Genomic DNA, 80,992 nt, shown 5'->3' with positions numbered 1-80,992 from the left:
ATGGTCTTGGTGGTCAAACCCTCGATCCCTCCACCCGCATAGCGGGTGGTTTTTTGTTTCGCGCGTTTCACGCACTCAACTGGCTAAAGCCATAATAAAAAAAGCCGCTATAATAGCGGCTCTGCTTCGTTCACTTCATTTAGCTTACGTGAAGCTTGGCATAAGTTATAAGATATTTCGCTCCATTTGTTGCATGAATTGCCTCAATATCAGCCGATCTTCCGAAGAAATGGATTGAAGTAGTTTCTCTTGCTGCTCTCTCCATTTATACTCAACCGGTTTTTCTAATTCTTTGCCCTTATCGGTTAGAAAGATACGCATGATCCTTGCATCCTGTACATCACGTTTACGATATATAAATCCGTTCTGCTCCAGTGATTTGACCATGTTTGTGACCGTTGGTGGTTCGCATTTCATATGTTCACTTAGTTGCATCTGTGTTACCCCATCACCCAACCACAGCCGATACAACAAATTATCTTGTCCTACATAGAGATTAAGTTCCCGAAGAGATTCACTATAGTTTCGACGCATTTGGGAGGAAATTCGGTCTAAAGAATGTCGAATATCACAATCTACTGCATCTGTCATGAACGATCCCTACCTAACATCCGAATTATATTTAGCAGACTAAATGTATCATGGGGATATATAGGTGTCAATTCACCTTAGTGTCGTCTTTAAGGGCCTTTTCCTATCCAAGTTTCACCAGAAAGACTGGTTTAGTCCTTATTTTTTGGAAAAACCTTGCTTGTTCAAATAGGCCATCATTTGCGGTTGAATACTTCTCTCGAGGTGATCCTGGATATGGTCGCTCCATCCTTTTACTTTTTTTACGGTGAAAGGAGCTCTCGTCGGACGATTTTCATAATACTTCAGCATGGTCTCATCATAGATTGCTAATTTCTCTTGATCCATTGGTTGGTATTGATTATCAAGTAATACCATGGATTGAGGGAGCCGAGGTTTCAGTTCTGGCTTATCTCCAGCTGGATTACCGATACATAATCCCACCAGAGGGATAACATATTTAGGTAAATTCAATACGTCAGATAGTTCGCTAATATTGGCTCTGACCCCACCAATGAACACTCCGCCAAGTCCCAGCGATTCAGCCGCGGTTAACGCATTTTGTGCCATCAGGCCAGCATCGAATGAACCAATCAACAGAAATTCAATATATTCAATATCCACATCTGGAGCGATTTCATGATTTCGGTTGAAATCTGCACAGAAGATCCAGAATTCTGCCGCTTCTTCAATATAGGGTTGATCGACACACAGATGTCTGAGTTTTTTTCGAAGTACTGGATCTGTGATGCGAATAATGGATACCGCCTGCAGAAGACTGAACGATGAAGTTTGATTTGCTGCCTGAAATATTGCATCTATTTGTTCCTCAGTTAGGGGTTGAGATGTGTAAGAACGAAACGATGTATGGTTATGAAGCAATTCGAGTGTGTTATTCATTAAAAACCTCTCCTTTATCCGTTGATTCCATGTTCCTGCAATCCGTATTCGTAAGGAACGCTCATATTCTCGCGTAGTCTTTTTCCTTCATATTCCTTATGGAACAAACTACGTTCCTACAGCCATCCGTAGTGCCAGTTGCATTTCACTTCTTTTTTTCATAACGATTTTCTCCTTCGTTCTGGACAGGCACAGATATGTGTGCCCTTTCTATAGGCGAATATATTTAGCATGCTAAGTATATGGATGGATCAGATTTTGTTCCGTTTAGTGAGGGTTATAGATATTGACGTTCACCGGTCTGGGCTGATTTCTCGACGGCATCCAGTAACTGATGAAGTTTCACCGCATCCGCGAAAGTAGGTGCTAAGGTAGTACCTACTTGAATATCTTTGGCAAACTTACGATAGGCCTGAGCCATGTTCAGAACAATTCCGGAGTCGTTATATAGAGAATGTGGAGCCGAGTAATAGGCATCGGGAATGGGTAGTTCACGAAGCTCGTTGTCCGTAGATCCTGCACCGCGTAATTGATGTGATCCGAATTGAATGGATGCAGGGGCGCTCAAAACAATCGTGCCGTTGTCTCCGAAAATTTCAAGTGTGAGTCCTGTCTGATGTTTGACTCCACCTTGAATATGAACACTGGCTGCTGCCCCATTAGTCAATTTCCCTGTAATCATGATCTGATCATCTGTTGTTTTCTTGATGACTTTCTGAATATCTACCAATTCAACTTCTGAAAACTGTTGAGCTGTGGTGGCAGACAATTCTGTAAAGTCCCCAAGCATGTAAGTGAAGGCATCCAGATTATGGCCCCCTACAATGGTCAGCAAGTTCCCTCCAACTTTCCGGTCATACAAGTACGCAGTCGACTTGTCACCAACGCCACCCATGCCATCAATGGATATCTTCAAATTAGCAGATAATACTTTACCCACATAACCTTCTGCCAATAAATCTTTTACATATTGAACGGCCGGGGCTTGTCTAGCCTGTAATCCAATCGCATTTGGCAGTTGTGCGGACGCTATCCATTCCTGCATTTCCAAGGCTTCCTCTGTATTCGACCCCAGTGGCCATTCACAATAGATTGGTTTGCCCGCAGGCACGACGGCTTTAACGGCGTTATAATGTTCCTTGACGTTAATACTGACAACGACCATATCCACATCAGGATGCTGAGCCAACTCCTCCATATTGTCAAAGCCGTGATCTGCATAGAAAGCTTCTGCGCTTTTCTTTGCACTCACCATATTACTTGTCCCAACTGCTGTAAGCTCGAACTCATCCAAATGCTGAATAGCTGGAATATGTGTACCACTCGCCCACCCGTTATTAATGGATGCCCCTATGATACCTGTACGAATTTTTTTACTCATTGTTAAACATCTCCCTTGTTAAAATTTACAGTATGATCGAAGATCGGTTTGTCTCCAGCCCTTATCAGTCACTCATTTCTATGATATATTTATTTAGCTTGCTAACTATTCAATCGAGATAACATTAATTATTCTTTCATACTTTAGGTAAACTAAATTGTTTTGGTGTTGACACCATCATAGGTGTATTTGTTTTATTAGCAAAGAGGGCAATTTAAATGAACATAGTACATCTTTATGTACCTTTGGATCAGGAGTGATATGAATGAGAGTTTGCAATGAAGGATTTGAACAAGAGTTTATAGATGGAAAAAGTGACATGTACGCCATAGCTTTTACTCAGAATGTCCTTTCTGGACGTTGGAAATATTTTATCTTATGGTACCTAAAAGACGAAACACGTCGATATACGGATATCAAAAAATTCCTTGGAGATTTGTCTCAAGGCTCCCTCACAAAGCAGCTTAAAGAGTTGGAGAATGATGGTGTTATTCAACGCGATGTATATCCGGAAGTTCCTCCGCGAGTTGAGTATTCGTTAACAGACAAGGGAATGAAGTTACTACCGATCCTTGAAAAGATGGAGGACTTTGGCAAAGAATACGGCTAAACCACTTAATTGAAATGGATAGCTTAACCCAAAAAAGCCGCAAATTTAGCGGCTCTTTTACTCTGAAAAATTTCTATTCTACTTTATAATCAGTAACTACATCAAATTCTCCAATAATATTGTCTCCTTCTACACCATACAAATGAATCGTTCGAACAGTACCATTCACTTGTGTTTGTGCTAAGGCTTCTTCGATGGTAGTGATTTTAGGTGTAAGATCTTCAGCTTTTAGATAACCCTCGATTCCATTGGTGCCAATTGCAGCAATCAAATCGGGTTCAACCCCAATGATTGGTTCAGATAATGCTGAGCCATAGGTATCGCCCTGTGAATTGACATCATATTTAGTTTGAAGCAATAATTCGTGAATCGTTTCCGATGTTTCAGTGTTGTTTTCAAATAAAACATTTGATGAATTTACGTTCGATAACTTTAAGTGTGGCGACTTGTATCCAGTATACCGAGTGTATCCATTCCCATTATAGAATTCACCAACGTTCTGAGCATAATACGTAGTTTTAGTCGTTATTCTTGGAGAGTAGACAAAAAAACTAGAGATTTTCGACGTATTATATGTCATGGAACTTGAAGCTTTTAAGCTTCCGGCAGATGTGTACAATCTAGCCATAGCTCCCATATATCCATTTGGAACACTTGCTGAAGCCTTCACTGATGCAACGGCTTCAGCAGTCGTACCTGTAGTAAAATTTCGAGTCCATACTTCAGATGTGAAAGTGTACGTGTGTCCCTTAATTTTGGGTGTACTATACGGTGAAGATGCAGTATTAGCCAGGACTGTTGAAGATGCCAAAAATAACGATAGAATACAAATCATTACCGTACTAACTTTCTTCGTTTTTCTCTTATTCATAGTTTATCCTCCTCATAATAAAAAATATTTGGATTATAGTTTCAATCTTTAATACCCCTCTGTAAATATATTGAATTTATTGTAATAATTAGATTTATTTCCCTTTTATATCATAACACTGTTCCAGTTTTTTTGAAATAGATTCGCTAGTTTTCTTACCTTAACATCAAAGACATATTTATAAGATGTATTTCAGTCAACAATAGTGAAACCATCCACAAGGGAGTGATTAATTCTATGTTGTTGAATGTGATATTGGGTTTTGTGATCCCTATTTTTGTGGGTTGCTGGATATTAAGAAAGAGTCTGGATTTGCTTCTGATCTTTTTTCCGTCTGGTGTGGCAACATCCGCTGTTTTCAATAACATCGGTTTTAATTACTTTTGACACCTTGCTCCGGAATTCACGAATCGCTCCTTTTCAGCTCTGCCATTCGATGTGGGTCTCTTCCTTATGGCTGGATGTCTTATGATATACTATATTAACAGGCATCGAGCACATCCATGGTTAGTAGCAGTTGTATCAGCTCTCATATTGACTATTGTAGAGTGGATCGCCAAAGATTACGGAAAAGTGTGGTATTTTAATGTATGGAACATCATCTGGTCTTACGCTTCGTATTTTAATCCCTATGGTGATGGCGTATGTATACAGTTTGATCTTCTACAAAATGTTCAAACCACGTAACCCTTCATAAAGTATGTATTCTCAGCCAGCATAGGCAAATCAATATGATCAATAGGCTTCCATATTACTTATCTTTGTTAAAGGCGGGATGATATGTTTTTCTTCTTTTTCTTTCTGTTGCTTGGAATGATTGGTTTATTCTTTGGGGTTAGAGCACTGAGACGACCTAACTCCTGGCCTTTTAATCGTACGAAGGTTGAACTCCATGAATACGATATGATGGGCATCAAGTTTAGAGGCGTTTTTCTCCTTGCTTTTGGTACTGTTTTGACTATTGCCTCTTTCAGACTTCTCTTTATTTAAAATCCAAAAAAGCCGCTAATATAGCGGCTCTCAATCGGGCCATCCTCTGGTCCCTCTCAATATTGTGGTAGCAACATTAATCCTATGGTTTAATATTAGCTTGCTGACCATCAGGAGCCACCGACTTATCGTTCGTCTTCACACCCCTGCGCTTCTTGTAACCTTTGAATATAAAATAGTCCACTATGATTAAGATAATCGGCATTCCGCACAGTAATAGAGGTGAAAACGTATTTTTTCTTATGTTAATCGTATAGACAAATAAAGTTGCTATTGTAGCAACTTTATTAAAAGACATTTTTAGAATTATTAAGCATTTTCAGGTTCATAAATTCCGTAACCATTCTTGCCATTCTTTTTAATCTTGTACATGGCTCCATCCGCATGTCTCAGAAGTTCGGAAGGCTCCTGTCCATGCTTGGGAAATAGGCTGATACCAATACTCATCGAAAGGTTGATATAGTTTCCGGCAATTTTGAAATGGGTACTGAATGCAGCTTCCAATCTTTTGGCGATGACTTCAGCATCGTGATCATCTTTCAGATGGCTTAAAATGATGAATTCGTCCCCGCCAAGCCGAGCTACAGTGTCCGCACTTGGAATTGTTTCGCTTAATCGCTTTGCCATTTCCAGCAACACTTGATCGCCAACATGGTGTCCATATGTATCATTCACTTGTTTAAACCCATCAGCATCCACAAACATGACGGCTAGTTTGTTATGGTTTCTTTGGGCATTACTGATGGCCCAGGCAAGACGGTCATTATAAGCAAGACGATTAGGCAGACCGGTAAGTGGATCATGCAAAGACAAATGTTTGCTGATTTTCTCGGAGATTTTGATTTTGGCGTACTCCGTCTCCAGTTCTTTGATCAGATTTTTAAGTTTATATACCCTGGTATTGGTGTTTGTCATGTCAGTAATCTGAATAAGGGCATAACTCCGATCTTCATGATAGAGCGGTTCAACATGCATATTTTGTCTGAATAATTGTTCATCCTCTCCTTCATTAGGAAGAATGAATGCCTTATGTAAAGCGCTTGAGCAAAATCTGCTCTGTCCATGATACAGCGCATTTTGCAAAATATTTAAATACATGTTCGACTTAAACCGTGGGCAGACCTCAAGCAAATTTAAGCCTACTACCTCTTCTACATTCTTGCCAGTAAAGCGCTCCAACCAGGCATTCCACACAACAACTTTCAAATGCCTGTCCACGATCATTATTCCCATATGGGCTTTGTTCAAAGCTTGTGATATAAGATTATCCATTGTCCGCCTCCAACAAAGCGTCCATTTTGGCCAGCAGGCTCGATATGGAGTTCATACTTAATGCTATGACAATGATACCTGTCACATCCGTATCGGCAAGTAAAAACGAGGTATGTAAAACCAGGACATAGACTTCATTCTGAAGCAATATTTGTTGATCGGAATTGGTGACATAGATCAGTTCAATATCAGGCAGGACGTATTCCAGTTTGATCTCCAGAAAATTACCGAATTCTCCAATAATGGCGTTAAGCAGAACATTGCTAACTTCCTTCAAAACGTCCAAATCCGTGTCCATCAGGTTCGGATCGTTCGGTATAACGCTCTCACCCAGTTCTCCAAGACAGATGTTTGCCAATACTTTGGCCTGCTCAACAGGAAACATCAGAAATGCTTTTCCCTGAAATTCGTATCCAAACTGTAAAGATGACCTAAACAGGTGACCTTCACTAAAGAAAATGTTGTATCTTCGATCTCCAGGATCAACATCGGATATGGAGATTAGTTCCACTTCCGGAATATTCAAAACGATACGCTTGTCCACAATCTCTGACAACATGTTAGCCGCTTGTCCCACGTAAACGTTCACTAGTTCAGTAAGCAAATCCTTCTGTAAATCATTCAGCATGATAGGCCGCCTGAATCAGTTGAATCATGGTAGTTGCCTTCTCTGCGGTTAACGGTTTATTCAAAAAACCAGAAATGCCTAACATTTCAACTTCATCCCTAGTTGTCTTCTGAATATCTGCAGATAAGATAATAATTTTGACATTGCTATCCTTTTCTCGAATCATTCGAAGCATTTCTTGTCCGTTCAAACCAGGCATTAGCAGGTCGGTGGTTATAAAATCAGGTTGAAATTCCTTGAATAGGTTGTATCCTTGCTCTCCATTATTAGCAATCTGAATCTCGCATTCTGGAATATGATCAACAATCAGCTTTGTAAGCAATTTTTGTACGAAAATGGAGTCTTCCACGATTAATACTTTCATTTTCTCTTCAGTCTCCTTGATAAAATGGTAAGAGCTCGGGATGGTCAGGCGCTGTGGACAGTTCTTGATATAGGGCTTTCACGCGCAGTGGCACCCTGAAAAGAGACTGACTGGTGAATCAAGTAAATATAAATTATAGTAACTTTAATTTAATTGTCAACAACATTATTGAATAAGTTAGATTCGTGTGCAATTGATATACTAAGACCTGCCTTTTAAAAAACATGAAAAAAACGGTCACCTAGTGACCGTTTTTGATCGGTTATCTGGAACTGCATTAAGTTTACTCTTTTACCCCTCCAAGCTGCAAGCCATGAACGAAATACTTCTGCAAAAATGGATATACGACTAAGATAGGTAATGCCGCAACAATCGTAATCGCTGCCCGAATAGATACAGGTGTGACCATGTTACGCGCAGCACCAAGATCTGCACCATTGGCAACGGCTGCACTGCTGTTGGAATTCATAGAAGATGATAATAGTTTCATCAACTCATATTGCAGCGTGCTTAGGTTTTGTTTGGAAGATGCATACAGAAACGTATCAAACCAAGAATTCCATTGACCGACTGCAATGAACAGTGCAACAGTAGCAAGAACCGGTTGGCACAGCGGTAGAATAATGGAAATGAATGTTCTGAAATCTCCAGCACCATCGATTTTGGCTGATTCGATCAATCCCTCGGGTAGTGTCTGGATATAAGTTCGAATAACAATCATATTAAAGGCACTGATCAACCCAGGAATAATGTACACCAAGAAGTTGTTTAACAAATGCAAATCTTTCATTAGGAAGTAAGTTGGAATAAGACCTGCACTAAAATACATCGTCAGAACAACTGTAATGGTAATGGGCTTTCTTAATATATAATCTTTTCGGCTTAGTGTGTAAGCCAGCATGGAGGTTAAGAATAGACTTAAAACTGTCCCCAAAACCGTTCTCGCCACAGATATACCAAAGGCGCTGAAGATGGTCCCTCCTGCAAATACTGCTCTGTAGTTTTGATCTGTCCATACCCGAGGCCACAGATAAATCCCACCCCGGATGGTGTCATTACCGGCATTGAATGATACGGCGAGTGTATTCACAAACGGATATAGGGTAACAATCGCGATTGCGATCATCAGTATACCATTTAACGTATGGAAGACAATCGGTTCAAGCCGAGATTTATTGATTCCCATCTCTAGTCCCCCTTATATTAATCGGTCTTCCCCGAGCCGTTTGGAAATTGAATTCGCCGCAAAGATCAGAGTGATACTAACTACTGTTTTGAAGATACCTGCCGCAGTAGCCAAAGAATAATTCCCGATCTGTAGTCCGTACTTCAGGACAAATATATCTATCGTCTGTGACCAGTCGACAACCACACCATTACCTAACAGATACTGAACCTCGAATCCAGCTTCCAAAATCCAGCCCATATTCATGATCAGCAAAATGATAACAATGGATTTGATTCCGGGTAAGGTCACATACAGCATTTTCTTATATCGGTTCGCACCATCAATCTCTGCCGCTTCATAGAGGGAAGGATCGATAGACGTGATGGCCGCCAAATAAATAATGGCATTCCAGCCAACTTCTTTCCATACATGGGATGCGCCTACAATGCCCCAGAAGTATTCCGGAACGCTAAGCCACATGATAGGTTCTTGAATGATATGCAGCTTCATGAGTACCACATTCACAATCCCACCATCTACAGATAGTGAACTTGCTACGATTCCTGTCACAATAATCCATGAGAGAAAGTGAGGTAAATACGATATTGTTTGAATGGTTCGTTTATATAACTTATGTTTGATCTCATTAAGTAAAATGGCAAATATAATTGCTGTCGCAAATCCGAGCACCATATTGATGACGCTCATCGCAATAGTATTACGAAGCACGTTAAGAAATGCATCGTCTGTTAGCAAAAACTTAAAGTGTTTGAGCCCGACCCATTCCTGCTGGGAGAAATTCTTGGCAGGACTGTAATTCTGAAAGGCCATAACCCAGCCCCAAATGGGATAATACGAGAATACGAGAATGTACGCAACGATGGGCAATGACATGAACATGAGTTGTCTTTGTCCGCGCAATCGTTTTAACAGTGGTGCTTTGGGTACGACTGTACGGGTGGTTTGCTCTGGTATGGCTCCAGGCGTGTTCGCCATCTTTCACTCCTCCTATTGGCTTGCAGCGACTTTAAGGATGATGTCCCCGGAAGGCACTCGCCTGAGTAATCCTTTGGTTGATACCTTCCGAGAGAATCATTGCCGCATTTTTTTATTTAACAGACCAGTTCTCGATTCTCCATTTCAGTTGATCATTAATTCGATCTTCATAGGATTTAACATCGATCTTCTTGTAAGCGTCTACATATTCAGTCCAAATGTTATCGAACTCATTCGGTTTTGACATGATTGCTTTAGGCAAGAATTTCAATGAAGTGTCTGTCATTTGTTTGTTCGCTACCGCAGCATCAGAGCCTTCTTTCAGATCGACCTGCCATGCTGGATAGTACACTGGATTTTCTGGTGCAGGAGAGAAGAAGTCACTCCACGTTTTGAAGCCATATGCATCCAGAAGTTCTTTATCTTCCGGTTTGAGGTTGTCATAGAATTCCTCAGGTTGGTTGATCGCTCCAATTGCATTGCCATCTTCAAATGTTCCTTCGAGCTTCGGTGCAGCAGCGTAGAAACCTTCAGCTTTGTTAACCAATCTCCATGCTGGATCATCCTGCTCTGTCCGTTGCTCTGGTGTACGATAGAATCTTCCCTCTTCATTCACTTGATAGTCTACATCCTCTTCACCCCATGACAAGAGCTTCTGGTACTTCTCGTCCATAAGCTTATCGAGGAATTTGATGAGTGCGACAGGGTCTTCGGCATCTTTACTGATACCAAAACCATTGTTCAAGTTAATGACCGGACGATCCAGATAATGATCTGTGATACTTGTATCATAGACAAGCGGGAAGCCTACGTATGTCTGGCCAACTTTCCCCTGTGCTACGAGTGGGTCTTCGCCGGCTTGGAAATTCCAGTGCTGGTCGAACATACTAAGCACACGTCCCGAAGAAATTTTGGCCAGATATTGATCGTAGTTCTGAACAAAGGCTTCTTTATCCAGCAATCCCTCGTTGTACAGATTGTTTAGTTCCTTATAATACCGTTTGGAGATATCTTTGTCGGCAAAAACGGTTGCGACTCCACTATCATCTACGACTACGCCCCCGTCATTGGGGTGACCCGTAAGATGTTCAGGTGGGTTAAGCAAAGGGAACGTCCGCCAGTCTGAAGCCAAAGTAGTGAAACCAATCGTCGGTTGACCATCAATCGTTGGATTCTTGGCTGCATAATCACGGACCAACGTTGTGAAATCATCCAACGTTTTTGGAGTTGGGTACCCGGCATCCTTCAGTATGGACTTTTGGATCCAGAATGCAGGACCAGAATAATAGTTACTAATGAACTCTCCTGTATACACTCCATAGTTAGGCAACCAGTAAATATGTCCGTCACTGGAATCTTTCATCCGGTTCCAGTCTTTACCGAAATGTTTCTTCAGATTAGGTGCATGCTCTTCAATGAGATCTTCGAGCGGAATAACCGCACCCGCTGAGACCAACTTGGTGTCTGCTGTGATCAGATCCGGGAAATCGCCCCCGGCAATCATAACGCCCAACTTCTGTTGAAGATCACCTACTAGAAACTCCATCTCAAGATTAACGCCGAGTTCATCCTGAATCTTCTTGTAGATTCGGTTATCTTTAGCTGGCGCCTGATTTGGCGTTCCGATAAAGGCCGAAATGTTCAGTACCTCTTTCCCATCCTTTGTAGTCGCTTTCTCATTGTCACCGCTGCATCCTGCCAGTGCCAAACTCAAAGCCAGAACGAGTGATACGGAACCCCAAAGCTTCTTTTTCTTAAGTCCCCCCATGTACTTGCCCTCCTTGGAAGTGGTATGTCTTACTGTTTTTAGTATGAAGAAATGTATGCGGTTACAAAATATATACATTTAAGGTCTACCCCCCTGTAATTGTAGGTCTTATTCAGGAGGGGTTCTTCTTTTTCATGGATCAATTCGCATACTTTTGCCTGTATTCTACTGGTTTCATGGCTGTTCGTTTTTCGAAGTGTCTGAGAAAATGCTGGTAACTGCGGTACCCTACTTGCTCCGCAATCGCACTGGATGTTTGATTCGTCTGCTGGAGCAGACGCTTCGCTTCTTCCATTCTTAAATCATGTACTACCTCGATTACACCCTTACCATACTTTCGCAAAAAGGATTGCCCTAAATGGACAGGATTCACGTAGAATCGTTCTGCGAGCTCCTGGATCGTAAATGTCTCCCTGTAATGCATCTGCACATATTCAGCAACCGTCGCCTGGATGCCACCCATTTGCCTCTCCCGGAAAATTGCCAGTGCTGACTTGCATTGCAAACAGAAATGTTCCAGATTGTTAGCAACCTCTTCTATATTTCGATGGCCCTTCTCCAGAATTCCTCTCGCCAATTCGTTCATTAGAGCATTAGGTTCTCCTCCTAATTCTCTGCACAGGGACAGTCCGCGGAATATAATATGGGTAGAGAAAATATGTACAATCTCTGGCGCAGCCTTCATCTGTACAAACAGTTCAAAAGCACTCCGAATCGCAGACGAGAGTTCCTCCACAGAACCGTTTTCAAGCAAATCGCAAATATGGTCCACCTCTGACAGCGTTTCCGGATCAAACTGCCAATTCTCCAGCTGAATATCTTCGGCAAACAAAAGACGCTCTTGATTAAAAAACAAATAACGCCCAACTTCCTGAGCGGAGCGGAAGGATTCAGATAAATGCTCCAGTTTGTTGACCGTTAATCCAACCGCGATATGAATATCTCCGCAGCCGTTATGTTGCATATTATTCATCAAACGCTGGGTAAAAGCTTTAATTGCTTCAAATGTCTCATTTCTATCATTCGCTTCCTTCCCCCATACAAGTCCCAATGAGTCTCTTGTTCTGTCAATCACATAACAGCAAGTTGTTTCTTCAGCCGTTTGTTCGACTACTGAACAGACTTCCTGAATATCTCCCTGAAAGGCTATCCGCAGGTATGCCCAATGGGACTTGTTTAAACGAGGAAGGATCTCTGACATCTCCTGCTCCGATATATTTTGCTTATCCTTAATCAGTGCGGACAAAAACGCTTTGATCCTTTGCTCGTTTGCATGTTCCCTTATACGCTCCTGGTTTTCACGCTCCTGCAATTGCATACGGAGACGGACCAACATATCCTCTGCTTCTGTACTGTCAACCGGTTTGGTTAAATAGTTGGAGACACCTAATCGAATAGCTTGTCTGGCATAATTAAAGTCACTGTATCCACTCGTGATGACAAACAGCACAGACTCATGTTCCAATCGTCGTGCTTCTTCTACAAGTTCCAGCCCATTCATCACAGGCATACGAATGTCTGTCACCACGAGATCAGGTCGATCTTGTTCCATCATCCGAATGGCTTCCTCACCGTTGGCGCACACGCCTCTGATTTCGAAACCATACTTTTCCCAATTGATCAGAAGCTGTAACCCTTCAATGGCATAAGGTTCATCATCGACTAACAGTACTTTATACATGAGAGTTCACCTCCTATTTCCTCTGTTCCAGCTTGGAGATCGGTATACGGTACCCTGCAATAGTTTCCTTTCCAGGTACACTGCTTAGATCAAATATCGCATTTCCTTCATAAAAGAGTTCCAACCTGCGGTAGACATTGCGGAGTCCTACATGCTCGCCGTTCCTGGGTCTTTCAGAACGAATATCTCGCAGGAGCTCGGTTAGTCTCCCTGCATCCATACCGATTCCATTATCGATCACCTGAATAAGCAATTCAGAAGCGTTTCGTGTCGCCGTTATCTTGATCTGTCTTCCATTCTTTCGCGCCTGCAAGCCGTGTTTGCAGGCATTTTCGACGAGCGGTTGAATACTCATTCGGGGAATGAGCAACGAAGCTGTATCAGGATCAACCTCGAAGGTGTAATCAAACAGCTCTCCAAAGCGAAACTTCTCAATCTGGAGATAAAGATTCGTAAATTGCAGCTCTTCTTGCAAAGGAATCAAATTGTCAGAATGACTGAGCAACTGTCTCATCAGTTTGGACAGACTTTTAATAATCTCAATTACTTCTGTATATCCATTCTTCGTACTAACGACCAGTAAGGCATTCAATGTGTTAAATAAAAAATGAGGATTCATCTGACTCTGGAGCATGGACAATTCAGTCCTCACTTGATCCAACTCCAGATCTTTTTGATTGATTTCCAGTTTATATACGTCATTAATCAGCGTATGAATTTTACCAATCATGATGTTAAATGTACGAATAAGCCCGCCAATTTCGTCGCGGCCTTCGTGAATTTCAATCAGATCGAATCGTTCGTTACGAACCTTCTCCATATGTCTGGATAGCTTGCGAATCCGATAGTGGTAGGAACGCAAAATAATGTAGATCAATAAAGAGGGGACCACGATACTTAATGCGAGCAACCCCAGAATTGATTTGAAGGCTTCTTGCAAAAGGTGGTCAAGGTGACGCGTATCGGCAACTCCAATCAATTTCCAACCCTTTAGGTAGGCTAGATTTCCCAACGATTTTTCGAGCGTGTAAGCAGAATCTCCAGATTCCTTGAGCATCGATTCATTATCAAGGGGGGATAAGTCGGTTTCGCTGAATTCCCCACTTGAAACGACAGTTCGATTGTTGCTGTCCACCAGACGCAGCTGAAGACTGTCTGATTCACGATTTAAAATGCTATACACCCGGCTAAGTTCCAGATCAATCTTGGAATACTTGTTGTAATTGGCATAGGAAGTATAGGTATCCATTGTGCCAATCACACTGATTCTTCTTCCCGCGTTAAATCCGGATGGCTCAATATAATCAACGACAAGAATGCCTCCACTGGTGGATTTCAGCTGTTTCAATCCAGGGAGTACATTCTTGTCTTTCATCACGATATAGTGACTGCCCGTCTGAATGGTATCGTTATCCGTGTAGATACGCACCTCCAGAATATTCGCTGACATGTACCGTGTTAATTTATCTCGCAGGAATGCATGGTACACGTTGTAATAATCCACGGGGGAATGATATGTCCGATCCAGTGCCTCATAGAGCGAATCGTCTGCTGCAATAATTCGACTCAGAGCAACGCTCTCATCAATCATGCCTAGCAGTTCCCCCGCAGCCCTGTCGATGGATTTACGCAGATTTTCCTGTTCTCTAATCTTGATATCCGCAGAGGTTCGTTGATAGAAGAAGATATTAATCGTTATTACAGGAAGGAGAATACTAAGTACATAGATAAGCAGAAATTTAGATCGGAGAGGAATATCATTAACCTTACGGAACATCCAGAATTTATGACGCATATAATCACCCTTGGTTTTTGTTTTTATAGACTGACGGAAGCTCCCCTGTATGCGCTCTGAATTTTTGGGTGAAATATTCAGCATCATGATACCCTAGCCTGAATGCAATGTCAGTGATCTTCATATTGGTACGTCGCAGGAGTTTACGGGCCTCCTCAACACGAAGCTGGTGCACATAGTCAATGAAACTGACCCCCATCTCCCGCTTGAACTGTTGACCCAGGTAGGCAGAATTCACGTGAATACGATTAGCTACATCTTGTAATTTAATTTTACTTCGATAGTGTTGCTTCAATTCATTCACTGCTTCTGCAACAAGTCCTCCCGTACCCGTCTTTTGCTTCAATTCAGACTGGGAAAGTTGCTTGGACAGTCGAACACACAGGTCTTGCAATGTGCCAGAAGACCAACTCGCAGCCTCATGCCATTCTTTTTCACATAGTATTTCTCTGCAAACCTCTCTTTTCCCATATTTTCGTAGCAACTCCCCATGGATATATCGGATGACATGATGTATCCATTCCAACGAAACCTCAGCTTTCTTACTCTTCTCTAGCAGTGCACTCAATGCAATATCAATGGAATACGTGTTTCCTGCTTCAATCAGTACCAAGATCTCTTTGGAAATGTTCATCATATGCTCTAAATCATATTCTTCGCTTATTCGATATTCATTAAGATGATTTTCATAGGCTTCATCTGTAACCATGACTCCATTTTGCTGTTTTTGCTCATTTCTGCGTTTGTCCAGAGGTTCAATCATTTCCATAAGGATTTGATGGATCTCCTCGGGAACAAGAGGTTTAAGCACGTACTGATCGACCTGATAGCGTATGGCTTGCTTCGCGTAATTAAAATCGGAGTATCCTGTAACGATAACAATTTTAGAGGTATAGGCGAGATCTTCTCGCAAGGTGTGAATCAAACCAAGACCATCCATAACAGGCATTTGAATATCCGTGACGACAAGATCCGGTTCAACCGAGTTGAATAAAGCAAGTGCTTCCTCCCCATCCGTTGCCGTTCCGCAGAGCTCATATCCACAAGCTCGCCAGTCAATCATCGTTCTCCATCCTTCTAGCATAAACGGCTCATCATCCGCGACAATGACCTTGTACATTAGCTCACCTCTCTTTTGTCCGTGATCAGCTGCATGTATTTAATCTATATCTATAGGTAGATTCCAGTTGCTGTGAAAACGCTAAACAGCAGAACAACAGCAGGATTGTTGTCTGCTCGCACAACTTGGAGAACAAATTTTCCACCAGTCTCATCGTCATTGATCAATAACATAGGAAATGGTTTCATCAGACCGTACTATAAGAACGCTCCGATTGTAGCGAAGCGCCGGATAACAATTCAAGTGTAACGCTTACATTTTGGTACAACAACCTGATAAACTATAGGTTTTCACCCGACAAAGTATAGGTTTAGCTCAGAAGTAATCTACTGTCAGGAAAAAAAAATCATTCTCCACGTACAATACGGAATCCTTGATCGGGACCAAAACCATTTGCATCAAATTTGCCACGGAATGATATTTCATTGTTATTGACACCGCCGATCCAGCCTCCGCCTTTCACAACTCGCCAAGTTTGATTTGGACTCTCCGAATCGCTGTACCAGTCCCAGCACCATTCTCTCACATTCCCAGACATATCATAGATTCCTAACTCATTCGCCTTCTGAGTTCCGACTTTTTTGGTTTGATTACGGTTGCTCTCAATAGCGGGCCAGCTCCAGTCACCCGTCAGAATGTTCTCGCCGGCATTTACCCAGTACCAAGCAACTTCATCAGGATTGTTACTTCCGCTGTATGTGTAATTTAAGCTCTTTTGACCTCCGCTTGCAGCGTATTCCCATTCTGCCTCTGTGGGTAAACGGTAACCGTTGGCGTCCTCGTTGATCGTTACATTCCATTTTATATTGTCGTTTTCATTGTGATTATTCGTGTCCTGGTTGTCTTTGTCTATATTGTAATAAGGTTTCAGGTTTTCTTTTATACTTTTTTGATTACAGTATTCCACTGCGTCATACCAGCTGACCATTTCAACAGGCAGATCATCTCCCTTGAAGCCGGAAGGGTTTTCCCCCATAACCTCCATCCATTCTTTTTGAGTTACTTCGTATTTGCCAATATAGAAGGATTCCAGCGTTTCATTCCTATCAATCTGACTCGGCTTACTGCTCTTGAAGGCTCCCCCTTCGACGAATACCAAGTCATCGTTTAATTTGGTATTACTTGCTGAACAAGCACTTAGACTAACAACTATAGCGATTAAAGTTAACCATACCAGCTTCCTCATTCAATTATTCTCCTTTACTAAGCTTGAATCCGGCAACGTTGAGGTCCGTTAGTTTGGTGAATAACGTTCCTCAACGTTGCCGGAAAATTGAATTCAAATGCAGGTGCAGACGTTGAACTGCATCACATCAGTTTTACCAAACCGTCACGTTTGCGCTTCCGCTGCTTTGATAACCCTCTGTTGCCATCACCTGATAAGACCAACTACTTCCAAGGTTCATCCCTTTGCTCGCCCATGCATTCACGTGATTGCTGAACGTAATGGTAGAATTAACTCCGATTGGTTTCTTGGACTGTCTAACACTCCAATATTGAGGGAAAGTCTGAGTACCATCAATGGAAGGTGCATTGTATCTCATCGTAGTATAGATGTCATATGTGCCGCCATCACTAGTCATAGAGCCCTTATACGTTCCAGTAGGACGATACGATCCCCAGCTATCCACCACGTAATATTCAATTAGAGCGTTTCTAGTCCAACCATAGAAAGTGAGATAGCCGTTACCTGAAGGAGAGAATACGCCGGCATTGTAATTGACCACTCGATTAGGCGTACCAGATGTCCACCCTTTCCCTACAACAAAGTTACCTACATTCTGCCAGTTTACACTATAATTCCCTCCTGATCCATTAACAGCGTTGACCGATCCTCCACCATCTGTCCAATTTTGCCAATAATCTGTTGCAGCGCTGGATGTTGCTGCAAAGACACCAAAACTCATGGAAGCTGCGAGAACAACGGTCATTAATTTTTTACCAAATTTGAACATGGATGATACCTCCTGATATTTTAATAGATTTGGTTGATGCTACAATCCGATATGAATGTTTCTCAGCAAATTCACTTGAAAAGACGTTGCGAAAACAGATACAGATCGTTCTTCCACACGGGCCAATCATGTCCTCCACGTTCCTCATGCCAAATGTGAGGTACTCCGTGTTGCGCCAAATATTGGTGGACCCCAAGACTAATCTCTATGAGATTGTCCTGTTCACCGCAAGAGATCCATAACAACGAGAGTAATGAAGGCGCTTTCGAAAAATCAGGGACAAGTAGCTCCGGACTTCTGGTATTTGGGGCTGCGGAGAAAGCACCGATCCATGCAAAATGGTCTAGATTACTTAATCCGATATTTAAGGATTGACCTCCACCCATGGATAAACCAGCAATCGCCCTTTTATCCCGGCTTTTATGCAAAGGGTAGTTCGACTCCATGTAAGGTATCAAATCGTTGAGCAGATCGGATTCAAACCGTTTAAATGCTTTGATTTTCTCAGGTTCAAACAGGTCTCCTTCGGCTCGGTCATTCGACATAGCGCGACCGTTGGGGAAAACAATAACCATGGGCTCAAGCAAATTATCGTTGTACATATTATCGAGAATAATTTGCGGGGAACCATGAGTATGCCATTCGGTTTCGTCTCCGCCAATACCATGCAAAAGAAAAAGTACAGGATACATCGTTGTCGAAGAAAATTCTGGTGGGGTGTACACCATAGCTTTACGGGAATTGCCAACCGTGGTGGAAGGATACTCTACCGTCTCCATGACTCCACGTGGTATATTCTCCCGATACTGGTCATATCCCGTTACTGCTGGTGAGATCAATTCCATTCTCTTTTCCTCCGAACATATGAGTGACTATCAGTCTTCAGTTAATCCACATAGCCAAAACCCAGAATAGTGAAGCATTTATGTTCATGACCTTCCGCCATTTCGATCTCGATGGAGTGTTCCCCCACATGCTCTTCGTTAAGCAGAAGTGTGGCATGGCAATGGGTCCAGTTCACTTGATGCGGATCGACTTTTTGGACGAATACCCCATCTACCTTAATATGTGCAGTTCCGAATTCATCGTTACCAGAATCCTTGAAGATCAGAATGAGGCGTTTGCACTGCAAACATATCCGAAAGCTGCTCTGATCCTCTTTTCCCTCTCCTGTACGCATCCAGTTGTTGGGGAACTGAGGTGTACCATAGTCATGAGCATCCATCTCAACCATCTGCAGATCCGTGTCCGTTTTACAAAAAGAGCCTGCATCAATTCGGGCAATGTGATTACCGTTTTTCCGATCCAACAGCTTCACATTAACAAATTCATTTCCAATTAGCGGAGCTTTTTCAATATCATGATCTTTCTCATCCCACTCAGAACGATTCGTCACGTCGAACAAATATTCCAAACAATCGGCCATAATTCGATGCCCTATATTAGTTGGATGATATATATCATGGAAAAATTGCTTTTTGGAAATAACGTTGCCTTCACCTTTTGTCTTGTTGAACTGATCTACGACAGCATCTTTCACACTTACCATTGGCAGATCATAATGCCAGCCTACCGGAGCGAGACGATCCTGTAGATTCCAGTCATTTTCGAATACACTGAATAACAAGATGACCGCTGGCTTGTTATCGGCAGTAAGTGCTTTGAGTACCAGACTCTCGTAACATTTACCTTGGGTTTCATCATCTGCGTCATTGACTGCGAATTCGATTATGACAATATCCGGCTGAACGGCACCTCCCCTCAGCACATCACGATCATAACGTACAATCCCCAGTTCTGAAGGAGTTCCACCCACACCTGCTTTAATCAGATGAATCGGACTATCTTTTGAAAGCGCAAACATAAACTTGAACGACTCATACGACCGATAAGCGTAACATTGGAGATGAATAGGTACTGCACCAGCACCATGGGTAATGGAGCCTCCAATATAAGCGATAACGACAGGTTCACCGTTTTTTGCCTTCTCAATGGCTCGTTTTAATCTGACATTATTTCCCTTGTTCAGAAGAGATCGGCCAATCATGTCGCGATATCTAGGTGACTCAAAATCAATTGCGGGCTTGACTGCCGACGCTGTCACTCCAACTGGATCGCGCGGTGCAGTGAATTCCGTGTTTTCACCTGCATCTCCTGAATCCTGGAGCATAAATCATCATCACATCCTTCCGGTTAGATTCTGACCATCCTCAAACAACTTTTAAAGGATCACAGCTTGTATTATTATTAGATCAGATGTGATCCTTCTCCCAAAGTGTATCCCTTACATAATTTTACAACAACCTGACAAAGTATAGGATTTTAACCAATATATCATTTTAATTTGAGTACAATGACATGCAGATCTGAACACCTATAATTTTTCATGTAAACGCTTTAATTTGTATACTATTTCCATGTTATAATTTTGAAAAACCGCATTGATGAAGGAGGATACTCATGAATATCACGGGTCAAGGCGCGTGGGATACGGGTACATATACAAATCTGTTTTTGAAGCTAGGCTACGATGAGAATGAGATCACGAACAGATTGGAAGAAACATGGAACGAGCTGTTTTATGGCGATGACAATACTCGAATATATTACCCCATGGGTGAGGACAAGGGTTATTTGCTGGACACCGGTAATCTCGATGTTCGCTCCGAGGGCATGTCCTATGGCATGATGATGGCTGTTCAGATGGACAAAAAAGAAGAATTTGATCGACTCTGGAATTTCTCACACACGTTTATGCAACATAAAGCGGGTCGTTATAAAGATTATTTTGCCTGGCATTGCAAGCCTGACGGAACCCGACTCTCGCAAGGTCCTGCTCCTGATGGTGAGGAGTTTTTTGCCATGGCGCTTTTTTTGCCTCCAACCGCTGGGGTGATGGCGCTGAACCTTATGATTACAAGGCACAAGCCCGCAAGATCCTTCGTGCATGTATACATCAAGGCGAAGACGGCGAAGGCGATCCCATGTGGGACCCGGAAACAAAACTGATCAAATTCATACCAGAAACACCGTTTAGTGACCCATCCTACCATCTGCCTCATTTTTATGAGCTATTCGCGAAATATGCGGATGAAGAAGATCAGCGCTTCTGGAAAGAAGCGGCGGCCGCTAGTAGAGCTTACCTTCATACAGCCTGCCATCCCGTAACCGGACTATCACCTGAATATGCGAACTATGACGGCTCTCCGGCTCCAATACAGCCGCATGGTGATTTCAGACATTTTTACAGTGATGCCTACCGTGTTGCTGCGAATATAGCGCTGGACTGGGAATGGTTCCGCAAGGATCACTGGCAGATCGAACAATCCAATCGGATTCAATCCTTCTTCAGTGATATTGAAATGTCCGATTATCGTCGTTATACAATAGAAGGTGAACCTTTCGACGAACCTTCACTGCATCCTGTAGGTTTGCTGGCTACCAATGCCATGGCTTCACTGGCTGCGGACGGTCCACATGCTGACACATTCGTTCGCAAGTTCTGGAACACACCTTTGCGTCAGGGAGAGCGACGTTATTACGACAACTGCTTGTATTTTTTCAGCATGCTCGCTCTAAGCGGAAAATATCGCATGTACTAAACTAAGGGAATTTGCACGAGCCGTTGAATCTGTCCTGTGAACGTTTGGCTTGCAGGACAGGTTCAATCACAGAATTTTAAGAAGGATGCAATGTTATTACGATTTAATCTATATCAATAAAAAACGTTCCTGGCTCGCATATATTGACTGCGAACCGGGAACGTTTGGTTGTGCAAATACAGGCAGTAACTTTTCCCGCTCTGTATGATTCAGAGACTTTAATTATTTGGAAACGGAAGAAGTATCATAGGAAGATTGCATAATCTCCAGATATCGATTAATGTTCAGTCCCTCCAGGCCTTTCACATATTCATCCCAATCCTTATCCAGACTTTTGGCGCCTGTAATAAATTGCAGGGCGTTCTGATCGATGTAATCCTTGAGATTGGTCTGCATCATGCTGGCTTCATCAGCTTGGGACGGATCTACCCACAATGCCCAATGAGGGAAAATCTCTTTCGGTTCCTTGCCCTCCATTAACAATGTCGCCTCATAGAGACGTCGCTCACCACCATCATTGGCATAGATGTCTGTCCCCTGTACTTCGGAGTCCCGATATGCCTGATAATGATTGTACTGACTCAATGCAGCCCAACTGTCATTACGAGGTTCTTCTCCAGAAGGAAGCGGAATGGCTTTATATAACGGCTCAATCTGATCATTGAGCGCCACTTCTCCTTCTTGTGGTTTGCGCCAGCTTACGCCCTCTTCTCCCAGATATGATGCCATGGTTCCTTCCTGGGTATAGAGATAATCCAGCAGCTTTATGGCCGCGATCTGTGTTTCCTCACTGGCTTTGTTTGTCAGTACAAAGGACGCTCCGGGATCAATCGGATAGTTGTACGTAGCATAAGCAGCATGGGGTCCCTTCAATGGAGGGATGGGATTGTAATCATTCCCGTAAGGAGAACCTTCGGCAGTGGTTACGAATAATGATGGATGCATCGCTGCTCCCGCACCGAGAAGCTGTGCATCAGCGTTATCTCCAATTTTTTTGAAGGCCCCGACGTTTTGGGTAAATGCCCCTGGATCAATCAACCCTTCATCGTACAGGGATTTAATATAGGCAAGCCCTTCTTTCCACTCCGGTTTGTTCACTACGGTCTCCACTTTCCCCTGATTGACAATGAGATAATTCCGATCGTCGTCATAGATAAAACCGTTCATCAAGTACGGAATAATGTGCACACCGAAATTTTCAGTCGAACCGCTTAGTGGTACTTCGTCGGCTTTGCCGTTCCCGTTCGGGTCTTTCGTTTTAAATGCCCGAAGCATTTCTTTAAATTCTTCTGTCGTCGTGGGTTCTGTCAGGCCCAGTTGTTCCATCCATTTGGTGTTGACCCACATCTTGTTCGGGTATGAACAGTGAAAACATTCATTCAGACCCGTCAGACCATAGATATTTCCGTCAGGAGCAGTGTTCATGGCCCGATAATAGTCATTGCTCTCAAGTACTTTTTTAATATTGGGAGCATGCTCCTCAATCAGATCATTCAGCGGCAAAATAACCCCCTGTTGACCAAACTTCAACAAGTCTGTCTGGGAGAAACGATCTACCCAAGGGATGAGCAGATACAAGTCCGGGTAATCACCGGAAGCCAGTGAAATCTGTCTTTTCTCCGCTGCACCGTCGAATGGAACCGTAGTCCAGTTGAACTGAATATCAAACTTCTCTTCCATTTTCTTCGTGAATTTGTTAGTGGACAGGTTGGTATCCGAACCCTGGTGAGCAAACACATTAATGGCCGTCTTGCCTGATGGATCGCTGCCTTCCCCGTTCCCCTTATCAGAACTTGAACATCCGGCAAGTACCAACGAGGTAAACAGCATACAGGCAAGAATGATGAATCCCGCTTTTTTCAATACAATCCTCTCCCTCATGAATAATAGAAAAAATGAACTTATCCTTTGACTGAGCCAATCAACATGCCTTGCACGAAATACCGTTGAACAAAAGGATAGATGATTAGCACCGGCAAGCTGGCCATCACAATTAACGAGTACTTCATGAGTTCAGCCATCTGCTGCTGTTTGATCATTTCCGATGCATCCATGTTCCCCGTACTGCTGTTCAGAATAAGAATACTGCGCAATATCAGCTGTAGCGGATAGAGCGACTGTGATTTCAGGTAGATGAGGGCGTCAAAGTATGCATTCCACTGACCGACAGCGTACATAAGTGACAACACGGCGATAATCGGTTTGGCGAGTGGCAGGATAATACTGAATATAAACCGGATGTCACTGCAGCCATCGATGTCTGCTGCTTCGGACAATTCTTCCGGTATCGAGTTCTGAAAAAAGGTACGGGCAATGATGACTTGCCATACCCAGACGGCATTGGGAATCAGCAACGCCCAGCGGGTATCAATCAGTCCCATGGTTTTGACCACCAGATAGGTAGGGATCAAACCGCCCGAGAACAGCATGGTGAAGGTAATAAACATCATTAACGAGCTACGGCCAACAAACGTTTTTTTGGATAATGGATAAGCAATCATAATGGTCAGTGCCACGCTGATGAAAGTGCCGCAGGCTGTATAGAAAAGGGAATTGGCATACCCGGTAAGGACTTGATCATTCCGCAATACAGACTTGTAACCGTCGAACGTCAGGTCAATGGGCCACAACCAGACTTTTCCCGAGGAGACGGCAGCAGGGCTGCTGAGCGAAGAACTCACAATATATATCAAGGGATACAGCACGGCAATCAGCACCACAGTCAGCATGAAGTACACAACCGTTATAAATACGCGGTCTCCCCAGGATTCACGAATCGTACTGCTGCTCTTGATCCGGGAACGACCTGCATTTGTCTGTGTGTTAGGCATAAGTTGGTTCTCCTCCTTTCGCTCCCGTTACCATAAGCTTGTATTGGACAGTCGCTTGGCGACCGCGTTTACGATTAATAGCAGAATCAGGTTAATCACCGAGTTGAACAGGCCAACCGCAGTAGCGAAGCTATAATTGGCATTCAGCAAGCCTATTTTATAGACATACGTGGAGATGATCTCCGAAGCAGACAGGTTGAGCGGATTTTGCAGCAAATATATTTTTTCGAACCCAACAGCCATGATATTCCCTACACTCAGGATCAGAATGATGACGGCTGCCGGAAGTAGTCCAGGCAGATCTACATTGATGATTTTCTGTATTCGGTTGGCTCCGTCCACTTTGGCGGCTTCATATAGGGATGGATCAACACCTGCCAGAGCAGCCAGATATATCACAGCGGAGTACCCCATTCCCTGCCACACATCTGAGAATACGTAGATGGATCGAAACAGTCCGGGCTCTCCGAGAAAATTCACCGCTTCGAAACCAAGGGCGCCTGCAATCGTGTTGACAATACCCAGCCTAGGAGACAGAAAGAGCATAATGATGGAGACCATAACAACGGTAGAGATGAAATATGGAGCATACGTCACCATTTGTACTGTTTTTTTGAATCGTATGTTTTTGATTTCGTTCAGCGCGAGCGCCAGTAATATAGGAATCGGGAAACCAACGATCAGACTGTAAAACGAAATGTAGAGTGTGTTCTTGATTAGCATGACAAACGCCGGATTTTTGAAAAGTAATTCGAAATACTTGGTTCCGGCCCACGGACTGCCCCAGATCCCCTTGATGACGTTGTAATCTTTAAATGCCAGGACTGCATTCACCATGGGTACATACTTGAAAATAATAAAGTAAGCAATCGGTGGCAGGATCAGCAGATACAGCTGCCAATGTCGCCTCCAGCTTCTGGATAAAGCTCGCTTTAAGGCAAACGGTTTACTTGGTTTCTCCACGGACTTTGATTCACTGGTCATTGTGGTTCTCAGAATCATCCCCCCATTCTTGGCTCCCAATCGTGCTGAACTTCAGTTTAACTTGGTAGCGCTTACTTTTTGAGTAATCATAAGATTGCGCTGGGGATGCGTAAAGGTACAGTTACGCTGAGAAAGTACAAAAAGCGAATATAGTTCCTGAGAAACAGCCTACATTAACCGCTATGAACGTCCATTTTCCGAAACACACTCGGAGAAATGCCGCGTACCCGCTTGAAAGCTCGGCGGAATGAATGTGCACTGTTATAACCGGTGGCCTCCGCTATCTCGTCAATGGTCTGACCGGTGGAGTGCAACAAGTTCGAGGCAGCATCGATGCGTACCCGTTCTACATAATCGGAAAGATTCTCTCCCGTATGTTCTTTGAATAGTTGGGATATAAACTTCTCGGACTTGCTCATGTGCTCCGCAATCCGATAGATCGTCAAGTTTGCATCCCCATAATGTTGTTGGATAAAACAAATCATTTCGCTTACAGTATCCGCATGTGCTCCTGCTCTTCTTCTCTGGAAATCACCGCAGATGTCTTCTGTTAACCGTTTGAATTTTGCACGCAGCGAAGTAATCGTTTCTGTCATCTGAATGGATGTCACCCGAGTTTTATATTCCTCCAGCAGGGAGGCATCCAGCTTGAATTTGGGTTCGTCCAGCTTCAGAAAAGTCCCCTTCAGCTCCATGATGAACTGCTGTGTCATCTCGTAGGACAGTTCCCGCTCTTCTAAATTACGAAGAAACAATTGCTCCAAAATGCGTATCGCCTCTTCAGGCTCCCCGACTTTGATTGTGTTCAGCAGGCGCTGTTCAGACTCAATTGGATAATAGAACATTTCATTTTCCTTCATCGTATCTTCAAATCTCACCAGATGATCTGTTCCCATATGAATGGCATAATCCAGAGCTTGTTTGGCTTCGTCAAAGGAACGCCCTGCATCATTCCAGACCTCATAAGCTGCACCTGTGCCAATAGTTGTAGATATCCTATGCTCCCGGTAGATCACTTCCATCAAGGTGTTCAGCTCTTTTTCACATCTCCCTATAGCTTCATTCAGTGAGTTCTCATCCAATGGACAGGCAAAAGCGATCTGGTCTGTTCCCCAATCCGTGATCAGCAGCTGCGCATTCCATTCTGTAAGTACTTGTTTGATGAGCAGCCTTGCGACACCCAGTTCATGGATCGTTTCTTCACTGTCCGGATTGGCATATCCGTTTACCTTCACTAAGCCTGCCAAGCCCTTGCTGCTATGAAGAGAAATGTGCGCCTGGGATGAGATAACCTCCAACTCAAGTGAGGTATAGACTTCTCCGATTAACAAACGTTTGATAAAACCGTCTCTCAATAACGGAATCTGCTCATTCATGGCGTTTTTAAGTGAGTCATTATTAGCAATGAGATTGTTAATATGGCTTGCCAAAAAATCATATTCATTGCCCCGTCTGTCCGGGGAATCGGTGATTTGTTCCCGAAAAGAGGCCAACAATCTGTATACGGGTGCACTATTCCGATAGGCCAGAACCAGCCCGAACAGCAGTCCCAAGGCAATGGTTGCCAAAGTAAAGGCCAGCGTGACCTGTTTGATTTGGTCTGCTTTTGTCATGAGTGCTTTCTCCGGAATCCCTGCCATGTAATTCCATCCATTTTGACTGGACTGTATCGATATCAGCAGCCGACCATCGCTTCCAGGCTGTACGTTCTGCACGTTCAGCTCCGTTTCCGCAGCATTACCTTCTCTCCGATGACTCTGTGCCATTTGCTCGGCCTCGGCCTGTTCAATGCCAAGGGAGAAAATGATCTGCCCTTCCGCATCGGTGACGAGAGTCCAGCCGCCATATTGATCCACAATATTTTGAGTAAGGCTGGCCATCTGATCCTGATCAATCATGACACCAATCGTTGCTTGCGGTTTGTTGAAGCTGTTCAAAGGCAGAGATTGCAGAAACGTAATGGCGGGAACGTCTGCAAGCACAGTGCCGAGTATTTCACGTTTATAGTTTCGAAGCGGTATGATTTCATTAAAGTGTGGTTGTTTGAGAATTTGGTCATGCCATTGTTCAAACGACATACCGTCCAGCTGATTGGCAGCATAATAATGCTCTGGACGATAATACACGGTTCTTGGTGTTATGATAGCATTGTAGTTCGGAATGTGAATGAAGAAATGGGACAAGTAATCATTGGTACTGCTGTACATGGAGAGGCTCCGCTGCATACGGTTCATACCGTAGACATTGTAGAGATCATGTGGCTTTGGCCCAGCAATTAAATTTTGTAAATCGGGATTGACGGCAAGCTGTCTGGTAAAAGCTTCGACTTGAAGAAGATTTCGCTCAATGATCTCTTTGCCAAGACTCAGCGACTTCAAACTGTTCTCAATGGAGCTGGAACGGGCTGCTTCAATGGAAGCTCGGTAAGAGGCATATCCCGCAATTTGAGGAATCATCAGAATGACAAGATACGAAATGAGGAATCGGCGGAACACGGGTGAAAATTTGGACCATAGGAGCTGCATATGTACCCTCCCTTTTTTTATCAAGCGCTTACATTTCTCTGTGATAAGGTAGCTGTTCAATGATACACCGGGCATTTCTTCCTGGTGAAGGTACAACTTCTTCCTTATGGTACATTTGCATACTGCAGCGTACAATGCTTGCATGAAAATAATTGTTGCTCTGTGGGTTAGCGCACAAATATAGTTGTATTTTACCTTCGCATGACATCCATCACAAAGTATCAAAAATAAACGCAAAGAACCTCCCCAAGACATGGAATGACTTGGGGAGGTTGTTGTTTAACGTTGTGCTTATTAATTGCTAACGGCAACAAATTTCCATTGTTGGTTTGTAGCACCTGTGTAGGTGTTCTGTTGCAGCTGGGCTCCATCCGAAGTGGAAGCGTTCGCCACTTCAATCGCTTTATTGCTGTTCACGTTGATGATACTCCAGTACCCGTTACCAAGATCGTTGACCTTAAAATGCTGAGCGGTTGTGTTCAGATTGCTCATGAGTTGAACCGCTTCCCCATTGGTGAGGGTACCGTTGCGAATGTCGATGACTTTGTCCGGCGAGTTCACACTTGTCAGTGTATAGTTGCCGTTACCGATCGAAGTCAGAACCCACTTCTGAGGGTTACCTCCCAGATCGCTCCACTGCTGGAGCTGAAGATTATTTTCATTTTGACCACCAGGAACATCAACAACTTTGTTGGAATGCCGGGCTACGATTTTATAAGTTGCACCGGATACAAGACCCGTTGTCGGTCCGCCGCCTTGTCCACTGCCCGGGTAAGTCTGAGCACGTTCATGGTACCAGTTGAACAGGAATCGTCCCATGGCACTCCGTGAAGCATCTCCATCCCATTTCAGTCCAGCCGTTGGGTCGGCAAAGGAGCTTCGTGGTCCTTCACTTAGAATGAATCCGTTCATATGAGCTGCAATGCTGACATTACCTGATGCGTTGAAAATCGTTTTGGTATTGGTGCCAAAACCTTCATTGCTACCATTAAACAAGTTCCAATAGGCCGAATCGCCAGGTTTGTTTTTGAACCAGGTTACCTCGGTAATATTAATCGGATATTTGTCAGCGGCTGCCTTCACGTTGGTATTCCACTGGTCTTGCAGGATAGAGAAGTTGTCATATGCGCCATAACCAGGGTACCAGTGAACCGCATATCCATAGTTATTGAGCGGATCAGTCAATGGATGGCTTGCCGTCAAGCTGTAAAATTGGTTGTATCCGAGACCTGCCGCCCAGATGACGTTGTCCGCACCTTTGCTGCGAATTGTTGAAATCATGGAATTTTGGAAATTACGCAAATCATTCCAGTGATCCACAAAGTCATTTTCCCCGTTGTATCCACCCCAATGTCCATTGGCATAGGATTTCACCGGTTCGTTGACCAGTTCGAAGTGAACGTTGTCTGCACTTTTGATCTCCGGGCGTGAAGCGAGATAACCCCAGATTTCGTTGAATTTTTGCAGGTTGGCAGGTGTTGTTGCCTGATCATCCTTCAATGTGAAGTCCAGTCCCAGGACAACATAGACACCTTTTGTTTTGGCATATTGAATGTACGGAATAATTACATTTTGCGTAACGGTCTGCACACCGGCAAAGTTATATGTACCAGCAGCCACATCTCCCATGTCCTGACGATCGATGAACAGACGTACCTGATTCATATTCCAGCCATGATTGCTTCCGTATTTCGGGCTGGTGTCAGCAAAAGTATCGGTAATGTCTTTCAGATAAGCCAGTGTAGCTGCATGACGGTTATTGCCGTGCAGATTGAGATAATAATTGCTATCCTGATATGTCCAGTAGGCCCCTGAAGGTTGATGCCAACCGTCCAGAAGCACAGGCTGGTTGTTGCTGTTCACCAGGTTTTTGCCGTTTACGTGAAGCTTGCCCATCGGCATGCCCACCCATGCTTCGGCGCGGCTGCCTCCCCATGGAGCAATTGTGATCAATAAAGCCAGAATGAGTACAAGTTTACAAGATGTCATGAACTTCTTCACTATAATTCCTCCTGATCTGATATATTGCCTTGCAATAACGCGAGTATGCTCCGTCAGAGTATCTCTGATCAAACAGATCGCTCAGGTCGGCGCCCGCTCACGCAGCCCGTTCCACACCAGTAGGGGGATCCTGCGCAGGGAAGGATCGCGGTTCTGCTGTGAGCAGCCGTTCATGAGATCGTTACATGCCCCCTTTTCAAAGATGGAATGTTGCATGAAGTTCCTCCTCCCTCTTCCAGTCTGATCCCACTCCAAACGTACAGAAGAACTTAACTTAACCGACGATTCCCGTACGCTCTACACTCTCTACGAAATATCGTTGCACAAACAAATAGATGACGATCAAAGGCAGAATAGCAAGAAGAATTCCTGTATCCTGGATCATGCTCAGATAGAACGGATCGGCCTGGGAAGCTGCACCGTCGGTAACCTGCTGGGCCAGATTATACGGAAGGGACGATAACTGGGTCGACATGACTTTACTTGAAGTCAGATAAGTCGTCGTATAGAAGCTGTCGTTCCACTGCCATACGAAGGAAAACAGCATGACTGTTACCATGGACGGAATGGCATTGGGCAGCATGATTCTTGAAAATGTTCGTCCGATGCTCGCGCCGTCCACATAGGCCGCCTCCTCCACTTCCTTCGGAATACCTCTGAAGAATTGCCGGAAGATAAAGATGTACAAACCGGCCTTAAGTGAATTAGCCGTAATCGCCGTCAGAATAAACGGCCAATAGGTATTAAGCAAATTAACAGGTTTGCCGGCTATAAGCGTCATAAGCCCCATGAGATCAAAGCTTTTCAGATTCAGGTATACCGGAATGAGAATGGTCGTCGGCGGTACAAGAATCGTCAGAATTACACCAGCAAACAGCCAGTTGCTTCCCCTGAATTTCAGTCTGGCGAATCCGTATCCTGCAAGTGCACAAGATGCTGTAGTCAGCAGTGTAGTCGTTGCAGACAGGGCAAACGTATTAAACAGCGTTGCCCAGTAATCCATTACGCGTATGGCCTCTTTGAAATTGTCGATGGAGAAGTTCTGTGGAATCCACACCACCACTGCCGAATACAGATCACCTTTAGCTTTGATGGATGTGGAAACCTTCTGAAATATGGGAAACAGGATAACGAAGGAAAGCCCGGTAATCAGAACGAATCGGATCATGGCCCACAGCCAGCCTTTCCAATGCTCCAGCGATAATAATCGTGATGTTGTCACGTGGGACACCCTCCTTTCTAATCTTGATAGAAGACTCGCTTCGAGAAAATGATGTTTACGATAACCAGAATGATGGCAATGGCCAGAAAGTAGACCCATGCCATGGCAGAACTTAATCCAAAGTCAAATTTGACGAAGCCGGTATCCCGGATCAGTTCCGTCATGGCGTTATTGGCAAACGAATCAATGATTGTATAGATCGCATTGACAAAAATAAGCGGGCTGACCATTGGGAACGTAATCTTCCAAAAGGCTTCATACCCCGTTGCCCCTTCCATCTTCGAAGCCTCATACAGTTGAGGGGAAATCGTCTGGATCCCTGCCAAAAAGATCAAAATCTGTACACCGGATTGACTGACGATCTGATAGATCCGATCTACGGCGCTGCTCAGATACGTTACGATCCAATCGCTCACTCCGGCGTTAACCATCAGATTTTCGAGCTCAAATGTCCCGAGTGAGCTTCCACCTGTGCTGCTCTGATTAACCGCTTCAATCAGGCTGGTGCTCTCCAGTGTCATAATCACTCCCGATGCCAGAATAACGGGCAGGAAAAAGATCGACCGCGCTACAGCCCGGCCCCTGAACTTCTGATTCAGGATGACGGCAAGGAACAGACTGAATATAACGATAAGCGGTACGTTGATGAGCACGTCTGTGATCGCCTCAATTAACGCACGGTTAAAGCTTGTATTGACGGTCAGCGCCTGAATATAATTGGCAACACCGTTGAACTGAATTGCTATGCCTTCCGCGTTAGCCTGAATTGTACTCATGCTGTATCGCAGAGAGGCTAACAGCGGAATGAAGAAAAACAACACAAAACCAATGAGCCAGGGAAGCACGTAGATTACGCCCCACATGGCTTTCTGCTGAGCATACGTACGACTTCCCCATTTCCATTTCAGGAGCGTCTTCAGAGCTGCTCACCACCAGTCACATAGCTTTGGGCTTCCACTGTATCGTTGTCAACTTCTACAGGGAAGTCGTTATAATTGACGATTACGAACCCGCCACCTTCATATGTTGTCCGGAAGACGCCCTCCTCCAGAGATTCATGGGACATCATGGAACGTCCGGCAAACGGTTGGTTCACCTGGTTCACCTCGTTGTAGATCTCGGCAGCCAGATCGATCCATTGTTCATAATTCGCCGCGTAGAGATCATCATAATCCGTTTCTTTCACCACATGGTTTGGCGCATTGAACCATGCAAAGTAAGGACTGGCTCCATATTCAATCAGCTTCAGCACATATTGCCTTGCATTGGTATATGTGGAGAGATTGTATGGCGTCCCCGTATAACCGATGCTACCGTGTACAACGAGCTGATAGAACGGAATCTCTTCATCCTCCAGCTTGAAACGACTGCTGGTCATCGGCGCATCTGTCAGACCAGTTACATACGGCAGGGCATAAGCGTTCCCGCCTTCAGCAACAAGCGAGCCAGCCTGCTGCCCGATCTGTTCAAGTACCTTCTTCACGGAGCCAAGCGCTTGTGTTCGGTCCACCAGCTTTTTCGGATTCATATCGCTGTTTAACTGAGCTGCCAGATCATTCAGACTTAGTGACAGTCCATCCTTTTGAAGGGACCTCAGCTCATCTAACATGTCTGCCGTCACGTCTTCCAGCATGTTGGGCGAAAGCACATAGGATGGTGAACGATCCCGGTCCCGCCGCTGGATGGCCTGGTTCATCGGATACAAGACCGCCGGTTCCTGAGTTAATGTGCGTGAAGCTTCTTTGGACGGTTTAAACCCTTTTTTGGATTGCACATTCAGCAGAGCGATATCGGGATAGAAACCGATGCCCGCTTCTTGTGTGTATGCGCTGAATTCCCGCAATCCCTTTTTCCCGCCTACCGCGCCATCTACTTGGATGGAATCCGGCAGTCGATGATGAAGTCCGCCGTTAAGCCATCCCGCGTAGCGCACCTGAATATTGGATACCTTCTTCTCCGTTAAGGCGGAGAGAATGTTTTTGGCTTCATCAAACGTGGTCAAAGCCTCTGTTGAATCATACGGTATGCCCAGCATATGCTGCCTTGTTGTCATGCCGCCGAACAGTTGCAGATAAAAGGGAACGTTACTCTGCTCCTTGCTGGCATTCAGCTCGGGAAGTCCGCCGTTTTGCATCAGATAATCCCGATAGAGAGATGCAAGCCCCGAGTACGAGGCCTTATCCGCCCCCACAAAAGCATATCGAACGACGAAGTCGGACGCGGTCGGTTTCTTCTGGAATTTCGGAAGTGTACGAACCATATCACTTGCCTGAAGCGTCACATCGCTCTTGTTCACTACATAGAAGCTTGGATATACGTTGTTGTAACTGTTCAGTTTGCCGCTGATATCGGCATTCACAACTGCAACGGCATCCCCTTCTTCAATAATGCCCAGGAAAGCTCCCTCTTTCCGAATCAGTCCAAATACCGGCAACCTGGCTCTGGCTTCATTCGAACTTGCTTCCCGTAGTTTCATGGTCATATCCGGTCCGTATATATCTTGTTGATAGGCAGGATACTGCAGCTTGCCATTGTTAAAATGGATCAGCGCTCCCGAACCGTCCGGCACCAGTATGGAGCCCTCTTCTTCTGAACCCCCGGCCCCGAAGTAATCCATTACAGATATGCTGTTGATCGGATATTCCTCTGGAAAATGAATGCCTGAGGACGGAACACGTACAAGCAGATCCTCTCCATCCAGCTCATATTCCATCGTAAGCATAAACAGCCGTGGTCCACTTCGTTCCTCTTCAATGCCGAACTCGGCATGATCCTGAGCCAGATCCTCCGATGTGTAACCGGCCGTGTCAAAAGCCTTCAAGGCCCGGGACAATTGCAATCCTTGCATCGCCTTATCAATCCGGACGTAAGCGCCTTCATCCTTGTCTTCCGCATAGCCGACCTTCAAGGCCCGTTGCCCGGCCTTGTCTAGCTGTGCAAGCAGCTTTTGTTCAAATCGCTCCTTGCTGATCTTCATCGGCAAGTCTTCTATGGATCGCTCAGTGCTTCCAAACTGGTAGTGGACCCGCACGCCGCTTGGCAGCACCTCGTAGCTTATTTGCTTGTGTGCAACACTATCCGTGAAGGAATTCACGGTGCTGCTCTGTCCGAGGCTGTTGAAGAAGCTGAGCTTCGTTTGTGATGACAAAAGGTCTTTGTTTATCCCGGCTGCAACCCCATCCTGCTCACGATCTGCAGGATTGCTGCGCCAGATCTGGCCGCTCTGCGTGTGAATCACTGCAATTTCGGCAGTCTCTTCGTTAATGAACAATTGCAGCGCAGCATTCTGCGCAATGCCTACCATGCCGGGAAGGCGGACATCGCTGAACGATGATTTCAGTTTCTCTCCGGGAGGCAGGGAGGGAAAGTCCGTCGGATCTGCGGCAGTCACTGTCTCGTGAGCGAGCGGTGTTGGCGAGAATTGACAACCGCCAAGAAGCAGGCTTCCCGCGAGCAGCATTCCTGTTATTTTTTTGGCTACGGTATAATTCATAACAATTTCCTCCTCCCTTAGCCCCGAAGCACTAATTCCTGATAGATGGTTACGACAAACGATACAATCTGCTGTACAAGACTGAAGAATAACAGGCACAGAAATGCCATAAACGCCATCGCTACAAGTGTCAGCAGCATCGTGAGCACCGTTTTGGCTGGTGTGTACTGATGAACCGTCATATTCCCCACAAATAACAGATATACCGTCCACGCAACGGCGAGTGCATTGGAGAAATAATAAAAGGCAGTTTCCTGCGCAGAGATCACAAGACTCAGCCAGATCCATGGAAAATGAATGAGTAACAACGGTACCAGTGCAAAACACGTTGACATGAAAATTTCGGAGAACTTGCCTTCCCCGTCCATCAATGTGGTTAACGACCAGTTAGCCACACACCAAAACAGTACCGGTATAATGACATATAACATTTCGAGCAGACTGTTCAGGTACTTTGGATTACTGAGATTAATGAGAAAACCGCTGTACTGGGCATGCAAAATTTTGGTGATGACCAGAAGCACCAGGATCATGAAAGCAATCAGCAGTGAGTTTCTCTGGTTCCGTTCATACTTCAATTCCCAGTATCCGTCAAACGGATGAAAAATCAGATGCAGCGGGTACTGGTATAGTTGCTTACTTGATGCCTGCATTCGTAGTCCTCCTTTTCTGCCTGCGAACGATGATGACGGTGACAATCGCAGCGACAGCCAGGAATATACCGGACATCATCCATGAAAAATGCTCACGCATCAGCTCTTTGCGGTACAAAAGAAAAGCTTTGGAATACCCTTTGGGCTCCATGCTGCGCTTGAAATATTTCGCAGACTCGGCGTATTCCTTCTGACGAAGCAATGCTTTGCCAATTCCCGCATACGCATATTCCAAGTTAGCGTTCATCTCGGCAGCTTGGGAAAACAGCACCGAAGATTGAGCTTCATCACCGTTATAGTAGCTGCGCACCGCTTCGTGGAGTGTACGTCCGTATTCAGTTGTTTGAAAGACGGTGATTTCACCCAGCGCTTTATCCAGAACTAACATCCGGTCTCCCGCACGTTCCAGTGCAACAGGTGTATTAAATTGGCCCAAGCGGTTCCCGATGCCGCCATAAATATGGAGCAGGTATCCGTCTCCATTGTAGGTGAAGATTCGGCCCTTGCTGGAATCCAGTACGGAATACATGTCACTGTCACCCACATCCACATCAATCAGGCGGGATGGCCCCGCTTCCTGGGTATACAGCAAATCACCCTGCGGAGTCTGATAGCCTTCTCTGCGCAAAATGTCTGTACCCTGGGCATTCAGCTTTTTGACCGGATCTTTGCCGCGATCCCCGCTAGTGGCGTAGATAAAGCCCTCTTCATCCATATCCAGATTGGTAAATTCCGTTGGAGTGAACATCACCATCTGACTCCGCTGCTCCCGTGTTGCAAACCGCTTCCACAGATACTCCACCGGGTCCACCTGAACTCTGTTCGCTCCAATGAAGGAAGAGAACGTACCATCGGCGCTGAACTCCATGAATCCATCAAATACGCCTTCGGCCATGACGTAGATACGCTCCCCCTTGTCCATAACAATCCGCATCGGTTTAAACTGGAAGTCTGCTTTAAGCAGATCCGATTTTGGTTCAGACACGATCTTGACCAGCTTCCCCTGTTCATCCAGATGCACCACCCGATGATTATCCGAATCTGCGACCAGCAGATGGCCTTTTTCCGTGACGTACAATCCCTGTGGATTCTTAAAATGATCTTCCTTGCCTTCCTGCTCAAATGAATCAATCGTCCGTACCAGCTTGAAGTTGCGATCCATCTCAATGATGCGGCCATTGCCCGAATCGAGCACAAAGACGTGCTGATTGGCGGTAACATGCATGTCACTCGGCTCTTTCATAGGAGTTGTGTTCAACTTCTTGCCGGTGATAATGGTTGTTGCCTCATATGCCGCCGGTGAAGGAACTGTGTCACCCCAGAAGGAATAATGATACGCATCCGTTTTCCCGTCTGCACTCACGAAGGGCGCCTCTTGAACGAACAACAGGAGGCAGATCATGCCCATGATGATCGATTTACGTTTTTTCCATGTGCTTCTCCGCACCTCGCTGCCTCCTTTCTATTCTTTCATGCCCGAAGTGGCCATCGTCTGCATAACACTACTCTGAGAGATGATAAACAGGGTGATCGGTACGATCATCAGCAGCAAGGCAACAGCCGCACCTACACCCGCTCTTGCAATCCCTCCTTGCACAATCTGACTGAGCGCATAATGCAGCGTTTTGAGATTTTCACTGTAAATGAAACTCCCGCCATCCGTTCCCCATAACGCTGGAAACTGCAGGATCATGAGTGTGAGCCATGCCGGCTTCACATTGGGCATCACGATGCTCCAAAATATCCGGTATTCATTGGCTCCGTCGATTTTGGCTGCCTCCAGCAAAGCATCGGGAATCTGCTCCATGAACTGTTTCATCAGGAAAAGTCCCAGCGAGAACGCAAGTGATGGCACAATAATGGAGGCATGAGTGTTAATCCAGCCAAGCCAGGACATGACCATGTAGTTCGGAATCGCCGTAACATGCGGCGAGAACATCAGGGACAGAATGACAATGGTGAACAACACTTTGGAACCCGGAAAACGATACTTCGCCAGCGGATAAGCCGCTGCAGATGCAAGAAGAATATGTCCCGCTGTGCCAAGTATCGTAATGAGCAATGTGTTGGCAATATAGCGGGATAACGGCACCCACGAATTGCCCATGAGGTTGATCAGATCGGCAAAATTCTCCGTTGTCGGATTGTTCACCCAGAAGCGCGGCGGAAAAATAAACAGCTCATCCAGCGGCTTGAATGCATTGTTAACAGCATAGATGAGCGGAAGCACCATAAAGGAGCCGAACACGCCCAGCAATGCAAATAACATCAGGCTGACGGTAAATGACCGATTAAGCCTTTTTGGCATGCCAAACACGGCACGTACTTTGCTGGTCATCGTCATTCACCTATCTTTCTAAGCATTTTTTGCGTGAAAACGTTTGTACCCAGCATCAGGGCAAACAGGACCGTTGCGATTGCGGAGGCATAGCCCATCTCGAAACGAATGGTTCCGAAGTCCATCAGATGTGTGACAACTGTGTGTGCCGCATAGTTTACGCTCGGGAAACCTGCCAGTGCGATGGAGATCTCAGCTACGGCGAAGGAAGCGGTAATCTGCATTACCGCACCAAACATCAGCTGCGGTCTCATCGAAGGCAAGGTGATGTACCAGAGCTCTTGCCAGCGGTTTTTGATCCCGTCTACTGTTCCTGCTTCAACCAGAGAACGATCAATGGTTTGCAGTCCTGCAATAAAGGCCAGGAAGCTGGTTCCCAGGCTCAGCCACAGCTGTACAATAATGACGATTGCCAGTACATACTTCTCGTCTGCGAGCCATTGGATTGGTTCCAGTACGACGCCAAGGCGCATCAGGAAGCCGTTCATATACCCGTAGCTGTCACCCGAGAAGATGATCAGCCAGATGAAAAAGACGTTACCCGATATGGATGGGGCATAGAAAACCAGCGTCATGACCGCCCGAATTTTAGGAGACAGCTCATTGATGATCCACGCAAACAAAAAGCAGGCAATATAACTGAGAGGGCCTGTAATTACGGCAAAAAGCAGCGTGTTTTTGAGCGCGATCAGAAAGACGTCATCGTTCAGGAAAAGCCGGGAATAGTTCTGCCAGCCGACAAATCGCGGCAGCTCCAGCATATTGAAGTGAAAAAAGCTGAGCCCGAGTGAAATGCCGACCGGAATGACAGTAAACATGAAAAAAATCAGCATAAACGGTGCCATCAATACATAATAATGCCTGCTGAGATACAGATCCCGCTTCAATAGGGACCACCAGCCGACCTGGCGGGTATGGACGGCAGGAGCGGCGGCTGTCTTGGTAGTTTTAGCTTGCAACCGTTACCCTCCCTTTCCTCTATTTCAGATTAAATTCCTTGCGTTTCAACTCAATTTCATCATCAATGTACAAGACATAGTCCGATAAGGCTTCACGCGGATTTTCATTTGCATTGACCACCTTGCGGAAGGCGTTGTCCAGATGTCGTCCCGTGAAATAACCTCCAGGAAGCTGCGGGATTCCCTGTACCCATTCCCATTGCTTCTCGAGATTTTGATAATCCTTCACAGGCCAAGGCAATTGCTTCAAGGCTTCGATATTGGCCGTCGGGTAACGGGCAGCCGCTCCCATAAGACCTTCCATTTCTCTCCCGTATTCAATCTGGGTCTGCTCAGCAGTCCACCACTTCATGAACTTCCACGCCGCTTCCTTGTTGTCAGCATTTTCGAGCATCATCACCGCGCTCGTAGCGCTGGCCACTTCATGCCGTATGGACCCATCCGGAAGCTGTGTACCCGGAACAATCGTAAAGTCCCAGAGATTGCGGATTTCCGGAGCCATAACCGTCAGCATGTTATACGTGGTGTAATCAGCAATTCCGATCGGCATTTCCCCGGTACGGAAGCGGTTCGGAAAATCGGCTTTGAGCGGAAACTTGTAATTGGTATAAAATTGCGTCCAGCGCTTGAACGCGTCCATTGAAATCTCCGAATCCAGTGCACTTTTCTTCTGGTCTTCGGTGTAGAACGTTCCGTCATTCTGATATAACAACATCGCAAAGGTTGAATTCGGAACCAGGTTGGCATTGTTCAGCGTATCCTCAATCGGCAGATAAAACTCCATGTTATGCTTCTGCAGCACGGCGATGGCGTTATATACGTCTTGCCACGTTTTCGGCGGTTCGAGGCCCAGTTCATTCAGAATATCTTTGCGGTAAAAGAGCATTGGAAAATGCTGTTGCTCCGGAAGGGCATATACCCCGTCGTTATAGCGGTAAGGTGTCAATCCGCTTTCACGGAACCTGCCCGAAATTTCCTCGAAATCGGGGAACTGGCTCAGATCCGCTGTTGCATTCCTCATCGCATAGTTCACCGGAATGTCTTCGCCCATCTGCATGGCAACATCCGGTCCTTCTCCCGAGAGTGTTGCGGGCAGCAAAATATTAGGCGGAACGAGACGTAACTGCACAGATACATCCGTATCGGGGGTAAACGAATCGTCGATCATGCCTTTCAGTACTTGGGCCTGATCCCGTCCGGTCGTGATCCATACGGTGATGGCATCCTTCTTTTGTTCCACGTTACCAATACTGTCGTAATCTTCGGTATACGAGGCAACATATGCGCCCAGTTCGTGCTTCACCTGCTGGACGGTGCTCGCTTCCGCTTTTGGCAGCGATTCACCTGGCGGAGATACAACAAGGTAATCCAACGTAATCGGCTGTTCACGTACCGATAGTATCCATGTGCCGAGACCGCCTACATTAATTTTGAACGTATCCAGTCGTTTTGGAACCGTCTCTGGTCTGGCCGCCATATCTTCAAGCTGCAATACCATAGCGTGCAGTACGGCCACTTTGTCACTTTGCTCACCCGTGGCCTTTTCTAGGTAATCTGCAACGGAACGCAAGGTGTCAGCTTGTCGTTCAAACACCTCCATCATCTCCGGAATACGCCGTTCCAGCTGGTAATCCCGCAGTGGGTCTGGACTGTTGGAGGTGATCATTAATATTTTGCGATACATCTCATTCAGTTCCAGCACGCTGGATTCCACGGTCCGCAGCAGCGGAGCGATGTCGCCAAGTGTAACCGTCATTCGGATTCGATGTTTTCCTTTTTCCAGATGAAACTGATATGGCTGATCCTCTCCCGAACCCAAGACCTGAGTTTGCCAGGCCGGGCTGTAGTTAAATCGAATGCGTTTCATTTCCTTAAATGGAACTTCGCCGTTAATCGTCAGACTGCGGGTGGCATAGATGCCACGCAATTGATCCTGTTTCACCTTAAGCGCCAGTTGATACAGTCCGTCTTCAGGCACGTCAATTTCCCATTCAATCCATTCGCCCGGCAGTTTCCAGTTAATGCCCCCGATGGCGTTCATCCGAATTTTCGATACATTATAAGGCTCGAGTGAAGGACTTGATCGGTCCGAGATTGGTGCCAGTGTAGGAGATGATTTGCTAACAGCTTCCTCCCCCTGAACTTTCAGCATGACAGGAGCCGATTGTTTCAAGCCGAGTGAGGCATAGGTCTGCTCCAGCTCTGCATAGGAAGGAACTTCGCTTTCTTGATACAGCTCAATATAATCGATCGCCATGCTTTCTCTTAATGAGGTGAGCGATAACTTCTGACTGCCTTTTTCAAAATAAAACTGAAACGGTTCCTCGAAGTACCCTGCGCTGTCCTTGAAGGAAGTCAGTTGCCATTCGGGCTGCTCCACTTGTCTTGGTCTAAGCTCGTTGCCACGATCGTCCTGCCGGACGTTATCCTCGCGATTCCCCCATACCCTGTCAAACAGAAGAATATCGGCCCCTCTGAACGGGACCTTACCATTAAGCTCAAGCCTGCGTTCGATCCCGGAGCTTTTGCCTTCTACGGGATAATAGTGAATGCGAATGTTGTACAAACCGCTCACTTGAACGGGAACATCCCAGCGAATGGTTCCAGTTTCCGGCGTAATTACGGCATTTCCGTCTAATCCGGCGTACCCTTGCACAACCTCAAATTCCCCATCCTCTGCCTGAACATAAGATTCGCCTTCGATGCGTACAATTTCATCCGGTTTGGCCGTATTGTCATGAGCAGTCAGATAATGCTCATAACTGAATGAATCCTCGGTTCCCGATACCGCCTCAAAGTCCTCAAGCGCATGTACCGTTCCCGGATTACGATCCCGCGATGGATATAGTGTCCATATGGAGAGCACCAAGGCCAGGACAAGCACCAGGATTAGTCCCTTTTTCTTACGTGACCGCATGTTTGAATGTATCCCCTTTCCTATAAGCGTTGAGAGAACTGAACGATTGACTAACCCGGACAGACCGCACCTTCACTGGTGCGTTCTGCCCGTGTAACGTGATACTTATTTGTAAACCTCATCAATCGCAGCCTGGAAAGGAGCCTTGTATTTCTCGATCAGCGTAGATACGGATACCCCTTCTTTGAGTTCCCCATCAAAATCCCAGAACGGCAAGGACGGGAATGTGTTATGGTCGAGAACCAACATACCTTCCGCAACCTCTCTGGCGTTGTTGATATCTGCTTCATCGGTCAGATGTGTCTCCAGTGTGGATTGTCCCGGATACTCATAGATCGATTCGATCTCATTAATTTTCTCCCAGATGTACATCAGTTGTTCCGGATTCTCTACTGCTTTTGGAATCGTTATAGCTTGGTAACGTGACTCACCGGAGTGATACGCTGTTGCACTTGGACCTTTTGGAAACGGTACAAAACCAATATCGTAGTCCTTCATATCCGTCATAATACCTTCAACTTCGTACATGGCACCTGAATACATCAAGGTGTTGCCTTGACGGAAGAACGTGGATGGCTCTGTCCAATCGCCGCCCTCAGAAGCTCTGCCGACCTTCTCGGTAGCCAGTTTGGACAGGAAGTTCAACGCTTCTTTCGTTTTTGGATCTTCCAGGTTCTGCTTATCTTCTTTGGTCAGAGAAGCCTCGTTGGAATACAGAATCGGTTCCAGCAAGCCCGTTTGAGCGAGTCCCCAAGTGTCTAGCTTGCCATCATTGTTTCGATCTTTGTTCGCTTGCTTGGCAACGCTGATAAACGTATCCCAGTTCCATTCATCGGCATCCACATACTCCTGAAGTGGCTTCAAGCCGAGCTCTTGCATGAGTGTGCGATTATAGAAAATCCCGTTGATAAACGAGGACTGGTCCTCGGTAAAGCCGTAACCTTTGCCTTCATACTGCATGTATTCCTTGGTTGTTTTCTGGTTGAATACCTTGTCGTTTTTAATATAATCATCCACCGGCCATAACAGATCCTGTTTGGTCAATGCCGGAATGGCATAGTTTTTGCCCAGTCTCACCAGATCGCCAAGCGGTTCACCGGCCATCAGGGAAGCAACTACTTTTTCCTGATATTCACCAAAATCGATGGAAACATATTCAATATTAAAGTTGTGTTTTTTCTTCAGCGCTTCGAGATTCTCAAGGCGTTGAATGTTGTCCGGGTTGTTCCCCTGTATTTCCATGTCCCACCAAGCAACAACCTTGATCGTTCTGCCACCCATGTCAAAGTCCATTTCTGGCGTGGAGTTTTCATTCTTTGGCTCGGTTTCCGCGGGTTTTTGTTCCTCCTGTGGTGTTGTCTTTTCCGGCTCGGGTTGAGCGGTAGGTGCAGAACTGCATGCAGCAATTACCAACAAGACCGCAAATACCAGGCTCAGTAGCATGAACTTGTTTTTTCTCATCGTCTTCCCCCCTGATTGTCGTTTGCTATCACAGTGTATCGTTCAAATGAAAGCGCAAACAACCTGCCGAAATACAGATGTTTACCCGGACTGAATATAGATTTGCGTAATTTTGCACGAGCAAAGTTCATTATAGGTTTTAATTGGTAAAGAAATGCACTGTCTACAAAAATATGCACATTGTATGCGCTTTCTTTTATTACCATAATGAAATTAAGTCAAATTTCAGTTAATCTAGCGCATTACAATTCAGCAGAAGGTGAGGTATTGCTTCATGTATGATATTTTACTTGTGGATTTCAGCCGTCGTTTGTGCGGAGAGTTGCAACAGATGTTGCTACGGAGCAAAGCTCAATATACTATCGCAAATTGTGTGTTCTCATCGGCCGAGGCTTTGACCGCATTGTCAGAACGAGACTTTTCCCTTGTTATGGTACATACAGAGAGGTTTGATACCGCGGGGCTCTGGTTATGCAATGACATTCGAAAAAAAAGTCAGATACCTATCCTCCTGATGGGTGGAAGAGATCACTTCAGGTTTGTACGCAAAGCCCTGACGTATCAGGTAAATGATTATCTCCCGTATCCCGTTAGTCCTTCTTCTTTACTTAACAGTCTGCATGGACTTAGATCCCACCTTGAAACCGACCCGGCACACAAAACGTCGTCGTTCTTCAAAACACCCGTTCAAATGAACGGTAAACCCATGCACTCCAGTCATGTTATTCGTATCGTTAAGGCCTATGTACGGGATCATCTGAGTGATGAAATCACGCTGAAGAAGATCTCTGACATGCTTCATTTTAACTGTGCGTACCTTGGACAGAAGTTCAAGCTGGAAGAGAAGATGTCTTTCAATGATTATATGCTCCAGCAACGTATGGAAAAGGCACAGCAGTTGTTGTCTTCCACGAATCTGCGAATATATGAGATTGCTATTGAGGTAGGTTATAAGGATATTGATTGGTTCTATAAAAAGTTCAAAGCGTATGCCGGATCGAGTCCCAATGCTTATAGAAGACAAAAAATCCACACGGCCTAAAGGTGGGTCGCCGAATCGGTTTGTTTATCAATTAGATAATAACCACAAAAAAACGCAGGATGTATTCTACTTCCTGCGTTTTTTTGTGGTTGTTTGGGTTTGGTCAATTCCAGAGTATTTACCGTTAACGTACCAAAAGGGATTCCCGGTATTCTTGGGGAGTCATTCCCGTTATTTTCTTAAAAAGTCGGGTAAATGAATGGGCAGCCTCGTACCCCACTTGAAGTGCGACCTCACGCACCATAAGATTTGTGTTCTGAAGCAATTCTTTGGCTTTCCGTATTCGGCAGTCGTCAATGAACTCTGACACGTTTATTCCCATTTCCTGCTTAAAGAATCGCGACAGATAGGATGGATTAAAATGATGAAGTTCTGCCAGTCTCACCAGAGAGAGATCTTTCTCCAGGTTCTCCTTGACGTAACTGCATAAGGAATGAATGACAACGTTAGCGCGTTCCTGTTCATTTGATCTTTTGTAGCGGACTAATTCATCGGCAGCACGATATAGAAATTGTACTGCATCCTTCATGCAGGTATACTCCCCTAAGTGCAGCAAGCTTCTTTGATCCGGGATCTTTTGTTGAAGACCCCAACGATTAATCGTTGAATGCAATAATAAGGCCAGATTGTAGTATGTCTCCATGGCACGTTCCATCGTAATATCCTGTTGCATCAGTTCTCCTGCAAGCTCCTCAAATATATCGTAAAATGGCTGAATTCGTCCCGTTTCCAAATATCCTGACATAATCTCGATCCGGTTTGAGATCCGCATGGATTCTTTGGGTACATCAGATGAGAGATCATTACGATGGTCCGTGAGTACCATGGATACACCATCCCCAATTTTCATCCACTGGAGTAATCTCAGACGTTCATATTGTTTGGTTAACTCGGACCAATTGCAACTGCGACTACTTAATGAAAAAGCAATGGATACGCCGAGTGAGACCATGCATGCTTCCTGTACCAGTTCCAGTGTACCTTCTAGAAATCGCACAAGTTTATCATTTGTCATCTCTTCCTCCTGCTTCGGCTGAAGCAGCCAGATCGTATCCCCATAATGGTCCGTTACACTTGCGCACACTGTACGTTCATTCATCAGAGAAGAGCCGATAATGCGCACAGATTCTTGAACTTGTGTGAGGTCCGAACCTTTTTCTGGCAGATTATTGAACCGACCCAGTATGAGATAAACAGGCGAGTTGATCTGTAATCTTATATCTCGTTTGGATAATTCGTCCTGCATATGCATAGTAGAATCTATAACCGCTGTACAGTCTTGAAGTAACTTCCGTAAATACTCTTTTTGCTGTATCAGTGCAAGCTGCGAATTAACTTTATGAGAATGTTCCAACAACTCAACCATGCTGTGACTTTGCCGGATCTCTTCCATCACATCTTCTACAACAGACATCACCTTGTCATAACCTTCCGTTTTGAGCAAATAACGCACATTAGCCATCTGAAAAGCTTGATATGCATAATCAAAATCGCTATGTCCTGTCAGAAAAATGACACGACAATTCGGCCAACTGGCTTGAATCCGCTCTGTCAGTTCCAACCCACTCATACCCGGCATACGGATGTCCGTTAGAACAATGTCAATTCTCGAACGTTGCATCCAGGACAATGCTTCTGTTGCAGAGTAGGCCTTACATACATCAAGCTGTTCGGGTATATGTCTGGCGAACGTTTCATAGAGACTATCCGTAATAATCTCCTCGTCATCTACAATCAAAAGTCGATACATTCGTTTTCCCCCTCTTTCCACTGGATTCGAATTGTGACTTTTAACCCTTGCAGTTCACTTCTGGATAGAAAAAGCCCACTTCCTTCTCCATACGTCAGGACCAGACGTCGATGAATATTTATTAACGCCGTCATTTCGTCTGTACCTCCGTCCTTATGCAAACGTTGTTGAAGAGTTTGAATGTGTTGCTCTTCCAACTCATTACCATTATCCTCTACGGTGATCTCGGCATATGAACCTTCCATATTAAACCCAATAATTAGAAGACCGGAGTCCGTATTCTTTTCAAGGCTGTGTTCGTAGGCATTCTCAATAATAGGTTGAATAATGAGTCTGGGAACTTTAATATGTTCCATCTCAGCAGGTAGTGACCCAAAATCAACTTTGATTCGTCTGGAGAATCGTAATTGTTGAATCTCTGTATAGATCCGTGAATGCTCAACTTCCACTTTCAACTTCACATGGTCTGTTTCATTCCGCGTAATGAACCTGAAATACTCTCCGAGCATGTTCGTGAATTGCTCAATACGTTCGGTTTCTCCTGTCCTTGCCAGTGAATTCAGAATAAAGAAGCTATTGTACAGAAAATGAGGATTAATCTGCGATTGAAGCTGTTTCAACTCGGCCCGCTGCATCATCAATGTTTTCTTAAAATCTCGATCGATAAGGGATTGAAGATTTTCAATCATTAGATTGAAACGGGTGTAGAGGAAGCCGAATTCATCCTTTCGGTTATGCGCAATGGGGACATCAAGCATGCCTCCCTCCATTTTTTTGAATCTTTTCACCAACAACAGCAACGGGATATGAATTAACTTGTAACTTGAATAGAGATACGCCGTGATGGCAACAAATGATGTAATTGCAAACAGCCAAGCCCAATGATAGAACTTGCTAAGTGGCTTCGTAACAATTGCCTCGGGTAGATATGTAGCTACGGATAAGCCCAGGGAGTCCATATGCAACTGACTAACATGGTACATGGTGTCCCCCACCTTCATCCGAAAGCCATCAAGTGTACCCTTTACACTGTGCTCACGGTAATTCGCGAGAATAACACTAGCTTGATGTTTATCTGTGATGGCATGCCCCGTTTTGTCCTCAATCAGAAAAGTTGAACTCTCCGGGTACAAATTAAGCCGTGTGAGTTCATTCTGAAAATGGTATGTATCCAGCTCCACTTGAATGACAAAAAGCGGGGGTTCTCCTCTCGTGCCTGTCAGCCTGACGGCACTTAAGTTCAAGGCGTCCTCTTTCACCGTGAAACGTGTACCTTTTCCTTGCATGCCTGAACTGAAATATAGGTAAGAACTTTTATCGAAATCATCGATGCCTTGGATCGCGGATATACTCTTGCCAACAGAAGGGATATGTACATGAACGTTTTTGATATAAGCAGTGCTATTCTTGAATGAAGCGAGCCGTTCAGTCAGGTAATTTAATGTATCACGCCGCTCAACCTGATCCATCATGTCCCAGAGAATGGCCAGACGATTGAGTTTTCGATCCTCAACGATATCAAACTGCTGTAATTCCATCCATTCTATCTCTCTGTTCAATTCCACCACATATTGGTTCAACCGTCTTTCCGTTGACAACGATATTTCCTGGCTTGCATTGTCATAACTCCAATGATACAGATACACGCCAAGAAGAATAAGGGGGAGTACAAATACCAGATAGGTGATTATTAATCGCGCAAATATACTGTTAAACCATGATTTAGCAGGGATCTTGATCAATGCATTCACCTCCAATGCCAAAGGCTGAGTGGGTTCCTTGTAAGAATAAAGTGAACATTAGCGCTCCTTTGGCTTGCTGGCGCGAAACCACGCGTTAACCTCCGATGTGATCTGATCTCCCCCCAGCTTGCGCCAGTTCTCAACGAATTGATCAAACTCATCTATCGACCTGCCTAGAATAATGTTCATATAGGCTTCAAGCTGAAGATCCCGAAGAATAATTTGTCGATCAACCATTGTATCCGTAATTCCGCCCGTGAATTGATCATAGAGAAGTTGGCCGTTCTTCTCGTAAGAATCTGCAATGCTAAAAGCACCCGAAGGCCCATAGGTTTGTTTCCAACCCCAGCCGCTCTCTACATCTTCCAATTCATAGGCCACAATGCGTTTGTGAATGGCGAGAGCTTCATTCTGCAGAGCCGAGAAGTCTCCTGTACTTCTGGCATCACGAATTTGTTTGTATGCATCTATATTTTTATTACCGGGAAAAGGAGTTACCGGTGAAAGCATCCACACAGCTCGGGAGTCGTCATTGTAGTATGTTTCATACTGTGCCTGATCCCCCCAGTTGATGTCCAGATGCAGATTCATGAGCTTTACAACAACTTCCGGATTAGAGAATCCCTTTTTTACAGCAAAGTATTGCCCAGTGTTGGAACGTAGCGGTACGAACAGGCTCCGGTACGACTTGGCAACAATGGGATATGCCTGCCATTCTACATCTATACCTGTATCTTTATCACGGGTGCTCTGAAGCATAAAGGATGTCCACTGTTCGCCGTAAAGCATCCCTATTTTTCCATCTTGAACTAGACGAAACGCCTTGTTTCCACTTTTATAACCAAAATCCGGATCAAGTTGGCCTTCACGATACAACGTTTGCAGTACTTTCAGAGCCTCCCGAACTTCAGGCTGTATACCTCCATAAGTGAGGTTTCCTTCTGCATCTTTAACCCATATATTAGGGTAGGCACCGTAGCCGGACATGAACCCTGCAGCTCCCATAACTGGATCCCATAGATGGTTCGTTAGCGCAAGTCCGTACGTATCATGCTCTCCGTTCCCGTCGGGGTCCTCCTCTGTAAACGCTTTCGAAACCTGGAGAAGCTCTTCTATCGTTTCAGGCGGCCGTAGCCCCAGTTGCTCCAACCAATCGGTTCTAATCCACAGGTACTGCGCTGTCTCAATGGAGGAAGATGATTCGGGAATAGCCATGAGTTTGCCATCAATGGTTGCCGCATCAAATGCGCCTCTTCCCTCCGCCTCCAATATACTCTTTGTAAGTGGGGAAGCATACTCTTGGTACACATGGGTTAAATCTTCGATCATTCCAGCGTTGCTCAGTTGTCTAAGTTGATATGGATTAACTTTCACCACATCTGGAAAACGTCCTGCAGCAAGGGATACACCCAACTTCTGATTGTATACATCTCCCTTAGCAGTCCAGTCATAGTGAATTTGAATACCTAGCTCTTTCTCGTACAAACGAGTCCAGCGATTATCCAGTATCGTCTCACCAGGTAACTGACTAATCATGCGCTCAAGGTCATCTCCCGTTTCCCTGACAAAAGAGACCACGATGGGAGGAGAATACCTCTCAAGCGTAGCGGGAAGTTGAATCTGCTGCCCATCTTGCTGCGGATGATGTTGTTTGGTATTACCTTCGGTATGACCTGCTGGTATGGATACAGCAAGGAACAGAATGAAGGTCCATCTTGTTATGTCCAGACATCTCTTATACATGACGACATGCCCCCAGTTCGGTTTGAACAACTCTCTTCTCTCTGTCAACTTTAATCCATATCATTGTACAACAACTTGTACTCATTGAATACGAAAAGCCGCCATTGGGCGGCTTTTCGTATCTTTATTGTTTCTCATCAGGATTAATCATGCGATATTCAAAATTCGAAAAGTCAGCTGCTCCTCCAGCTATTTCAGTTGAATATACAAACAACCCCGTTCGACAACCCATAAAATGATCCAGTTTATATATCATTTTGTGTACAATCCCTATATCTGTCCATTCAGTTCCATCGAAATAGGCAAAAGAGCACTCATCCAGATTGTTCTCAAAATTTCCGAATGCTTTTAGTTTAACTACTGGATCTGATACCGGGATACGTTCATGTTCAGTGGCTGGCTTCTGGTCGATCAGATTGCCAAATATGGTGGAATCTTCACTATCTCTGGCATGCATGACCAAGTAAAACTTGCTATCCTGCTTCGTGAGAGCGATCATACCGTACGAACCGATCAGAAAGCACAACCCGGCATAATCCCCATCATTCAGACGACTGCCGTCAAGCGTAACTATTGCTTCGCAAGCGGGCCCCATTGAACGCTGGGTTAGTGTGTTGACCGCAAACGTCAGATTTGGGCTGATCTGTCCCGTTCGAACACGATACACCCCCGATTTCTCTGTAACGGACCAAAGTTCATGATTAGGTGTATGATTCCATTGCCAAAAATCACGAAGGCGGATGCTTCCATCTTCCTCGGGTTCATAATTGAAACTGTCGCTACCCACTAACGGGTTATAACGGTGCTCTGGTCTCGTGCTCGGGATATCAATCTGCTTCGGCGCTTTGCTTGCAAAGACCGGTATACCTTGATCAAAGTGTAGCGGAACCAAAACAGGAACCCGGCCAACAGCCCCATGATCCTGAAACAGCATTGCATACCAGTCTCCATCCGGCGTATCCACGATACCGCCCTGAGCAACACCTGAATTGAAATAATCCATATCGTCATTGAATACTTCTCCACCAGTGAAGACATCTTCCAGAGAATCTGCCATATAAAACGCCTGTGTTCTCCGTCCGGAAGCTTTTGTTATATGAATCAGGAACACAATATATTTACCATTGATCTTGTAAAAATGTGCTCCTTCATAACCAAGGTGATGAGGCTGCTCGTCTTTTACAATCAAGCGATGCACTCCACCAGGTTTGGGCCCGGACAGATCAGAGCTTAATTCGGTCAGATAGATCTCGGTATTACCGTACACGAGATATGCTCGTTCATCATCGTCAAAAAATAAGGAGCAATCATGGTAAAACCCTTCCACGATCTGTTTCTTCCACACTCCCGAGATGGAGGTCGACCTATACAAGTATGTCTTACGGGTATCATTCGCAACAAAGATCACATAGAACATCCCTTGATGATAGCGGAGTGATGCAGCCCACATGCCTTTACTATAAACGTGATGACCATCCACCAGCCGTTGTGCAGGTGTATCGTCCAATGTGTCGTATACATATGTGGCTACTTCCCAATGGATCAGATCATATGAACGCAGGATGACACATCCCGGCATCATATGCATGGTTGTACTGACCATATAATATGTGTCATCTACACGAATAACATCAAGATCCGGGTAATCGGCCCAAATAATCGGATTCGGATACATGCTTTAATTACACCTCATTTTGTCTAATAAACTTCCATTCTCTTAAAAGGATGGTTGGGCTGTCTGTTGAACTTTTAAGCTTAATATACAAGTCTTGCACACCTTTCGCACCCGTAACATTAGTTGTTAGTTCCATCCATTGAAGAGATTCGGTTGCAGGTGGAACAATGATTTCTCCAATTAACAGTCCGTCTGCACGATCAAGTCGAAGTTCTAACGTACCTTCGGTTCCTTGATTCGCAATCGTGGCTGTGAAGGTTGTGGGTCCTTCACTTTCAAAGTCCACCTTCGATATAGCTATCCAGCTGTCATTTTGCAGTTTAGCGGAAATCATATTCGAATCTGATGCAGACATCTCACCAGAGTCAAGATATTGCTCTGTTGATACTCCGCTACTCCATCCAATCGTTGAACCGCTTACCCGCCCATAAGGATCGAAGCATTTGATTTGATCTACGCCCTGATAATCGGCATGTACCTTCTTGATCTTACCCGTGGCCTCATCATGTTCGACTCGATTCAGATGCGTTGAACGGTAACCTTCGGGAATATCCATGGCTTGGCATAATGTCTGGGCATGATAGGCAATGTACCATTGATCCGATAGTTGAAATATAGCATGGTGATTGTTGCCGCCAATATCAAAAAAGTGTCCTGGATTCTGGAGTAGCGTACCCTGATATGTCCATGGCCCCATTGGCTGAACACTGGTCATATATGCAATCTCACCAGGTGGTGGGCTGTCATCTGGCCGATCACCCTCAATAAAATTGGAACAATACGTAAAGTAGTAACTATTATTATATTTATGTATCCCTGAATCTTCAAACATATAAGGCGCCTGAATAACCTTCGCTTTGCCAACAACGCTGATCATATCGTCTCCCAATCGCATAACTCTTGCCGTATCCGGTCTTTCTGCTTTCCCCTGTGGAATACCACCACCGAAATATATGTAGGCCTGATGATCATCATCTACAATGACAGCCGGATCGAATAGCCAGGTTACTTCCTCCACTCCCGGAGTCTCTCTTGTAATAAGTGCTTTTCCTATAGGATCTATCCAAGGACCTACAGGTGTTGGTGCAGACAGTACACCTATTCCACTGGCATTGTTGGCGAAATAAAGAAAGAAACAGTCCTTGCCATCCAAGATTCGATGAGCAGCTGCCGGGGCCCAGGATTGCGAAGCCCATGTTGCTGCGCCTTGAGGACCAGCAACTCTGATCTCTCCATGATCGGTCCAGTTGATTAAGTCATCCGAAGAAATGACCGTAATCCGGTTAATTGAACTGTAGCTGTTTTTCTGAGGAAGACCGTCCTTATCATATTCCAGCTTATCACTAGTCATATATAAGTAGACTCGATTGTTAAATACTAAAGCATAGGGATCGGCTCCAAATTTGTGGGCCACCAAAGGGTTACCGTTGGGACGAAGCTTTCCAATCTCCCCTGGAATACTCTCCAGATTGGCAGCTTGGTCTTGCTTTTGCTCACCAGCTTGTGGTGTAGAATGATGATTCATCAAAAGAATCCCCCTATAATCGTTTTTAGTTGTGCCTTTTTAAAAGAAAGCGTTTGCAATACAAAAGGTATCATGATAGGATGATTACATTTTAAGGTAAGCTGAGTACAATTTCATTGCGTTAACCGCTCTATTTATTGCGTGAAATGACGGGAGGTACTTCATGAATGGATCCTCTGAGTGTTTTTATGATCCCATCCAGCCTGAGCTCTTATATCTACACAGCGTAACGACGTATAAGCTGGAAACGATCTATCATCGCCATAATGCATACGAGATCTACCTGTTTCTTCGTGGTAACGTTCACTTTTATGTAGAAAATCGATGTTACCATGTACAGCCTGGCGATCTGCTTGTGATGTCACCCGAGGAGATGCACCGAGCCTTTATTCTGGATGAATCTGAGTATGAGCGAATTACAATCAATCTCAAAAAAACATATCTGTTTCAGCTTTCCACACCATCAACCAATCTATCGTCATGTTTTGATCATCGCCCCATAGGAACAGGCAACATCGTACATTTAGACGACTATAACTTGAAGCAGATGCTGCAATGTACGAACGAACTGGAAGGATTGCTTGCTTCCGATGCGTATGGCACCGATATCAAAATAAATGCAGCCGTAGCCCAATTGTTGGTCATGATTAACGTCTGGTTTCATAACAATTCCTTTGTTCCCAATGACATTATGCCTGAACTAGTTCGTGAAACCATGGATTATATTGAAACACATCTAAATCAAGACATTACACTTCGCAAACTTGCCGAAGTGTTCTACATGAACAGTACTTATATCAGCCGCCAGTTCAAAAAGCATACTGGATTGACCATCCGTTCCTACATTTTGGGTCGTCGTATTGAACGGGCCAAATTCCACCTGTCAGAAGGAATGAGTATTACGGATGCATGCTTTCAATCGGGCTTTAGTGACTATGCCAATTTTATTCGCAGTTTTACCAAAATGGTTGGCATCTCCCCCGGTAGATATATCAAACAAAGACGTGATGCAATGGAAGCTTTGCCAAAATAATGACAAGCTCATTCAATGTAAACTAAAAAACATCAAGCCATCCTGCATGGCTCGATGTTTTTTAAGTTCTTGATATACTTCGGATCTGCAAACAATTTTATTGTAATTATACGCCAGTTAATTGATCTCTTTACCCGTCCACAATCGAACGCGATCTTTAATCCACTCCGTATACTGCTGTTCCATGGCTACTGCACCTGCATTATCAAGTTCGGCAATCATATTGTCATATATGCCTTCAAAGGCACTTGGAGAGGATGTAATCGCTTCGGCGATCCGTTTCTGAATAATATCCTGCGTTTTCTGGTACACAACGTTATAATCCCCGCTATCCGAGGGAATCGGCATATTGTAAGCCGCGCCCCACTCTTTCACCGGAAACTCCTCTTCGGAAGGGAACAAATCCTTCCATGTGGTGATGCCATAACCTTTCAAAGCTTCTTTTTCCTCATCAGAATAACTTTGCTGAATCTGTTCAGGATAATTCGTTGTATAGTAGTTATCCGTTGAATCTTTAACGCCATCCCCGTAGTGAGCACCAAAAATGTAATACAAGCCTACTCCAGTTTCTTTGGTGAATGTGTTATTGTCTTTGTTTTTACGTTCCTGTACATCGGCCGGGATGGTGCGAACACCGTCTTCCACATTATATTGCTCGCCTTCAACGCCCCAGTTTCTCAATACTTGCCCTTCTTCAGAAGACATCCAATCCAAAAATTTGATGGCACGGACAGGATCTTCACAATCAACTGTTATGCCAATGCCATAACCATCAAAGCCGATATTCTGGAAGTCTTTCCGCTGAAAACTGTCATCTAGCGTGACCGGATAGAAACCGTAGGTCATATCGTCTTTTCCTGCACTTTTCAAAGCATTTTCCGCATCACTGAATCCCCAGCTTGGATCAATCAAGGATAACACGCGACCACTGGCGATTTTGGACTTATACTGGTCATCCTTCTGAATAAAACTGTCCTTGTCCAGCAAGCCTTCATTGTACATCTTGTTCAACCACCGGAAATATTCCTTCTCCTCGGGACGTTTGTAATGCAGAACGGCTTCGTAGGTGTCCGGATTGATGAAATATTCACCATCTCCAGGTCCTCCAGTAGACATGACAGCGGGATCAGTAACCGTGATCATCCGCCGCCATCCATCTGCACTAAGCGTCAGCGGAATTGTGGGTTGCCCATCATCTGTGGTCGGATGTTTCTCGTAATATTCACGTAGCACATTTTCGAAATCGTTTAAGGTTTTGATCTCAGGATACCCGAGTTCCTTGACTACACGATGTTGAATGGCAGTACCATTCGTGGCATCAAAGCTGACCTGATCGATCGCACCATTTGTTGGAATCCAATAGATTGAAGGATCGTCATTACTGTATTTCAACCGATTGAAGTGCTCACCGTAAATCTTTTTCAAGTTGGGGGCGTGTTCTTCGATCAGATCTGTCAAATCAATCATTGCCCCGGCATCAACGAGTCTGGTCAAGTTACCTTTGGGGAAAATCAAATCCGGATAATCACCGCTTGCAGCCATCAAGGAAATACGGTCGTTTCCGCCTCCGCTCGAAATATCGAATTCAGCATCAATGCTTACACCGGTTTCTTCCGTAATTTTCTTCCCTACCGCATCCTGCATTTTGTTCCAGTTGGGACTTGCATCTGCGCCGAAGAAGGTAAATGTGATCGGGCTGTTGGGGTCACTCGTATTTGATTCGGAATTCTCTGCAGCATTTCCGCAACCGGCGGAAACTAACACAACACTTGTTACGAGACATGCTCCTAGCACTTTTGATACGGCTCTCATTATTTTTCTGCCCCCTAAATGATGTTAGTCGTAATAACCAATCCAGACATTACGATGGTTCACTTTGAGATAGTATACGCTTACATATTCAACCGTTAGTAAACGACTACAATCCTGCCTACCCTATTCCATGTTTAAAGTATAAGGAAGTCTAATCACCCCAACCTTGATTATTAAGCCATGAAAATAGCATGATCTAGACATGAGTCTCAGTAAAAATGTGAAGACCAAAAAAGCGATGGTTGCCCATCGCCTCATAAAACCAAACCTACTTTTCAATAATATAGTTCTAACGTAAATCCTTGGATTTCTGCTTCAACTTCCCGCAACAATTCCATGACTTGATCAGCGTATTCTCCAAGAATTTCTTTACTTTTCTCGAAGCCAATCCATTGAAAAGTAAGCGGCATGCTTACAGCCCCAGTTAAGACATCCCATAGTGCGTCCAGATTGCCTCCATAACTCTCGTCTAACTCAAGCTGGTTCTGCAAAATTTGATGAAGCTCTTCCTTGCTGTGAAAGTCGTTTCCGTTAATCTGAATGATGCTCATATCATTTCCTCCGTTTATTTTAACTGTTCAAATGACTTGTAATGATCTGTCGTCTGGTAGATTAGACCGTCATTCGAGTATAGAATTCGGTCGCTTCCGCGCCGTCCTCCTGAGTAATTTATATCGGCTTCGTACCAGATCCGGCCTTTTTTGTTGGGGAGTAATCCTTCCCGGTTCCTGAACACGTCGCCGCCGATGCTTTTGCCTGGAGCAACTTCTCGCAGGTTACCTTCGCTTGGTTCCCATCCCAGATCTCTGGCCTCTTTCTTGGTAATGTAATTTGGTGGGAGTTCATTGTGTTCCGAGATATAATTGGCAACCTCATCAAATCCCATATCCTCCGAAACTTGAGGTGATCCGAGATCACGCAAAGACTCTGACGTACAACCTGAGAACAATAATGCAGCGAGGATGATCACTAACGTGTAAGCAAATTTTCTGAAAAACATAATCTTTTCTCCTTTTGATGTTCTTGCTCTTGCTGTCTTCCGTTTTGGTGCTATTTCGATGACAATGCTTCTAATGTTAACGATTTGTGGTAATTAAAGCAATTCTGTAAGCCTATTATGGAGTTGAAATTCAATCAATAGAAGCTGTTACCCTGCTCCATTGAAGCATTATTTTTATTCTACAACAAAAAAAGCCGCTAAAATAGCGACTTTAATCGTACCACGATCATTACCATTCAACACATTCATTTAATAGTTTAATTTAATGTATCCATCCAGTTCTCTAGGGCTACAACAACCTCTTCCAACTGCTTATCTTCCGTAATGGCAGGTTGATTATCTCCTTTTTGCATGCCGTATGAGCCAAATTGACCGTGATTTCCACCCTCAATACTCACATATGTCGTGTCTTCCGGAAGATTTGCTTTGGAGTTCTCCCAGTCTTCCCAGTTAAGCACTCCGTCATCCGAACCTGTAATCTGTAAGATAGACAAGTCCGTGTTCTTCACGCTCCCTCCTTCATCTGCGTAAGAAGCCAAGAAAAAGATGCCTTCCAACTTCTCATTGTGTTCCCTAGCATACCGTGATGCAAATGCCCCTCCCAACGAATGGCCACCAATAACAAACGCTTCGTCAGGATGTTCCTCGATAAAGGAATCAGCCTTGTTTTGACCGAAAATCGCCAAGTTTATTGGCATGTTCGCGATATATACGCGGTGACCCTGTTCTGCCAATTCTCTGGCAAGTGGAGAATAACTTTCAGGTTCAACCAGACCGCCTGGATAAAAAATAATATTCGGTTTGGTTATCTCTGTACCCACGGGTTCAAATCGGTAACCGTCCTTAATCTTGGTGACATTAACCTGAGCATTACTTGTCATCGCCGTTTCGGCTCGCTCCGAGGGACTATACGTAACCGAATTGAGATATACGAATACTCCGGCCACGAGGATAACGATGGACAAGATGGTCCACATGATTATTTTTTTCCATTTGTTAGTACGTTGTGCTGTTTTCAACCTTAAAACCACCTTAGTATGAGGATAATGATATGTCTTTTTTAACCCTTCATAATTATACTTACCGGTAAGTATAAAAGATGATTTTGCTTACTATCGTTATTTGTCATAAAATATTCATGGAGGGAAGTCCAATGACAGAAAAATCACCCAAACGATTGCCTGGAAGACCCAAACATGGCAACGATGATATCTCAATTCAGCAAACCATTATTCAAACCGCTTCACAGTTATTCATGGAGTATGGCTACGAAACAGTCACGCTTCAGCAAATTGGCAAAACATGTAGCGTGTCAAAACCAACCATTTATTATCATTTCACCAGCAAACCAGAGCTTTTTAAAGTTGCCTTTACAACGATGTTACAGAATGTGAGCCGGTTAACCTCGCATATCCTGGATCAAGCCGAGAATCTGGAGTCGGGGCTTGTTCGTCTGGCAGAGGCCAGACTGGGTAATCCACATGCGGAGATTGAAACCATGCTCAGAGAAGCTGAGCCTTTTCTTGAACCGGCTCAAATTCAGGATATACGCAACGCGGAGCATCAGATTCATGAAGTGTTAGCCTCCCATTTCCAAAGGGCAATGGATGAAAACAGACTGCGAACGGACGATCCGTTTTTCCTGGCAGAGACCTTCTCGACATTGATGTTAATGGGTAATCGGGAAGATAACCTGCATAAATATGGTTCCAACTTTTCGCTAGGCCAGAAGCTAGTAGATATTTTCATTCGCGGAGCGCAGTAAAAATTCAGGGCAACAAGGAGAGCTGACATGAATATCCCTAGAGGAACCTATGGGTTTCGATTTGCGGAAGACAAGGAGCTCCAACTATGTGTACTGTATGCAGCAGGATGTGATTCAATAACCGATCCTTCTTATCATTGGGATGGACTCGAACGTTCGGACGGGCCTCTTCTGTTATTCCAATATACAATCTCGGGTGAAGGTGTATTTGAGTCGAATAATCGCATTCATCATGTTACCGCAGGACAAGCTTTTTTGGCCGAAATTCCAGGAGTTCACCGCTATTACTACCATTCAGCATCAAAAGAGCCTTGGGAGTTTCTGTTCCTGCTGTTCAGGCCCACTCTTATTCTGCCCCATTGGAGAAAATTTCTTCGTGAAGCGGGAGAAGTTCCCTATCTTCCCGCTGATTGTACCCCCATCCGACTGTTGCGGATGATCGTGACTGATGCGGCAGCAGGCAGAATCACTGATCCTCTGATCGCATCATCCAGCGTATATCAGTTCATGACAGAATTGACTCGATTACAGAAAACAACATTGCGCAACAGGGAGAATTGGTCTAAAAACATTCAAATAGCCGTTGAATACATAGAAAATAACTACTCCAAGATGATCAGTATCGATCACCTTGCGGAGTATGTTTCCCTTTCCAAATATCATTTTATACGTCGCTTTTCCTCCAGTACGGGCTTGACGCCAGGTGTTTATCTAACCCGTGTACGTACCGAGAAAGCAATGGAACTGCTGCGTGGAACTACTTTTAGCATTGAAGTCATCGCCGAGCAAGTCGGGTATTCCAGCGGAAGTTATTTTATCAAAGCCTTTCGCAGCATAACCGGCGTTACGCCAGGTGAGTTTCGTAGTGGCGGAGAAAGCCTTGTGTACCGTAAATTGTTCTTCGACTAACCGCAATATTTTGCTATTCGACACTCAACATTACTGTAGATATTAATGAAATCCTTTATTATGATGAATTGAGCGAGAGCAATAATTAATCCATAAAGGAGCATTCCCATGAATCATACGCTTGCAGCATCAACTCCACCGCTTGGCTGGAACAGCTGGGATTGTTACGGCGCGGCCGTCACGGAAGACGAAATTCGTGGCAACGCCGAGTACATGGCCGAACATCTTAAAGACTTCGGCTGGAGCTACATTACGGTCGACATTCAATGGTACGAGCCTTTGGCCAATTCTTCGCAATATCGTCCGTTCGTTCCACTCATCATGGATGAATATTCGCGGCTTATGCCTGCCGAGAATCGGTTTCCCTCCGCTGCAGGTGGACAGGGATTTAAGCCATTAGCCGACTACGTTCATAGTCTTGGGCTGCAATTCGGCATTCACATCATGCGCGGTATTCCACGTCAAGCTGCACATGCTGGGACTCCGATCCTGGGAACAACCGCCACTGCGCGCGATATTGCTCATCCGAACTCCATCTGTCCCTGGAATACGGATATGTATGGTGTTGATAGCTCAAAAGAAGGCGCACAAGCCTACTACGATTCGCTTTTTGAACTGTATGCACAATGGGGCGTTGACTTGGTGAAGGTTGACGATATTGCTGCTTCAAGGCTCTATGATACCCATCAGCCTGAGATCGAAATGATATCCAAAGCGATTGAGCGCTCCGGTCGGCCCATGGTACTAAGTCTCTCTCCTGGCCCTGCTCCGGTGGAATACTCAGAATTCTTGGCTGATCATGCCAACATGTGGCGTGTCACGGACGATTTCTGGGACCTTTGGCCGCTGTTATTGGATATGTTCGATCGCTGCCGGACGTGGCAGGGCGTTCCCCAAGCAGGCTGCTGGCCAGACTGTGATATGTTGCCTTTGGGTCATATCGGTATCCGTTCTGTAGACGGTGGTGGAGCGGATCGCTGGACTCGGTTCACACCTGACGAGCAGTTGACGATGATGTCACTGTGGAGTATCTTCCGTTCCCCGCTCATTTTTGGTGGTGAACTGCGAGATAACGATGACTGGACACTATCCCTGCTAACTAATCGTGAGGTTCTGCGAATGCATCGCGAGAGTTACGGAGCCAGAGAAGCCTTACGCAGAGAAGATCTTATTGTGTGGACTGCCCAGCATACGGATGGTTCCTCTTACATCGCTGTGTTCAACATCGGCGAGAATGCTCTACCTGTGGATCTGTCCATTGATGAGGTCGGACTGTCCGGCATTACCGAAGGTACCGAATTGTGGAGCCAAGAAGCAGCTCAATTAACAGAGAATTCCTTAGTTACTACTGTACCTGTGCACGGTGTTCGTCTCTATCGGTTTTCCTAAGCTTGCAAAAGAAAAAGAGAGGTCTGTCGTTCATTAGACAGACCTCTCTCTCATTTCATCAGTATGTATCCATGGCTTGAACGGCCAGATGAAATGCTTTAATCCTTCTTTCCAGAAGAGTCTTTTGTGGGCTACCTTCTTTGGAATTGGCATACATGCTCTCAAGAGATGGGAACAATCCAATCAAGACAAGGCGGGCTTCTGTTATATCTTCCTTGGTGTATTGATGAGGCTTCTGGTTCCAGTGTTTTTCCAGTACTGCTAGACCGATGTATAAAGCTTGGAGACGTTTCTGTAACAATGTCGTGTTATTCCTTTTCTGAGTCATATTCACTAAGGCATTTTCCGATTTGCGGATGGTTGATTGAAAAGCTTTGATGCATTCCAGTTGATCTTCTTGGGAAACGTTTTCCATAGAGTACTGACCTCTCTTTCTTGGCTTAGTTTGATCGGTCTTTCTATTAAATCACCTAATAAATATAACAAAAAAAGCCGCTTAGATAGCGACTTTTAATGTGTTAATTCTCGATTCAGTGCTAGAGTACCTTTTCCAAAAAGCTGATCGTCCGTTCATTCTTCGGATTTCCAAATATCTCATCTGGGGTGCCCTGCTCGACAATATAACCACCGTCCATGAAGATCACGCGATCAGCTACTTCACGGGCAAAACCCATCTCATGGGTAACAATCATCATCGTCATGCCTTCGCTCGCGAGGTCCTTCATAACACCAAGCACTTCTCCTACCATCTCAGGGTCGAGCGCCGAAGTTGGTTCATCAAATAACATAACGTCCGGATTCATAGCAAGCGCACGAGCGATAGCTACACGTTGTTTTTGTCCACCTGACAGTTGTGTTGGGAAGCTATCTGCTTTATCAGACAGACCCACGCGCTCAAGTAATTTGAGTGCTGTATCACGCGCCTGCTGGGCATTTAATATCCCGAGTTCTCTGGGCGCAAACATGATGTTTTTAAGTACACTAAAATGAGGGAACAAGTTAAAATGTTGAAATACCATGCCAATATTTTCGCGAGCTTTGTTCAGGTTCGTTTTAGGGTCATTCAGATCCTGATCATCCACAATAACCCGGCCTGCCGTAATCACATCTAATTGGTTGATGCAGCGCAAGAAGGTACTTTTTCCTGAACCGGAAGGCCCGATGACACAGACAACTTCTCCTTCGTTGACCGCCACATCTATTCCCTTCAGAACCTGATTTGTGCCGAAACTTTTCTTCAAACCTTCAACTTTTATTTTAGCCACGACGAACCTTCACCTCCAGATAATCAGCAATTTTGGTCAATGTGATGATCACAATCAGGTACATAACAGCAACCGTTAACCAAATGTCAAAAGAGGAGAACGTTCTTGCAATAACAATTTTACCCGATTGTGTCAACTCTACGAGACCAATAACGGACAAGATTGACGTATCCTTCAACGTGATAACCATCTGGTTAATGAAGGACGGAATCATAACCCGTACTGCCTGCGGAATAACGATCTTTATCATCGCTTTGCGATAAGGAAGGCCCAATGAACGGGCAGCTTCCATCTGACCACGATCAATCGATTGAATCCCGCCTCGGATAATCTCGGTTACGTACGCTCCTGCATTCAGACTAAGTGTCAGAATGGCTGCCAGGAACAATGGCATCGTGAAGCCCATCGCCTGTGGTATCCCGAAATAGATAAAGAATGCCAGGACAATCAGCGGAATGCCGCGGAAGATATCCACAAATACGGTGGCAACACCACGAAGGAATTTGTTCTGTCCCACCTTCATAAATCCGAAAATCAGACCGATGATAAACGCGAAGAAAAGGGACACAATCGTGTATAAAAGTGTGTTTCCCAGACCTTTAAACAGGGCAGGAAGAGATTTCTGAATTAGCTCCCAGCGACCTTGATTAGCAACAGTAGGAGCGTTCTCACCAAGATATGTCTCGGTAATGCGCTTATACTCACCGTTAGCTTTGATATTGGCAAGGCCAGCATTAAACATCTCCAGAAGCTCCTGGTTTTTCCCCTTGCTTACTGCAAAACCGTAAGGAGCGCCATCTTCTTTTTTGGTAACAATTTCCAAACCGTTGTTCTGATTAACCCCATAGGCCAGTACAGGATAATCTTCAAAACAGGCTACGGAATTACCGGTTTTTACATCTTCATACATTTGGTATGACTCATCAAACGGAACGATCGTAAATCCATACTCTGAAGCGATGGACTCTGCAAAACTAAACCCTTCTGTTCCGGTTTTCACCGCTACCTTCTGTCCACGAAGGTCTTCATAACTCTTAATTGTGTCATTGTTGGCACTAACACCCATAACGACACCTGATTCAAAATAAGTATCCGAAAAATCAAATTTTGCTTTTCGCTCATCCGTAATACTCATCCCTGCGATCACACCATCGACTTGATTCGCCTCAAGTGCCTGTACAGCTGCGTTAAATCCCAGGGATTTGATTTGATACTTGAAATTTTGATCTTTGGCGATGGCATCCAGCAAATCCATGTCGATACCAACAAAATCACCATTCTCATCTTCATATTCGAATGGAGCAAATGTGACATCAGTTCCGATAACATAGGTTTTACCGGAATCGGATGCTGCGGCGGCGTTCCCCACCCATCCTGATAGGCCGCTCACCAGGAGCAGCATCAGTGAAAGTATAAAAAATGAGATCTTCGTTGTTTTCATGTGTCCTCCCCGTCTCGGCGTTGTCCGAATAATCATTATTTTCTTTAGAATCGGTATTACGGTTATGCTTTTTGTCGATCTTCTGCCCATTTGATTGTTATTATTTACTGTATATTAACAATCAATGCTTTGCCTTTCCACTTGCAACATTTTCCTCCATCATTTTTTTCCAACCAGTAAAAGTCCTTTTAATACTTACCCTTTAAGTAAGCTTCGCGAAACCCAATATTACATTGTGAATCTGAAAAAAGGTACATTTACTTTAAAACGTATTATTTAAAATTTAAAACTCAAAAAAAGCCGCGATTTCCGCGACTTTTTGTTGTACAGTTTTTTATAATCTATTAATTTGCTCTGGTTGTCAATACAATCTCGAACTTCGAACCAGCTTCACCCGCGAATACAATAGTTCCGTTCTCAGGCAACACAATTTCGTTTTGTCCACTGACCACTGTATGATTAATGCCTATGCCAGCTTGGTTATATACAGCAAATGCGCTGTTTGCAGACATCTTGACAGTCATTTCTTTACCTGCTGCTGATGCTGGAATCGAATACCATGTGGCATGACCATTCGCCTGAATCGTTGTCTTTGATTGTTTTCCTGCATAGATCGGTTTGATGATGTCTTGAGCAGCATAAACGTTGCCTCCAGCTGTAACATATTCCACGCCATTTTCCTCATAGAAATTAAACTCCATCGTGTCACGGCCCGCCAATCCAGGAATTTGCAATTGGTTCACAGCTTGGTTAGCTCCAACGATTTTATTCGTGTAGACATAACCTGGTAGCTCATTAACAGTATGAATGGGAATCATCGGCATTGCTGCGTTGTACAGTGTTGATGTGTATTTTTCATTGACCAACACGTAGGCTTTGCCTTCCCGTTTCTGCCATGCGGCCTTTACTTCTTCCGACAATTCATTGGTTTCAAGCTTTTCTGCCTTATATTCAGAGGAAGCAACTTGCCCAAGCCCAGGAATAGACTGATACGAGCGAGACCACAAATATGTGTTCCCGTTGACTTCCTGAACGAACTTCAGCTTTTCCGTAGCCGCATCATTAACAAATGAGCCATCAGGGGTGTACGTATAGGTCTGATCAGGACTGTTAGGAGTCGACAGATTAGATAGCGTTAATTGCCCATCATCTTTTACGTCCATCTTCATTAACATGTTTGCCCCACCCGCGTACATGCCTGTGTGCTGTGTAAGTTCCTTCGGCATGGTTGTTTTCACCGGTGCATCATGTGACTTCTCCGGTTTACGCTCTGGAATGATATTCTTCTCCTCAAGCGCACTAAGCAACAGCTCAGTTGCCAGCAATTGATCCGTTGAGCTATGACCACCCGAAGAGGCTACGGCAGCAGCCATATTATACTCCGGAAGTACAATCAATGAGGAATGATAGGTTATTGTATTGCCACCTTTGCTTACTGCCTGGATGCCGTAATCATTAAAAGGAAACAGGTTCACGCTGTCCCAGCCTAGGCCGTAACCAATGGACGAATCGCCTTCTTCTGGCCACATGCCTCTCTTGTATTCTTCTTGCTCCATGGCCTCTACAGATTCCTCCGAAAGAACACCTTCAACCTCACCTGTAAAGATTTTCGAGAACTGAATCAGATCTTCAGCGGTGGAATAGATGCCTCCCGAGGCAATCATATTTGTAGTCTCTAATGGGAGTTGCACCTCATCCGAAGGGGCATATGTTGCTGCCATCTGGCTGAAGTCCACAATATCCTGCGGTGTTTTGGTATGCTCCATACCAAGGGGTTCAGTTATGTACCGGTGCATGAAAGTTGTGAAGTCCATGCCGCTGACCCGCTCAACCAGAATTTCAGCTAATGTAAAACCGTCATTACTATATACCGAGTATGCGCCAGGATCGGCCTTCAGATGTTGCGTCGCCAATTGTTCCAGTAACGTATCATGTGCATAGGTATCATTATCTCCAAACAGTATTGCACTGTTACTTGACGTTCCGAGAAGTCCGGATGAATGATTCAGTAACATGCGTGGTGTAATCTGTTGGTAACGCTTGTCTTTCATTTTAAAGTCCGGAATATACTTCACGACAGGCTCATCAAGATCTATCTTGCCCTGGTCCACTAGCTTCATTACGGCGGTTGTGAGCATCATTTTGCTGGTTGAACCAATGCCATACATGGTATCTGAAGAAAGCGGGATGTTGTTTTTCAGGTCGCTTTTGCCTGCCTGACCGGAGATCACAATCTCACCCTCATCCATCAGTGCGTACTGCACACTTGTCGTAGCGTATGATTCAGTGAGTACCTTGGCCTTTGCACTTACTGCCTTTTTAGTTAGATCATACGTAGTGCTACTACCGTTACTGGTAGCGGGTGTGGCCATGGCCGACATTGGGGACATCATTGCAAACACCAAAGTTATGGCGGCGATAGACGTTCGTTTCTTTCGTGTCAATCTCATCTTCTCCTGTCTAGTCTATGGATTAGGAATCTCTGTGTTCGTACTCCCGTAGTGTAACCGAAGAAGATGAACTATCTGTGGCCTGAATATGAATCGAGTATGAACCAAGCAGGACCGACCGAAATAAGTTGGACACACGGTAAAAATCGCTTTAGTCCAGCTTTATTTTGTTTGCAAATTAAACTTTTGCTATAATGGTATATCAATCAATGGAGTGCCAATAACATGGCTAAGTACATGAATAAATGCAGTCCATAATTCAGCATGAGTAATGGAGTTGAAGCAATGCTAAAAGTTAATCGGAATGACCAACGCCCGATCTGGCAGCAACTTTTGGATCAAGCGATTCATAATATCACAACCGGGAAATGGCAACCAGGCGAATTGCTGCTTCCATCACGTGAACTTGCTCAATTAATTGGTGTTTCACGCTCAACCATACAGATTGTGTACGAGGAATTATTCAGCCGAGGGTATACGGTAACCTCCCGACGAGCCGGGACAAGAGTTAGTGATTGGACATATGCACCTCGTTCATCAGAAGACGTCACGATGCAAGGGCCTATTCCGCCCGAACTGCCTACACTAAACGAATCGATTGGTCATCTGCATAGTTGGTTTGGCAATAGAGACAATCGCAAAATAGAAATTGATTTTAATCCCCACGAGCCTTATCTGGATGAAAGTTTCACAAAAGCCTGGAGGCAATCTTTTTTACAAGCTTCTACTGAACCCAATCTGGATCTTTGGGCTTATGGTGATGCCAGAGGGTTACTGGCGTTAAGAGAGCAGATTCAACGTTATTTGTCACTTGAACGAGGCATTCATATCGATGTTGATCAAATCTTGTTAACCTCAGGTGCACAACATAGCATTGATTTAATTGCCCAGGCTCTCTTAAGTGAGGGAGACAGAGTTTCGGTTGAAGATCCCGGCTTCCCTGCCGCTTGGATGGCGATGAAATACCGCCGGATGCAAGTCGATCCCGTTCCGGTTGATGAGTATGGATTATGTGTAGATCATATTCACCCACAGACGAAACTCGTATTTGTCACACCTTCTCATCAATGCGCCGTTGGTGTTATTATGTCGGAGCCACGCAGGCAACAATTGATGCACTTGGCAGCTCATCATCGATATTGGATTGTTGAGGATGACTACGATAGCGAATTTAGGTACCGTGGAGATCCACTTCCAACTATATTTAGTCAGCAACCTCAGAATACGCTTTATATGATGAGTTTTTCCAAAATGGTTGCACCTGGCATTCGACTATCCGCTATCATCGGCCCCAAAATAGCCATCGATCGCCTTACCCAAGTTCATGAATTAACCTATCGTCATCTGCCGATTATGGAACAATTAACGCTAACTCATTTTATTGAGCGTGGTCATTTTATGCGCCATATGAGAAGAGTTCGGAACATATATCGACGCAGACACGAAGTCATGACCAAAGCCATTGTTGCTTCTGGGCTAGGCTCACGATTTACATTAAGTGGTGTGGAAACGGGATTACATATGCTTCTAGAATCTGAAACGTCATTTGACGAAGAAGCGCTGACAAATGCTGCCCTTGATCAAGGTGTACGCGTGTATCCGCTTAGTAGATATTGCTTGGAGAGTCATCGAAAAGGATGGATATTAGGTTTTGCGAAAGTGGATGAGGAGCAGATTGAGGAAGGCATACATCGGCTTGCAAAGATTGTATTATGATGGAGAACATGCTCTCCAATCGGATTCGAAAGGATGTTTTTTGTAATGAAAATTTTAGTGTTAGGAGCCACCGGACGGGTTGGAAGTCATTTCGTCTCTAATGCCCTACGTTCCAATCATCATGTAACTGCACTGGTTAGAAGCCCGGAAAAGGTACAAATCAACGATGACAATTTCGTTCTACATCAAGGAAACGCTTTAGTCAAAGAGGATATTCATCACGCCATACAGGGTGTGGATCTCGTTGTTAGTTCCTTAAGTACCGATGGAACAACTACATTATCGCAATCCATGGGACATATTGCTGAGGCTATGGCTCAGGAGCGTATCAAAAGAATCATTACCATTGGTACAGCAGGAATATTGGAAAGTCGAACAGATCCTGGCTTGCTTCGTTTTCAATCCCCTGAGTCCAAACGTAAGTCCACGCGAGCAGCTGAAGAGCATCTGGAGATGTACAACATTCTGAAGGCTTCAGAGTTAGAATGGACCATCGTGTGTCCTACCTACTTATATGATGGAGAATCTCTTGGTAAGTACCGGGTTGAGCGCGACTATTTGCCTGACGGTGGAACTTCTATATCTGTAATCGATACTGCGGAGTTTGCTTATCAGCAATTAATGTCTGATGAGTATGTACAGTCTCGTGTAGGTATAGCCTACTAAGGCTGTCTTAAGTTTCAATATAAACAAGCACATTACGAGCCTGCGATTGTTATCCATTAGGAGCAATTGCAGGCTCTATTTGTGTCTGCTGTTGAGCTATTTAAGCCCTTCATATAGAGGAAATTGCGAAGTGATTTCACGGACACTACCTAATATTTGATTTTTCACATCCGAGTTCTTTGGATTTTTAAAAGCAAGCCCTATCAGCTGAGCAATTTCTTTCATTTCCCTGGCTCCAAGCCCTCTTGAAGTCATAGCCGGAGTTCCAAAACGAATACCGCTTGTAACCAAAGGACTTGCCGTATCGTGAGGAATTGCATTTTTATTCGCCGTAATCCCTACTTCATCCAGTAAAGCTTCAGCTTCTTTGCCTGTAAGGCCCATAGTTCGTAAGTCAACCAACACGATATGATTATCTGTTCCTCCCGATACAAGGGTAAGTCCTTCATTCATTAAAGTTTCTGCCAATACGTTGGCGTTATTCAGAACACCTTCAATATATGTTGTGAACTCGGTTTGCAATGCCTCGCCTAATGCCACCGCTTTCCCCGCGATAACGTGCATGAATGGCCCGCCCTGAGTCCCCGGGAATACAGCTTTGTCTATCGCCTTTGCCCAGGACTCCCGGCACAAAATGGCTCCCCCTCGTGGTCCTCGTAAGGTCTTGTGTGTGGTGGTTGAAACAAAATGGGCATGTGGTACCGGGTTAGGATGCAAACCTGCCGCAACGATTCCTGCTATATGCGCCATATCTACAAAGAAAAGAGCTCCCACTTCGGCGGCAATCTGGGCAAATAATTCAAACTCAATGGTCCGTGGGTATGCACTTCCACCTGCAACAATCATGCGTGGACGATACTTATAAGCAAGTTTACGTACTTCGTCAAAGTCAATGCGGCCCGTCTGTGCATCGACACCATATGGAACAAAATTGTAAAACCTACCTGAAAAATTAACAGTACTTCCGTGTGTTAGATGACCACCTTGGGATAGATTCATGCCAAGTATTGTGTCCCCAATCTCAACCGAGGCAAAATATACTGCCATGTTGGCCTGAGAACCGGAGTGAGGCTGCACATTCGCATGTTCAGCGCCAAAAAGTGCTTTAAGGCGGCTATTTGCCATCTCTTCGACTGTATCGACATGCTCACATCCGCCATAATATCTTCGGCCAGGATACCCCTCCGCATATTTATTGGTCAACACCGAACCTGTTGCTTCCATCACAGCTTGACTTACAAAATTCTCTGATGCAATCAGTTCTATCGTATCCCGCTGTCTTGCAAGCTCTTGCTGGATAGCATTTGCCACGACTTTATCTTGCTTCTCCAAATGTTTCATGAACATCTTCCTCTCAATATTACGGTTATTTATTCGTTCCAAGTTGTTTTTTGGGAAATTTACTATTCATCAGTAGATGTGCCATCATTCCTGCAAACAGTCCCCAAAATGCACCACCCACACCAAGCAAAGTCACATTCGCTGCTGTCGCCAAAAACGTAATCAATGCAGTTTCACGTCCCTTAGGGTCCGTTAATGCATTGGCAAGACTGCCACCGATCGTTCCAAGTAAGGCTAATCCCGCTAATGTTGCAATAAAGGTAGCAGGAAGAATCAAAAACAGAGCAGCCAATGTTACGCCAAAAATGCCGACAAAAATATAAAAAACACCACAAGCAATACCTGCAATATAACGTTTGGTTGAATCCTCATGTGCATCCTTTCCTGTACAAATCGCTGCTGTAATAGCTGCCACATTAAAAGCATGTGATCCGAATGGGGCTGCAAGAAGCGAACCCAAACCTGTTACAGCTAAAATAGGATTGGCACTTGTCTTGAATCCATCATTACGCAGAACAAGCATTCCGGGCATATACTGCCCTGTCAAGGTAATAATGAACAGCGGTAGCGCAACGCCAAGTAAGGCGTTTAACGAAAACGCTGGAACAACAAATACAGGCGATGCTACAGCCAATTGGATTGTACTGAAGTCTGTTTTCCCCATGCATATCAAATAAATCAAACCGATTGCCAATATGCCAACAATGGCGTAACGGGAAGTAAACCTTCTTAGCACGATATAGCCTGCAAACAGTACAATCACAAGCAAAGGATCTACCTTCGCCCCTCCAAAGGCCGAAATACCAAACTGTAGTAAAATACCGGCTAACAATCCGGAAGCGATGCCTGGGGGAATAAGTCGAACGAAACGTTCAAACATGCCTGACAAACCTAAAATAATAAATCCGACTGCTGAAATCATGTAAGCGCCAATAGCTTCTGGATAAGGGGTTACCGCTAATGCTGAAACGAGAAACGCCACACCCGGTGTAGACCAGGCTGTAATAATCGGTTCCTTATATCGATAACTGAGCCAAATTCCCGTTACGCCTACCCCAATCGAGATGGACCAAATCCAGGAAGCGGTCATTTCCGGGCTTAAACCAGCCACTTTTGCAGCTTGAAAAACAAGGATAAACGTACCCCCGTAATTAACAATTACGGATATTAAAGCGGCGATCACCGGAGATATCAAATCACGGCCGCGTAACGAAGGGGATGCTGTCTTCATATTTAACACTACCTCTCACTTAATCATCGATGCGTGTGTTTTCATTCCAGTAATACTCGTCCGGTAAATAGCGTTGACCAAATACACTTGTCCCTACACGTATCATTGTAGCTCCTTCTTCAATGGCGACTTGGAAGTCACCAGACATCCCCATCGATAAAATATCCATTTCTACGCGTAGAATATTTTTCTCTTTAATCTGTGTACGGATCTGGTTTAACAATCGAAAACAATGTCGTGTTTCTTCGTTCGTCGCATTCAGTTTTCCAATGGTCATTAAACCTTTCACGTTTAATGTCTCGAATTGAGACAACTGTTCTACAAGCTCAACGGCTGTTTCTGGAGAGGCACCAAATTTACTTTCTTCGTAGGACGTATTAATTTGCACAAGAATGTCTAAGGTCTTATTCTCTTTGAGAAGCTGGTTATGTAACGCTTGGCCCAGTTTCAGACGATCTACGGAATGGATGAGAGTAACATATTTAACAACGTCCTTTACTTTATTTGTTTGCAGATGTCCGATAAAATGCCATTCCACCTGCTTGCTTTGTTCCATGAGTGGGAATTTGTCTCGGAGTTCTTGAGCTTTGTTTTCTCCAAACAGGACCTCACCTGCTTGAATAGCTATTTGTAATTTCTCTAGCGGTACCGTTTTAGTCGCGAGCAACAACTTGATGTCCTCTATGTTGCGACCTGAAGCCTGGCAGGCCAATGCCATTTGCTGTCTTACAGCTTGAAGATTTTCTTCTACTAGATGTTTCATGTCAGCCACCTTCTTTCTATTCCGAACAGGAATGAATCAATGAGATTAGCTCCTCCTTATGTATTGTGAAGACTGTGTAGAACGTCATGCTAGTATAGCAACGCATGGATTGGATATACATATCCAAAAATGATCTTTTGGAACAGTCCAAAACGACAAAGTGGACATTAGTTCAATTGGGGTTCCTTTAATACGCTTTTAAAAGTCAATAATCTGATTGATGTGATGCCCGCACGCTTCTTCCAAAATGAAAAAAGCCGCTAATTTAGCGGCTTGGTTTAGTCCTATGTTCATGTCCAAAACGAAGATACATGTTTTATGATGATTTACTCATTCACATTTTCATTGGTTACCAGCTTCAATTCAGCGGGAATCGATGACTCCACCTGCTTGCCACTGAGCACATCCAGAGCTGCTTGCAGCGCCAGTTGGCCAATCAGTACAGGCTGCTGAGCGACTGTTGCCGTCAATTTCCCATCCTGAATGGATTTGATTGCATCATCATTGCCGTCAAATCCGATGACCGGAATGTCTTTACCTGAGCTTTGAATCGCTTCAATCGCACCCAGTGCCATCTCATCATTATGGGCAAATACTGCCTGCACGTCAGGATTACCCTGAAGCAGATTCTCCATGACATTCAATCCTTTGGACCGATCGAAATCAGCAGATTGTTTGGAAACCACATCAAGTTGCTTGTCGGCCACTTCATGGAAACCTTTACCCCGTTCTCTTGTTGCGGAAGCACCAGGTACACCCTCAAGTTCAATGACTTTTGCTCCCTCACCCAGTTGTTCCACAAAATATTCAGCTGCCATGCGTCCACCTTTAACGTTATCAGATGCCACTAGTGCCGCCACTTCGCCTTTATCTGCGGAGCGATCCAGCGTGATTACAGGAATGCCCACACTATTAGCGGATTGAACCGCTGTGGAGATCGCTGCAGAGTCCGCAGGGTTAATTAGCAGTGCACTAACGCCTTGCTGAATGAGATCATCCACATCATTGGTTTGTTTGGCCGAATCGTTCTGCGCATCCACCACGATGACTTGTATTCCCTGTTTTTTGGCTTCAGCCATTACCCCGTCCTTCAGTGATACAAAGAATGGATTGTTCAGTGTAGATATCGACAAACCTATTTTCTTCTGTCCGTTACTTTTGTTTGGGTTAGGTTTCGCCCATTCCGGTGGCTCCAGAGAGCACCCGGCCAGAACGATGATCATCAGCATACTTATGAGTGTTACAGTCCACTTTTTCATATTCGCTTCTCTCCTTATGCTGTTTTCTTGCGGTCCAGCAGGACGGCAATGGCAATGACGATACCTTTTACAACCATTTGATAAAATGAGTTTACTTCAAGCAAGTTCAATCCATTATTCAACACGCCGATAATCAGAACACCGATCAGTGTACCAACGATGCGTCCGCGTCCTCCAGCAAGGCTTGTACCACCCAATACAACTGCTGCGATTGCATCCAGCTCGTAGGATGTACCTGCCGTTGGTTGCGCTGAATTTAAACGAGATGTCAGAATTGCACCTGCCAGAGCAGCGAGCATACCTGTCAGGGAGTAGATCATAATTTTCACGCGATTCACTTTGATACCCGAGATAATGGAGGCTTTCTCATTACCGCCGATGGCGTACGTTTTGCGGCCAAAAGCCGTTTTATGCAAAACAATCCACAGAATCATGAAGGTAACCAGCATCGTGATTGCAGGTACCGGAATACCCAGCAGGTAACCGCGGCCAAACAGTTGGAACAACAGATTATCCCCGAGGCCTGTAATTGGGTTACCATTGGTGTACACCAATGTTAGTCCCCGGAATATGGTCATGGTAGCGAGTGTAGCGATAAACGGAGCCATTTTACCTTTGGTAATCATCAGTCCGTTCACCATACCCATGACACCACCGAGTGCTACACCGATAATGATGGACAAGATCGGATCGAGACCAGACAACATCATATTTGCTACAAAAGCACTGGATAAAGCCAGGATTGAGCCGACCGACAGATCAATTCCACCCGTCAGAATAACAAACGTCATACCAAAGGCAATCAGCGCATTAATCGAGACTTGACGCAATAAATTCAAGATATTAAGCGGTTCCAAGAAACTTGGATTCAACACCGATACGATGAGAATAAGAATGATTAAGCCAAGCAGCGGTCCCAATTTTTGTATCACGTTTGAGAAACGGAAGCCGCTTTTAGCCGTTTTGTTTTCCTGCATTGTTGTCATATCACTGTCCCCCTGTGGCCAATGTCATAATGTGTTCTTGTGTTGCTACTTCCCTTGCAACCTCGCCACTGATGTGTCCCTCATGCACAACCGCGATCCGGTCACTCATGCCAAGCACTTCAGGTAGCTCCGACGATACCATGATGATTGCAACGCCGCGGTCAGTAAGTTCATTCATCAATTCATAGATTTCGCGCTTCGCCCCAACATCCACTCCTCGGGTAGGTTCATCGAGGATAAGCACGCTTGGTCCGATACCTACCCATTTCGCGATAACCACCTTCTGCTGGTTACCCCCGGATAGATTCCTTGCCGCCGTCTCGGAGGATTGCGTTTTGATCTGTAGACGTTTGATCAGTGTATCTACGAAGTCTTGTTCTTTCGAAGTTGAGATAAAACCTTTGCTTGAGAAACTGAACAGATTTGGCAACGCCATATTCTCGCGAATAGAGAAGTCTAATACCAGCCCTTCATCCTTGCGGTCTTCTGTAATAAACCCGATTCCATGTTTCACTGCATCTGCCGGTTTACGAATGTTCGCTTTTTTGCCGCGGATAAAGATTTCACCGCTATCCAACGTATCCAAACCAAAGATGGTTCTCATGATCTCTGTTCGTCCAGAACCCATGAGTCCTGAGAAACCGAGTATTTCCCCCGCTCTCACGGTGAAGTTAATATTCTCGAATAGACCTTTGCTGCTTGCATTCCTTACTTCGAGGACAACTTCACCATACGAAGGATTCCGGACAGGATAACGCTCGGTAAGTTCACGACCTACCATTTTCCGCACCACTTCATCAAAGCTTGTCTGCGGAATAGCCTGTGTGTCTACCGTTCTTCCGTCACGCATGATGGTAATCCGGTCACAGATCGTGAATATCTCCTCCATTCGGTGAGAAATATAGACGATGGATACGCCTTCCTTCTTCAGCGAGCTGATTACACCAAACAGCTTCTGGATCTCACGCTCCGTAAGTGCTGCTGTTGGCTCGTCCATAATGATGACCTTGGCATCTGTCATTAGCGCTTTGGCAATCTCGATCATCTGTTGCTGCCCGACAGAGCACTCTCCCGCAGGACGTTCCAGTGGTATGTCTACGGAAAGCTTGGCGAACTGTTCTTTGGCAAGCGCTCTCATTTGTCTTGTATTGAGCAATCCGAATGATGATGTCAGTTCCTTACCAATAAAGAGATTATCCAGCACCGTCATTTCAGGCCATACGTTCAGCTCCTGATGTATGAATGTGATCCCCAGTTTCTCGGCTTCCTTCGGACTTGCAAAATAGTTTTCTTCTCCGTCTATGGTGATGGTTCCCTGATCACGCTGATGAAGACCAATCAGGATGTTCATCAGCGTGGATTTGCCGGCTCCATTCTCCCCCATCAGGGCATGAACTTCACCATCCTTTAGTTCAAAATCCACTCCGCTCAGCACCTGATTCGTTCCAAACGCTTTATAAATGTCTTGCATCTGAATGTGCATTACGCAACCTCCTTTTAACCGAAATGGACTCCCGATTGTAAAATGCAATTGGCATAAGGTGTGGCTTCACCTGTGCGGATAACAGCTTTCACCTGCCGTGTTAATGCTTTGAATTGTTCGTGGCTGACGGAAGCATCGATTGCTTCTACCCCGAATTTCTCTGTGATGAATTGCATGGCTACGGGATTGCCTTCGCAAATCTCTTCAGCCACAATGACTTTCTCAATGACCATATCTTCAGCGATCGCTTCCACCACTTCGCGAAAACTTGGTGTTCCCAGTTTGAGAGCCAGATCAATTTTGAGTACCCCGTCCGGTACCGGCAGACCTGCATCCGCAATCGCAATCATGTCCGTATGGCCCAGATCCGACAAAATCTTGGAAATGTGACTATTCAACATGCCATTTCTTTTCATTACAAGCTCTCCTCTACTTCATCACGCGTCGGCATGCCGCCCTGCGCTCCGAACTTGGTGACGGACAACGATGCAGCCCGATTGGCGAAGCGTATACTCTCTTGCAACGCTTTTCCTTCAGCCAAAGCAACTGCAAATGCGGCGTTGAACGTATCCCCTGCCCCCGTAGTATCGACAGCCTCAACTTTATAAGTTGGGACTAGAATTTCCTCAGTGCCATCAAAGTAACGTACACCTTTACTGCCCTCCGTGATGAACAACTTGTTAGGATACTGACGTAATGCCTGTGCCGGACTCATGCCCTGAAACAAAATCTCGGCTTCATGCTCGTTCGGCGTGATATATGCGGCATTGTCGATCACTTCTTGCGGCAATGTTCTTGCCGGAGCGGGATTAAGCAGCAGCGGTGTTCCGAATTTTGCACACAATGCACTCACATGCACAACCGTTTCCTCCGGAATTTCCTGCTGAATTAATACGATATCTGCATCGCGGATCACTTCAGCTGCTTCATCGACATATGCAGGAGTGACTTCCCGATTCGCCGCTTCAACCACTACGATACTATTATCACCTTCTGCCAGAATGATATGAGCCGTTCCACTTTCTAAATGTGTAACCGGTTTCACATTTTGCGTATTTACAGCATTTGCTCTAAAGTTCTCTACAATATCTTTGCCAAAAGCATCGTCGCCTACCCGGCCGATCATCGCAACCTCGGCACCCAGTCGTGCAGCGGCAACAGCCTGATTGGCTCCTTTGCCACCAGGAACTGTTTTGAAGCTATCGCCAAGAACGGTTTCCCCCGCTCCCGGCCGTCTTGACGAAGTAACAACCAGATCCATTGAACTGCTTCCAATTACACATATTTTAGCCATCTGATCTCACCTTTCTCGTAGTGCCCCGTTCGATGAAACTCACGGGCAACTGTATGTTTTTATTCTCTATTGCAGCTTGTTCCACAAGCTGGATAAGTAATCCCGCCGCTTCTCTGCCCATCTCGTATGCTGGCTGACGGATGGTGGACAATGCCGGCGATAACAGGCTGCTCATCGGAATATCATCGAAACCAATCACTTGTACGTCATCAGGAACCTTTCTTCCGATCCGTGATGCCTCATGCAGTACTGCCATGGCTGCGATATCATTGCTCGCAATGACCCCGTCTGTATCCGCATACTTCCTGAATAATTCTTCAGCCCATACACTTGCCTCATTAATTGAAAATGAGGTCGTCTGGATTACCCGGTAGTCTAACCCAGCATCACGGATGATTTCAATCGCCCCTTCAAAACGATCCTGAGCGGGTCTGATCTGTGACGGTCCCTGCATAACTGTGATCCGGCGACTGCCGCGTTTGATAATCTCCCTTGCAGCTAGTCTTCCACCTTCCCTACCATCCGCATACACGGATGGACGATCCAGTGAAGTTCTGTCCAGAAACACGACGGGAATCTTCAGGTTTTCATATATTGAAGAATGAGGATAGTTCGTTGAAGAGATCACACCGACCACATTGTTCTGGATAAACGTCTGGATGTAATCCTGCTCCTTCCGTTCATCCTCATCACTATTTCCAAATATCAGTCTATAATCCTGCTCCTGCATCCGGTCCTCTACGCCGCGGGCCAACTGCGGGAAGTACGGGTTCGTAATATCCGGTAATAATAGGCCAATCAGTTTGGATTTACGCTTATATAATGAGCGGGCCACTTCATTCGGCGAAAAGTTAAGCGCCTTCACAGCATCTTCCACTTTTTTGCGTGTGTCCGCATGAACATAACCTCTATCATTAATGACCCTGGATACGGTGGCTACAGATACGCCAGCCAGTTGAGCTACGTCTTTAATTGTTGTCATAAGTTGCTCTCCTCTATGTGTAACCGGTTACAGAAATTAAATTATCATATTATTTTCAATTTGACAAGCGTTTTCATTCTGGAAATTTCTCCAAGCATACATAAATGTGCAGTGATGGCACCCAGATCAACATAAAATCAGCAATCTCGCTGAACTTAATTAGCCTTTAATTTAACAAATTAGACAGTAACATTTTCGAATAAATCAATTCATAGCGTTTATTTTATAACTCCCCGTAAACTTCATCTGTAACTGGTTCCAACCATTCCGGTGTACCCGCAGTGATCGCAAGGTGTTCAAACCAACTATCTTTTGCGGCCCCATGCCAGTGTTTTACACCATCATGAGTCACAATAACATCGCCGGCTTTGAGGAATTGAGCAGGTTTTCCTTCTTCCTGATACCAACCTTCCCCACCAGTCACTAACAACAACTGAAATCCACCGCGATGGATATGCCAGTTATTTCTGCATCCCGGTTCAAACGTTACATTCCCAACACCAACATTCACTTTGGGATCAGCAACCAAGGATTGGAGATAACTTTGCCCTATGAAATATTGCGCAAATGCTTCATTTTTTTCTCCTACCGGGAATATCACTCCATCTTTAACTTCTTCATGTTTAGCCATTTTATTTCCTCCAATGTGATCTTATTGATTAATCGTCCTGCTCCTATGCTGACCTAAATATGATTACACACATACGTGCGATATCGCACATTTGTGTATAATATAAAATAATTGCACTGCCTCTGCAAGGATCAAATGAACCCGATCTGTGCCTTATGGCGCAAAGGAACAACATTTGTGCAATTACTCTCTGGAAAGAATGGTGATTGCTATCGTTTCTATCACAGATCGAAGAATACTTAAGTCTCAGGAAGCGATCAAATCCGCTTTTATCAAACTCATGAACGAGAAACCTTTTGATACCATTACGATGCAAGATATCTCTGATCATGCAAATGTCGGCCGCAGAACGATATACCATCACTATTCGGACAAATTTGACTTGCTGGATAAATTAATTGAAGAACATATCGATGAACTACGAAGATTGTGCAAGGAAGCATCCGATCTGGATTTTATAGAAAGCAATGTACTTTGGTTCGAATATTTTGAAGTTCACTATTCATTTTTCTCGGCTATGTTACTGAGTAAAGGAGCCCCTTTTTTCCGCAATCGCTTCCTTGCTCTCGTCATTGAAGAACTGGAGGATGAAGTGAATGTAACGGAGGGGAAAAATAAAGGACTAACAAAAGAAGTGATTCTCACGTTCTTTGGTACAGCAATCGTTGGTATCGTGGAATCCTATTTCACGAATGGATTACCCCGGCAACCTCACATTGTCGCAGAACAAGTTGGGATTTTATTAGAAAGGAATCTATAACAAAAGCCCCTCATGAACCGTTCCTTCTTTATAATCTTACCAGCCGAGGAGCGGTTTATTAATTATCATTACAAAGATTAGCGATATGTGATATGGTCAGTGAGGATATTAATAGATTCATACATACATATGTACATGAAATATGAGGAGAAGATCGAAAGTGATAGAGAGAAATACCCTTGAGAAACCGAGTAAATTTAGTGATCCCATTTTTGTCATGCTCGTGGCAAGCCTTTGTTGCTTGTTATGGGGAAGTGCGTACCCATCCATCAAACTTGGATATATTGCATTTAACATAATGCCGGAAGATATTGCTTCCAAGTATGTATTTGCAGGATACCGGTTTACACTGGCGGGTATGCTGCTCTTGCTCCTGTCTCGTATCGTTAGAAAACAGAAGCTCCAATTAACCAAGCCTCAGTGGACAGGCCTCATCATGTTAGGTATATTGCAAACCGGTTTGCAATATATGTTTTTCTACGTTGGCGTAGCCAATACGACAGGTGTCAAAGGCTCCATTATGAATGCAACGACGACCTTTTTCAGTGTTGTTCTGGCCCATTTCATCTATAAAAACGACAAATTAAGCAGAAATAAAATCGTTGGTTGCTTGCTCGGGTTCGTTGGTGTAATCATCGTAAACTTCCATGCGGATCTGCTTGCTTTTTCCTTTTCATTCACAGGGGAAGGATTCGTTATTATAGCGGCACTTGTTTTTTCCGTTACAGCCCTTTACGCAAAACGTCTCACGGCTACGATCGATGTTCTGATCATAACAGGTGTCAGCTTATTCGTCGGGGGACTGGTGCTTACGCTGTTAGGTCTATCACTCGGCGGTCGTGTGACCCATTTCACCTTGGAATCCACCAGTAACTTAATCTACTTGGCTTTGCTGTCATCCGTCGCATTTTGTCTATGGAATATGCTTCTCAAGTATAACAAGGTCGGAAGAGTGTCTGTCTATAACTTCCTAATCCCTGTATTTGGAGCTTTATTATCAGCGTTATTTCTGGGGGAAACGATCTTGGAACTGAAAAATCTGGTCGCATTACTGTTCGTGTCAGTCGGCATTTATTTAGTCAATCGTGTACGTTCTGTGCAAAGCTCTAATAACACTCCAATAAAATAGACTACCCGTCCACTTCCATGGATAACAAAAAAAGCCGCTAATTGGTATTATCCCCTTTAAGTAGACACTTAAAAAAACCTTCATGTTATCATGGGGTTCAAGTGAAACTTGGAGGGGATATTTTTATGGCGAAAAAAGGGCAAACATTTCAGACGTATACGGAAGAATTCAAATTGAATGCAGTTAGATCCTATGTCGAAGGTTCTTCAAGTTACAAAGTAGTCGCTGAACGCGAAGGAATTCGAAACTGTTCACAACTGAAGGTGTGGGTGAAAAAGTGGAAAAACGGGGAAGCGTTCGATGAACGAAAAAACAGTGTGCCCAATCCACTGAAGGGACGTCCCCGTACAGCCTTTGGCAGCGTGGAGGAAGAACGAGACTATCTTCAAGCACAGGTCGATTATTTAAAAAAGCGGTATCCAAATCTAGTAAAGGAGAAGCGCTGAGCCAACGGGAGAACTACGATATCATCGATGAATTGCGCTGCTCGCATGGCATTACACGCCTACTATCGATTACAGGAATACCCCGATCCAGTTACTATAAATGGCGAGCAACCCAGCCGCAGCGAGACGCAAGACAAGAACATGACCGTGAGATCAAAGAACACATGATGGCTATTCATTTTGAAAACCGAGAGTTTGGTTATCCTCGCATGACAACGGCGTTGTGGGAGGCGGGTCTGAACGTGAATCACAAGAAAGTATATCGAATCATGCGGGAACTATCGATCCAATCATTGATTCGCAAGAAGCGGAAGAAGTCCAGCTATACGCCATCTGTGATCTATCCAAATCGACTAAAGCGCCAATTTCATGCTACAGCACCCCAGCAAAAAATGGTGACGGATATTACCTATATTTCGGATGGGAGTGCATTCGTTTACCTTTCCGTGATTCAAGACTTGTTCAACAACGAGATCGTAGCTTGGCAGTTATCTAAACGGAACGACGTTCAACTCGTATTGGATACGGTGGAACAATGGACACAAAAAAGAGACGTTTCGGAAGCCGTGCTCCATTCGGATCAGGGCTTCCAATATACGTCTCAGGCGTACAATACACGATTAGAAGCATTCGGCATTAAGGGCAGCCACTCTCGCAAAGCAACCTGCCTGGATAACGCATGCATCGAATCCTTCTTTTCGCATCTCAA

Annotated in this window: 67 protein-coding genes and 1 pseudogene; 13 read left to right on the top strand and 55 right to left on the bottom strand. The window is 44.8% G+C overall.

What is annotated here, in order from left to right:
• Window positions 1–165 precede the first annotated feature (165 nt).
• The 3 genes from J2Z28_RS26510 to J2Z28_RS26500 form a co-directional block, all read right to left on the bottom strand.
• A complete protein-coding gene (locus tag J2Z28_RS26510; RefSeq protein WP_211085114.1) occupies window positions 166–591 on the bottom strand; it encodes a MarR family winged helix-turn-helix transcriptional regulator in 426 nt (141 codons plus the stop codon).
• 138 nt (window positions 592–729) lie between these two features.
• Window positions 730–1,470 carry an oxygen-insensitive NADPH nitroreductase gene (gene nfsA / locus J2Z28_RS26505; RefSeq protein WP_211085112.1) on the bottom strand — a complete coding sequence of 247 codons (741 nt, stop codon included), beginning with the start codon at window positions 1,468–1,470 and terminating at the stop codon, window positions 730–732.
• Between the two features lie 277 nt (window positions 1,471–1,747).
• The gene (locus J2Z28_RS26500; protein WP_211085110.1) at window positions 1,748–2,851 is read right to left on the bottom strand and encodes a Gfo/Idh/MocA family protein; all 1,104 of its coding nucleotides are present in this window, start codon (window positions 2,849–2,851) and stop codon (window positions 1,748–1,750) included.
• A gap of 265 nt (window positions 2,852–3,116) precedes the next feature.
• On the opposite strand from J2Z28_RS26500, the gene J2Z28_RS26495 reads away from it, so the two are divergent.
• On the top strand, window positions 3,117–3,461 hold the full coding sequence (locus J2Z28_RS26495) for a winged helix-turn-helix transcriptional regulator (RefSeq protein WP_074095086.1): 345 nt from the start codon (window positions 3,117–3,119) through the stop codon (window positions 3,459–3,461).
• A gap of 73 nt (window positions 3,462–3,534) precedes the next feature.
• On the opposite strand, the gene J2Z28_RS26490 is transcribed toward J2Z28_RS26495, so the two are convergent.
• The 14 genes from J2Z28_RS26490 to J2Z28_RS26425 form a co-directional block, all read right to left on the bottom strand.
• Complete coding sequence (locus tag J2Z28_RS26490) at window positions 3,535–4,332, bottom strand: peptidase (RefSeq protein WP_211085108.1); 798 nt, start codon at window positions 4,330–4,332, stop codon at window positions 3,535–3,537.
• Window positions 4,333–5,631: 1,299 nt separating this feature from the next.
• Window positions 5,632–6,594 carry a sensor domain-containing diguanylate cyclase gene (locus J2Z28_RS26485; protein WP_211085106.1) on the bottom strand — a complete coding sequence of 321 codons (963 nt, stop codon included), beginning with the start codon at window positions 6,592–6,594 and terminating at the stop codon, window positions 5,632–5,634.
• Entirely contained in the window at window positions 6,587–7,222 is a 636-nt protein-coding gene (locus tag J2Z28_RS26480; protein WP_017688455.1) for a hypothetical protein, read from the bottom strand. The genes J2Z28_RS26485 and J2Z28_RS26480 overlap by 8 nt, the downstream gene beginning before the upstream one ends.
• The gene (locus J2Z28_RS26475) at window positions 7,212–7,586 is read right to left on the bottom strand and encodes a response regulator transcription factor (RefSeq protein WP_211085104.1); all 375 of its coding nucleotides are present in this window, start codon (window positions 7,584–7,586) and stop codon (window positions 7,212–7,214) included. The genes J2Z28_RS26480 and J2Z28_RS26475 overlap by 11 nt, the downstream gene beginning before the upstream one ends.
• Window positions 7,587–7,869: 283 nt before the next feature.
• Window positions 7,870–8,772: a carbohydrate ABC transporter permease gene (locus tag J2Z28_RS26470; protein ID WP_017688457.1), complete on the bottom strand. Its 903-nt coding sequence runs from the start codon at window positions 8,770–8,772 to the stop codon at window positions 7,870–7,872.
• Window positions 8,773–8,784: 12 nt separating this feature from the next.
• A complete protein-coding gene (locus J2Z28_RS26465; RefSeq protein ID WP_211085102.1) occupies window positions 8,785–9,750 on the bottom strand; it encodes an ABC transporter permease in 966 nt (321 codons plus the stop codon).
• 112 nt (window positions 9,751–9,862) lie between these two features.
• Entirely contained in the window at window positions 9,863–11,518 is a 1,656-nt protein-coding gene (locus J2Z28_RS26460) for a type 2 periplasmic-binding domain-containing protein (RefSeq protein ID WP_211085100.1), read from the bottom strand.
• Window positions 11,519–11,657: 139 nt separating this feature from the next.
• Window positions 11,658–13,199 carry a response regulator gene (locus J2Z28_RS26455; protein WP_211085098.1) on the bottom strand — a complete coding sequence of 514 codons (1,542 nt, stop codon included), beginning with the start codon at window positions 13,197–13,199 and terminating at the stop codon, window positions 11,658–11,660.
• Between the two features lie 13 nt (window positions 13,200–13,212).
• On the bottom strand, window positions 13,213–14,994 hold the full coding sequence (locus tag J2Z28_RS26450; protein ID WP_211085096.1) for a sensor histidine kinase: 1,782 nt from the start codon (window positions 14,992–14,994) through the stop codon (window positions 13,213–13,215).
• Window positions 14,995–14,998: 4 nt separating this feature from the next.
• Entirely contained in the window at window positions 14,999–16,114 is a 1,116-nt protein-coding gene (locus J2Z28_RS26445) for a response regulator transcription factor (RefSeq protein ID WP_211085094.1), read from the bottom strand.
• A gap of 346 nt (window positions 16,115–16,460) precedes the next feature.
• Window positions 16,461–17,300, bottom strand: a complete 840-nt coding sequence (locus J2Z28_RS26440) for a formylglycine-generating enzyme family protein (RefSeq protein WP_211085092.1) — start codon at window positions 17,298–17,300, stop codon at window positions 16,461–16,463.
• 133 nt (window positions 17,301–17,433) lie between these two features.
• Window positions 17,434–18,069: a glycoside hydrolase family 11 protein gene (locus J2Z28_RS26435; protein WP_211085090.1), complete on the bottom strand. Its 636-nt coding sequence runs from the start codon at window positions 18,067–18,069 to the stop codon at window positions 17,434–17,436.
• 71 nt (window positions 18,070–18,140) lie between these two features.
• A complete protein-coding gene (locus J2Z28_RS26430; RefSeq protein ID WP_211085088.1) occupies window positions 18,141–18,914 on the bottom strand; it encodes an alpha/beta hydrolase in 774 nt (257 codons plus the stop codon).
• A gap of 41 nt (window positions 18,915–18,955) precedes the next feature.
• Entirely contained in the window at window positions 18,956–20,239 is a 1,284-nt protein-coding gene (locus J2Z28_RS26425) for an SGNH/GDSL hydrolase family protein (protein WP_211085086.1), read from the bottom strand.
• Between the two features lie 290 nt (window positions 20,240–20,529).
• Between J2Z28_RS26425 and J2Z28_RS26420 the strand changes: the two are divergent.
• Window positions 20,530–21,671: pseudogene (locus J2Z28_RS26420) on the top strand (family 8 glycosyl hydrolase).
• Window positions 21,672–21,893: 222 nt separating this feature from the next.
• Here the strand turns inward: J2Z28_RS26420 and J2Z28_RS26415 are convergent.
• The 15 genes from J2Z28_RS26415 to J2Z28_RS26350 all read right to left on the bottom strand — a co-directional run bounded on the left by J2Z28_RS26415 (window position 21,894) and on the right by J2Z28_RS26350 (window position 43,055).
• A complete protein-coding gene (locus J2Z28_RS26415; protein WP_415841515.1) occupies window positions 21,894–23,552 on the bottom strand; it encodes an ABC transporter substrate-binding protein in 1,659 nt (552 codons plus the stop codon).
• A gap of 20 nt (window positions 23,553–23,572) precedes the next feature.
• Complete coding sequence (locus J2Z28_RS26410) at window positions 23,573–24,502, bottom strand: carbohydrate ABC transporter permease (RefSeq protein ID WP_091030502.1); 930 nt, start codon at window positions 24,500–24,502, stop codon at window positions 23,573–23,575.
• A gap of 27 nt (window positions 24,503–24,529) precedes the next feature.
• Window positions 24,530–25,384 carry an ABC transporter permease gene (locus tag J2Z28_RS26405; RefSeq protein WP_036671100.1) on the bottom strand — a complete coding sequence of 285 codons (855 nt, stop codon included), beginning with the start codon at window positions 25,382–25,384 and terminating at the stop codon, window positions 24,530–24,532.
• A 275-nt stretch (window positions 25,385–25,659) separates the two neighbouring features.
• Complete coding sequence (locus J2Z28_RS26400) at window positions 25,660–28,011, bottom strand: helix-turn-helix domain-containing protein (RefSeq protein WP_211085084.1); 2,352 nt, start codon at window positions 28,009–28,011, stop codon at window positions 25,660–25,662.
• 294 nt (window positions 28,012–28,305) lie between these two features.
• Window positions 28,306–30,012 carry an RICIN domain-containing protein gene (locus J2Z28_RS26395; RefSeq protein ID WP_211085082.1) on the bottom strand — a complete coding sequence of 569 codons (1,707 nt, stop codon included), beginning with the start codon at window positions 30,010–30,012 and terminating at the stop codon, window positions 28,306–28,308.
• Between the two features lie 81 nt (window positions 30,013–30,093).
• On the bottom strand, window positions 30,094–30,228 hold the full coding sequence (locus tag J2Z28_RS31580) for a hypothetical protein (RefSeq protein WP_280530860.1): 135 nt from the start codon (window positions 30,226–30,228) through the stop codon (window positions 30,094–30,096).
• 58 nt (window positions 30,229–30,286) lie between these two features.
• A complete protein-coding gene (locus J2Z28_RS26390) occupies window positions 30,287–31,234 on the bottom strand; it encodes a carbohydrate ABC transporter permease (protein ID WP_211085080.1) in 948 nt (315 codons plus the stop codon).
• Window positions 31,235–31,251: 17 nt separating this feature from the next.
• Window positions 31,252–32,097 (bottom strand): carbohydrate ABC transporter permease, encoded by an 846-nt coding sequence (locus J2Z28_RS26385; protein ID WP_082219083.1) that lies wholly within the window; start codon window positions 32,095–32,097, stop codon window positions 31,252–31,254.
• 53 nt (window positions 32,098–32,150) lie between these two features.
• The gene (locus J2Z28_RS26380) at window positions 32,151–34,727 is read right to left on the bottom strand and encodes a DUF5696 domain-containing protein (protein WP_211085078.1); all 2,577 of its coding nucleotides are present in this window, start codon (window positions 34,725–34,727) and stop codon (window positions 32,151–32,153) included.
• A gap of 17 nt (window positions 34,728–34,744) precedes the next feature.
• Window positions 34,745–35,380: a YIP1 family protein gene (locus J2Z28_RS26375; RefSeq protein ID WP_036670948.1), complete on the bottom strand. Its 636-nt coding sequence runs from the start codon at window positions 35,378–35,380 to the stop codon at window positions 34,745–34,747.
• Window positions 35,364–36,827: an NHL repeat-containing protein gene (locus J2Z28_RS26370; RefSeq protein ID WP_211085076.1), complete on the bottom strand. Its 1,464-nt coding sequence runs from the start codon at window positions 36,825–36,827 to the stop codon at window positions 35,364–35,366. Before J2Z28_RS26370 ends, J2Z28_RS26375 begins: the two co-directional genes overlap by 17 nt.
• 15 nt (window positions 36,828–36,842) lie before the next feature.
• Window positions 36,843–37,718, bottom strand: a complete 876-nt coding sequence (locus J2Z28_RS26365; protein ID WP_026081082.1) for a carbohydrate ABC transporter permease — start codon at window positions 37,716–37,718, stop codon at window positions 36,843–36,845.
• 2 nt (window positions 37,719–37,720) lie between these two features.
• Complete coding sequence (locus J2Z28_RS26360; RefSeq protein ID WP_036615906.1) at window positions 37,721–38,677, bottom strand: carbohydrate ABC transporter permease; 957 nt, start codon at window positions 38,675–38,677, stop codon at window positions 37,721–37,723.
• A 19-nt stretch (window positions 38,678–38,696) separates the two neighbouring features.
• Window positions 38,697–41,594 (bottom strand): extracellular solute-binding protein, encoded by a 2,898-nt coding sequence (locus J2Z28_RS26355; RefSeq protein WP_211085074.1) that lies wholly within the window; start codon window positions 41,592–41,594, stop codon window positions 38,697–38,699.
• 105 nt (window positions 41,595–41,699) lie between these two features.
• Window positions 41,700–43,055 carry an extracellular solute-binding protein gene (locus J2Z28_RS26350; protein WP_074095065.1) on the bottom strand — a complete coding sequence of 452 codons (1,356 nt, stop codon included), beginning with the start codon at window positions 43,053–43,055 and terminating at the stop codon, window positions 41,700–41,702.
• Window positions 43,056–43,329: 274 nt separating this feature from the next.
• On the opposite strand from J2Z28_RS26350, the gene J2Z28_RS26345 reads away from it, so the two are divergent.
• Complete coding sequence (locus tag J2Z28_RS26345) at window positions 43,330–44,097, top strand: helix-turn-helix domain-containing protein (RefSeq protein WP_047842955.1); 768 nt, start codon at window positions 43,330–43,332, stop codon at window positions 44,095–44,097.
• 124 nt (window positions 44,098–44,221) lie between these two features.
• Here J2Z28_RS26345 and J2Z28_RS26340 read toward each other — a convergent pair whose 3' ends face one another.
• The 5 genes from J2Z28_RS26340 to J2Z28_RS26320 all read right to left on the bottom strand — a co-directional run bounded on the left by J2Z28_RS26340 (window position 44,222) and on the right by J2Z28_RS26320 (window position 52,532).
• Window positions 44,222–45,847 (bottom strand): response regulator, encoded by a 1,626-nt coding sequence (locus J2Z28_RS26340; protein ID WP_127548518.1) that lies wholly within the window; start codon window positions 45,845–45,847, stop codon window positions 44,222–44,224.
• Complete coding sequence (locus J2Z28_RS26335; protein ID WP_425325417.1) at window positions 45,832–47,598, bottom strand: sensor histidine kinase; 1,767 nt, start codon at window positions 47,596–47,598, stop codon at window positions 45,832–45,834. Before J2Z28_RS26335 ends, J2Z28_RS26340 begins: the two co-directional genes overlap by 16 nt.
• Window positions 47,599–47,646: 48 nt before the next feature.
• A complete protein-coding gene (locus J2Z28_RS26330; RefSeq protein WP_211085070.1) occupies window positions 47,647–49,332 on the bottom strand; it encodes an extracellular solute-binding protein in 1,686 nt (561 codons plus the stop codon).
• 124 nt (window positions 49,333–49,456) lie between these two features.
• On the bottom strand, window positions 49,457–51,007 hold the full coding sequence (locus J2Z28_RS26325) for a glycoside hydrolase family 43 protein (protein ID WP_211085068.1): 1,551 nt from the start codon (window positions 51,005–51,007) through the stop codon (window positions 49,457–49,459).
• 7 nt (window positions 51,008–51,014) lie between these two features.
• A complete protein-coding gene (locus J2Z28_RS26320) occupies window positions 51,015–52,532 on the bottom strand; it encodes a glycoside hydrolase family 43 protein (protein ID WP_211085066.1) in 1,518 nt (505 codons plus the stop codon).
• Window positions 52,533–52,695: 163 nt separating this feature from the next.
• On the opposite strand from J2Z28_RS26320, the gene J2Z28_RS26315 reads away from it, so the two are divergent.
• On the top strand, window positions 52,696–53,565 hold the full coding sequence (locus J2Z28_RS26315) for an AraC family transcriptional regulator (RefSeq protein ID WP_211085064.1): 870 nt from the start codon (window positions 52,696–52,698) through the stop codon (window positions 53,563–53,565).
• A gap of 117 nt (window positions 53,566–53,682) precedes the next feature.
• On the opposite strand, the gene J2Z28_RS26310 is transcribed toward J2Z28_RS26315, so the two are convergent.
• The 4 genes from J2Z28_RS26310 to J2Z28_RS26295 form a co-directional block, all read right to left on the bottom strand.
• Window positions 53,683–55,377 (bottom strand): ABC transporter substrate-binding protein, encoded by a 1,695-nt coding sequence (locus J2Z28_RS26310; protein WP_211085062.1) that lies wholly within the window; start codon window positions 55,375–55,377, stop codon window positions 53,683–53,685.
• 275 nt (window positions 55,378–55,652) lie between these two features.
• Window positions 55,653–55,928 carry a barstar family protein gene (locus J2Z28_RS26305; protein ID WP_076327603.1) on the bottom strand — a complete coding sequence of 92 codons (276 nt, stop codon included), beginning with the start codon at window positions 55,926–55,928 and terminating at the stop codon, window positions 55,653–55,655.
• Between the two features lie 14 nt (window positions 55,929–55,942).
• Complete coding sequence (locus J2Z28_RS26300; RefSeq protein ID WP_101313754.1) at window positions 55,943–56,377, bottom strand: ribonuclease domain-containing protein; 435 nt, start codon at window positions 56,375–56,377, stop codon at window positions 55,943–55,945.
• A gap of 257 nt (window positions 56,378–56,634) precedes the next feature.
• On the bottom strand, window positions 56,635–57,396 hold the full coding sequence (locus J2Z28_RS26295) for an alpha/beta hydrolase (protein WP_244988548.1): 762 nt from the start codon (window positions 57,394–57,396) through the stop codon (window positions 56,635–56,637).
• 134 nt (window positions 57,397–57,530) lie between these two features.
• Here J2Z28_RS26295 and J2Z28_RS26290 point away from each other — a divergent pair, with 134 nt between their 5' ends.
• From J2Z28_RS26290 to J2Z28_RS26280, 3 genes are all read left to right on the top strand, one after another.
• Window positions 57,531–58,142, top strand: a complete 612-nt coding sequence (locus J2Z28_RS26290; protein WP_074095055.1) for a TetR/AcrR family transcriptional regulator — start codon at window positions 57,531–57,533, stop codon at window positions 58,140–58,142.
• Window positions 58,143–58,169: 27 nt separating this feature from the next.
• Complete coding sequence (locus tag J2Z28_RS26285) at window positions 58,170–59,051, top strand: AraC family transcriptional regulator (protein ID WP_211085059.1); 882 nt, start codon at window positions 58,170–58,172, stop codon at window positions 59,049–59,051.
• 108 nt (window positions 59,052–59,159) lie between these two features.
• Window positions 59,160–60,440 carry a glycoside hydrolase family 27 protein gene (locus J2Z28_RS26280; RefSeq protein ID WP_211085057.1) on the top strand — a complete coding sequence of 427 codons (1,281 nt, stop codon included), beginning with the start codon at window positions 59,160–59,162 and terminating at the stop codon, window positions 60,438–60,440.
• Window positions 60,441–60,498: 58 nt separating this feature from the next.
• On the opposite strand, the gene J2Z28_RS26275 is transcribed toward J2Z28_RS26280, so the two are convergent.
• The 4 genes from J2Z28_RS26275 to J2Z28_RS26260 all read right to left on the bottom strand — a co-directional run bounded on the left by J2Z28_RS26275 (window position 60,499) and on the right by J2Z28_RS26260 (window position 65,596).
• Window positions 60,499–60,855, bottom strand: coding sequence for a hypothetical protein (locus tag J2Z28_RS26275; protein WP_211085056.1), 357 nt, complete (start codon window positions 60,853–60,855; stop codon window positions 60,499–60,501).
• 121 nt (window positions 60,856–60,976) lie between these two features.
• Window positions 60,977–61,705, bottom strand: a complete 729-nt coding sequence (locus tag J2Z28_RS26270; RefSeq protein WP_211085054.1) for an amino acid ABC transporter ATP-binding protein — start codon at window positions 61,703–61,705, stop codon at window positions 60,977–60,979.
• Window positions 61,698–63,146, bottom strand: a complete 1,449-nt coding sequence (locus tag J2Z28_RS26265) for an amino acid ABC transporter substrate-binding protein/permease (RefSeq protein ID WP_211085052.1) — start codon at window positions 63,144–63,146, stop codon at window positions 61,698–61,700. The genes J2Z28_RS26270 and J2Z28_RS26265 overlap by 8 nt, the downstream gene beginning before the upstream one ends.
• Window positions 63,147–63,490: 344 nt before the next feature.
• Window positions 63,491–65,596 (bottom strand): serine hydrolase domain-containing protein, encoded by a 2,106-nt coding sequence (locus J2Z28_RS26260; RefSeq protein WP_211085050.1) that lies wholly within the window; start codon window positions 65,594–65,596, stop codon window positions 63,491–63,493.
• A gap of 285 nt (window positions 65,597–65,881) precedes the next feature.
• On the opposite strand from J2Z28_RS26260, the gene pdxR reads away from it, so the two are divergent.
• Both pdxR and J2Z28_RS26250 read left to right on the top strand, forming a co-directional pair.
• Entirely contained in the window at window positions 65,882–67,312 is a 1,431-nt protein-coding gene (pdxR, locus tag J2Z28_RS26255) for a MocR-like pyridoxine biosynthesis transcription factor PdxR (protein ID WP_211085048.1), read from the top strand.
• Window positions 67,313–67,357: 45 nt separating this feature from the next.
• The gene (locus J2Z28_RS26250) at window positions 67,358–67,978 is read left to right on the top strand and encodes an NAD(P)-dependent oxidoreductase (protein WP_211085046.1); all 621 of its coding nucleotides are present in this window, start codon (window positions 67,358–67,360) and stop codon (window positions 67,976–67,978) included.
• A gap of 96 nt (window positions 67,979–68,074) precedes the next feature.
• On the opposite strand, the gene J2Z28_RS26245 is transcribed toward J2Z28_RS26250, so the two are convergent.
• From J2Z28_RS26245 to J2Z28_RS26200, 10 genes are all read right to left on the bottom strand, one after another.
• Window positions 68,075–69,319 (bottom strand): serine hydroxymethyltransferase, encoded by a 1,245-nt coding sequence (locus J2Z28_RS26245; RefSeq protein WP_211085044.1) that lies wholly within the window; start codon window positions 69,317–69,319, stop codon window positions 68,075–68,077.
• A 25-nt stretch (window positions 69,320–69,344) separates the two neighbouring features.
• Window positions 69,345–70,550, bottom strand: coding sequence for a benzoate/H(+) symporter BenE family transporter (locus tag J2Z28_RS26240; protein WP_101313745.1), 1,206 nt, complete (start codon window positions 70,548–70,550; stop codon window positions 69,345–69,347).
• Window positions 70,551–70,569: 19 nt separating this feature from the next.
• Window positions 70,570–71,313, bottom strand: coding sequence for a YggS family pyridoxal phosphate-dependent enzyme (locus J2Z28_RS26235; RefSeq protein WP_211085042.1), 744 nt, complete (start codon window positions 71,311–71,313; stop codon window positions 70,570–70,572).
• A 326-nt stretch (window positions 71,314–71,639) separates the two neighbouring features.
• Complete coding sequence (gene rbsB, locus J2Z28_RS26230) at window positions 71,640–72,572, bottom strand: ribose ABC transporter substrate-binding protein RbsB (protein WP_211085040.1); 933 nt, start codon at window positions 72,570–72,572, stop codon at window positions 71,640–71,642.
• A 14-nt stretch (window positions 72,573–72,586) separates the two neighbouring features.
• Window positions 72,587–73,549, bottom strand: coding sequence for an ABC transporter permease subunit (locus J2Z28_RS26225; protein WP_415841516.1), 963 nt, complete (start codon window positions 73,547–73,549; stop codon window positions 72,587–72,589).
• Window positions 73,550–73,559: 10 nt separating this feature from the next.
• Complete coding sequence (locus J2Z28_RS26220; protein ID WP_211085037.1) at window positions 73,560–75,041, bottom strand: sugar ABC transporter ATP-binding protein; 1,482 nt, start codon at window positions 75,039–75,041, stop codon at window positions 73,560–73,562.
• 14 nt (window positions 75,042–75,055) lie between these two features.
• Window positions 75,056–75,457: a D-ribose pyranase gene (gene rbsD, locus J2Z28_RS26215; protein WP_017688515.1), complete on the bottom strand. Its 402-nt coding sequence runs from the start codon at window positions 75,455–75,457 to the stop codon at window positions 75,056–75,058.
• Complete coding sequence (rbsK, locus tag J2Z28_RS26210; RefSeq protein WP_211085035.1) at window positions 75,457–76,335, bottom strand: ribokinase; 879 nt, start codon at window positions 76,333–76,335, stop codon at window positions 75,457–75,459. The genes rbsD and rbsK overlap by 1 nt, the downstream gene beginning before the upstream one ends.
• The gene (locus J2Z28_RS26205) at window positions 76,328–77,317 is read right to left on the bottom strand and encodes a LacI family DNA-binding transcriptional regulator (RefSeq protein ID WP_211085033.1); all 990 of its coding nucleotides are present in this window, start codon (window positions 77,315–77,317) and stop codon (window positions 76,328–76,330) included. The genes rbsK and J2Z28_RS26205 overlap by 8 nt, the downstream gene beginning before the upstream one ends.
• Before the next feature lie 223 nt (window positions 77,318–77,540).
• Window positions 77,541–77,948 carry a cupin domain-containing protein gene (locus J2Z28_RS26200; protein WP_211085031.1) on the bottom strand — a complete coding sequence of 136 codons (408 nt, stop codon included), beginning with the start codon at window positions 77,946–77,948 and terminating at the stop codon, window positions 77,541–77,543.
• Window positions 77,949–78,147: 199 nt separating this feature from the next.
• On the opposite strand from J2Z28_RS26200, the gene J2Z28_RS26195 reads away from it, so the two are divergent.
• The 4 genes from J2Z28_RS26195 to J2Z28_RS26185 form a co-directional block, all read left to right on the top strand.
• Complete coding sequence (locus J2Z28_RS26195; protein WP_211085115.1) at window positions 78,148–78,708, top strand: TetR/AcrR family transcriptional regulator; 561 nt, start codon at window positions 78,148–78,150, stop codon at window positions 78,706–78,708.
• Between the two features lie 160 nt (window positions 78,709–78,868).
• On the top strand, window positions 78,869–79,837 hold the full coding sequence (locus J2Z28_RS26190; RefSeq protein WP_211085029.1) for a DMT family transporter: 969 nt from the start codon (window positions 78,869–78,871) through the stop codon (window positions 79,835–79,837).
• A gap of 125 nt (window positions 79,838–79,962) precedes the next feature.
• Window positions 79,963–80,283: a transposase gene (locus tag J2Z28_RS31870; protein ID WP_413405187.1), complete on the top strand. Its 321-nt coding sequence runs from the start codon at window positions 79,963–79,965 to the stop codon at window positions 80,281–80,283.
• Window positions 80,280–80,992: IS3 family transposase (locus J2Z28_RS26185; protein ID WP_425325416.1), on the top strand; the 713-nt coding region annotated here is incomplete at its 3' end. The genes J2Z28_RS31870 and J2Z28_RS26185, both read left to right, overlap by 4 nt.

It is taken from the genome of Paenibacillus xylanexedens, assembly GCF_017874615.1.
GTDB classification, from domain to species: domain Bacteria; phylum Bacillota; class Bacilli; order Paenibacillales; family Paenibacillaceae; genus Paenibacillus; species Paenibacillus xylanexedens.
This window is presented reverse-complemented; position numbering and strand designations above follow the sequence as displayed.

What these genes read in the sequence shown, in the direction of transcription:
- J2Z28_RS26460 (WP_211085100.1), bottom strand. Translation starts at nt 11,518, where the DNA reads ATGGGGGGACTTAAGAAAAAGAAGCTTTGGGGTTCCGTATCACTCGTT.
- J2Z28_RS26320 (WP_211085066.1), bottom strand. Translation starts at nt 52,532, where the DNA reads ATGAATCATCATTCTACACCACAAGCTGGTGAGCAAAAGCAAGACCAA.
- J2Z28_RS26440 (WP_211085092.1), bottom strand. Translation starts at nt 17,300, where the DNA reads ATGAGGAAGCTGGTATGGTTAACTTTAATCGCTATAGTTGTTAGTCTA.
- J2Z28_RS26290 (WP_074095055.1), top strand. Translation starts at nt 57,531, where the DNA reads ATGACAGAAAAATCACCCAAACGATTGCCTGGAAGACCCAAACATGGC.
- J2Z28_RS31870 (WP_413405187.1), top strand. Translation starts at nt 79,963, where the DNA reads ATGGCGAAAAAAGGGCAAACATTTCAGACGTATACGGAAGAATTCAAA.
- J2Z28_RS26315 (WP_211085064.1), top strand. Translation starts at nt 52,696, where the DNA reads ATGAATGGATCCTCTGAGTGTTTTTATGATCCCATCCAGCCTGAGCTC.
- J2Z28_RS26435 (WP_211085090.1), bottom strand. Translation starts at nt 18,069, where the DNA reads ATGTTCAAATTTGGTAAAAAATTAATGACCGTTGTTCTCGCAGCTTCC.
- J2Z28_RS26430 (WP_211085088.1), bottom strand. Translation starts at nt 18,914, where the DNA reads ATGGAATTGATCTCACCAGCAGTAACGGGATATGACCAGTATCGGGAG.
- J2Z28_RS26425 (WP_211085086.1), bottom strand. Translation starts at nt 20,239, where the DNA reads ATGCTCCAGGATTCAGGAGATGCAGGTGAAAACACGGAATTCACTGCA.
- J2Z28_RS26235 (WP_211085042.1), bottom strand. Translation starts at nt 71,313, where the DNA reads ATGAAACATCTAGTAGAAGAAAATCTTCAAGCTGTAAGACAGCAAATG.
- J2Z28_RS26365 (WP_026081082.1), bottom strand. Translation starts at nt 37,718, where the DNA reads ATGACCAGCAAAGTACGTGCCGTGTTTGGCATGCCAAAAAGGCTTAAT.
- J2Z28_RS26475 (WP_211085104.1), bottom strand. Translation starts at nt 7,586, where the DNA reads ATGAAAGTATTAATCGTGGAAGACTCCATTTTCGTACAAAAATTGCTT.
- J2Z28_RS26265 (WP_211085052.1), bottom strand. Translation starts at nt 63,146, where the DNA reads ATGAAAACAACGAAGATCTCATTTTTTATACTTTCACTGATGCTGCTC.
- J2Z28_RS26330 (WP_211085070.1), bottom strand. Translation starts at nt 49,332, where the DNA reads ATGTATAAGAGATGTCTGGACATAACAAGATGGACCTTCATTCTGTTC.
- J2Z28_RS26220 (WP_211085037.1), bottom strand. Translation starts at nt 75,041, where the DNA reads ATGCACATTCAGATGCAAGACATTTATAAAGCGTTTGGAACGAATCAG.
- J2Z28_RS26200 (WP_211085031.1), bottom strand. Translation starts at nt 77,948, where the DNA reads ATGGCTAAACATGAAGAAGTTAAAGATGGAGTGATATTCCCGGTAGGA.
- rbsD (WP_017688515.1), bottom strand. Translation starts at nt 75,457, where the DNA reads ATGAAAAGAAATGGCATGTTGAATAGTCACATTTCCAAGATTTTGTCG.
- J2Z28_RS26225 (WP_415841516.1), bottom strand. Translation starts at nt 73,549, where the DNA reads ATGCAGGAAAACAAAACGGCTAAAAGCGGCTTCCGTTTCTCAAACGTG.
- J2Z28_RS26400 (WP_211085084.1), bottom strand. Translation starts at nt 28,011, where the DNA reads ATGCAGCTCCTATGGTCCAAATTTTCACCCGTGTTCCGCCGATTCCTC.
- J2Z28_RS26500 (WP_211085110.1), bottom strand. Translation starts at nt 2,851, where the DNA reads ATGAGTAAAAAAATTCGTACAGGTATCATAGGGGCATCCATTAATAAC.
- J2Z28_RS26415 (WP_415841515.1), bottom strand. Translation starts at nt 23,552, where the DNA reads ATGAGGGAGAGGATTGTATTGAAAAAAGCGGGATTCATCATTCTTGCC.
- J2Z28_RS26275 (WP_211085056.1), bottom strand. Translation starts at nt 60,855, where the DNA reads ATGGAAAACGTTTCCCAAGAAGATCAACTGGAATGCATCAAAGCTTTT.
- J2Z28_RS26410 (WP_091030502.1), bottom strand. Translation starts at nt 24,502, where the DNA reads ATGCCTAACACACAGACAAATGCAGGTCGTTCCCGGATCAAGAGCAGC.
- J2Z28_RS26465 (WP_211085102.1), bottom strand. Translation starts at nt 9,750, where the DNA reads ATGGCGAACACGCCTGGAGCCATACCAGAGCAAACCACCCGTACAGTC.
- rbsB (WP_211085040.1), bottom strand. Translation starts at nt 72,572, where the DNA reads ATGAAAAAGTGGACTGTAACACTCATAAGTATGCTGATGATCATCGTT.
- J2Z28_RS26240 (WP_101313745.1), bottom strand. Translation starts at nt 70,550, where the DNA reads ATGAAGACAGCATCCCCTTCGTTACGCGGCCGTGATTTGATATCTCCG.
- J2Z28_RS31580 (WP_280530860.1), bottom strand. Translation starts at nt 30,228, where the DNA reads ATGCAACATTCCATCTTTGAAAAGGGGGCATGTAACGATCTCATGAAC.
- J2Z28_RS26445 (WP_211085094.1), bottom strand. Translation starts at nt 16,114, where the DNA reads ATGTACAAGGTCATTGTCGCGGATGATGAGCCGTTTATGCTAGAAGGA.
- J2Z28_RS26260 (WP_211085050.1), bottom strand. Translation starts at nt 65,596, where the DNA reads ATGAGATTGACACGAAAGAAACGAACGTCTATCGCCGCCATAACTTTG.
- J2Z28_RS26455 (WP_211085098.1), bottom strand. Translation starts at nt 13,199, where the DNA reads ATGTATAAAGTACTGTTAGTCGATGATGAACCTTATGCCATTGAAGGG.
- J2Z28_RS26195 (WP_211085115.1), top strand. Translation starts at nt 78,148, where the DNA reads ATGGTGATTGCTATCGTTTCTATCACAGATCGAAGAATACTTAAGTCT.
- J2Z28_RS26340 (WP_127548518.1), bottom strand. Translation starts at nt 45,847, where the DNA reads ATGTATCGACTTTTGATTGTAGATGACGAGGAGATTATTACGGATAGT.
- pdxR (WP_211085048.1), top strand. Translation starts at nt 65,882, where the DNA reads ATGCTAAAAGTTAATCGGAATGACCAACGCCCGATCTGGCAGCAACTT.
- rbsK (WP_211085035.1), bottom strand. Translation starts at nt 76,335, where the DNA reads ATGGCTAAAATATGTGTAATTGGAAGCAGTTCAATGGATCTGGTTGTT.
- J2Z28_RS26385 (WP_082219083.1), bottom strand. Translation starts at nt 32,097, where the DNA reads ATGTGGGGCGTAATCTACGTGCTTCCCTGGCTCATTGGTTTTGTGTTG.
- J2Z28_RS26345 (WP_047842955.1), top strand. Translation starts at nt 43,330, where the DNA reads ATGTATGATATTTTACTTGTGGATTTCAGCCGTCGTTTGTGCGGAGAG.
- J2Z28_RS26280 (WP_211085057.1), top strand. Translation starts at nt 59,160, where the DNA reads ATGAATCATACGCTTGCAGCATCAACTCCACCGCTTGGCTGGAACAGC.
- J2Z28_RS26300 (WP_101313754.1), bottom strand. Translation starts at nt 56,377, where the DNA reads ATGTTTTTCAGAAAATTTGCTTACACGTTAGTGATCATCCTCGCTGCA.
- J2Z28_RS26380 (WP_211085078.1), bottom strand. Translation starts at nt 34,727, where the DNA reads ATGAATTATACCGTAGCCAAAAAAATAACAGGAATGCTGCTCGCGGGA.
- J2Z28_RS26285 (WP_211085059.1), top strand. Translation starts at nt 58,170, where the DNA reads ATGAATATCCCTAGAGGAACCTATGGGTTTCGATTTGCGGAAGACAAG.
- J2Z28_RS26245 (WP_211085044.1), bottom strand. Translation starts at nt 69,319, where the DNA reads ATGAAACATTTGGAGAAGCAAGATAAAGTCGTGGCAAATGCTATCCAG.
- J2Z28_RS26485 (WP_211085106.1), bottom strand. Translation starts at nt 6,594, where the DNA reads ATGGATAATCTTATATCACAAGCTTTGAACAAAGCCCATATGGGAATA.
- J2Z28_RS26490 (WP_211085108.1), bottom strand. Translation starts at nt 4,332, where the DNA reads ATGAATAAGAGAAAAACGAAGAAAGTTAGTACGGTAATGATTTGTATT.
- J2Z28_RS26450 (WP_211085096.1), bottom strand. Translation starts at nt 14,994, where the DNA reads ATGCGTCATAAATTCTGGATGTTCCGTAAGGTTAATGATATTCCTCTC.
- J2Z28_RS26310 (WP_211085062.1), bottom strand. Translation starts at nt 55,377, where the DNA reads ATGAGAGCCGTATCAAAAGTGCTAGGAGCATGTCTCGTAACAAGTGTT.
- J2Z28_RS26305 (WP_076327603.1), bottom strand. Translation starts at nt 55,928, where the DNA reads ATGAGCATCATTCAGATTAACGGAAACGACTTTCACAGCAAGGAAGAG.
- J2Z28_RS26205 (WP_211085033.1), bottom strand. Translation starts at nt 77,317, where the DNA reads ATGACAACAATTAAAGACGTAGCTCAACTGGCTGGCGTATCTGTAGCC.
- J2Z28_RS26495 (WP_074095086.1), top strand. Translation starts at nt 3,117, where the DNA reads ATGAGAGTTTGCAATGAAGGATTTGAACAAGAGTTTATAGATGGAAAA.
- J2Z28_RS26325 (WP_211085068.1), bottom strand. Translation starts at nt 51,007, where the DNA reads ATGTATCCGAATCCGATTATTTGGGCCGATTACCCGGATCTTGATGTT.
- J2Z28_RS26470 (WP_017688457.1), bottom strand. Translation starts at nt 8,772, where the DNA reads ATGGGAATCAATAAATCTCGGCTTGAACCGATTGTCTTCCATACGTTA.
- J2Z28_RS26350 (WP_074095065.1), bottom strand. Translation starts at nt 43,055, where the DNA reads ATGAGAAAAAACAAGTTCATGCTACTGAGCCTGGTATTTGCGGTCTTG.
- J2Z28_RS26355 (WP_211085074.1), bottom strand. Translation starts at nt 41,594, where the DNA reads ATGCGGTCACGTAAGAAAAAGGGACTAATCCTGGTGCTTGTCCTGGCC.
- J2Z28_RS26375 (WP_036670948.1), bottom strand. Translation starts at nt 35,380, where the DNA reads ATGCAGGCATCAAGTAAGCAACTATACCAGTACCCGCTGCATCTGATT.
- J2Z28_RS26250 (WP_211085046.1), top strand. Translation starts at nt 67,358, where the DNA reads ATGAAAATTTTAGTGTTAGGAGCCACCGGACGGGTTGGAAGTCATTTC.
- J2Z28_RS26510 (WP_211085114.1), bottom strand. Translation starts at nt 591, where the DNA reads ATGACAGATGCAGTAGATTGTGATATTCGACATTCTTTAGACCGAATT.
- nfsA (WP_211085112.1), bottom strand. Translation starts at nt 1,470, where the DNA reads ATGAATAACACACTCGAATTGCTTCATAACCATACATCGTTTCGTTCT.
- J2Z28_RS26480 (WP_017688455.1), bottom strand. Translation starts at nt 7,222, where the DNA reads ATGCTGAATGATTTACAGAAGGATTTGCTTACTGAACTAGTGAACGTT.